Raw genomic sequence first — 115,343 nt, 5'->3', positions numbered from 1 at the left:
GACGGACGCGAGTGCCAACTTCTCCATGCGGGTCACCACGACGAGGCCTACAAGAAAGCCAAGCTCCTGCAGAGCGGCGCACCCCAATCGGAACAGGCGCCAGAGGAACCAGCTGATCAAGCCGAGACAGATGTCCCGCCGTCGACCGAGCGCCACGCCAAGCCGAACCCGTACGTCCAGGAGATCCAGGAGTCCCGCCCGACGCAGGACGAACCGCAACGACCGCTGCTGTGGATGTGGACTGCCGCTGATGTGCTCGACGTGTTCAAGGTGCGGGACGGATTCGGCGGCCTTACTGCTGATCAGGCGGCGGCGCTGGTCCGCGCCACCGATGCCGACGGCGACGAGGTGCTGTTGCGCCATTGGCCAGGCGATGACAACGCCGAGCTGCGGCGTTCGCTGCTCGAACTCTTGTTTGAACTGCACGAGATCCATCCCGACAGATGGCGCAGCGATCAACTGACCGCCGCCGAGCAAGCAGCCGTTGAGCAGTTCGCGCTGGACATCACCGAACGCGGCGCGGCCTCGGCGTTGTCGATCACGCTGAACGCCGACGAGGTGAAACGTCTCGCCGAAGCTCCTGTCGAAGACTGGATGATCTTCCTGCACCCGGCGCAGCAGGAGATCGTGGAACGCCATTTCAACGGGCCGGCTCGCGTGAGCGGCTCAGCCGGTACTGGCAAGACCAGCGTCGCGCTGCACCGGGCAGCCTGGCTCGCCAAGCATCCGCCCGATGCGGAGATATTCGACGACGGCCCGCTTCCGATCCTGTTCACGACCTTCATTCGAAGTCTGCCGCCCGTGCTTGAGAGCCTGTATTCGAGGCTGCCCACGGCCGTGGAGGGAACGGTCGAGTTCACGAACATCGACGAGCTTGCGAAGGGCTTATGCCAGGAGATCGACGAACATCGCGGTGGCCCTCAGGCGAACGTCAACATCGCGCAGTCGAAGAGCACGTTCGCGCGGGCGAAGCGCGACGTGGTTCGCCCCGGTTCGCCGCTGCACGCGCTGGGACTCTCCGACGATTACCTCATCGACGAGGTGACCAAAGTCATCATCGGGCGTGACATCGGAGACTTGGAGACCTATCGCAAGATCAGGCGCCACGGCCGCGAAGTTGCGTTCCAACACCCCGTGCGTGAACAGATGTGGGATCTCCATATCGCATGGCGCGAAATGATGGAGGACAGGGGTCTCGAACACTTCGACGACCGCATCCGCCGAGCACGTGACTACGTGCGGTCGCTGCCGCAGCCGCAGTACCGCGCCGTGCTTGTCGACGAATCCCAGGACCTCACCCAAATCGGCCTTGAGCTGCTGAGCGCGTTGGTGGCCGAGCGCGTCCCGTCCGAGACCGGCGATGGGCACGGCTTGGTGCTCGGACAGAACTCACTGCTGATCGTCGGTGATGCGGCGCAGCGTGTCTATCCGGGAGGATTTGCGCTGAGCGATGCGGGCGTCGAAGTTCGAGGCCGCAGCGAAACGCTGGACTTCAACTACAGAAACACGCGCCAGATCATCGAAGCAGCCATGGCCTGCACCGGCGCACAAGAAATTGCCGATCTCAGCGAGGAGACCGACGATGAGTCGGCGATGTCACCGCGGACGCGAAGACGCGCCGATGCACACAGGGAAACTCACCGCAACGACGGTGTGCCGCCGCGCCTCGTGATCGTCGCGGATCAAGGGGAGGAGCGCCGATACGTGGTGAACGAAATCACTCAGCTCACCTCAACGAACCCAGCGCTGGGTTTGGGCGACTTTGGCGTCTTTGCGGCCACGAACAAGCAAGCCGACGCCGCGATCTCGGCGCTGGAGCAAGCAGACCTGAGATGCATCAACCTGAGGGACTTCGTCGGCAAGGCAACCGATGAAGTCAGGGTGGGGACGTTCGATCGAGCGAAGGGGCTGGAGTTCAAGGTCGTCTTTCTGCTCGGCGTGTCGCACGGTGCATGGCCGTTCACCGCGCCCAACAGGCTTCCTCCCGCCGAACGCGTCGATGCAGAGGCGCTTGCCACCACCAAGCTCTTCGTCGCAATGACTCGCGCCCGGGACGCGCTCTATGTCGTGTGCAGCGAGAAGCCTCATTCACTGATCAATGCGGGACGAGAGCACTTCGAGACCATCCGCTACCCGGCCGCTTGAGGCTCAGCGGCCAATCGTTCGGCGGGCTGAGTTGCTTGATCACCCACGTGGCCAGACCTTCATTGACTTCGTTATGAGACTCTTCGCGTTGTTGGGTTCGGCGGCGCGGCGACACGCCCTCACATCATCGGGCCGCCGGAGACGTTGACCTGCTCCGATCTGTGAAATTTAGGGAACTGATGACGCGGAATATCGGGAATGGATAGTGCGAAATAGCGGGAATCGAGATCTGCGACCTAGACTGGTGCCATGAGCCAGTACGTGCTCAGGACAGCGGACGCCCTCATCGCCGACTATCTGGCCGATCTGCCTGCGGTGCTGGTCATCGGACCACGCGCTTGTGGCAAGACGACGACGGCGCGTCGCTACGCCCGCACCGTCGTGCGCTTGGACTCTGACGAGGCCGCCGCATTCCGTGCGAATCCAGACGCTGCGCTGCGGGAGCGAGACGAGCCGGTGCTGGTCGATGAGTGGCAGATGGTGCCCGACGTGCTCGGTGCTGTGAAGCGTGCCGTGGACACCGATCGCCGCCCTGGACGGTTCCTCATCACCGGCTCGTTTCGCGACGATCGTTTCTGGCCGGGAACCGGCCGTGTGGTCGTGTTGCGTATGTACCCGCTGAGCGTGGCCGAGCAGCGGCAACGAACACAGAGCACCTTCATCGACCGGGTGGTGACGGGCGAGCCACTGTCAGCAGGTGACCGAGCGCCGATGGACCTGCGGGACTATGTGGAGCTCGCGGTGTGTGGTGGCTTTCCCGAGCCGGCTCTCGAGCTTGGCCCCCGCACCGGGCGTGCGTGGCTCGAGAGCTACGCCGACCAGATTGCCTTGCGTGACGCTCGCATCTACAGCGAAGCGCCTGACGCAGTCCGCCTGCAGCGGTACCTGCAGGCGTATGCGGAGAATTCGGCAGGAACACCGAGCCACAAAACGCTGTACGACGCAGCGGGCATCAGCCGCAAAACCGCTGTTGCTTACGATGGGCTGCTGGCCGACCTGATGGTGACCGACGATCTGCCGGCGTGGTCGACGAATCGCTTGAAGCGCATGAGCCGGGCGCCGAAGCGCTATGTAATCGACTCGGGGCTCCTTGCCGGCATCCTGCGCGTGGGCATCGACGATGTGCTCGCGTCGGGCGACCTGATCGGTCGCTTTATCGACACTTTCGTTGTCGCTCAGCTGCGCGCAGAAGCCGCTGCCTCGACCACGCGCTACCGCCTGATGCACCTACGCAGCGGCGACGGACGCCGCGAAGTCGACGTGGTGGCAGAACTCGGAGGCGGCCGAGTCATCGGCATCGAGATCAAGTCGGCCGCGGCAGTGAGCCGTTCCGACGCCCGGCACCTCCAATGGCTGCGCGACTCGATGGACGAGCGCTTCGTCGCCGGCATCGTGTTCCACACCGGACGCGACACGTTCGACCTCGCCAACCGCATCACAGCAGTGCCGATCTCAGCCCTGTGGGCCTGAGACTCCAAGCTGCCGACGCTGACGACCCTTCGGGAATCTGCGCAGGGCGACGTCCCACGACGGCTGGCATGGCAGTGATGGAGCATCCGGTGACCTGAGCGCTCCGCGGGCGGCGCATCTACGCTCGCCGCTATGAACAGCATGAACACAGATGACAGCGCATTCGACGAATTCGGCCGGTACGGGGACGTCTCGGTCACCCTGAGCGATGACCACGTGGCGGTGGTGGAGATCCAGCGACCGCCGCACAACTTCTTCGACCTCGAACTGATCGACGGCCTCGTCGCAGCATTCGGCGACCTTGACGAAGAGGACGGATGCCGCGCAAGCGTCCTGTGCTCGGAGGGCAAGAACTTCTGCGCTGGCGCCCAGTTCGGTTCCGACGGCCGCCGGGGCGGCGAAATCACGGCCACGAACCCCGACGGCAGCCCGCGTCACCTCTACGACGCCGCCTTCGACTTGTTCTCGAAGCGCAAGCCAGTGGTGGGCGCCATCCAGGGCGCCGCAGTGGGCGGCGGACTTGGTGTGGCCTGCTTCCCGGATTTCCGCATCGCAGCGCCTGAGGCCCGTTTCACAGCCAATTTTGCCCGGCTGGGCTTCCACCACGGCTTCGGATTGACGATCACACTGCCGCTGCTGATCGGCAACCAGCAAGCGCTTGAACTGCTCTACACCGGCAGGCGTGTCAAGGGTGACGAAGCCGTCGAGATCGGGCTCGCCGACAAGCTGGTGCCGCTCGACGAGCTGCGCCAGGCCGCCTACGACTTTGCCTGTGAGATTGCCGGCTCCGCACCGTTGGCGGTCGAGTCAATCCGGAACACGATGCGCGGTCACCTGCCCGATGCCATCAAGGCGGCGACGGACAACGAGAAGGCCGAGCAAGACCGCCTGCGCACCACCAATGACTGGCGAGAGGGCGTGAACGCCATGAACGAACGCCGCACCCCGGACTTCACGCGCAGCTGATGGGCGACGCCGTGCTCAGGACGCCCGAGGTGCGCGAGGCCCTCGACGCGCTCCTCGAACGCAGGACTGACGAGACCCGCCTGACCTCGATGGGCGCCGGCAGCGACGACCTCGACGACGGCAGGGCGTACTTGGCGGCGACCGTTGACGGAGGCTGGCACGTGCCGACGTGGCCAGCCGAACACGGCGGGCGCAACGCATCGCCTGCTGAGAACCATCTCATCGGCTCAGTACTGCGTGAGTACGTGGTGCCGGACCTCTACCCGTTCGCGATCGGGCTGGGGATGGTCGGCCCCGCCCTGCTGTCACACGGAACAGCACAACAGCAGGATCGCTGGTTGCGGCCGATCGCATCGGGCGCCGAGATCTGGTGTCAGATGTTCTCCGAGCCTGAAGCGGGGTCTGATCTCGCCAACGTGGCGCTGAGCGCCCAACCCGACGGCGAGGAGTGGCGTTTGGGTGGCCAGAAGACCTGGACCAGCCGTGCGATGTGGGCGCAGTGGGCCATCTGCCTGACCCGCACCGACCCTTCACAGCCCAAGCACAAGGGCCTCACGATGTTCGTCGTGGCCATGGACGCTCCTGGCATCGAGGTGCGGTCACTGCGCCAGATGAACAACGACGCACACTTCAGCGAAGTGTTCGTCGACGGAGCCGTGGTGCCCGACGAGTGGCGCATTGGCGACATCGGTGAGGGCTGGCGAGTTGCGATGACCGTGCTGGCCCACGAGCGGGCGGGCGCGGGCAGCCGGGGTGGCGGTGATGGCTCCCGGCGCGGAGCGCGGCTTCCGATCTGGCTCGCAGACCTCGAAAGACTGGATGCGTTGAGTGCGCCAGCCCTGCGCAACGAGGCGATGCAGATTCATGCCACCGACATGGCGTCACGCTGGACGAGCCAGCGCGCAGCCGACGAGGCTCGTGCAGGCGGCAGTCCCGGCCCAGCGGGCAGCGGGGCGAAGCTGCGCACAGTGGAGTCCTACAAGGGCCGGGCGTACACCGCCAACCGAGCCGCAGGTGCTCACGGCATGCTCGAAGACGGTCACGGCTACATCGAGACGGTGACGGCACCATCAATGTCGATCCGTGGCGGCACCGACGAGATCCAGCGCAACATCCTGGGCGAGCGGGTGCTCGGCCTGCCGGGCGAACCCCGGCTCGACCGTGATGCGCCCTGGCGCGATTCCCGAAAGGGAATGCTGTAGGCACAGCGCGAGCCCCTCACCGTGTCGCGCTAGACACATGATTGCGCCGACGAGGAACTGCCATGAGCAAGACGCCCACGACCTACGACGAGGTGATGTTCCTCGAGGAACACGGCCCGGACACCTACGTCGGGGTGAGCCCCGAGTACTCGTGGGGACGCATCTACGGCGGCCAGGTCATTGCTCAAGGCTTGTGGGCGGCATTCCAGACGGTGGATGAGGCGTTCGTGCCGCACTCGGTCCACGCCTACTTCATCCGTGGAGGCACGCTCGACGAGCCGGTCCGTTACGAGGTCGACCGGCTGCGGAACGGGCGGTCGTTCTGCACCCGTGCCGTCGTAGCTCGCCAGAGTGGCGGCGCGATTCTCAACCTGTCGTGCTCATTCCATGTGGCCGAGCAGGACGCCGCGGTGCAAACGGCGCGCATCCCGCTGGCACCCGACCCCGAGGATTGCCGCAACATCGACGAGGAACGTTGGCCCTGGATCATGGAGCGGCGACCGCTCCAGAGCTACCCCGGCGCAGGCCAGTCAATGGGCTGGGTTCGAATCGTCGACCCGATCAACGACGATCCCCGCATGCACGTCTGCGGTGTGGCCTTCACCTCTGACGCGATCCAATTCAACGCGGCGCGCTCGCTCCATCCTCTGCAGGCGTCCCGCGAGCGGTACCAGGAGACGTTCATGAGCGCGTCGCTGGATCACGCGATGTGGTTTCACCGCCCAATGCGTGCCGACGAATGGCACCTGTACAAATTCGACTGCCACGGCCTGACGGGCGCCCGCGGCATGACCGTCGGCAACCTCTTCGCCCCCGACGGCCGCCACATCGCAACGATCGCCCAAGAGGTGCTCTTGCGGGAGCGCCGCCCGCAGCCGTAGCGAGCGCTGGGGGCTCAGTGCTCAGCTGGCGACGGTCAGCTGGCGACGGCGCAGCAGGCAGTGCCGGATGCAGGCGCCACGTCGGCGGCAACCGGCGTGGCAACCACCACGTTGTCGCGGACCTCGTTGTCGCCGGACTTGACGTACCACTCCCATTCGACACCGGCCGGATCGGTGACCCAGGTCTCGACCTTGTCGGCGTAGCAGCACATGGTCTCGTCGACGCCGGTCGTCTCCAAGCCGGCCGCGGCGAGGCGCCGTTGCGCTGCAAACACCTCATCGTCGGACGTGGTCTCGACGCCGAGATGGTTGATCGTGCCGCCGTCGCCCGGATTCTCGAATAGCACCAGCTTCAGCGGCGGTTCGTCAATCGCAAAGTTGGCGTAGCCGTCGCGTCGCTTGGCAGGTTCGACGCCGAAGAGCCGCGAGTAGAAGTCGACGGCCTGGTCGATGTCGTCCACATTGAGCGCCAGCTGCAACCTCATGGGTTCACACTACGTGGAGCGCCCCGCACCGCAAGTGACGATTCCGGACATCTCTCGGTCGGTGCCGAGGGTGGGTGCCGAGACTGGGCAGCGGAATCGGTTCGTCCACCCGCGTTCGCTGTACTCACGAGCCGCTCGGCCTCTAAGGTGCGCCGCTGTGACCCCGCCAAGGCAGCTCAACCCCGGACAGCTCGCTGCAGCCGACGCGCTCTCGAGCTTCTACGCGAACGGCGGTGACGTGCCGACTGGGGCGTTTGCCGATCTGGGCTTCGAGGACGGGCTCGCCGTCCAGTGCGAGATGCAGCGCCGAGCGATCGCCGGCGGTGCGGTGCAGTCGGGCTGGAAGGTCGGACTCACGTCGGATCGGGCACGCACTGCCGTTGGTATCGATGACCGCCCATTCGGGCACGTCAATCGCGTGCTCGAATCGCCAGCTTCGATCCCGTCGGCAGAGATCAACAAGGTGAGCATCGAGCCCGAGATGTGCTTTGTGATCGGCGAGCGCATCGCAGGCGACGATGTCGATCCGGCCTCGGTGCCCGCCCGCATCTCACAGGCGTGCGCCGGCTACGAGGTGAACGAAGCGCGGGTAGCAGTCGGCGGGAACCTGGCCATGCTCGTGGCCGACAACCTGACGAACTGGGCCATCGTGCGCGGTTCCGGCGTGACCGCCCCTGCCGCCGAGGAATTGGACAGCTGCGTGGTGACGGTGTCCTGCGACGGCGAAGAACGCTTTAGCTGCACCGCAGCCGACGAGGTCGACAACCCCTACCTGTCCATCGCCCGGCTCGCCGCCACGCTGCACCGGTACGGCCTGGCGCTCGAGCCCGGCCAGAGCATCATCACCGGTGCCTATGCCCGCTTCCGGGTTGAGGCTGGTCAGCGGTGGACGACGCACTACAGCGGCATCGGAACCGTGGAGGCAGTGATCTCATGAGCCAGTCGACGCCTGGGCCGACCTTCGTGGCAGCGCCCGATGCACCTCTCAACGTTCTCATCACAAAGACTCTGACGCTGCCTGACGTGACTCCCGAAGAGGAGGCCATGATCCGGGTGGCGGCCGGTCCGGACGCGATCGTCAACATCGTGGACCGGCCGCGCGACGGCGTGCCGCTGGCCGCTGACGCCGACGTGATTCTCGGGATCGTTCCGCAGTGGCTGTTCGACGCCGCACCAAGACTTCGGTGGATCCATGCAACGGCGTCGGGTGTCGACATGTTCATGTACCCGGCGTTTCTCGACAGCGACGTCGTGCTGACGGGAGAAAAGGGTCTCGTCGGCAGTCACCTGGCCGACCACGCATTCGGGCTGTTGCTGGCACTCGTTCGCCGCATCGCGACGGCGGTCAAGCTCGGTCCGCAGGGGTGGGACAACGACCACCGAGAGCGGATGCGCTACAGCGAGCTGGAGCTCGAGGGCCTGACCATGGGCGTTCTGGGATTCGGCGGCACTGGCAGGCACCTCGCCCGCCGGGCCGTGGCGTTCGGCATGAACGTGCAGGCGATGGACCTGTACCCGGTGTCGCCCAGCGACGGCGTGGACAGCGTCGGCGGCCCCGAAGCGCTCGCCGACATCGTCGCCACCAGTGACGTGCTGGCCGTGGGGCTGCCGCTCACCGACGCGACCCGGGCAATGTTCGACGACGAGATGTTCGCCCTGATGCCCGATGGGGCAATCCTGCTGAACGTGACCCGTGGCGAGATCATCGACGGACCGTCGCTGGAGCGTGCACTGGCCGAGAACCGGATCGGCGGCGCCGCGCTCGACGTTGCCCCGGTCGAGCCGCTGCCGGCCGACAGCCCGCTGTGGGGATTCGACAACTGCGTCATGACACCGCATACCGCTGGGGCCAGCCAGCACCGCGCACGGCGCAATCTGGAGCGCTTCTGCCGCAATCTTGTGGCGCTGCGTGAGGGCCGCTCGCTCGAAGGTGTCGTCGACAAGCAGACCGGCTTCTGACCAACGGCGACAAGGCGTCGCGACACCGGATCGACCGCTCCGAAACTCCGACACCAATCTGTCACCGTAAATCCGACCTAATTGGTCGGCTTTCGCCGCTACAGTGCTCGCCACTCGGCAATACCGCTGAGTAAGGCACAGCCCGCCTCATGGGGCGACAGAAATGGAGATCGCCATGAGCGATTCACAAACGGACTCAAGCGCGCAATGGGGCTTCGAAACACGAATGATCCACGCGGGCCAGTCGCCTGACAGCGCCACCAACGCCCGCGCCGTCCCCATCTACCAGACCACCTCGTACACGTTCGAGAGCTCCGAGCACGCCCAGAAGCTGTTCGGGCTGGCCGAGATCGGGAACATTTACACGCGGATCATGAATCCAACCCAGCACGTGCTCGAGGAGCGCATCAGCGCGCTCGAGGGCGGAGTACGCACTGCGGTCGGTCTGCCCGGAGCGTTGGCGGTGTCGTCAGGGCAAGCCGCTGAAACGCTGGCAATTCTGAACCTGGCTGAGTCGGGCGACCACCTCGTGGCGAGCCCGTCGCTGTACGGAGGCACCTACAACCTGTTCCACTACACGCTGCCGAAGATGGGCATCGAGGTCACCTTCGTGAACGACCCCGACGACCTCGACGAGTGGCGCGCATTGACGCGGGACAACACACGGGCCTACTACGGCGAGACCATCGGCAACCCCAAGAACGACATCTTGGATTTCGAAGGCGTTTCGGCGGTCGCCCATGAGGTCGGCGTCCCGCTGATCGTGGACAACACGGTTCCCTCGCCGTACCTGTGCCAGCCCCTGGCACACGGCGCGGACATCGTGGTGCATTCGGCCACCAAGTTCATCGGCGGTCACGGCACTTCCATCGGCGGCCTGATCGTCGACGGCGGCGCGTTCGACTTCGGTGCCTCTGGGCGTCATGCGATGTACACGGAGCCCGATCCGAGCTACCACGGACTGGCCTACTGGCCGGCTCTGGGCGCTGGCGCGTACATCCTGAAGGCGCGAGTGCAGCTGCTGCGCGACATCGGCGCTGCGGTATCTCCGATGAATGCCTTCCTGTTCCTGCAGGGCATCGAGACGCTGTCGCTTCGCATGGAGCGTCACGTGTCGAACGCGGTGCAGGTTGCGAAGTACCTCGAAGCCCATCCGCGGGTCGAGTGGGTGCTGTACGCAGGACTGGATTCGAGCCCCTACAACGAGCGGGCGCGCAAGTACCTGCCCAAGGGGGCCGGCTCAGTGCTGGCATTCGGGATCGAAGGCGGCACCAAGGCTGGCCAGAAGTTCGTGGAGAGCCTGCAACTGCACAGCCACGTCGCGAACATCGGCGACGTGCGCAGCCTGGCGATCCATCCGGCCAGCACGACGCACAGCCAGCTGACACCCGAAGAGCAGTCCAACACCGGCGTCGAGCCGAACCTCGTTCGACTCTCGGTCGGCATCGAGACCATCGACGACATCATCGCCGACCTCGACACCGGCTTCGAAGCTGCCGCCGGCATCTGAGGGCGGGAACATACCGCGGTCGGCGCTCACTGCCGACCGACGGGACTAACGGACGGCGCCAGCCTCTCGCAGGGCTGCGATCTCGTCGGATTGCAGGCCGAACTGGGCCAGGATCTCGTCCGTGTGCTCGCCCTTGGTCGGGCTGTGTCGGCGAATATCGCCAGGCACGCCGTCAATCTGGGTGGCATTGCGCAGGATGCGAATGTCGCCAGCAGTTGGGTGATGCACCGGCGCGGCCATGCCGAGGTGCTGAACCTGCGGGTCGGCGAACGCCTCGGCAACGGTGTTGACGCGCCCGCACGGGATGCCCACGGCGTTCAGCCGCTCGACCCACTCGTCACAGGTGGCCCCAGCGAGCCGCTCGCTGATGATGGCGTTCAGCTCAGTGCGGTTGGCCGAGCGCGACTTCGTCGACAAGAAGCGTTCGTCGTCGGGCAGATCCGGGCGACGGATCTCTGCGCAGAACGCCTGCCACAGGCGGCCTCCGGGAGCGGCGATGTTGATGTACCCGTCGGCTGCGGAGTAGGTCCCCATCGGGATCATTGTGGGATGGTCGTTGCCAGCCTGTGGCGGGTCCTCCCCTGCCACGGTCCAGCGAGCGGCTTGAAAGTCGAGCATGCCAATCATCGACTCAAGCAACGATGTGTGCACCCAGCGGCCGAGGCCGGTCCGGGATCGTTCGATCAGCGCCACCAGCACGCCGATGGCCAGCTGCAAACCGGCGGTCACGTCGCTGATTGCCACACCGGCTCTCACTGGGCCGTGCCCCGGCAGGCCAGTGACCGCCATCATCCCGCCAAGGCCCTGAGCAATCTGGTCGACGCCGCCGCGCGTTGCGTAGGGGCCCTCCTGGCCGAAACCGGAGATGGAGCCCATGACGAGTGCCGGGTTCAGTGAGTGCAGGGTCTCCCAATCGAAGCCCAGCCGGTACTTGACCGTCGGTCGCAGGTTCTCGATCAGCACATCAGCCGATTGCACGAATCGGTGCAGCAGGTCGCGGCCTGAGGGGTGCTTGAGGTCGATCACCAGAGACCGTTTGTTGCGATGAATATTGAGATGGTCGGGCGATTGCTCGCGGCTCTCCTCGAAGCTGCCGCCAGGTGCGTCGACCCGGATCACGTCGGCGCCCCAGTCCGCGAGCTGGCGCACGGCGGTGGGACCTGCTCGGGCAATGGTCAGGTCGAGCACGACGAAGCCAGCGAGCGGAAGCGCCTGCTCGCCGGCTGCAGGGCCAGGTGCCGATGCCTGGCTCACAGCTTCAACTGTTCGCAGGGTCTGCTTGGGCGCCACGCACGAGCCGGCCCGGACGGGCACCAGTGAACTCGCCGTCGGTCGACACCTCGGCTCCTGCCACAAACGTGTGCCGGTAACCCGTCGACCGCTGGATCAGGCGCTTGCCGCCGCTCGGCAGGTCGTACACCAGATGGGGCCGTTCCAAACCGAGTGCGTCGAAGTCGACGATATTGAGATCGGCGCGGTAGCCCGACGCCAGCAAGCCGCGGTCGGCCAGCCCATAAGCCAGCGCGTTGGCCCGGGTCTGCTTGTGCACCAGGTGCTCCAAGGGCAGCCCTTCGCCACGGGTGCGATCGCGAGCCCAGTGGGTCAACAGGTACGTGGGATACGACGCGTCGCAGATCGTGCCGACATGTGCTCCCGCATCGCCGATCCCGCAGATCGTGTAAGGGTCCGCCAGCATCTCGCGGATCACCTCGAGGTTTCCGTCGGTGTAGTTCTCGAAGGGATACAGCAAGAGGGCGTCGCCGTCGCCGTCGGACAACAGGTCCAGCGCCAGCTCCCATGGGCTGATGCCAAGATCCGCTGCGCGGGCGGCTACCGAAGCGCGTGGGTCGGGTTCATAGTCGGGCACCTCGCCGAGCTCGAAGGCGCGTGTGAGGGCGTAGTCCATCCACTTGCTGAATCCGTCGACCGGCCGCTCGGAGACGAGCGCGCGCCGCAGGGCCTCGTCGTTGCGCATGCGGGCTGCTCGCTCGGGCGTCGGCAGGTCGGCAATCTGGCGGTAGGCCGGGTGGTTTCCGAAGGGATTCACCGACACATCCAGGCCGAGCAGCACGCTGATCGGCCGGCAGCCCACCTGTCCGTTGGCGGCGATGCCGTCGGCGTTGGCGGCATGAATGTCCGCCAACGTCTCGCGCCACAACTCGGGCGAATTGTCCACCTGCAGCAACAGGACCGACAGCGGGCGTCCTGAGAGTTCCGCCGCAGCCCGCAGCGTCGCGAACTCGCCGGGTCCGAAGTCGGAGTTCACCTGCAGCACCCCAGCATCCGCGTGCCGCATCGCACGGGCGACGGCCGCCAGTTCGGGATCGCCCGCCGACAGGGACGGCGTCAGGCGACCGTCCGCGGCCTTGTGCTTGGTGGTGCGGCTGGTGGTGAAACCGAGCGCTCCTGCCTCCAAGGCCTCGGTGACGAGTGCGGTAATCCGGTCCAGCTCATCAACGGTCGGAATTTCGGCATGGTCGGTACCGCGTTCGCCCATCACGAAGAACCGCAGCGCCCCATGCGGCAGCTGGCTGCCGATGTCCATGACCCGGGGGGTCTCGCAAAGCGCATCGAGGTACTCCGGATAGCTGGTCCAGCAGAAGTCAATGCCGTCGGCGAGGACCGTTCCAGGGATGTCCTCGACACCTTCCATCAGGTTGATGAGGTAGTCCTCGGTGCCCGGGTGGACCGGGGCGAACCCGACGCCGCAATTGCCAAAGATCGCCGTGGTCACTCCATGCCACGACGACGGCGTCATCTCAGGATCCCAAGTGGCCTGGCCGTCGTAGTGCGTATGAATGTCCACCCAGCCCGGGAGCACCAGTTGCCCGTCGGCATCGATCTCGCGTTGACCCCGGGCGGCCACCTCGCCCACCTCGACGATCGTGCCCCCATCGATGGCTACGTCCGCGGTTCGCGGTGGACCCCCGCTCCCGTCCACCACGGTCCCATTGCGGATCACGACCTCAGCCATGGGGGTGAGCGTAGTGAGTGTCGCCAATCGGGAACCGAGACTGCCTGAGTTCGTACCGGGATTCGTACCGGGGTCAGATCCCCCGTGCAGCTTGGGGGCCAGTCACTTCCTCAGATGAGGACCGATGCCCGCTGCGGCGCCCCAGGAGAAACCCCGCTCCCCACGACAGATGCATGACGGCGAACGCTGCGGCCGCTCGAAGGCGATCTGTGAGCGCGGGAAGGCTGGGGCGCAGGCGTGCCGCGGCCAGCGTGCAGGCGCCGAGGTATGCAACGGGCACGATCCCCCCGCGCAGACGGCCCCGGGCCAGGTCGAGCGCAGACAGCACCAGGCCGAACGCGAGAGCGGGCGCTGCAAGCTGCCGCGGCTGCGTCGAGCGCGGGTGGCGACTGATCACCACACGCTTCCAGGCGCCGTAGTCGAAGTACTGGCGTGCCAGTCCCGCCCAGCTGGTTCGAGGCTGGTAGTCCACGACCAGGCTCGGGTCGAGCCACACCACATGGCCCTGTTCGCGCAGACGCCAGTTCAGCTCGTAGTCCTGGTTTCGTTCCAGCGACTCATCGAAACCGTCCACGGACCCAAGCACGGCACGGTCGAACACGCCCAGGTACACCGTGTCGGCGGGCCCCTCGTGACTGCCGTGCCGGAATGCGGCGGGACCCCCTCCGAACCGCGAGGACACGGCTGCCGCGATGACCTGACCCAAGCCACGCTGTCCGACCGGCCGCTGCACACCGCCGACGTTCGCTGCGCCGGTGCGCGCCAAGGTCGCAACCGCCCGCTCCACGTAGTCAGGGGGCAGCCTGGCCTGGGCATCAACCCGCACGATGACGTCGCCGGCAGCGGCGCCGATCGCAAGGTTGAGACCCGACGACGTCGTGCCAGCAGAGTTCTCGACGATCTGCAGCGGCCACCTACAACTGGCCTCTGAAGCGACACGATCGGTCTCGTCACCGCTCGGCGCCACGGCCACGATGACTTCCAGGGGCCCCCCAAAGGTCTGCGCGCTCACTGCATCGAGACATTCGGGCAGCTCGGAGGCACAGTTGCGCGCCGGAATCACCACAGAGACGTGCGGCCCGCTGTCCGTCTCTGCGTCGCTCACCGGGCGTTGCGGCGAGCCATGACGACGAGGCTCTTTGCCATGATTTCCCAGTCGAGCACCGGCGACCAGTTGACGACGTACTGCAGGTCGTGGCCGAGCTTGTAGCCCGGATCGGTTTGATAGTGGCCCTGCGTCTGTGCGAGCCCCGTGATGCCGGGCGGCACATCGTGACGTCGGCCGTAACCGGCGATCTCGCGTTCCAGCCGGGCAACGAATTGGGGCCGCTCGGGTCGGGGCCCCACCAGCGACATCGTGCCGACCAGCACGTTCCCCAGCTGCGGCAGCTCGTCGAGCCGAGTGCGGCGCAGCCAACCCATGCCCTTCATGACCCGTGGGTCGTTCGAGGCAGCGAGCACAGGCCCGTTGCTCTCAGCGTCACGGGTCATGGTGCGGAACTTGAGCAGTACGAACGGCGCTCCTCCACGGCCCACTCGCTCCTGCCGGTACAGCACACCCCGACCGCCGACGATTCTCACGTACAAGGCGACTGCTGTGGTGAGCGGCAGAGCGAATGGAGCGAGGAGCAGCAGGTACGCGAGGTCGAGCAGCCGCTTGAAGCGCAAGCGGCACATTGGCAATGCATGCTCCCGCAGCGCCACAAACGGCATGCCCCCGATCTGGCGGCTGCGCTGTAATCCCAGCAGCGTGTCAGCCGGTGTGATGCGGCGGAAGACACCGATGTTGCGCAGTTCGAGTTCACCGAGCGGCTCGGGATAGATGGCGTCGAGGGGCTGTCCGGACAGCAGCAGCAGCTCGGTGGCACCCAGGCGGTCTGCTTCGGGGAGGATTAGGGCGAGGTCGGTCAGGCTGCCGACGACCACGGCATCGGCCTCAGCGTCGGCGAGATGCTCTCGGGCCGACTCGATGTCGGCCGGGTTGCCAACCAGCAGCATCCGTGGCTCGTCGGTGCGCAGCTGGCGCACGCGCCGCGCCGCCCAGCGATTGAACGAGATCAGCACGGCACCGGCCACGGCCAACACCACCAGATTCCCCCGAGGCATCAGGTAGCGATCCGACAGCAAGGTGACGGTGGCGTCGCCGCCCACCGCCATAAACGTGAGCAGCATGGCTCGCGGAAGCCAGGGGCGATGCCCCAGCCGTTGCTCGAACTCGTACAGACCGCCGAAGTAGTAGACGGTCATGTGCAAGACCGTGGCGACGGCGAAACCGATCAGGTAGTGGGTCCACGGATAGGTCGGCCAGTCCAGGCCGAAACGCACGACGGTGATGGCCACCATCAAGCCGAACAGCGTCACCGCATCGACCACGTAGAGGAACCGGAATCCCCGAGGGCTTGACGGATGCCACTCCGGAGGCGCAGCTGGCGTCACGGCGTGTGCATGGTTGGAGGGAACACGAAGCAGAGCGCTGTCCGATGTGGCATCCGGCAGTCGGCGCTGCTCTTGGACCACCATCGGGCCGATACTACGCTGCGCCCCTTCGTACGGTGGGTGCGGCGATTGGAAACGACGGATCATTCATGCTCACTCGAGGATCCCTGGCTCGCCTGCGTTCGGGCTGGACCGTCGTGGTCCTCATCTGTGTCGGCGTGCTGGCGCTGTGGTCGCCCGACCTCGACCTGCCGCTGGGCAACAGCGACGACGGTCGGATTTTCGGCCGTGCCGGCATCCAGGCGCGCAACTTCTGGGAATTGGGGCCACTCGACTCCCGCCTTGGCGCCAGCACCGATCCGTTCATCCGCGCCGAATTCGATGTGCCCCCACGAACTGAACCGCCGCCGGAGGCGGTGACCTACGCACATCACCCGCCACTGAAGCAATTCCTCACCATCGTTGCGGTCGGCGCGCTCGGCGACAGCCCTCCCGCCGTCCGCATCACTGACTTCCTGCTCGGAGCCGCCACCGTGGCGTTCATGGCGGCCCTTCTGCGCGCCGTCGGCTTCACCTGGGGGCCGACGCTGATCGCGCTTGGGGTCATGGTGAGCACGGGCTTCTTCTACGTGTACGCCCGCATGGGCATCAGTTTCTCGATGCTGTTGGCGCTCATGGCGGCCATCGCCTGGCTACGCCAGGTGGATCGACCCTCCCGATGGGCCCTTGCCGGCGCCGGCGCGCTCGCTGCCCTCACGGCGATGCACTCGTGGATTGCCGTCGCGTCGCTGGGCCTGCTGCTGCCGTGGCTGTTCATCGGCACCCTGCGACGGCGGCGGTCAACAGCCGTCGCGGATGTCGGCAAGCTGCCAGTGACTGGCCTGGCCGATTGGGTGCGCCTCGGATGGTCGCCCGCCCTGACCGCCATTGCTGCGGGAGCGTTGGTGGGTGGGCTGGCGACCGCCGGCTGGCTGCTGAACGCAACCGACATCTCCGAGCTCAGCGAGCGCGTCGCCTTCCGCACGGGCAACGACGTATCGACCGCGGCTGAGCAGGCCCAGTTCAGCTTCGGCGAATTCCTGCAGCGCCAGTGGACCTTCGCCAGCCACGAACTGCTGACAGCGTGGTGGCTGCGGCTGCTGTTCTTCCCGGCGCTTGTTGCAGGCCTCGTCGACCGTCGTACCCGCGGACCGGTGGTAGTGACGCTCGCCGTGGCCATGTCGCTCACGTTTGCGTTGCAGCAGGGCGCGTGGATTCATCGCCTGTGGAACTTCCCGTGGGTGGCACCCACGTCCATCGGCTTCGCGGCCCTTGCCGACGCGATTCGCCGGGTGCTGCGGGGCCGAGCCGCCAAGCTCCGAGCACCGCTGGGAGCGGCTGCAGCAGCAGTGACTCTGGTGACGCTCGCCTTCGTGGCGACGGGCTCGACGCGAGATTTCTATCTCGGGCGCCCGGCCGACGCAGGAGCGGTTCTGGAACAGGCGCAAGACGAGCCAAGGGTCGCCGAGGCCGAATTGGTGTGGTTCACCTCGGGCATCTGGACGCCGCGCTGGATCTCGTACTACCTCGACCGGCCGGTCTGGATGCTCGACGAGACCAATCTCAGCGAGGTCGCCGCCGCTGACGTGATCCTCGTGCGCAACGACCGGGTCCCTGACTTCGTACCGGCAATTGCGATGGCCGCGCCGCTGGCCGCCGGCGAGGAGTACACCCTCATCTCCGCCGCTGCATTGCTCGAGTGACGTTGCTCAACTAGCGCAACGAAGGCTCCGCCTCACACGGCCCCGTCAGCACAGCCGCTCACGAAACGCCATTGATCGGCCAGCATCTCGGGCAGGCTGCGCCTCGCATGCCAACCGAGCTCGGCACCTGCCCGTGTGCAGTCCGCCCACGACTCGATGATGTCGCCCGGCCTGCGGCCCTCGATCTCGTAGGGAATCGGGCGTCCAGTTGCTTCTGCAGCAGCGGCGACCAACTCAAGGACCGTCGTGCCAGCACCGGTGCCGAGATTGAAGACACGGCAGCCCCCTTCGCCGAGATCGGCTGTGAGTGCCGTGAGATGCCCCTCAGCCAGGTCCATCACATGGACAAAGTCGCGCACGGCAGTGCCATCACGGGTGCCGTAGTCGTCGCCGAAGACAGCCAGCCGTCCCAGCTCGCCCAGTGCCACCCGCATGACGACGGGTACGAGATTCTGACCGGCCTCGATTGGCTGTTCTCCGATGCGTCCTGAAGGGTGCGCTCCGACAGGGTTGAAGTAGCGCAGGATGGCGGTTTGCATGCCGGTGGCCGCTGCGGCGTCGGTCAGGATCTGTTCGCACATCAACTTCGTCGCCCCATAGGGACTCTGCGGCTCCGCAGCCATGTCCTCGGTGACCGGCAGAGCCGGGGGCGTGCCGTACACGACCGCTGACGAGCTGAACACGAATCGCTTCACGCCTCGGTCCGCCGCCGTTTCAGCGAGCGTCAACACCGAATCGAGGTTGTTCCGGTAGTAGCGCAGCGGCACGTCGACCGACTCCGGGACACTCTTATGCGCAGCGAAGTGGATCACCGCGTCGATGGCGTGATTGTCAAAGATCTGCTCGACCGTGAGGCGGTCCGCCGCATCGCCGTCGACGACGGCGAGATCCGGCGACGTCAGCGATCGCAGAACATCGACAACGCCTCGATGAGCGTTGGAGAAGTTGTCGAGCACCACGGCGTCGTGGCCTGCTGCATACAACGCCGTCACCGTATGGCTTCCGATATATCCGGCGCCGCCGGTGACCAGTGTCGTCATCGGGTCATCATCGAGTGAATGCGGGTTTCGACCCCCGGGCAGAGACAATCCGCATCACCCAGGCCTCCCTCTGCCGAATCGCCGCCGCACGCGCGAGAGTCGCTCGCAAGCCGAATTCGCTCATCTTAGAGAGCCAGTTCTCGGCTCCAGGCGGTGCCGACAACGCTCCGCCCTCACGCCGCAGGCAGCCGATATGGTGAACAGTCGGTCGGCCAGCCGCGGTGATATTGCTGCACAACTCAAGGAGCAGATCTTTGGAGCGTGTCCGTGATTCGCTTGTCGGTCGTTGCAAGAGCGCGGCCACAACGCGCCACATGCGGGGGGTTCGGCCTTTCTGGCTCTTGCCGCTGTTGATCGCTGCGGCTTGCTCGTCCATCCAGGTGCCCGACACCACGGTCGGCGAGACCGTGGCGACCACGTCAACGGCGCAGGCCGCACCACAGACCACCGTCACCGTGCCTGCCAGCACCGCACCGGCGACCAGCAACACTCCGACAACGTCGGCCGCCGCCACCGAGCCCACCACGACGACAACCACTGCCCCCCAGCACACCGCCCCCTTCACTGGCCTGCCAACACCCACCGAAGTTCTGCGACCAGCCGCCGTCGTGAAGATCGACAACCACCCCCGTGCCCTGCCGCAGTGGGGCATCAACCGGGCCGATGTTGTCTATGAGGAACTCGTTGAAGCCCGCCTCACGCGATTCGCGGCGATCTTCCACTCCAGCAATGCCGATGTGGTCGGCCCCGTTCGATCGGCTCGCACCGGCGATTTCGCCCTGCTGTCGAATCTCAACCGGCCCATTTTCGTGAATTCGGGCGCCAACGCGTACACGGCACGAGCCCTCCGCAGGGTCGACGCGGTCACCATCATCGACGGAAGCACGATCGCCAAGGGTGTGTTCATGCGCTCGTCGGCCAAGAAGGCACCGCACAATCTCATCACCGACACCGCTCGCATTTTCGCCGCAGGCGCCGCCGAGGGCCGGACGCCCCCGGAGTACTTCCGGTTCCGGGGCGAAGGCGACACGCTGCAGCGAGCCACTGCCATCAGCGGCGTCGATATCGACTTCGGGCAGATCGAAGCGTCATACCGGTGGGACGCTGCCCTTGGCGGGTGGGCTCGCTCTCAGAACGGCAGGGAGCACACAGACTTCGATGGCGTACGGATCGCGCCCGAGAACGTCATCGTGCAATTCGTGCGGTATCGCCAGAGCCCGGCGAATGCGGCGACACCCGAGCCCAGGCTGACCGGCACCGGCGAGGCGTGGATATTCAGCGATGGCCAGGTGGTGCAGGGCACTTGGGAGCGGCTGTCCGAGCTGGACGTCACGGTGTTCCGTTCCGACAACGCCCTCATCGTGGCCCTCACACCCGGGCGCACCTGGATCGCGCTTGCCCGAGCGGGCTCCGCCGAACTGGTTCCCTGATCGACGTTCCCTAATCGGCCTGATACGCAGCTAAGACGCAGCGCTAGCGGCTCAGGCGAACTCGTGGCGAGGCACGTCCGACCAGAGGCGCTCAAGGTCGTAGTACGCCCGGGTCGGTTCGTGAAAGACGTGAGCCACGAACTCGCCAAAATCGAGAAGGACCCACTGGGCCTCGTGCAGCCCCTCAGTACGGATCGGACCTTCGCCACCAGCGGCCTTGACGTGTTGTTCCATCAATTCGGCTATGCGTCGCACTCGGCGCGCATTGGGCGCGCTCGCAATGACGAACCAATCGGTGATGGCCAGCATGTCACCCACATCGAGCACCACGATGCGCTCGGCCGACATCTCCGAGGCTCCATCCACTGCAGCTTGCACAAGCGGCGGGACGGTCGCGGCGGCGCTGCTTGGGACCGGCCCGACGGCGTGGACCCCGGTAGAAGCCGGGGACGCCTGCGGAACCGATGCCACGTTCACGGACAATAGAGGCTGTGCCGGGTGATGTAGCTCATTACGGCGGGCGGCACGTGCCGGGCGACCTCGGGCGTTGCCTCCGATGGGGTGCGATGGATGAGCAGATCGCGCACCAATGTGGCCGACGCCTCGACGGGATCCATGAACACCGTCTCGGTGCGCCAGCCCGCAAGATGAGCGCGTGGCTCGTTCCGCGGCTGCACCACGGCGAGCCTCACGCGCTCAGATAGCTCCGAGACTCGATGCCAGGTCGGCAAGCCGCTCGCAGCGGTGGGACCCACGATGAGCATGGTCTCAGTACCGGGACGCTCGAGCGCGATCACGGTGTCGATCGTGTAGGTCGGGCCGCCGCGCTCAATCTCGAGCTCACTCACCTCGATACCGGAGAGACCGCCGAAGGCCAGTTGCGCCATGGCCAACCGGTGGTTCGCCGGCGTCACCGAGCGCTCAGCGGATTTCTGCCACGGATCGTTGGCTACCACCACATGCACGATGTCGGTGCCCAACTGGTCGCGCGCACAGACTGCGGCGGCGACGTGTCCGACATGGGGCGGGTCGAAGGTGCCTCCGAAGATCCCTTGTCGCGGCGGCACCGCCGCAGTGTAGAGTCACGCTCCACTTCACATAGGTTGCGCGCACCGAGGCACTGTTGCGTCATTCAGCAGGCCTCGCGTGTCGCTTGTTGCGCGCGCTGTGCGCCATGTGTTACGTTTGATTGTTCGCCCATAGCAGAGTTCTGCACGGCCCGGGTTCTCGGGCCTCGCATGGCATGCGGGCGTACAACCAAGAACGGCGCCGCCACCGCGGCGGCGTCATGCCTGAGTCCGGCCTGGGTTGGCCTGCCGAGGGCAGAACATACCCGGTGCCCCCCACCGGGTCGCATGTGCTAGGTGGCATGCAATTCGAAGACGAAGAAACCGGCTGCCCCCTGCCGGTTGGAGCGTGTGTCATGGATTCAGTTGGCCAGTACCTGAACGAGATCGGTGCGGTTGCACTTCTCACTGCAGGGGACGAGCGCATGCTCTCCCAGCAGATCGAAGCGGGACGAGATGCGCGGACGCGCCTTGACAGCGAAGAGGACCTGTCCGTGGCCGAGCGGCGCGACCTGCGCAAGGCTGTGCAGACCGCTGCCGCTGCGCGTGACCGATTCATCCGGGCGAACCTTCGCTTGGTCGTGTCCATCGCGCGTCGCTATCCGCTGCCTCCGACGCTGGAACTGCTCGACCTGATCCAGGAGGGCAACCTCGGACTTGAGCACGCAGTCGAGAAGTTCGACTGGCGGCGTGGCTTCAAGTTCTCCACCTACGCAACGTTCTGGATCCGCCAGTCGATTGGACGGGCGCTCGACCAGAAGGGCAGCCTCATCCGGCTGCCGTCCGATCGCTCCGCCACACTGCGAGCTGCGCTGCGCCACAACGGAGGCGACAGCGACTCACTCGACGACGAGAACGCGTGGCTGCAGCGGATCAGCACCCCGACGTCGCTCGACAAGACGGTCGGCGACGACGGCGACAGCGCGCTCATCGACCTCATCGGCGACGATGCGCCAGGACCCGAGCACTTCGCCATCGAATCGGATCGCCGTGGCATGGTGATGTCCATGCTCGGCCGGCTGGACAAGCGCGCCCGCTATGCGGTGGCCCGCCGCAACGGGATCATCGACGGTGAGCAGCGCAGCTACCGCGAGATCGGCGAGGAGCTCGGCGTAACTGCCGAAGCGGCACGCCGTCTCGTCAAGCGCGCCGTTGATGAGCTGCAGAGCCTCGCCGCCGACGGCGAGTTTGTAGACATCGATGCCGACGCAGACGCTGTCTGACGACGCAGTCTCACCTTCGGGCGCGCCTAGCCCCGACGGATCGCCTCAGCACGCACCGGGGTGGCATTCCGGCTCGTGGGCCGGGCGGCCGGCAGGCCAGCAGCCCGAGTGGCCTGATGCTGCAGCGCTCTCCGAATCACTGGCCGAGCTGAGGCGCCGGCCTCCGCTGGTATTTGCCGGCGAGGCAAGGCGTCTCACCGAGCATCTTGCACGGGTGGGCACGGGCGACGCCTTTGTGCTGCAGGCCGGCGATTGTGCGGAGTCCTTCGAACTCTCGACCGCTGACCAGATTCGCGACCGTCTCAAGGTCATCTTGCAGATGGCCGTCGTGATGCAGTACTCCGCCGGCCTGCCGATCGTGAAGGTGGGTCGGATCGCTGGTCAGTTTGCCAAGCCGCGCAGCAAGCCCACCGAGACCCGCGACGGCGTGACGCTGCCGATCTTCCGGGGCCACATCGTCAACGACATCCCGTTCGACTCCCAGTCCCGGACGCCAAACCCTTCGCGCTTGCTGCAGGCATACAACACGTCTGCGGCAACCCTCAACTTGCTGCGTGCATTCACCCGGGGCGGCTACGCCGACCTGCGACAGGTACACACGTGGAACCAGGAATTCGTGGCATCGAGTCCAGCGGGCCAACGCTACGAAACTCTGGCCAACGGCATCGATGCCGCGTTGCGATTCATGAGCGCGTGCGGTCTGGACACCGATGACAGCGCCATGCGGCAAGTGGAGTTGTACACAAGCCACGAGGCGCTGCTGCTCGGGTACGAAGAGGCACTGACCCGCACCGACAGCATCACCGGCGACTGGTACGACTGCTCGGCGCACATGCTGTGGATCGGCGAGCGCACCCGAGAACCCGACGGCGCCCATGTCGAGTTCCTGCGGGGTGTGCACAATCCGATCGGGACGAAGCTGGGACCGACCGCGACACCCGACGAAGCGCTCGCGCTGTGCGAGGCGCTGAACCCGAAACAGATACCAGGGCGGCTCACACTGATCAGCCGCATGGGCGCCGGCAACGTCTCGGCGTCCTTCGGGCCGATCCTGCGGGCGGTCACACAGGCTGGGCATCCGGTGGTGTGGCAGTGCGATCCGATGCACGGCAACACCTACACGACCGATGAGGGGGTCAAGACCCGCCACTTCGACGCAATCTTGGCCGAGATTCAGGAGTACTTCGCAGTCCATGCCGCGGCAGGGACGTGGCCGGGCGGTGTGCATCTGGAGATCACCGGCGACGCGGTCACCGAGTGCATCGGCGGCGGCGACGACCTCGCCAAACACCAGCTGGGCGACCGCTACGAGACGATGTGCGACCCCCGACTGAACGCTCGCCAATCACTCGACCTGGCCTTCATCACAGCCGAGTTGCTCGCCGAATTGATCTAGCACACCGCCCTCGCTCACAACGGAGGCTGGCTAGGCCGAGTTTTCCTAGGCCAAGTTGTCTTAGGCCAGGTTGTCGACGAAGCCTTCAAGCTGGCGCAGGTTGCGGCACTCGAAGACGCCGTCGGTGTAGGTCGAGTACTCGGTGATGACCGAGTCCCCCGTGTCCCAATACGAGCGCGGCTCGGGATTCAGCCAGAACACCGAACGTGCTCGTTTCTGGCACTCCTTGAGCACCCACGCGTTCGTCGAGTGGTAGTTGTTGCGGGCGTCGCCCAGGAACATCATCGTGGACTTCGCGTTGACGTCCTTACCGAAGTTCTCCCAGAACACGCCGAAGGCATGGCCGTAGTCGGAATGGCCGTCGACCCATACGACATCGGCCTCGGTGTTCACCCGGTGCACCGCGTTGGTGATGTCTTCCTCGTTCTGGAACATGTGGGTGACCTCGTCGATGCCGTCGATGAACACGAATGAGCGCACCTTGGAGAACTGGTTCTGCAACGCATACACGAGATGAAGCGTGAAGCGGGCGAACGCCGCGACGGAGCCCGAAATGTCGGCAACCACGATGAGTTCAGGCTTGTTCGGACGTGGATGACGGAAGCGGGGCTCCGCAGGCACGCCGCCGTAGCTGAGTGAACGTCGCACAGTGGCCCGAAAGTCGAGCGGACCACGGCGCTTGTGCTTGCGCTTGCGTGCCAGGCGCGCTGCCAGCTTGCGCGTGAGCGGCTGGATGGCTTTGCGGATTGTCGCCATCTCCTCACGGCTTGCGTGCATGAAGTCGACATCTTCGGGCAGTGGCTTGCGCAGGGTCTTGGCCATCGCTTCGACGCCCCTGTCGGCAACGAGGCGGCGCCGGATCTCGGCTTCGATCTCCCGCTTCAGCTGCTCAATACGGTTCTCGAATTCCTCGCGTTCGAGCCGTTGCGCCAGCTGGGTCAACTCGCCTTCATATCGCTGGGAGGATTCCTCGATCAGCCGGTCGAGCATCCCGTCGAGGTCGAGGTTGCGCAGCGTGCGGTACAGGTAGTAGGTGCCGCCGACGGGCCGGCCCGGCTCCATACCCGCGAACTGCGTCACTGCCGCTCGGGCCATTGCCGCCATCATCGCTTCGTCGGCGTTCAGCAGCGCCCGGAAGAGCATCTCGGCGATCTCCTCGGGGGACATGTCCTGCCCACCCCCGCGTCCACCCATGCCCTGCATCTGCTGGGACATCCACTCTTCGAGATTGTCCGGATCGAATTCGCCGTTGCCGTCTTCATCGCCGACGCTGTATTCGGGGCCCCGCAACGAGAAATAGACCTCGAACACTGTCTCGAATGCCCGCCAGTGCTGCTCGTTCTTCACCAAGGTGGCGGCGAGCGCGTACTTGAACGCGTCGCGATCCTCGATGGGAATGTGCTTGACGGCCTCCATGGCATCGAGGTTCTCGGTCAGCGACACCGGCAGCCCAGCGCTGCGCAACTCCCCGACGAAGCCACTGAGTAGGTCCAGCATTTCCGACTCCCGTCCTTGGCAAGCCCCGGTGGGCTAGGCCTCGACCGTCAGCTCTTTGGCTGCCTTCTCGATGTCGGACTGATACTTGAGCAGGATGTGAAGCGTCTGCTTGGCCTGCTCGATGTCAATGTTCTCGATGCCTAGCAGCACGAGCGTGCGAGCCCAGTCCAGCGTCTCGGAAACCGACGGCGCCTTCTTGAGCTCGAGCTGGCGGATCGACCGGACCACTCGCGCGATCTGTTCGGCCAGGTTCTCGGTGATGCCAGCGACCTTGGTGACGACAATCTGCTTCTCACGCTCAAGGTCGGGATAGTCGATGTGTAGGAACAGGCAGCGACGCTTCAGGGCCTCGGAGAGTTCACGGGTGTTGTTGGAAGTCAGGAAGACGAGCGGTATCTGGGTGGCGACGATGGTGCCGAGCTCTGGGATGGAGACTTGGTAGTCCGAGAGGATCTCCAGCAGCAGCGCTTCGGTCTCGATCTCGACCCGGTCGACCTCGTCGATCAGCAGGACGACTTTGTCCTCGGCGCTGATGGCTTCGAGCAAGGGACGCGTCAGCAAGAATTCCTCCTGGAAGATGTCGTCCTGCAGGTCCACCCATTCCTCGTGCTCGGCGTCGGTGCCGCGGTCTGCCTGGATGCGCAGGAGCTGCTTCTTGTAATTCCACTCGTACAGCGCTTTGGCCTCGTCGAGTCCCTCGTAGCACTGCAGGCGGATCAGACGAGCACCGGTCATGGCAGCGACCGACTTTGCAAGCTCGGTCTTGCCCGTGCCGGCCGGTCCCTCCACCAGGACCGGCTTGCCGAGCCGCTCGGCCAGGTACACGACGCTGGCGATGCCGTCGTCGGCGAGGTAGTCGACTTTCGCCAGTCCTTCGCGGACACCCGACAGGTCTCCGAACACTGTTTCGCTCATGTTGGGTGTCTCCGGAGTCAAATTGGGCAGTGGGCAGGTCTGACAGTGTGGCAGCCGCGGCGGCCTGTCGGCACGGTCAGCCCCGAGTATGGCCCCGACCGGTCACTACGAACTTCGTGGTTGTGAGCTGTTCAAGGCCCATTGGGCCACGCGCGTGCAACTTCTGGGTGCTGATGCCGATCTCAGCCCCGAAGCCGAATTCCTCTCCGTCCACGAAGCGCGTCGAAGCGTTCACCAGCACCGCAGCGGCGTCGACGCGGCGTGTGAATTCCTGCGCAGCCGAAAGGTCACCGGTCACGATGGCTTCGCTGTGCCCCGAGCCGTAACGGTTGATGTGGTCGATCGCAGCATCGAGGTCGTCGACGACCGCGACGCTCATCTTGAGCGCCAGGAACTCCGTCGCGAAGTCTTCGGGGCTGGCTGGCCCGATCTGCGATGAGATGGCCCGCGAGGCAGGGTCTCCCACCAGTTCGACGCCGTCCAGGTCGTCGACGATGCGTGGCAAGAAGGTCTCGGCCACGTCTCGATGGACAACGAGCGACTCCGCCGCGTTGCACACCGAGGGCCGGCTGAGCTTGGCGTTGGAGACGATGTCTGCTGCCATTTCGAGGTCGGCCCGGGCATCGACATACACGTGACAGTTGCCGTCGCCGTCGATGACGTAGGGCACAGTGGCGTTGGCGAGCACCGACGAGATGAGCGCTGGACCACCCCGCGGGATCAAGCAGTCGATGCAGCCGCGCAGCTGCATGAATTCGGTGGCTGCGCTATGTCTCGTGTCTGTGACGAGCACCAGCGCATCGGCGGGCAGGCCAGCGGGGACGACTCCCTCGCACAGCGCCTCGGCGATCGCAATGTTGGAGTTCAACGCTGCCGACGAGCCGCGCAGGAACGCCGTATTGGCGGACTTCAGGCACAGTCCGAACGCGTCGGAGGTGACATTGGGTCGGCTCTCGTAGATGATGGCCACGACGCCAAGCGGCACCCGGACCCGTTCGATGGCGAGCCCGTTGGGCCGTACCCAGCCATCGACCACCTGACCGACTGGGTCGGCGAGAGCAGCCACGTTGCGAAGGCCCGCAGCCATCGCCCCGATACGGCCCGGATCGAGTCGCAGCCGGTCGACGAGCGACGCGGAAGTGCCAGCAGCCCCGGCGTTGGCCACGTCTTCACCGTTGGCAGCCAGAACGTTGTCGGTTGCCTCCTCGAGAAAGTCAGCTGCCGACAGCAAGGCCTCGTCTCGCACGGCACCGGGCGCCTGCGCCAACACGGTCGCAGCGGCCTTGGCTCGCAGGCCCAAAGCGGCCATACTGCTGGCGTCTCCGGTCATCTCCGGTGCAGCTCGCGCGGTGGCGTCAGGCACCTGAGCAGACTAGTGGGCGACCCCCAAATTGATGCGGTGAACTCCTGTGCGGCGTGCTGCTCGCCCGTTCCGTTCGCCTCGCCCACTCACCTGCAGAACGCTCGCTGCGACATCAGCCGAGGACGACGAGGTCGTCGCGGTGAACGACGAGTGGATGCAGGCCCTCGGGCAACTGATCGCTGCGAAGTCCGGCTGCGGCACGCAACCCGTCGGCATCCACAGCCGCAAGGCCCTTGGCGAAGATCTGGCCATCGGAGTCGACGATTTCGACGGCTTCGCCAGCGGCGAATCCACCGTCGAGGCCGACCACGCCAGCCGCAAGCAGTGACTTGCCGCCGGCCATTACGGCTCGGCGGGCGCCGTCGTCGACCGTCACTGAGCCCCGGGCCGCTACCGCGAATCCGATCCACAACTTGCGTGCGGAGACGCGAGCATCGCGGGCCGGCACCGTGGTGCCGACACCTGGGCGGCCGGCGGCGGCGTCGGCGACGACATCGGGACGGCGGGCCGCAGCGATGACGGTCCGCACACCGCTCCAGGAGGCCATGCGGGCTGCTGCAAGCTTCGAGGCCATGCCGCCGCTGCCGACGGCGTTGGCCGATCCAGCCGCCGCCGCCAGCGAGGGGCTCACCTCGAGGATCTCAGCAATGAGCGAGGCGTCTGGATCGATGCTTGGGTCCGCAGTCAGCACACCGGGCGTGTCGGTCAGCAGGATCAACGCGTCGGCGCGTACCAGGTTCGCTACCAGCGCCGCAATCCGGTCGTTGTCGCCGTAGCGGATGGCGTCATCGGCGATCGCGTCGTTCTCGTTGACAACCGGCACGACTCCGAGGTCCAGCAGATGGCCCAAAGTGGCCCGTGCGTGCAAGTACTGGTCGCGATCACGGAAGTCGTGCGGCGCGATCAGTACTTGGCCCACGACCATGCCACGCTCGGCAAAGAGCTCCCGGTATGAGGCCATAAGGTCGATCTGGCCGACGGCGGACAGCGCTTGCAGTCGCTCGGGTTCCGACGGGCGTTCGACGCCGAGCCTCTGCACACCTGCCGTTATGGCCCCTGAGGTGACCACGATGACCTCGTGGCCGGCCTTACGCACCGAGGCCACTTCATCGGCCAGCTTGGATACCGCATCGAGATCGACGCGGCCGTCCGATGTCGTGATCGACGAGGTCCCGATCTTGGTGACGAGTCGCAATGTCGGTGACATCGACATCAATCCTGCCTCGCCGCAGCCTCGATCACCCAGAACTCATTCACGGCCAGCGGGCTCACGTGTCGGGCTCATAGGTGAACTCGAAGTCGCCGATGCGTACGAGGTCGCCGGACCGTGCGCCGCTGCGGCCCAAGGCCCGGGACACACCCAGCTTCTCCAATCGCCGCTGAGCCCAAGCGAGCGCCGCCGGATCCGTCATGTCCGACAGGGCCACTGCCCGACGAGCCTGACGGCCTTCGATTTCGAAGATCCCGTCTGCAAGGTGCAGCACAGTGATGCCAGCGGATTCGGGGCGGTACACCACGTACTGCGTGGGTGCTTCGTCGGCCTCCCTGGCTTGAGAGACCAGATCACGCAACTGGCCGAGCACCGAGGCCACGCCTTCACCTGTCACGGCGCTGACGCGCGGGCCGTCCCAATCGAGGTGGGCGGCATCTGCTTTCGTTCCCACGATCAACCGTCGGCGGGCTGCGAGAGCGGCGTCATAGCGCTCAAGCTCCGCGATGAGTACTTCGATCTGCTCGCGGGGATCGCGGTCGGTCACCTCGGCTAGGTCAGCCATCATCAGCAGCACTCGGGCTCGCTCGACGTGCCGCAGGAATTGGTGACCGAGGCCCTTGCCCTCGGCAGCGCCCTCGATCAGCCCAGGCACATCTGCGATCACCATCTCGAAGCTGTCGGGATCCAGACCACCCCTGCCGTCGGCGAGTCGGACGACACCGAGGCTGGGCGTCAGCGTCGTGAAGGGGTAGGAGGCGACCTTCGGCCGCGCTGCAGACACCGCACTGATGAAGGTGCTCTTGCCTGCATTCGGGAATCCCACAAGCGCCACGTCGGCCATCAGCTTCAGCTCCAGGCCGAGCCAACGCTCCTCGCCTGGTTCTGCCTGTTCCGCAAATTGAGGCGCTCGCATCCGGTTCGAGGCAAAGCGGGTGTTGCCCCGGCCACCGCCGCCACCCTGAGCAGCCAGCCAGCGGTCACCGGCATTCACGAGGTCGGCCAGCACCGTTCCGTCACGATCCCGCACGATCGTGCCCTCTGGCACACGCACGATCTCGTCGACTCCCTTGCGGCCGTGCCGCTTGCGGCCCTGACCGTGGGCACCATTGGTTGCCCGCCGGAACGGGAAATCCCGGAACGCCAGCAGCGACGCCACGTTGCGGTCTGCTACCACCCACACATCGCCGCCGTGGCCGCCGTCGCCGCCATCGGGACCGCCATGGGGCACGTGCGACTCGCGCCGGAACGAGACGCAACCCGCGCCGCCGTCGCCGCCTTTCGCGTGCAGCTGACACTCATCGACAAAGTCGCTCATCAGCGTTCGCCTGTCTCAGGCAATTCCGGCTGGACCCTCTCAGCGCCCACGCGGACGCCTCGAAGTTCGGGTGATGACGTACGAGGGCTACGACGTGACGACGTCGACCAGCCGGCGGCCCCGGCGATAGCCGAAGCGCACGACGCCGGGAGCCTTCGCGAACAACGTGTCGTCCTTGCCGCGACCCACATTCTGCCCAGGATGGAACTTCGTGCCCCGCTGGCGCACGATGATGCCACCAGCGTCGATGGTCTGTCCCGAGTACACCTTCACCCCGAGACGCTTCGCGACCGAGTCGCGCCCGTTGCGAGTGGAGCCTCCGCCCTTGGTCTTCGACATGGTTCAGTCCCTCGCGATCGCGGTGATCTCGACTGTGCTGTAGCGCTGCCGGTGGCCCCACCTGCGCCGGTTGGTGGTGGCGTTCTTGTAGGTGAAGCCGTCGATCTTCGGGCCCTTGGCCTCGCCGACCACGCGGCCCTTCACCGAGGCACCGACGAGCTCGGCGGGCGTCGCCAGCACCATGCCGTCATCGACAACGAGGACTGGCGTGAACGTGACCTCTTCGCCGGCCGGCACCGCGAGCAGCTCAACATCAAGCCGTTGGCCGGCCTCAACGCGGCGCTGCTTGCCGCCGGTGGCGATGACTGCATACATCGACTGGGAAGGATACCGATGGGGCTACCCGATCAGCGCATGAATTTCGCTTTACGAATCAGGAGAAGAGCGATTCGCGCAACTGGATGCCCCTCCCCTCGCACACGTCGCAGGGATCTGACATCGATTCGAGCAGTCCCTCGCCGGTGCGCATCCGAGTCATCTGCACGATGCCCATGTCGGAGATTGGCTCAGTCGCGGTCCGGGTCTTGTCGCGAGCCAGTGCCTCATTCAGCGTGGACATCAGTTGTTCGCGCTGGCGCTTATCGTCCATGTCAACGAAGTCCACGACGATGATCCCGCCGATGTCGCGCAGCCGTAGTTGCTTGGCGATCTCGGTAGCGGCTTCGAGATTGTTCTGGAACAACGTTTCGTTGAGGCTTGACCTGCCGACATTGCGGCCCGTATTGACGTCGATCACGGTCAACGCCTCGGTGTGCTCAATGATCAGCGACCCTCCCGAGGGCAGCCATACCTTGCGGTCGGTGGCCTTGCGCACCTGTTCGGCTACATGAACTCGCTCGAAGAGCGGCAACCGTTCAGCGACGGGGTCGTAATAGCGGATGCGATCCATCAAGGGCGCGGCGACCGCCTCCATGTAGCCCTTGACCTGTTCGAACAGCACCGGATCGTCGATCACCACCTCACGGAAATCGGCAGTGAACTGTTCCCGGATGATGCGAACCGCCAATTCCGGCTCTCGGAACAGCAGCGCCGGGGCCTCGGACCGCTCCGCCAATTCGGAGATCTGGGTCCATTGGCGTGTGAGACGCTCGATGTCCCGCCGGATTTCGGCCGCAGTGACATTCTCAGCCGCAGTGCGCAGGATCACGCCATATCCCTCGGGCATTTCCTTGGCCAGCAGACCGCGCAGCCTCCGCCGCTCGCGGCTTGGCAGGCGACGAGAGATGCCTGTGACGCTGCTGCCAGGAATGAGCACCACAAAGCGACCGGGCAGCGACACCTCGGTGGTGAGACGGGCGCCCTTGTGGCCGATCGGGTTCTTGATGACCTGGCACATGATCTTCTGCCCGTTGCGGATCAACTGGCTGATCGCAGGACCGTCGACCGTGCGGCCTCGGCGCCCGCCGGTGCGCTTGCGCTCGGGGCTGGCATCGTCATCGCTGTCGTCGTAGGCGACGGTGAGGTCGCCACGGTAGAGAACGGCTTGCTTGGGCGTTCCGATGTCGACGAATGCAGCTTCCATGCCCGGAAGTACCCGGCGCACCCGGCCCAGGTAGAGGTTGCCGTAGATCTCGGAAATGTCGTCGGAAGGGCGGCTCACGTAGTACTCGATGAGCGACCGGCCCTCGAGCACCGAAATGTGAGTGGCGCCTTCGGCCACATGTACACACATCCGGTAGCGGCCGAGCGGCTTGCCGTTGCGGTACTGGCCCCGACGCTCGGAGAGCTGCTCGTCGTCGAGCTCGACGGGGCTCTGATCGGCCAGGATCGCCTCGACGGGAGCGTGGGAGCCGTTGCGGTTGTCGGTGGTTGGCGTGCGGGCCTGGTCGGATCGACCACGCCCGCCGCGTCCACGGCCACCCCGCCGGCGTCGGCGCCGCCCTGTGGTGCCGTCGCTCTCGCCAGCCTGAAGTGGGGGTCGGGTGTCGCCGATCTGGGGTTTGCGAGCTGGCGGCGGAACCCCTGGCGGGAGTGGCTTCGCAAGCTCGGATTCCGCTTCTTTCGATACTGCCTCGGCCTCGGCCTTGGGCTCAGACTTCGCCTTGGCCCTGGGCTCAGACTTCGCCTTGGCCCTGGGCTCAGACTTCGCCTTGGGCTCGGCCTTGGCGTTGGGTTCAGCCTTGGGTTTGTCGGGAGCCGGACTCGCCCGCCTGCGCCTGGTCTGCGGCCGCGATGCTGCTTCAGGCGGTGCTGGAGCAGCTGCGGTCGGTTCGGGTGTGTCAGGCTTGTCGCCGCTTGTGGGCGCGACGAGGCGACGCTTGCGAACAGCGGGTGCGGTATCTGTCGATTCGCTCGACGTCTCGCTCTGCGGGTTGTTCGTTGTGTTGTTGGTGGTGTCGTTCAGCGTTGATTCGTCCACTGATGAAATTCCTTGTGTCTCTGGGCGCACTGGGCAGGCACGGCCGGTTCGGCTCGTCCTGCGGCGCCACACGTCCATTGATGTGTTCTACGGGCAATGCCCATCTCGTGTGCCGGCGCGAGCGCTGACACCAATTCGCTGGGGCGCACGACCCTGGGTGTCGCCGACAGCTCGGCAGACAGCACCGCCCCCCGCTCCGAGGACTCCTCGACGCGAAGTGCGGCAACGCCTGGTCGTATGTCTGAGCTCAGGGTCTTGCCCTTGTGTACTCGTTCGGTCACCACGGTCTCGGAAGCCAGGAACTCCTCGACCGCTTTGGTTGCCATAAAGGCTTCGAGCCCGGCGATCTCGAATTGCCAGCCGCACGAACGGACCGCCGCCTGCAGCGAGGGTCCGCTGCCGTCGGTCAGCACGATGGCCGACACGCTCATGCCGACCGGGAGCGCTTCGGTCAGCGCTCTCGCCAAGGTGCAGTAGCTCGCCGTCGCGACCTCAGACTCGTGCTCGCACGGGTCATGGGGACCTGAGCGGCAAACGATCACCGGACCATTGGGGCCGTCGCGCACCGCGTCAGCGGCAAGCGGCAGTTCCAAGAACTCGGCGTCGGACTCGTAGCCGGTCGGCAAGGCCAAACCGAAGCTCAACTTCATGCGAGGCGAGAAGCCCTGGCTATAGGTGACCGGTAATCCGACCTTGCGCACGGCGCGCTCAGTCACGCGGGCCACATCCCGGTGTCCAATGAACCGGATCTTGCCGACTTTGCGGAAGCGAACGCGCAGCTTCAATGTCGTCTCCCACCCACGAGGGTGGGAGCGGCACTGCGGCTCGGCATCGGAGCAATGGGGCCGCGCATCACGCGCCGCCTCCCGCCGATGCAGCTGCGCCCGCCAGCAGGCGGGGACGCAGCTCGACCGGCACCATATGGCCGGTCGCGAGATCCTGTCCCGTCCCCTGACTGCCGCCATTGGGGGCGACAGGGGACGCAACCATGTGCTCGATCCCATATTCAGTACAGGCCCCGCAGTCGTAGCACGGGGTCCAGCGGCAGTCAGGCAGGCCATGGCCCGCGAGGGCGTCCTGCCAGTCTTGCCAGAGAAAGTCGCTGTGCAAGCCGGCACCGATGTGGTCCCAGGGCAGCACTTCGTCTTCGCCTCGATGCCGGTACACGTACCAGTCGAGACTGAGGCCGCTCGCTGCCATCGCCTCTTCCCAAAGGTCAAGGTCGAAGTGCTCGCTCCACTCCTGAAATGTGCCGCCCTTGCGCCAGACGTATTCGATCGCCGCGCCCACGCGCCGGTCGCCTCGACTGGCGATCCCCTCGGCTGCCGAGGCCGCCGGGTCGTGCCACTTGAGCTGGACACGCCGGTTGCGTCCCAACGCCGAGCGCACCAGCCGTACCTTGCGTGCCAGCTCGTCAGGCGGGTTCTGCCCGAACCACTGGAACGGTGTGTGGGGCTTCGGCACGAAGCCTCCCAGTGACACCGTCACCGAGGCACGCTTGTTGTACTCCTGCCCGATGCGCGCGCACGCATCGGCGAGGTGGGCGATCGCCTCGGTGTCAGGGTCCATCTCCGAAGGCAGACCCGTGAGGAAGTACAGCTTCATGCGGTGCCAGCCCTGGCTGTAGGCAGAGCGCACGGCGCTGTACAGGTCTTCTTCAGTGATGAGCTTGTTGATGATCTGGCGCAACCGCCACGAACCCGCTTCGGGGGCAAAGGTGAGCCCCGTGCGGCGTGCTCGCGACACCTGGGCCGCCACGTCGACGGTGAAGGCATCGACTCGCAAGCTCGGCAACGAGACGCTGATGCGGCTTGGGTCTAAACCGCTGCCGTCGGCTGTGCCCGTCGCGCCGACTGCGCCGGCTGTGCCCGTCGCGCCGACTACGCCGGCTGTGCCCGTCGCGCCGACTACGCCGGCCGAGACCGTGTCCCGGACCAGCTCGGCGATGCCGCTGTAGTCCGCCGTGGACAACGACATCAGGCTGACCTCGTCGTATCCACTGCGCTCGAGGCCTGCTGTCACCATCTCTCGGACCTGCGCGGCGGGGCGTTCTCGCACTGGTCGGGTGATCATGCCCGCCTGGCAGAAACGGCACCCCCGGGTGCAGCCCCTGAACACTTCCACCGACAGCCGATCATGGACGACTTCGGTGACCGGCACCAGCTGACGGCGGGGATACGGCCACTCGCCAAGGTCCGCAACGGTGCGCTTGGCAACGAGCGGCGGCACGTCGGGGTACTTGGGCGTGACCTCGACGAGCGCTGGGCCGTCATAGGTGACGTCGTACATTGCCGGCACATACACACCCTCAATGCCTGCGAGGTCCCGCAGGATCGTGGTGCGAGTGCCGGGACGCTTGCCGGTTCGCTTCCAGGCACCGACCGCCTCGGTGATCTCGCCGACTACTTCCTCGCCTTCGCCGATGACGAAGAAGTCCACAAAATCCGACATCGGCTCGGGGTTGAATGCGCAATGACCACCAGCGCCGATCAGCGGGTCGGCGTCGCCGCGCCGAGCCGACCTCACCTCCAGCCCCGCCAGATCTATGCAGTTGAGCACGTTGGTGTACACGAGCTCGGCAGAGAGGTTGAAGGCGATGATGTCGAAGGAGGCTGCGGCTCGATGCGTATCGACCGAGAACAGCGGGAGCCGGGCGGCTCGCATCTCGGCCTCAAGGTCGATCCACGGTGCATATGTGCGCTCGGCGCTGGAGTCCGGACGCTCGTTCAGCAGCTCGTAGAGGATCTGAAGGCCTTGGTTCGGCAGGCCGATCTCGTAGGTATCGGGATAGGCCAGAAGCCAAGAGGTGAGATGGGGGCCGACCGTCGGTCGTTGCATCCCGTCCTCGCAGCCGATATACCGAGCCGGCTTAGAGACACGTGGCAGCAGGGGCTCGAGCCGGGGCCACAGCGTTGTCATTGCGGCTCCAACGCTACCGGCCCCTGTGGATGATGAAGCGTATGAGGGTGCCGTAACTGCTGGTACGCCCTTAGAGGGCGTAGCGCCTTGATCCGACGCTGATGACGATGCCCACGGCGGCGAAGGCCGTGATGGTGCCCGAACCGCCATGGCTCATGAGCGGCAAGGGGATGCCCGTAATCGGCATGATGCCGATCGTCATGCCGATGTTCTGGAAGACCTGGAACAGCAACATGGAGAGGACGCCGACGACTAGTAGTCGTCCGAAGGGGTCGGTGGCGACGCGGGCTATCTGCCAGATACGCACCGACATGTACGCATACAGCGCGAGCAGAAGCGAGCCGCCGACGAGGCCGAACTCCTCCCCCAGCGCCGTGAAGATGAAGTCGTTGTGCTGCTCGGGTACCAGGGAGAGGTTCGTCTGCGTGCCCTGCTTCCAGCCCTGACCCCAGATACCGCCCGCACCGATGGCGATCTGGCTCTGCCGCAGGTTGTACGAGGCCTCCAAGGGCTCGAAGTCTTGATCCAGGAAGGCCGTCAGGCGGTTTCGCTGCGTCTCATTCAGCAGCCGAGGCCCCTGGAGCGCGTCGATGCTGAATACCAGCACGAGAGCTAGGACGCCGGCCAGCGAGACGACGACGATGTGCCGCAGCTGCGCGCCCGCAACGAGCAGCATGCCCATCGCGATAGCCACGAAGACCAGCATCGTGCCGAGGTCGGGCTGCAGGTAGATCAGGCCCATCGGCACCACCAGCAGCAGCCCGGCGTTGAACAGCGTGTCAAAACGCAGGTAGCCCTCGTGGCTGGCAACGAATGCGGCCAGTGACACGATCACGATGAGCTTGGCGAACTCCGATGGCTGCACCTGGAATCCGAACACCGGCAATTCGAACCAGGAGCGCGCATTGCGAATCTGCGGCCCCCAGCGCAGGAGTGCCCCCAGCGCGACCAAGATCGCGAGGTACGCAGGCGTCGCGTAGAAGCGCAGCGCCCGGTAGTCGACGACGGCGGCGACGACCATGACCACGATGCCGATCCCCACGAAGATCGCCTGACGGCGCGCCACGGTCCATGGATCGCCGCCTTCGAAGGCGAGGCTTCGCCACGTCGAGGCGTAGTTCATGGCGATTCCCAGGCACGCGATTGCGACCGCAGTCAGCGCCAACGTGTAGTCGGCGAACCAGGCCGGAGATCGCAATTCACGCCGGGTCTGTGTGCGATTCAGCAGACGCGCGATCATGACGCCACCTCCACCCTGCGGCGGGGAAGATCGCCCAGGAGTGCTCCGTCGATCTGGTCCACATCGGGGATGCCGTCGCCGTCCGCGTCAGAGGGCGTGTTGGCCCGTGGCAGCTGGACGCCCCACGGGCAGCCTTCAGGCACATAGCCCAGGAACGCCGGATCGCTTCGCAGCGCCTCTGGCACTTCAGGGCACTCGGGCTGGGGCGGCACGAACGCAATCTGCGGCTCGGGCCAGCGCTGCTCGTAGGCCCGCACGGCCTCAATGATGCGCCGAGCGACTGGCGCTGCCGCCTCGCCGCCGTATCCGGCCTCCTCCATGACGACGACGACGGCATAGCGAGGGTCATGCGTGGGTGCCCACGCCACGAACACCGCAGTGTCCTCCTTCTTGCGCCGCAGCACTGCGTTCAGACCCTGCGCCTGCGCCGTGCCGGTTTTGCCCGACACCGGGTACCCCTTGTGGTCGTAGCCCTCGAACGCCCTGGCGGCAGTGCCCCGCAACCGGGAGTTGGTGACGTTGCTCAACCCTTCCCGTACCACCGAGCTGCCCTCGGGGAAGTCCACGACGTCGAGCACCCTCGGCTCGAAGGTGAGCACAGCCTCGCCGAATGTCTCGGCCTCCCGCGACACGACCGCCTCGACGATGTTCGGCGAGAAGCGGGTTCCGCCATTGGCGAGAGTGGCGTAGGCGTTGGCGAGCTGCATCGGCGTCACCGCCACCAGCCCCTGGCCGATCCCGGTGTTGATGTTGTCACCCGGGAACCAGCGCGGCGGCTCGTTGTAGGGGTTATAGGCCTCGGGGCTCAGCTCGAACAGGGTTTTCTTCACGTCGCCGTCAGGCACGCGGCCCGTCTTCTCGAACGGCAGCTGCACGCCGGTCGGAGCGCCCAACCCGAGCGATCGGGCCATGTTCTGGATGGCCCACTGCTCGGGACCGTCGATCCAGTAGAGGTCATCGGACACCTTGTAGAAGTAGGCGTCGCTCGACCGAGTCAGCGCTCCGGACAGGTCCAGGGTCCCCAGTGCGGCCCGGTCCGAGTTGAAGAAGGTGCAGCGGCCGGTGCAGCCCCGCTCGTCGGGAATCCTGTAGTACCCGATGTCGTGGTACGAGGCTCGAGGCGAGATGAGACCCGCCTCGAGCCCGGCAAGCGCCGTCACCGGCTTGAACACCGAACCAGGCGAGTAGGTGCCCTGAACTGCAAGGTTGTTGAGCGCTCCCGGCGAATAGGGGTTCTCGAAGACCGAGCGGTACTCCGCCACGGTCAACCCCTCCACCATCCAGCTGGGGTCGTAGGTCGGGTGCGACACCATCGCGAGCACGTCGCCGTTGCGCACGTCCATGACCACGGCTGCTCCCGTGAGTGCCGGGTAGAAGAAGCCCGAGTCCTCGCTCACCGTCTTGCGGGCCGCAATCAGTCCCTGTCGCAAGTACGACTCAACTGCAGCCTGCAACTCGACGTCGATGGACAGCACGATGTCGTGACCCGGCTCCGGCGGGACATCGGCCAAAATCCGCTGCACGCGGTCGCGCCGATCCACCTCGAGCTTGGTGCGGCCCGGCTCGCCATGAAGCTCTGCCTCGAAGAGACCCTCGATGCCCGCCCGGCCGACTCGCTCGTAGGGCAGGTAGCCGTCGTCGATCAGCTCCCTGTGCTGGCGTTCCGACATCGCTCCGACGTAGCCCACGATGTGCGCAGCGACCTCGTTCTGCGGGTACACGCGCACCCAGTCCCATTTGGCCTCGACTCCGGGAATGGATCGCTCGGCCACTCGCAGCAGGCCGGCCTCGTCGAGGCCCGTCGCCACCACCTTGGGCGCGAGCGGGTGCGTGCGCTGGTCGGCAAGGCCCTGGCTGAGCTGGGCGACCGACACATCGAGCAGGTCGGCCAGCTCGGTCAGCACCGCCTCGGTCTGAGGTGCCGTGTAACTCGACTGGTCGATCGTGACGACGCCGGTGCGGATGTTGTCGGCCAGGACCACACCGTGACGGTCGAGGATGCGTCCGCGGGTCGGCGGGGTGATGATGATGCGGACTTGGTTGGACTCCGCAGCTACAGCGAATTGTTCCGACTCGAGCACCTGCAGGTACCACAGGCGAGTGAACAGCGCTCCGAACAGGCCCACCATCACGATGCCCAGGAAGGCCATTCGCCGACGGACGCGCTCATCCACTGCGAGACCTCGGTTCCCGTTCGGCGGTAATGCGCGGGCGGATGACGAGCGCCCAGCGAACCACACGTTCGAGCAGCGGATTGGTCAGCAGGGACGCGACACCGGTGACGATGGCGATGCGAACAAGGGGAGCCTCCGTCACATAGACGAGATCCATCAGCCAGCCTGCGCCGGCAAACAGGACGATCCCGCCCGACGCCAGCACCGACGCCACCGCTGCACGTGAGAACCAGCGCGCCGAGGGGATCTGCTCGGTCACGGTGCCTGACAAGTAGCCAACCAGGGTCAAGACCAGCAGGGACATGCCAAAGGGCGTGTGAACGATGAGATCGGAGGCCAGTCCACAACCTCCGCCGAAGGACGCCCCGGTGCTGCGACCCCCGACCATCCCCCCTGCGACGGCGAGCAGCACCAGCGGATCGACAATGACGCCAGCCGGGGTGATGTGGGCCAGCAAGCCGACGTGCGCCATGACAGCAGCAACCAGCACCAGTGCCGACCGGGCCAGCGGCCCGGCACCTGCCATCACCGCCGGTCTCCTCTCACGATGCCCCGTCCGTATTGACGGGGGTGACTGGCGTGTCCGGAGGCTCGCGATCGACAATCACCGGCTCGGGGACGTCGGGCTCGTAGAGGAGCACCTGCACCCATCGCAGCCGGGTCAAGTCTGCGGCAGGGTGCACAGCGACCCGCTGCGCTCCCCGGACTGCGTCGGGCTCGACATCGGTGACCGTGCCCACAAGCAGCCCGGCGGGAAACGTGCTCCCCGCAAAGCCGCTGGTCACCACGGTCTCTCCCGGGATGACGACCGTCTCAAGCTCGATGTAGCTCACCTCCAGGTCGCGACCCGGTCCTCGTCCCGAGGCCAATCCGTCGTCTCCGGACCTGACGATGCGCACGCCGGCGTCGAAGTTGGGATCGGTCAGCAGCTCTACCCGCGAACGAGTGGTGCTGGCCTGTACGACGCGCCCGATCAAGCCGTCGCCGCTCTCCACCGGCATTCCCTCGCGTATGCCGTCCCGGCGTCCTTTCGCCAGCTCGATCGTGCGTTCGAAGTTCGACACCGGTGCATCAATGACCCTCGCCGTGACCCGAGGGATTGCCCGGGCGGTGTCACGGGCGCCCACCAGCGCGAGCAGTTCCTGCCGGTCCCGTTCCAGCTCGCCGACGCGCAGCACCGATGCCTGCGCTTGTGCCAGCTCGCCGCGCAGCTGTGCGTTCTCGGCCTCTAAGTCGTCAAAGCTGACTACCCCGCGCCAAGCGTTGCGAAACGGCCCGACCGCCCAGTCTCCGAAGGTTCGCACCGGTCCCAGCAGGTCCAGCGCTGCGCCGCGCGCAGTGTCCAGCACGCCGCCAGACCCACGTGCGTCGAGTGTCAACAGTGCAATGGCCGTCACAACGAGCAGGGCCAAGCGGAGCCATGTGCGTCTCCGAATGCCGGCGCGGCGGGCCACGGCCGGGGGCGTCAGCGCCCCTCGGTGGACGAGTACAGCACTCCGTGGAGGACGTCGAATTCTTCGAGCGTCTGTCCGGAGCCACGCACGACGGCGAACAGCGGGTCCTCCGCGATGTGAACTGCAACGCCTGTTTCCGAGCGCAGTCGATCCGGCAGACCGCGCAGCATCGCTCCGCCGCCGGCAAGAGTGATGCCGTAGTCCATGACGTCAGCTGCCAGCTCCGGCGCGGTGTCGTCGAGCGTCGCCTTCACCGAGTCGACGATTGCGCTGACGGGACCCGCAATTGCCTCGCGGATCTCCACGCTGTCGACGCTGACGGATTCGGGAAGCCCGCTCACCATGTCGCGGCCGCGGACCTCCGCGTAGATCTCCTGCTGCAGCGGCCACGCAGAGCCCAGCGCGAGCTTGATTTCCTCTGCGGTGCGCTCGCCAACGATGAGGCCATGCTCCTTCTTGACGTGAGCAACGATGGACGCGTCGATCATGTTGCCGCCGACGCGGGCAGAACGAGACGTCACAATCCCGCCAAGCGAGATCACGGCGACCTCAGTGGTGCCGCCGCCGATGTCGACGATCATGCTCCCCTGCGCCGTCTGCACCGGCAGCCCAGCGCCGATCGCTGCTGCCATCGGCTCCTCGATGATGTACGCCCGGCGTGCACCTGCGTACTCGGCGGCTTCCTGTACTGCACGCTGCTCCACTCCGGTGATTCCCGACGGCACACAGATCACCATGCGTGGCTTGGGCCAGCGCGTCTGGGTGACCTCGTTGATGAAATGCCGGAGCATCTTTTCGCAAATGTCGAAGTCGGCGATCACGCCGTCTTTGAGGGGACTGATCGCTGTGATGTTCCCCGGCGTTCGACCGATCATCCGCTTGGCCTCTTGGCCGACGGCCAGCGAATTGCCCGTAATCGAATCGACGGCCACCACCGAGGGCTCGTTGAGCACGATTCCCCGGCCGCGAACGAACACGATCGTGTTCGCAGTACCGAGATCGACCGCGATGTCCCTGCCGCCGAACATGCGTCCGCTTCGGCGGCGTCGGGACGGCCCGTTCGTCGCCATCAGCTGCCGACTTTATTGTTCGACGAGACGACGGACGGAAAGAACAGGGCGATCTCTCGCTGGGCGGAGGCTTCGCTGTCGGAACCATGCACGAGGTTCTCGGTGGGAGACAGGCCGTAGTCGCCCCGGATGGTGCCGGGTGCGGCAGTCGCGGGATTGGTGGCACCCATCAGGGTGCGCACGACGGCGAAGACGTCGCCGCCTGCGTCGGCAGGGCCTTCCAGCACAATGACAACCGATGACGAGCGCGTGATGAAGTCCAGCAGTGGCTCATAAAACGGCTTGCCAGCGTGTTCGGAGTAGTGCCGTTCGGCGGTATCGCGGTCGATGGTCCGGTGTTCCAAGGCCGCGACGGTGAGCCCCTTGCGTTCGAACCTGCCCAGAATCTCGCCGACGAGGCCGCGTTCGACAGCGTCGGGCTTGCAGATCACCAGCGTTTGCCGCATCGCAGTCTCCCTCAGCCTGCTGCCACGCACTGACGCGTTGCGTCAAGGGCTGCGCGCCAGAGACTAATGCGGGTGACTCCCCAGCAGTCGCCGGGCTTCGGCAGCGATGTACAGCGAGCCGCTCACCACCACGATCCCATTGGGACCGGCCCGGTCGCGGGCGTGCGCCAGCGCATCGGTGACGCTCGCTGCCGCGATGATGTCGAGCGGCCGGTCACGGCCAGGCGCTGCGTTCTCTACCGCGGCGGAAACCTCGCTCGGCGGGATCGCACGCGGCCATGACGCCGCAGTTGCAACAACCGCATCGAATGGCTCGAGATCGAGCGCTTCGCAGAACTCGCCGGGATCGTGTGGTCTGTTGGCACCGATCACAAGCACATTGGCGCCGGCCGTACCTGCCGCCGAAGCGACGTGCGGCTCTCCCGCCGACGTCGAGCCCATGGACAACGTTTCCGCCAGCGTGTCTCGCAGAGCAGCGGCACCAGCGGGATTGTGGGCCCCGTCGATGACCACTGTCGGCTGACGATTCACGATCTCAAAGCGCGCCGGCAGCGTGATGTTCCCGAGCGCGGCAGTGATCACGTCGTCGTCGAGGCTCCGGCCGAAGAATGCCTCAACCGAGCAGATGGCCGTGGCGAGGTTGATCGCCTGGTGAGCACCGTGGAGCGGCACGAAGTGATCGGCGTGCTCCCCAAACGGTGTGCGGGTGGTCACGAGCTGACCGCCGACGGCGGGTTGGCGGTCGGTGACATCCCAGTCGACGCCGCGGCGCCACAGCTCAGCACCGACCTCTGCGGCCGTGACGGCCACAATCTCGACGAGCTCAGGGGCCGTCTCGCCGCAGACGGCGATCGCCCCTGCGGAGATGATCCCGGCCTTCTCCGAGGCAACGTCGGCCAATGTGGGTCCGATGATCTCAAGGTGGTCGGCGCCGACGTTGGTGATGACTGCCACTGCAGCGTCCACCACGTTGGTGGCATCCCAGCGGCCGCCCATGCCGACTTCGATCACGTTGACGTGCGCAGTGGAGGCGAACCAGTTGTACGCGGCGGCAGCCATCACCTCGAAATAGTTCGGCCGCTCGCCGCAGAGCTCGGTCACCGTCGACTCGAAGACGGCGACCTCGCTGATCGCCGTTGCGAACGATGCGTCGTCGAGTGGCTCGTTGGCCACCGTGATCCTGTCGTTGACGCGCTCGATGTGGGGCGACGTGTAGCTGCCTGCCGCAAGCCCGCACGCCCCGAGCAGCGCAACTGACATCCGCGCCGTGCTGCCTTTGCCGTTCGTGCCGGTGATGTGGATGGCCGGCACGCTGTCCTGCGGGTCGCCCAAGACACCCATGAGTGTCCACATGCGATCCAGCGTGGGTGCTGTCGCCTCGGGGCTGCCGAGCAGCCGTTCGAGGTCGATATGGGAATCCAGCCAGTCGAGTGCGGCCTCGTAGTCGCGCAGCGGCCCGGCTGCCGCTCCGGTTGGCGCAGGGCTCAAGATGCGCGGCGTGTGACGGTCGAACGAGGCACCAGCGTGGGATTCACCTTGTCGAACACCACGCTCCGGTTGACGATGCAGCGAGCCACGTCATCGCGACTCGGCAAGTCGTACATCAGCCCCAGCAGAACTTCCTCGAGGATCGCCCGGAGCCCCCGCGCGCCCGTGTTGCGGAGCATCGCCTGATCCACGATGGCTTCGAGAGCATCCTCAGTGAACTCGAGTTCGACATCGTCAAGTTCGAACATCCGGCGGTACTGGCGCACCAGCGAATTCTTCGGCTCGGTGAGGATCCGGCGCAGTGCGTCGGGACCCAGCGAGTCGACGACGCCGACGACGGGGAGCCTGCCGATGAATTCGGGAATCAGGCCGAAGTGGCGCAGATCTTCGGGCAGCACATCGGGCAGCACGTCCAGCGCTGAGCTGCCCGAAGCATTGCGCAGCGTCGCTCCGAATCCGATGCCCCGCTCCCCCACACGGTCAGCAATGATGCGCTCAAGGCCGTCGAACGCGCCCCCGCAGATGAATAGCACGTTGCTGGTGTCGATCTGCAAGAACTCCTGGTGGGGATGCTTGCGGCCGCCCTGTGGGGGCACCGAGGCCACGGTGCCCTCGAGAATCTTCAGCAGGGCCTGCTGGACACCCTCGCCGGACACGTCGCGGGTGATCGAGGCGTTCTCGGCTTTGCGGGCGATCTTGTCGATCTCGTCGATGTAGACGATGCCGGTCTCGGCGCGCTTCACGTCGAAGTCGGCCGATTGGAGCAGCTTGAGCAGGATGTTCTCGACGTCTTCTCCCACGTAGCCGGCCTCGGTCAGCGCTGTGGCATCAGCAATGGCGAACGGCACATTGAGCATGCGTGCCAAGGTCTCCGCCATCATCGTCTTGCCGCAGCCCGTGGGGCCAATCAGCAGGATGTTCGACTTGGCAATCTCGACATCCTCACTAGCACCAGGTCCGGAGGGCTCAAGACGCATCCGCTTGTAGTGGTTGTAGACGGCCACCGACAGGATCGTCTTGGTCTTGTCCTGGTCGATGATGTAGTCGTCGAGGAAGGCAAAGATCTCGCGTGGCTTGGGGACTGACTCGAATGGCGTCTCGGTCGATGTCTCGACTTCGTCGTCGATGATCTCGTTGCACAGGTCGATGCACTCGTCGCAGATGTAGACACCTGGGCCCGCAATGAGCTTGCGCACCTGCTTCTGGGATTTGCCGCAGAACGAGCACTTGAGCAGCTCGCCGCCCTCGCCGAACTTCGCCACGCTGCACCTCCCTCCTGCTGAGACTTGGTCGTCGATAGCCGTACAAGGCTCGCACACGGTCCTTCCGCACGCGACCCCGATGTTGACGGCTCAGGGTTGCTCGCCAAGGATGGCACAGCCCGCACCGAACAGCGTGATCTGTTTCATCCCGGCCGTTCGGTATCCACGGGGAGCGGTCGAGACGCACCGGTAGGCTCCGCGCTTCGTGAAGACGACGCTGACGCCGCTGGATTCAGCGGATTTCATCGGGCCCGCGCTGATTTCTGAACCGGACCCTCCGGTTGAGGACGAGACACCGGCTGACCCTGACACCGACGACTCCGGCAACGGTGAGACTGCGACAGAACGAATTGTCGGTCCCCGCGTCAAGCTGACCGTCGAGGTCGACGCCGAGACGTTCGACGCCGACATCGAGGCTGCTTTCCGCAAGCTGGCCCGTGAGGTGCGCATTCCCGGGTTCCGACCCGGCCGCGCACCGCGAAGGGTGCTGGAATCGCACTTCGGATCCGAGGTCGGGCGCGCGCAGGCGCTCGAAGAAGCGGTGCCCCGCTACTACGCCCAGGCAGTGCGTGACAACCACGTCGACGTGGTGAACCAGCCCGAACTGGAGTTCACTCTCGATGGCAGCGAAGGGCCGGTGGCGTTCGAGGCGACGGTCGAGATCCGACCGGTGGTGTCGATCTCGGGCTACAAGAGTCTGCAGGTCGAGATTCCCAGTCCCGAGCCGCCCGAGTCCGAGATTGACGCCCGCATCGACGAGACGCGCCGCCAGTTTGCCGATATCGCCGAAGTGGAGCGCGCCGCGGAAGTTGGCGACCGTGTCACGATCGACATCGAAGGGTCCGTGGACGGCGAGGCGCTGCCCGGACTCTCGGCCCAGGACTACCTCTACGAGGTCGGCAGCGGTGGCATCGTGCCCGAGGTCGACGAGCAGCTCATCGGCTGCGATGCCGGAGCCGAGTTGTCGTTCAGCGCGCCACATCCGGTGCAGCCCGAGATGGAGATCGACTTCGAGATCAATGTCAACACGGTGTCGGAGTTGGTTCTGCCTGAACTCACCGACGACTGGGTCGACGAGAACACCGAGCACGACAGCATCGCGGACCTTCGCGAGGTCACGGCACGGCAACTGGGCTTCGGCCGCATCATGCGAGCCAACATGGCTCTGCGCGACGAGGTGCAGAAGCAACTCGCCGGCCTTGTCGATGGACCGGTTCCCGATGCCATGGTGAGCGGGGCAATCGCCGATCGCATGTCAGAGCTGGGCAGCGGGCTGCAGCAGCGAAACATGACGATTGAGGACTGGTTGGAGTCAACGGGCCAGGAGCCTGCGTCGTTCATCGGGGAATTGCGAGATGATGCTGAGCGTGGCGTGCGTCTGGATCTGGCTCTACGTGCCCTGGCCACCGCTGAAGGCCTGCAAGCCGACGACGATGACATCGACGCAGAGTTGGAACGGATGGCAGCCAACGATGGCCGCAGCCCGGCCCAATTGCGCGACGTCCTGGCAGAAGCCGATGGACTCGCTCACCTCACATCAGCGATTTGCAAGGGCAAGGCGCTTCAATGGGTCACCGAAGCCGCCACACTCGTCGGACCCGACGGCGACACCATCGACCGCTCAGCGCTCGAATTCCCGTCGCCCGATGACTCCGAAAGCGTTGACGACACCGAAGCCGGCAGCGACGAAGACGGCGAAGACGACAAGGACACACCGTGACGACCGAGTTCTCCGCAAAAGCGGATCAATCTGACATCAGCGCCGGACGGCACAGTGCCCGCAATTACCTCGTGCCCACCGTCGTGGAACAGACCAATCGGGGTGAGCGGGCGTACGACCTGTACTCGCGGCTGTTGAAGGAGAACATCATCTTCTTGGGCACGCCCATCGACGATGTCATCGCCAACCTGGTGTGCGCGCAGCTGATCCATCTGGAGTCGGAAAATCCCGACAAGGACATCAACATCTACATCAATTCCCCTGGTGGAGACATCAGCTCGCTGTTCGCCATTTACGACACGAGCCAATACATCCGCAACGACATCACCACGATCTGCCTGGGCCAGGCGGCCTCTGCCGCTGCGGTGCTGCTGGCCGCGGGCACGCCGGGCAAGCGCATGGCGCTGCCCAATGCGCGGGTGCTCCTGCACCAACCCTACGGGCAGGCGATGGGTCAAGCCACCGACATCGAGTTGGCGGCGCGCGAGATCGAGCGGATGCGCCAACGGCTTGAGCGGATCATTGCGCACCACACCGGCCAGGACCTCGAGCGCATTCACACCGATACCGACCGGGACTTCATCATGGATGCCGAATCCGCCAAGGAGTACGGGATCATCGACGAGGTGATCGCGAACCGCCAGGTGCTCGAGGACGGCCCGATTCGCGCTGCCTAAGGGGCCGCGCCGGAGAGGTGTGCCCGCTGCGGAGGCGACAGGGCCTACCCGCTCATGCTTTGCGGCGAGCGGACTACGCCGGGTGAGCGGACGACGGGAATCGAACCCGCATCATCAGCTTGGAAGGCTGAGGTTCTGGCCGTTGAACTACGTCCGCGGAGGCGGTCAGGGTAGCGGCGCGACGCTGGCGGCCTTATTCGGTCGGGCGGCAGCCTTGGAGCCAAGCGGCAGATTGAAGGGCAGTCGCGTCGTCATGGCTGGGCGGTCGATGCCGTCGAGATTGACCTGCAGCGCCGTGTCCGGCTCGAACCAGGGCGGGTCGAGCAGTGCAAGGCCGATGTTGGCGTCGAACTTCGGCGAGCGAGCAAGCGCTCGCAGCGTGCCGACTGGGTGACCGTCGGGGCTCTGCACGGTGCGTGGCGATCGCATCGGCGACTGCGGGTAGCCGTCGACGACGAGACCGACGAGGCGTCGCTGGGTGCCTGATGCCCGCCGAGCCTGGAGCGCCGCTTTGCCGATGAAGTCATGGCCCGTGTGGTCGCCGTTCTCTTCTTTCAGGCTCACGAACCGGCCGATGCCCGCCTCGTCTGGATCGGTCTCGGGATCGGTGTCGCCGCCGAAGGAGAGCAGGAAGCTCTCGATGCGCTCGGTGTTGTTCGGCGCGCCCACTGCAAGCCCGAAGGGTCGACCCGATTCCCACAGCAGGTCCCAGAGCTCTTCTCCCCGGGCGCCGTCCATCAAGAAGAGCTCGAAGCCGTCTTGGCCGGACCATCCGGAGCGGCACACGATCATGGGGATGCCGTTGTGAATGTGGTCCGCGAATCGGAAGAAGCGGCCATCGCGCACCCAGTTCCCCAGCGCCGCAGCCACGACATCAGCGGCGCGGGGGCCTTGGATCGCAAGCGGCCAGACGTCCGGCTCGGTCACGTCGACGTCGAATCCTCCTTCGCCCGCCACCGCTCGTGCCCACAGCAGCACATCGCTGTCGGCAGTCGAGAGCCAGAACGTCGTCTCATCGATGCGCAGCGCCATCGGGTCGTTGACGAGGCGACCCTCGTGGTCGCACATCGGCGCATAGCGGGCCGCACCGACCTCGAGGTCCCGCAGATCCCGCGCGCAGAGATATGTGACCAACCGGTGCGCATCCGGTCCGGCGATCTGCACTTGGCGTTCGCAGCCGACGTCCCAGATCGCGGCGGCTTCGGTCAGTGCCCGATAGTCCGCAGCAGGATCATCGGTGCTGATAGGCAGCACCGTGTGGTTGTAGACCATCGCCTTGGTCATGCCTGCTGCCACGGCGCGGTCGGTGAACGGCGTGGTCTTCGTCCGGGGGCCGATGATCAGCTCCATCCCGAGCTCCGGCCCGGCGATGTGAACTCGCGACCAGTGCGCAGCTAGCGGGCCAACGCGTGCAGGTGCCCCGCGTCGCGGAGTGCTTCGAAGAACTCCGGTTCGTAGGCGGACTCGGGGTCAGCACGGACGTTCTCGTCAATGACATGCGCGTCGTCACCGACGAGAATGCGCCACTGGCCGGCCAGCACTCCCGACAGGATGATCTGGGCGGCCTGAGCGGCCGTCGTCGGGGCGTCGTCACGAAATCGCGTATTGCGTTCGACGACCAACGCCTCAATCTCACCATCGCTGAACTGATCGAGCGGGATCCCCCGAGCCGCCATCGTCTTGCGCAGCAGCGGGACATCGAGGCCATGCGTCTCGGTGCTGTTCAGCGCGATCGAGGTGCCGATGTGACCGGGCATGACGACGTGGGCGCTGACGTGCGGAGCATGCACGGCGAGATCCACCATGAGCGCTTCGGTGAAGCCCTTCACCGCGAACTTCGCGGCGCTATAGGACGTGTGAGGCAGGCCCGGCCCGACGGTAGCCCAGAAACCGTTGATGCTGCTGGTGTTGACCATCGCTCCGGCATCTGAGCGGACGAGCATGTCCATGAACGCCCGGGCGCAATTCAGCACACCGTCCCAGCAGACGTCGAAGGTCTTGTCCCACGCTTCGCGCTGGTCGTCGATCACAAAGCTGCCGCCGCCGCCGACGCCGGCGTTGTTGAACAGCAGGTTGATGTGGTCGGTGTCGTGCTGTGCCGCGACCTCAGCGGCGAATGCTGCCACGGCATCCGCGTCAGTGACATCGCACTGGTGCGTCGTGATTCGCAAACCACTCGCCGCCTGCGACGCCGCCGTCTCGGCGGCTTGCTGCAGCGTCTCGGTATTGAGATCACAGGCCGCAACGTGCGCGCCTGCTGCTGCGAGCTGGCACACCAGCTCGCGTCCCATCCCGGTGCCGCCGCCGGTGACGACGGCAATACGTCCTGCGAGTTCAGTGACCGCCATGGGTCGCTCCCCCTGTGCTGATTCGCGGGCGGCATGTGCCGCCCGTCTCCCCGTGCGAGGCCGCAGTCTGGCAGCGCGACGGCGGTCGCGCGCCGAACCGGCACGTCGGATGCCCGATCAGCCTTCCGCCGGACCGCCCGCGAACATCTCGGCAGGTGTTATGAGCACCTCGGCACCGGTGCGCGGCTAGCGGCCGAACGTCTGCAGGTGGCCCGCGTTGCGCAGCCTCTCGAAGAACTCCGGTTCGTAAGCCGACTCAGGATCGGCGCGCACTGCATTGTCGATGGCCTTCGCGTCATCGCCGACCAGGATGCGCCAATTGCCCGCAAGGACTCCCGCCAAGATGATCTGGGCGGCCTCGGTTGCTGTCGTCGGGGCGTCGTCTCGGAAGCGCGTGTAGAGGTCGAGGACCAATGCCTCAACCTCGGTGTCGCTGGACTGATCGAGCGCCACCCCCCGGGCCGCCACGGTCTTGCGTAGCACCGGCGCATCGAGACCGTGAGCGGAGACGCTGTTCAGATCGATCAACGTGCCGATGTGGCCGGGCATCACTACGTGGGCGCTGACGTGGGACGCGTGCTGCGCGAGATCGACCATGAGCGCCTCGGTGAACCCCTTCACGGCGAACTTTGCCGCGCAGTACGCCGTGTCCGTCACGCCTGGACCGAGCGACGCCCAGACGGCCATGGCGCTGCTGGTGTTCACGATCGCTGCCGCATCTGAGCGGACGAGCAGGTTCATGAAGGCGCGAGCGCAGTTCAGTACCCCGTTCCAGCACACCTCGAAGGTCTTGTCCCACGCAGCTCGCTGATCATCGATCACGAAGCTGCCGCCGTGGCCGATGCCGGCGTTGTTGAACAGCAGGTTGACGTAGTCGGTGTCGTGTTGTGCTGCGACCTCGGCCGCGAATGTTGCCACGGCATCTGCGTCAGTGACATCGCACAGGTGCGTGGTGATTCGCACACCGCTTGCTGCCTGCGACGTGGCCAGCTCGGCGGCCTGCTCCAGCGTCTCAGCATTGAGATCGCACGCCGCGACGTGTGCGCCTGCCGCTGCGAGCTGGCACACCAACTCGCGTCCCATCCCGTCGCCGCCGCCGGTGACCACGGCAATACGTCCCGCGAGTTCAGTGACCGCCATGGATCAGCCTTCTGGTGGACTGCCTGCGAACATCTCGGCGGCCGCGGCTTCCATTTCCTCGGGAGTCGCGTCTCGCACATGGGTGGCGATCGACCAGTTGTGACCGAACGGATCGCGGATGCCGCCGAAGCGGTCTCCCCAGAACATGTCCGCCGGCGGCATGGTCAACTCAGCACCTTGCGCCACGGCCGCCTCGATGGTTGCGTCACAGTCGTCGACGTAGCGGTGCAAGGTGACCGACGAGCCGCCAAGTGCGGCTGGGGCTGATTCCGAGCCGGAGAACTCTGGAAAGTCGTCGGCCAGGAAGATCAGACCGTCGCCCAGGACCATCTCGGCGTGAATCAGCTTGCTGCCGTCGGGTGTGGCCTGCCGGTGCGCCTCGCGGGCGCCGAACGCGGCCGTGTACCACTCGATGGCATCGGCAGCACCGCCGGGCGAACCGTCAGTACGGGCACCGATCGTCATGTAGGGCACGACGAACGGCCGGTCGGCGGGAATCGGTTGCACATCGCTCATGGCGCGGACTCTAGCCACGGCCCGCAGAACGCAACGCTGCTCCCTACAGCACGCCCGATCAACCCGCAACGCTGCTTAAAGCGCCGCTCTCAAGAGCATTTTCGATCACCTCGCAACGCTGCTCCCGGCGCCGCCCCCAAAGTGCGTTCCCGTGCACCCCGCAAGGCTGCGAAAATACGTCATTCGGCGCGCTCGTCAAGCACTGGGCGCTGCCGGCAAGGAGGACTCTCATGAGGCAAGTCGACCATTGGATCGGCGGTCAGCGAACGCAAGGTTCGCCCAAGACGATGTTCGAAGTGACCGACCCGGTCACCGGCAGTGTGATCGCCACGGTTCCCATGGCGTCCGCGGGCGACGTGGACTTGGCCGTGGGCACGGCACGCACGGCGTGGGACGGTTGGCGGGAGGCCTCCATCTCGTCTCGAGCCGGGGTCATGTTCGCCTTCCGGGAGCTGCTCGAGGAGCATCGCTTGGAGCTGGCCGAGATGGTCTCGGCCGAGCACGGCAAGGTGCGAGCCGATGCCCTCGGCGAGGTGCGGCGAGGGATCGAGGTAGTGGAGTTCGCCTGCGGCATCGGCCAGTTGCTCAAGGGTGAGCGCACCGACGACATCAGCACCGAGCACGACGCCTACACAGTCCGCCAGCCGGTCGGCGTGGTGGCGGGTATCACGCCGTTCAACTTCCCGGCGATGGTGCCGATGTGGATGTACCCGGTAGCCATCGCCTCCGGCAACTGCTTCGTGCTCAAGCCGTCTGAGAAGGATCCGTCGGTGGCGGTGCGCATCGGCGAGCTGTTCGCCGAGGCCGGGCTGCCCGACGGCGTGTTCAGCGTGCTCCACGGCGATGCGGACGCGGTGAATGGCCTGTGCGAGCACCCCGGGATCGATGCGGTGAGCTTCGTGGGCTCGACGCCGATTGCTCGTCATGTGCACCGCACTGCGTCGATGGCCGGCAAGCGGGTGCAGGCGCTCGGCGGTGCCAAGAACCACATGATCGTGTTGCCCGATGCGGTCATCGGCCAGGCCGCTGACGCCGCCGTCTCGGCCGGTTACGGCTCTGCGGGAGAGCGCTGCATGGCCATCTCGGTGGTCGTGGCGGTGGGAGCGATTGCCGACGATCTGTCTGAGGCGATTTGCGAGCGGATCGACGCGCTGCGCATCGGCCCCGGGCTTGGTGCCGAGGCTGTGGACATGGGCCCGCTTGTCACTGCAGAGCACCGTGATCGGGTGCTCAGCTACATCGACCTGGGCGAATCCGAGGGCGCAGTTCTGGTACGTGACGGCCGTGGTCTTGTGGTGGACGGCCACCCGAACGGTTACTGGGTCGGGCCCACCTTGCTCGACGAGGTCACCACCGAGATGAAGGTGTACGAGGACGAGATCTTCGGACCGGTGCTGTGCCTGGTGCGGGTGGAGTCGTTCGAAGAAGCGATGGAGCTGATCGAGAACAACCAATACGGCAACGGCGTGGCGCTGTTCACCCGTGACGGTGGTGCGGCACGGCGGTTCCGGCGGGAAGCCCCGGTTGGGATGATCGGTGTGAATGTGGCCATTCCGGTGCCGATGGCGTACCACTCGTTCGGCGGCTGGAAGGACTCGCTGTTCGGCGACCACCACATGCACGGACCCGAAGGCATCCGCTTCTACACAAGGCTCAAGGCGGTCACCGAACACTGGCCCGACCCGGCCGACCGCGGCGTCGACCTGGGATTCCCGACCGCTCGCTGAGGGAGCAGTGCCCGCTATCGCCCATAGCCAGATCGCGGCCATATTGCTCAATTTTTCCGAGTGTTTTTACTCAAAATCTCCGAGTATGCACGCGGCATGGACCGGAGTCCGTTTCCGCATCACGGACCGTTGCGACCCGAGCAGGTGACAGGCCGCGAGAGCCTCGCTGTCGATCTCGCCCAGCGAATCGCGGATCGGCGGTTGACCGCGTTGGTGGGGCCGCGACGTTTCGGCAAGACAAGCCTGCTCAAGCGCGTGGCGGCCGACTTGGCTGCCGTCGGCCCACAACCTGTGTGGATCGACCTCTACCAGCTCACGTCGATGGCCGACTTCGCCGCGGCGGTCGACCGCGGTCTCGCGTCCGTCGTCGGTCCCGTACGCCGAGCGCTCGACTCCATCGCTGCCACGATGGCGCTGCGCATCGGGGTGCTAGGCGTCGAGCTCACTCGCAGCCCCAAGTATCGTCCGGACCCGGTGTTGTCGTTGCGCAACCTGCTCGGAGTGCTTACCTCAGCAGCGCAGCGTCACGACCTGTTCGTCGTATTCGACGAGTTCTCAGGCGTCGCCAACATCCAAGGAGGCGCGGGGGTGCTGCGGACCGAGCTGCAGCATCACTTCCAGTCGCTCGGCATCGTCTTCGCTGGCTCGGAACCCTCAACGATGCGAGCGCTGTTCAGCGAGCAGACCCAGCCCTTCTTCGCTCAAGCCGACCTCGTGGAAATCGGACCGCTCAGCGACGCCGCCGTCGGCCACATCGTCGAAGACGGCTTCGAGACCACGCAGCGGCACACCGGAGGAATCACCAGCCGGATCGTTGCAGTCGCCGCCGGGCACCCCCAACGTGCCATGCAACTCGCAGATGCCCTCTGGAGACGTGTCGAGCCGGGCGAGACGGCCGATATGCCGGCATGGGAGGCGGCACTCGCCGAGGTGCGCACCAACGTCGACGCAGCCTCCGAACGTATCTTCAGCCTGTTGCCAACCGGCCAGCAAGAGACGCTGCGAGCCATCGCTGCGGGCGGCAGTATCTACGGCGCCGCTGCGTCGGCACTTGAGCTTCCCCCCGGCAGCGCCCAAGACGCGGCCGAGAAACTGATCGGCAACGGCATCGTGCGCCGCGCCCAAGAGCGACTCGAAGTCATCGACCCGCTCCTCGCCGACTGGCTCCGCCGCCGCTTTCCTATCTGACGCCCGGCGCCGTTTCGCGGGTCTGCGCATCCAAGCTGGGACGATCCGTGCAGTGGTATCTCGTGTCAAGTCTGTTGCCCGGTTTCGAGCTGGGCGGCACTGAGGTTGGCTATTTCGAGGTGGAATTCGAGGGGGCGGTGCCGTGCTGCGGCGGGATGGCCCGTCACTCGGCCGGATTGCACGAACATCGTGGCTTCGGTGCCATCGACTAGGAAATCAGGTCGTGACCGATATCGGGGAATTGAGCGGATCGAGTCGTTCAGACGAGCTGGACGAAGTGCTCGACGAACACATGATCGGGGAACTCGCCGGTCTGCGCTCCTTTCAGCGAGGGGTCGGATACCTGAATGACCGTCGGGTGGAATCGGCGGCAGCGAGCGACAAAGGGGTGCGCGCGACGGTGCGCGGAACAATGCCGTACGACGTTGAGTTGTGGCTCGACGCCGACACGCTGAACTGGTCGTGCTCGTGCCCTGCGGCCGAAGACGGCTCGTTCTGCAAGCATTGCGTCGCCGTGGCGTTGTCGCTGCTGCGCACCGGCGAGCGTCCCGAAGGCGCGAGCGAGCCAACGCGGCCGTCGCAGCGCAGCCGAAGCGCCGACCCTGATGTCCCCCTGCTCGAGGGGTTCGTGCACCGGCTCGACGTCGAACGGCTGGCAGAGATCGTTCTGCAGCAGGCTGCCGACGATTGGCGCTTACGCGAACGCCTGCTGCTCGAAGCAAGGTCCGAGCAAGGCATAGGACCGGACTTGGATGGATGGCGTCAGCGGATCAGGGGCGTTTTCGACGCCGGGCGTCATGTGAGCTATCACGAAGTTCACGAGTGGGCAGAAATTGTCGACGAAATGATCGACGCGATGGTGGATCTCTGCGATGCAGGTCATGGCCCCGCAGTAGCGCAGCTCGCTGAATATGCGCACAGGCGGGCGGACACGGCGATGGGCCTTGTGGACGACTCTGACGGGTGGCTGACGGTTATATCCGACCGACTGGCGGATCTGCATCTTCAGGCGTGCGAGCAGAGCACATCAGACCCGGTCAAGCTGGCGAAGCGCCTCGCGAAGCTCGAGACGACGTCAGAATTGGACGGATTCTACCGGTCGGCAGTGACATATGCGGACGTGCTCGGCCCCTCAGGGCTGACCGCGTTCCGCCGTGCAATCGAGCCCCAATGGCGGCAGATCGACCCCAAAGACGACGGCTGGTCGTCGGACGTTTCCCGCCTGCGTGAAGCGATGATCGGTTGGGCGCTTGCCATGGACGACCCCGACGCACTCGTCGAGGCGCACCGGCGCGAACGAATTCGCCCCTCCGACATGGTCGAGATCGCCGCTGCCTTCGAACGGGCCGGCCGTGACGACGAAGCTGTCGAGTGGGCCCGTCGGGGTCTGTCAGGCACGGGGCACGGCTCATGGCATGCCGGTAATACCCGCGATTTTCTGGCTCGCAAGCTGCGCGAGCGGGGCGAGACCGAAGCCGCCGTCGATCTGTACTGGAAGACGTTTGAGGCGAGTCCGTCGCTGAGCAACTACCGCCGCCTGAAGCAGGAGGACACCGGTGTCGACTGGCTGAGCCGAGGCCGCAAGCATCTGCTCGGACGGCTCGATCCGAGCGGTGACAACACGTTGCTGGCTTACGGGGCGCCGGCTGATGGTTCGGTGCCCGAAGACGTCATGTCTGACGACGCTTCCGCCGCGCCCGCAGCAGCAGCAGCAGCCATCTTGACGGAGATCCTGCTCTTCGAAGGTCACGCTCAGCAAGCATGGGACACGGCTGTGCAACTGGGCACGAGCAGCCAGATGTGGATGACGCTCGCGAGGGAACGAGAGCAACGCTCACCTCGTGACTCGATCACGGTCTACGCCTCGGCGGCGCTGGCGATCATCGACCGCAAGAAGGCCAACCAATACAAGTCCGCCGTCGATCTGATGTCTCGAATTCAGCGTCTGGCAGCCGATGCGGGCGAGCCGGAATTGTTCGATTCGCTGCTGCAACGCGTCCGGACTGAGCACCGGGCGAAGCGCCGGCTCAAGGAGCTGCTTGACCGCGCCGGTTGGTGATCCCGTCGGGCGATCTGCGACACCCGGACGCTTCGATGGCCGTCACTGCTCGACGAATGGGTTGATGACCCGCAAGCCGTCGTAGTCCTGCTGTGCGCTCATGTCCTCGGAGTACACGGCATCGCAGCCCAATGCCTGGGCAGCAGCAAGAATCGCGCCATCCCAGTAGGACAGCCCGAAGCGCTGGCTGAGCGACACACCAGCACGAAAGACCTCGGCCGTGATCGGCTGGACCGGGAAGTCGTCGAAGACGCTGAGAAAGCGCATCGCCAGTTCGGCACTGAGGGCATGGGGGCGGTTGCGTCGAGTGGCCTGAACGAAGAACTCGGCCAGCACCTGCACCGAGAGCGCCAGGTCGGGCTGCTTGAGCAGCGCCACGGCGAGTCCGTGCTTGGCGGCATCGTCGGGCGCGGGACTTGCCGCATAGAGCAGGACGTCCGTGTCAACGAGACGCACTGCGCTCGTACAGTTCTTCGCGCGACAGATTGTCAGCCGTCCGGAAGCCACCAGCAGATGCAGCTATGACGCTCAGCACGTCGTCAAGATGCCTGCTCCGCCGCTGCTGTGCCGTCTCAGGCGAGTCCTCGTCGTCATCCAGCACGCCACCATCGCCACTTGCGAGACGCCTGAGGTAGCCGCGAACCAGCGCAGACACCGAGGTGTCCAACTCAGCAGCGCGAATGCGCGCCAACCGGTGCGTGTCGTCGTCAATTGTCACCGTGATGTTTCGCATGCCCATCAGTCTCCTGCTGTGCCACAGTAATTGTGACACACGTTATCTGTGTGCCACAGCCATCGGCTTGGATCGCCGTCCCTCCACCCACTCACGAGCGGGTCCGAGGGTGCTGTGCACACGCGGGGCGGCACGGCGGTTCCGGCGGGAAGCGCCCGTGGGGATGATCGGTGTCAACGTGGCCATCCCGGGCCCGACTGCTGACCCCAACATCATGGCTGTAACACCCCTCTCGTACGTTTGTTCTCATGGAGAGCGGCGGAGAATCCGGTTCGCAGGGCAGGGCTGCGGTCGCTGGGGTGCGTGTGGACTCGGTGGATGTGTCGGGGCTGTGCGATGCGGGTTTGCGTGCCCGGTTGCGAGAGCTCGGGCGGGCCGATTCGGCGCTGGCGGCAATGAAAGCGGCCGCGTTGGGCGAGATCGCCCGCCGCAAGGGAGCGTCTGTCGCCGAGCACACCGCCAAAGACACGCTGTTGATTTCAGGGCGCGCTGCGCGTGGGGATGTCAAGGCAGCGATGGCGCTGAGCGAACTGGACGCGACGCGTAAGGGTCTGGCCAGCGGCTTGGTTCCTGCCGGCCATGCACAGCTGATCGCGCGTGCAGCAACTGAGGGCCCCATCGACGAAGGGTTCCTGGCCCAGCGGGCACAGCACGAGGGCTGCGACGAGTTCCGTCGCACCGTGGCACGCCATGTGGCCGACCACAGCAGCGACGACGGTGCCTCGGTGCTCGAGCAGCAGCGTCAGGCGCGCACCGGGCGAGTGTTCACGAGCCGTGACAACGGCATGGTCGTGCTCAACGCACAATTCGACAGCGTCACCGGCGCTCGGCTGGCGACGGTGATCGCAGCAATGGAGCGCCACCTGTACCACCACGAAGACCCCGCAGCGCGGCCCAGCCATCCCCAGCGCACTGCCGACGCGATAGCGAAGCTGATCCTCGAACCTGACGCGCAGCGGCCTGCAGGCACCTCGCTGCTGGTCGTGGCGGACTACGACATGGTGAACCACCAGCTCACCAAGGCCCGTCTGTCTGACGGCACGCCGATCCCACCACATCATCGAATGGCAGGACGACGGCCCCACCGACTACGGCAACCTCGTGTCGGTCTGCAACCGATGCCACGACAAGATCCACCAAGAAGGCTTCGCCGTCAAACACAACCCCAACACCGGCCGCTTCCGGCTCCAACCCCCGACCCGGCCACCCCCGTAACTGTCACCGCCCGCCCAGCGGGCACTGACACCGACCACCGTGCAACAGTCGTGCAACCAGTGAATGCGCGTGGCCGTCAGTGTGCCGCCATGCGTGTGGAACATCCTGCACCGCGCTCGTTCCAGGGGCCTTGTCGAGCCATGCGCGGCGCTCGCGGTCCCAAATGGGCGACAGGTGAATCAGCAGCCAACTCGCTGCGCCAAAGCCTGCACTTACGACTCTGATCCTCAGTGCGCCCTTTCCGGGCGTGCGGCCGAAATCGAATGCCGCACAAACGCAGCCCTAGTACTCGATACAGAGGCCTAGGTCCGTGCACAGTTCGCCGACGAGTTCCAGTCCGGCCCCAGTCCCGAGGTCGTCGTATTCGATCGAGACGTCAAAATGGCGGTCGCCCTCGCCAGCAGTGTCGTAGATGACAGCGGTATGAGCGGCCTGTTCGACACTGCTCAGCAGGACTTGCATCGGAATTCTCGCGTGGGCGGCAGCAACCTCCATTTGGCGGGAATGCCAGATCAACCCGGTGATCGGCTCTCCTTCGATCTCGGATCGGGCGTGGTGATCCGCCCATCGGCGGGTGCACGCGTAATGCTCTGAAGGGCTGGATACGAGCTCTTCCCGTTCGAGCTGGCATCTGACGAGCTGATGGTTTCGCAGGTCGACGACCCTCAGGTCGGTCATGCACGTGAGGCGACGCAGGCAGCGCCCGCTCAGGTCCACACGCTGCACGGCTGAGGTGGTTCCCCAAACATCGTGCAGTGCAGTCTCCAATAGTGCGCCGATGGGGTTTTGCGCCAGATAGACGTAGGGGACCGCCTGAGCGTCGAGCGTGAACAGCGGCGCGAATCGACTGTCGCCATCCCCGCTTGGGTTGAACACTCCCTCACGGCGCGACACGTTGAACCACGTTGTCTCTGCGGGGATGGCCAGGGGTCGCAAGGCAACCGGGGCATCGGGATGCAGGACCCGGCAGCTTGCCGGATCGGGACAGGTCACTCTGCTAGTTGAGCTGCTCGGCGCTGAGCTGCCGCGTCGACGCGGTCAGGATTGGTCTCGATCACATCAGCAGCAATCTCGCCTGACAATCCGGCGTTGGGCTCAGCGATCCAACGCCAGATTCCCCAACCGGTCATGCCGGCGCTTCTCAGCGTTGACACCACAGGTTCCCATTTCTCACGCACTTCAAGTGCCTCGTCAAGGAGGACCGCAGGCACATGTTTCTCGCCGTTGACCGCAACCGTGAAGAGAGCGCCGCGCTCGCAGGCGCGCTGAATTTGCTTGTGAACGGTATTTGTGGGGCGATCTCGCGTCGAGGCGATTTCTTTGACGGTGAAGGTTCCCTGGTCAACCAGGGCTTGTCTTCCTGCGTGAATGCGGTACGCGTTGAGCAGCAGGGTCTCCGGGTCGGGCCGCTGATAGCGATCCCCGATCGCGCTCAGCGCCCCAGCGGCGCTGAACTCGTGCTCATCGCGATGCCGCTGCGAACTGAGGCCGGACGGAGTGGCAGTCGAGCCCGCAAGGCCCCACACATTCAGCCACTCGACGTACGCGCTAACTCGCGAAGTGAAGAGCCCGAGCGGCCTTGCCGGTCCGATAGCGAGAGAGGCCGAATCCTCGCCCTCAACTTCTCGGAGCATGCCGATCACCTCTTGTCCAAAACATACATGATTTGGCAATCGGTGACAATATAGACATCATAGAACTGCAACGGCCAACTGGTCGGGAAGGCGGGATTTGAACCCACGACCCCCTGCTCCCAAAGCAGGTGCGCTACCAAGCTGCGCCACTTCCCGAGTCTGAAGAGTTGACGGAGCGCTGGCGGGCCAGCTCTCGCGTTCGAGCGTACCGGTGGCGGTCCGATCGGCCTGTGTCGTTTCTGGGGCGAGCGGTGCCGTGTCGGGTTGTGGTGCTACCCGGTCGCGCGGCGCCGTCCGGCGCTTTGTTTTGCGGTCGGGCCCTGATCTGCGTTGGGGCTCAGTCGTCCGTCGAGATGACTTGGGTGGGGCAGCTCGCTGCCGCGGTGCGCACTGCGCTGTGCTGCTCGGCGCTGGGGCTGTCGTCCAGCAGCTGCACGAGACCGTCGTTGCCCACCTCGAAGATGCCTGGGGCGATCATCTCGCACGAACCGCTGCCGATGCACTTGTCGACGTCGATGGTGATCTTCACTGTGCCTCCAGGTCGTCCGGCCCCCAGGTCGTCGAGCCCGCACGTTGCTAGGTGCCCACGCAACGTGCCCCTGGAGATCCGGCAACACGCTACGCCACGCCGCTGTAACGCCCGACGTCACTCCGCGCTGCTGAAACGACGTACGCACCACGGCCGGTGCGCAACCGGGCACGTCCGACTCGTGGCCGTTACTCTCAGCGACGGCCACAACCGGCCACGTTCGCCAATCACGAGGAGGACCACCGTGAAAATCGGCGTGATGATGTTTCCCACCGACAAGGCCATCGGGCCAGTCGAGCTGGCCAAGGCCACCGAGGAACGGGGCTTCGAGTCGCTGTGGTTCCCCGAGCACAGCCACATCCCCACTAGCCGCGAGACACCATGGGGCGGCCGCGAGGGAGCACCTCCGCTGCCCGAGGAGTACTGGCGCACGCACGACCAGTTCGTATCGCTGGGTGCCGCCGCGGCGGTGACCGAGAACATCATGCTCGGCACGGGGATCACGCTCGTTGCCCAGCGCGATCCAATCTGGCTGGCCAAGGAAGCCGCCACCGTCGACCGGATCTCGAATGGCCGGTTCATCTTGGGCATCGGCTATGGCTGGAACAAGGAAGAACTCGCCCACCACGGCGTGAAGTACACCGACCGGCGCGCAGTCACCCGCGAGACGATGCTGGCCGTGCGCGAGCTGTGGACAAAGGACGAGGCCGAGTTCCACGGCGACTGGGTGAACATCGACTCGTCATGGCAATGGCCCAAGCCTGTGCAGGAAGGCGGCCCGAAGGTGATCCTGGGCGGCGCCGCAGGTCCGCGCACCATCGCCGACATCGTGGAGTTCTGCGACGGCTGGATGCCGATTTCAGGCCGTTACGACCTGGACGTGCCCATCAAGCAGATCCGGGAGTCCGCGATCGAAGCGGGCCGCGATCCCGATGAGATCGAGATTGGACAGTTCGGTACGCCCCCCAAGCCCGAGATCCTCGACAGCCTGGCCGAATTGGGTGTCACCCGCGTCGTGCTCGCACTGCCGCCGGCGCCCGCCGACACCGTGCTGCCGATCTTGGACAAGTACACCGAGCTGCTGTAGCCGCTGGCATCGTCGCCGCTGGAGTCGCCAGCAGGGACAATGGCTCGATGACTGACAGCGCTCCAGGCGTAGAACTCCTGGACTTCACCGACCAGCTCGGGCGGCGCCTTGGCACCGCGCCGCGGGCAGAGGTCCACGAGCGCGGCGACTGGCACCGCGTCTTCCACTGCCTCATCGTGACGGTGCGCGACGGCGTGCCGACAGCCGTGCTGCAGGGACGATCACGCTCCAAGGCGGCCTATCCGGGGCTGCTCGACATCAGCGCGGCAGGGCACTTGGCCGCCGGGGAGACACCGCTTGATGGAGTGAGAGAACTGACCGAGGAACTTGGCGTTGCTCCAGACACCAGCGATCTCGTGCCCCTCGGAGTCCGCAGAGTGGCGGACAACAGCGGTGAGGGCACGCTGAATTGTGAGTTGATCAGCGTGTACCTGCTGCGTGACGACCGCTCGCTCGCGGACTATGCGGTCGCTCGTGACGAAGTCGATGCTGTGTTCGACGTGCCGGTTGCGCCGTTCCTCACGCTGCTTGAAGGCGGGCCGCCAATCACCGTCGAAGGCGTCGCAGCGGCTGGCCATCCCGACGCTCACGACATCACTGCCGAAGTGACGCTGGACGCTCTTGTGCCCGGCACTGAGTACTGGGTGGTGCTGATGGTGATGGCCCAGCGATTCTTGGCTGGCCAGGGCCCGCTCGCGGTCTAATTCGGTTCCCGCTGGGCGGTCGACAGCCTGTGATTCGTGCCGTTGGCCTTTATCAGGCGTGTTCGGCGATGATGGCCAACGCCTCCGCGCCGTAGGCCTCGAGTTTGGCCGGACCGATGCCCGGCACGGCCAGGAGTTCGGCGTCATTGCGGGGCCGCTGGGCCGCGAGGGCAATGAGAACCGCATCCCCGAATACGACAAACGCCGGGACAGCATCTGCTCGACTTCGCTGAAGGCGCCAGGCGCGCAATGCCTCGAACAGCAACGCATCACGCGGATCAGTCGGTGGCTGGGGTTTGGGCTTGCGAGGCGAGCTTGAGGTTCCGATGCCCGACAAGGTCGCCGCAGTCCCGGCTGTGCCATCAGCATCGGCGCCCGAATTGCGTCCCACACCATGAGACGCTCCGGCCGCCGGTTCGGAGGGCGCCGGCGGCGCGAACTTGCTGAGCTCGCCAACGAACGAAGAAGACGGATCGTCGCAGACCAGCGTCACTGATTGCGAGCAACGGGTCAGCGCGACGTGAAACACGCGTCGTTCTTCCTCGACATCTTGCGCGAGGCGGTGCGGCATGAGCCCCGCCGACGCCTCATAGACGATGACATGCGGCCATTCGAGGCCCTTCACCTTGTGGACCGTTGCCAGCCGGATACCGGGACGCCGAGTCGACGATCTGCCGTCGGCGCGACCGCGTGCAGGTTGGGAGTCCACACCGAATCCGGCAGCTTCGCGGTCCCCGGATTCGGACAGCCGATCGGACAGCCAACCGCTGAAACCTGCCGGCGCGGGGTGCAGGTGGGCGACTGAGATGAGGGCGCGCAGATCGTCACCATGAGCAGAGCGATCGACTGACCGCCGGGACGCGTCCAAGCGAGTGTCCAGGCTGTTGCCGAGTCCGAGTTCATCGCGCACGAATTCCAGGATCTGCCGCGTCGTGAGCCTCTCACCGCCCGCGAGTTCCAAGAGCAACTCGACATCGTCGGCGAATTCGCGAATCTTGCCCGCGGTGCGCTCGTCGCTGAGGCGCCCGGCCAGGGCGCGCAGCTCCCGCACGCTGCGTTGCTCGCCGATCCACTCGATGACACGCGGTGAGATACCGCGAGGCGGTCGGCGTGCGGCATCCGACAGCGACTGAGGCGGCAGCGCACGCTGCGGTGCGATCGCGAGGGCCAGCCAGGCAAGTGCTGCCGAGACGCCAGTTCGTTCCAAGAACCCCCGCCCGAGCGGCGCGTCAGCAGCTACACCCATCTCGGCAAAGAGGATCTGTGGCACAAGCAGGGTGCTGTTGACCCGCGCCAGCACTGCGATCTCGGAAGGCTGCGCCCCGCGATCGATCAGAGCCATGACCGCGTCGCGCAGCGCGCTCGCTGGGTCAACGCCGGTGACGATCAGCAGATCGTCGGCGTCAGCGGCGTCAGCGGCAGCGCCGTCAGCGGCGTCAGCGTCGGCGGCATCGGCATCGGCATCGGTATCGGTTATCCCGGCAGCGCTGATCTGCTTGTCGATGCGCTGGCGGTTGTGCGACAGCAGATTGACTGCGGCGCTGACAACCGGCCTCGGACAGCGGTAGTTGACATGCAGCGGATGCCGCTTCGCACCGGGAAAATACGTCTCATAGTCGATCAGCCACTGCGGCGACGCCCCCGAGTAGCCGTAAATGGTCTGATCGTCGTCGCCGACGCCGAACACGTCGGCTCGCGGACCGGCGAGCAACCGGATCAGAAGCAAGTGCGCCGGTGTCAGGTCTTGGAACTCGTCGACGAGCAGCACGCCGCAGACACGCCGCGCCGTTGCGCGCGCCGCAGGATCCCTCAGCAAGATGTCGATCGCCCGAACGATTTGCTGATCGAAGTCGACGAGTCCATCGGCGGCGAGGTCGTCGACGTAACGCGGCGCCAATGTCACAAAATCGGACACGTCGGGCTGGAAGGCCTGCTCAACCTCGGCCGGGTCGCGCAAACCCAGCCGGGATGCGCTGAGCGCTTCCAGCCACGGGGCCAACTGGTCGGTCATGGCCCGCCGCCGACGCTTGACGATGCCATCGAGACGCTGCCGCACTCCCATCTCGTCGATCACCTCGACGCGCCCGTGCCGTGCCGGTCGGGCGAACGGGCCCGAGCCGTTGCAGATTGCCAGCGCAAGGCTGTTGAGCGTGCGCACCTCGAGTCCCGCAAGATCGGTCGTGCGCTCCTGCATCTCGGCCCGTGCGCGCACGTTGAACGCCACTAGGCACACAGCGCTGGGGGTGACGCCCAGATCTCGCACGAGATAGCGCGCCCGCTCGGTGAGCACACGGGTCTTGCCAGACCCTGCTGGCGCGACGATGCAGGCGGCACCGCCCAGATGACCGACGGCGGCGCGCTGATCGCCGGCCAGATCAGCCTCCGGTGCACAGGGCCGAACGACTGCCAGGCTCCCCGCGGCGAGATTTGCGGCGGGGATGACGCCATGGGTGAGATCGAACGCGTCCAACGGTCCCCCGTCGCACCACGCCGGCCCGCTGTCGGTAACGACGTCGCCCTCGCCCGAACCTGCGCAGATCTGCGCTCCGAGCGATACGGCTGCGTCGACGGGGGCGAACCGGGCGCGGCGCGCATCCCGAGCATCCACGACGTTGGAGGACAGCAGGTGCGAGAGGACTTCGGCTCGCATCGTCATGCCGACGCTGAGCTCCCACCAGCGGGCCTCCCACACCGGCGTTCCGCCGGGCACATCGCCCTCAAGCTCCACCACCAGCGGGACCCGCCTCGACCACGCGTCACGCAGGCGTCGCCCGACCTCCATGGTGAAGGCGTCCGGCCGTACCACGAGACGCTCGCAGGCGCTCCACGGCGAGGGTGCCGCTTGCCCTGGGCTCACCAGCACGCTGCGCCCGAGCTGTGGCGGGCCCGCCAGCGCCGCCGCGGTTACGTTCACGCTTTCTCCAAGTCGAACAGCGCTCGGGGGCCGCTGCTGGTCCCGGTCTGCACCGACCGATGCGCTAGCGGCCGATGCCGATGAGGTGCATCGCCTCCGCACGGGTTGCGGTGTTGCGGAATTGGCCGCGCACGGCTGAGGTGATGGTGAGCGACCCGGGCTTCTGCACTCCCCGCATCGACATGCACTGGTGCTCGGCCTCGACCACCACGAGGGTGCCGCGCGGCTCAAGCACCTCCATCAGCTTGTCGGCGACCTGAGTCGTGAGCCGTTCTTGCACCTGAGGCCGGCGGGCGTAGGCCTCCACGAGACGTGCCAGCTTCGACAGCCCCGTGATCATGCCCCGCTCGCCGGGGATATAGGCCACATGGGCCCGGCCGACGAACGGCATGAGGTGGTGTTCGCACATCGAATAGAAGGGGATGTCACGCACCATGACCATCTCGTCGTGGCCGGTCTCGAACTGCACCTTGAGATGATGCGCGGGGTCTTCCTGCAGTCCAGCGAACACCTCCGCATACATGCGGGCCACTCGCTTCGGCGTCTTCTGCAGGCCTTCGCGGTCGGGGTCCTCGCCGATTGCGAGCAGGATTTCCCTGACCGCTCGCTCGATGCGGTCGGTGTCCACCGATTGTTCGGTGACGGCACCGTTCGTGGCTGCGATCGACGGAGTCTCGACAGAGATGCTGGGCGTCGATGCAGCGCTTGTGCCAGAAACTGAGCCGTGCGGCATCCGGTGAACCTACCTCCCTTCGACGGTGACACCATCGCCCATTTGGATATTGCACAGTGGGTCAGGTGACGCGCCCCCGGCAGGACTCGAACCTGCAACCGGCGGGATAGAAGCCCGCTGCGCTATCCAGTTGCGCCACGGGGGCCAGCGCCATCCTGCCACCGAACTCGCGCGGCTCCAAGGTTCACCCGGCTGCCCCAGCAACCGCGTCGGTGGTGCCCGATGAGGGCTAGCGCGAGGGCCAGCGCAGGATGCCGGTCTCGGTGCGGCCGTCGGCAGCCTCGTAGTCGGGGTCGTCGGGGAAGGCGATCCGGTGCGGACCTTCGTTGTCGTAGCGAATCCGCACCTGCTCGTCGTCGGCAGGGGTGCCTCTTCCGGCTGCCGCCACCGCTTCAGCGACGGTGCCGAAGCGCGTGAAACGGTGCAGCATGCCGATGGTGGGCGTCATCATCACCATGTCGCCGGTTTCGTTGCGCCTGATCGCGTCAGCCGGTCGCACCCACTGGTGCTCAACGGCTTCGTCGTGGTCGGGCAGGGGCGTCTGACCGTCCGGCATCGCGGTCAAGAAGAACCGTGTGTCGTAACGGCGCGGCGAGCCCATCGGTGTCACCCAGCGCCCGATGAAATGGACGTTGTTGCCATCGAGCAGCAGGTCTTCGTTGCGCACGGTCTCGATGAAGTCGCGCTCGCCGGCATTGACCTCGTCGCGGTACTGCGAGAACCGCCCCGCGACATCGGGAGGTGAGAGGTCGATGATGCCCGAGGGCAGGTCCCTGGGGTCTTCGACGCCCGCCGGGTGGTCGTGATGGGCGAGCAGGATGCCAGCCTCCTCGAAGGTCTCCCGAAGTGCTGCAACCCAGAAGGCAATGCCGCCGCGTTCAATGCCGATGCTGTATGAGGCGTCGGTGTCAGTGAGGCCTGCCACCGTCTCATCGGCGCGCTGGGTGGCATCGTCGGGATCGACCGCGCCCCCGGGATACACCCACATGTCGCCCACGAAGATCGACCGGGCGTTGCGCTTCAGCATGAGCACATGTGGATCGTCGTCGCCGGACAGGATCATCACGGTTGCCGCATCGCGAACGGGAATGGATTCAGGGTCGTAGTCGCCGCCGGATCCGGGCGACTTGGCGCCCACGGAGGCGCGGCGCTCGGGCTGTTCGCTCACAGGCGGGTCAGTAGTCGATGCCCGCGCAGACGAGGCAATCTTCGCCGTCGTGGCTGGCGCGGGCGGCTTCTGCGTCCTGCTCGGTCTGATACTGCGGCGTCGGATGACGCTGGACCCGATCGTCGTCGTAGGTCCCAGATGCGGACTCACCGCCCGTCGGCACAGCGGACTCGGGCACATCAGCAGCCTCGGCGGAGGGCGCGAACACCTTGTCCTTCCAGCGGTCTGACTCCGACCAGCGGTAGCGCAGATGCGCCATCGACCCCGGCACACGCAGGTTCTCAACAGCAGCGAACGCGTCCCGAAGGATCGCCAGGTTGAGCTCCGGCTCGTTGGGCCGGCCAGACGTGTGACCGAGCGGGTAGTCCAGGTAGGCGGCGCGAGGCGGCCAGGCCGCCCTGGTGATGTCACGTGCGCTCGTCACTGACAGCGTCGGGATCCCCTCGGCCTCGATGGCCCGTGCGATCAGACCCACGGTCTGATGGCAGACCGGTCAGACCGGAACAAGCAGCACCGCGTCCAGTTCGTCGGCCACGCAGCGCTTCGTCAGTTCAGGGATGAGCTCGGTGCGGACCTTGCGGGTGCTGTAGATGCCGCCCATGAGGGTGTAGGCGTTGGGACCCAGCTCGCCGATCTCGCCGCTGTCTCGCAAGGCACGCAAGCCATCGATCGGGAACACGCAATTGATGTCCGAGCGGGCATCGGTCAAGTCGTAGGCGAAGTGCGTGGCGCGCAGCTGAGCGGGGTCGATGTCAGTGGGAATTGCCCGGTACGTCGTGTCGTCGCGAAAGTGGAACGCCGTCTGGCCGACGGAATAGACGCCACCCGTCGCGATGAGGCCCACGCGGCATTCCGAGATCGGCTTGGTCAGCGGTGCCCACGGCGGCGGTGTCTCGCTATGAAGCCAGCGGTACTCGCCGTATCCCAGTCCGATGTACTGGGCCGTGATCCGAGGGATGTACTCGACTGGCGGCTTCCGAGCCACGACGGTCTGTGCGCTCACGCTCCTACGGTACGCCGTCGGGCTCGCGCCTGTAAGAGCTCACCGCAGAGTCGCCACGAAATCCGGTAGCGAGGCAGTGCCGCCCGTGGCATCCTTGACCACCTCGTGCGGGTCGTAGCTCAGTTGGTTAGAGCGCCAGTTTGTGGCACTGGAGGCCGGGGGTTCGATTCCCCTCGATCCGCCGCACCCTCGCTCGGAGGGTGTCGTTAGCCTTGCGGGGCATCTCGCGCCTCTAGCTCAATTTGGCAGAGCAACGGACTCTTAATCCGCAGGTTCTGGGTTCAAGTCCCAGGGGGCGTACTACTGGTCTGCCGAATCACTTCGGCTGCTGAGTTGGTCAGCACAGCGCTGCACGTTTGATATTCCACGCGTCGATAGCAATGACGAGGACATCGGATGAATCAGCGAGAAGCAGACGACGAGCCGAGGGTGTCGGACTTCCACTCGACGGCCGACGACTTGGTCGAACGCAATCGGCGCGTCGCCGACATCGTCAAGACGCCTGGGATGGCACGCGAACCCAGCCGGCACGTGGCGATCGTCACCTGCATGGATGCTCGCATCGATCCCTTGGCTGCGCTGGGCCTGAGCGTCGGCGAAGCGCACATCGTGCGAAACGCGGGAGGCGTCGTCACCGACGACGTGATCCGCTCGCTGTGCATCTCTCAGCAGTTGCTCTGCACCCGCGAGATCCTGGTCATCCATCACTCCGAGTGCGGCATGTGCGGTCTCGACGAGACGTCCTTCGAGGAAATGCTCGGTGAGCGAACCGGGGTCCGACCACATTGGCCGATCGGTGCATTCGCCGACCCCGTCGAAGACGTGCACATCGCCATCGCAGCGCTGCGAGCCTCGCCCTTCATCGAGAACGACACGGTGATCCGCGGCTTCATCTACGACGTCGAAACCGGCCTGCTCAACGAGGTACAAGCGGGAGCCTGACGCGTTCCCTCTGTGTTCCGGCGGCGGGGATCTCGGTGCTCGATGGTGCAGCACACAGGACCGTCGACACTGGACCAATGTGAGGCGTCAGCTCGACAACGAGGTCCAAGTTTTGCCGGGCGATTCGCGAATGAAATTCGAACACCACAGTGGGGAACGACCGAGGCGTTTGCGTCCTGCAGTTGTGCGAGGGGTCGATCGGTGGCTCGCACGGCGGGATGCCGAAGCTGGTGGTATCGGTGCCGCTACCGCCCGGCACTGACTGGTCGCGTGGGCCCGTTGGCGATGTGGACATCTCACTAGATCCGATGCTGAGCCAGCGGTACGATCGATCGCATGCTGACGGTCAAAGGGGTGTCGAAGCGCTACGGGTCGATCAAGGCGCTCTCGGATGTCTCGCTCACGGCAAGCGCAGGTGAGATCGTCGCAGTCGTCGGCGAGAACGGAGCTGGTAAATCGACTCTCGTTCGCTGTATAGCCCGGGCGGTTGCCGCTGACGCTGGAATGATCGCCGTCGACGGCGTCGAACTCGGTGGGAGCCCTCGCGATGCGATAGCGAGTGGTATTTCGGTCGTCTGGCAGGATCTCGCGCTCTGCGAGAACCTGGATGTAACTGCGAACCTCTTTCTAGGTCGCGAGTTGGGGGGCCACGGCGGTCTCCGGCAGGCGGCGATGCATTCCCGGGCGGAAGCCACCTTTCGTGACTTGAAGGTTGTTGTCCCGAAGCTAGACAGGTCGATCGATCTTCTTTCGGGTGGCCAACGGCAACTGGTCGCGATTGCTCGCTCGACCCTCGACAAGCCTCGGGTCCTCATTCTCGACGAGCCGACCGCGGCCCTGGGCATTGCCGAGAGGCGCACGGTTCTCGATGTCGTTCGCACGCTTCAGGCCAGTGGCGTCGCAATCGTGCTGATTTCGCATCAGCTCGATGAGGTCTTTGATGTCGCCGACCGGATCGCTGTTCTTCGCCATGGGCGGATCACAGCCGATATCTATCGTGCCGAGACGCACCCCGACGATGTCGTGGCCTTGATAACGGGCGCCGACGCTGATTCAACGGCGGGCAAACAGCTGCGGAGACTGCACAGCTTGGCCGAACAGCTCTCCAAGGCAGACGAGGCGTCGGTGATTCCACTCACGGTGTCGTCTTTGTCGGGGGCTCTGGCGGTGGACCGCCTGGTCATCAGCCTGGTCGAGGACCTCCCAACGGGCTCGCTGCTGCGTCGGTCCGCGTCACTCAATCTCCCTGAGCATCTAACAGATCAGCTCGAGTCGGTGGCGCTCGGCGACCCGTCGGTCTTCGTGGCGGAGGCGGCCAGGACTCCGTCACTCGTGATTGTCCCCGACCTGCGCTCTCGGCATGGCGATCCCCTGGCGGAGGCCGCGACCGAGGCGGGCTTCATTGGCGCGTGGGCTGCTCCGATCGTGGGGGCCGACGGGGCGCTAGCAGTAGTCGCGGGCTTCACGGACACGATCGCCTACCTGCAGCCGGATCAGATCCGGTTGCTCGAGCTTTTCTCGTCAATGGCGGGCGCTGTGATCGAGCGAGGTCGTCTGGTTGGGTCGCTCGAGGAGCAGAATCGAGCCCTTGAAGGGCTCAGCGGTGTTCTCGCGAAATTGGCGGGTCCGGAGCTTCTCCACCAAGGGATGGGAGCTGCGCTCGACGCAGTCTGCGACGCGACTGCATGCCAACAGTCGGCGCTTCTTGTGCGTGTCGACGGCGAAGACTGGAGCGTTCATTCCACATCCACTGGCATCGACCCAGGCCAGATGATGGAGCTCTCTTTGAAGAGCATGGAGGAGGCTGGTGAGGCGTCGCGTCAGAGTTACTGCTCGCGATTCGAGTGGTCACGAGGAAGCGGCGCGCTGGTGTGTCAATGGCATCAGCCACCACCAGTTGAACCAAGCACTGTGATTGACAGCGCCGCCGAGTCCTTTGCGCTTGCGCTCGAACGCGACGCGAAGATTGAGGCGGAGCAAGAATCCGCAGCGCTGCGGCGAAGCCGAACACGCGAACGTGAGCTCGTCTCCCGCCTCGGCCACGAGCTTCGAACGCCCCTCACCGCCATCAGGGGGTTCGCGTCGGCGATCCTGCAACCCGACGTCGACTGGCCCGACCGCGAGAAACAGCGATTCGTCACCCTCATCGAACGAGAGGCCCGTCGAATGGCACGGCTGGTCAACCAGCTGTTCGACGAGTCCGCAATGGAGTCAGGAATCCTTCGCCTGGACTGCAACTACTGTGATCTGGTCGCTGTCCTCGAGAACGCGGCCGCACTGGCGGCGCCGCGCGACGACGTGCGGCTTCAAGTCCCCGATGCCTTCACCATCTGGGGCGACCGCGACCGGCTGCAGCAAGTGTTCGTCAACCTGATCGCGAACGCGTTTCGTCACAATGACGAAGGCACTGAGGTATCCGTGAACCTCACGCCACCATCAGAGCCCAAGAGTGAAAATGTCACGGTACTTGTATCCGACAACGGGAGGGGACTGCCGAGCGACGCTCTCGACTATCTGAACGGTCGCGTGATCGAGCGGTCGCGACATCGGGGGCTTGGACTGCGTGTCGTCCGCGGTCTTGTCGAAATCCACGGTGGTCGAATCGACGCTTCGGTCTCGGATGGTTCACGAATCGCGGTCACACTTCCGGTTGAGCGAGGTGAAGAGCCATGAAGCCGACCAGGGTCCTGGTGGTGGAGGATGATCCCAATATCGTTGACCTGATTCGGTCCAACTTGTTGGTCAGGGGATACGACGTCGACGTTGCCACCAGCGCCGTCACCGCTTTGGCTCAGTTTGTGTGCCACGATCCGGCCGTCGTGTTGCTGGACCTCATGCTCCCCGGCGGCGATGGGTTCGAGATATGCCGCAGAATCCGGCAGATGAGTCCGGTCGGCATCATCGTGGTGTCGGCTCGCACGCGCGAGCATGAAAAGGTTCGTGCTCTCAACTTGGGGGCCGATGACTACCTCACCAAGCCCTTCGGCGTCGATGAACTGCTTGCCAGGCTGGTTGCCACGCTGCGCCGATGCCGGCCCGCAGATCCGCCTGCCGACGTGGTTGAGATCAAGCTCGGTCACGTTCACATCGATCTGGACGCGCAGGCCGTCTACCGGGACGGAGAGCGTGTCCGGCTGACGCCGACGGAGTACTCGCTGCTGCAAGTTCTCGCTCTCAACGAGGGCAAGCTCATGTCGTATGGATTGCTTCTGCGGGAGGTCTGGGGTCCGGGGTACGAGGAATCGCGTGAATACGTACGGGTCTACGTGGGCCGACTTCGGGCCAAGCTCGAACGCGCGGGTTACCCGCCGTTGATCTTCACCGAGCCCCGAGCCGGGTACCGACTCGTTGCTCCAGACGGCTCCGAGCCCAGCGTTTAGAAGTTATTCCGCGATCAGGCCGAAGAATTGTGGCCTTGTTTTCGCCCATGCGCCTACTTTCGGCAACCTAGCGCCGCGGACCATGTCGTCCCCGGCCGATTCATGGGGGGGACTTATGAGACGTGCGATGCGCCTGATAGCCATTTTGCTTGCCTTCGTCCTCGTCGCCGCTGCGTGCGGTGACGACGACTCAACCACTCAGTCGGAAGACGATCGAACAACTGCCGAGGGTGACGGCTCAACCTCTCAGTCGGACGACGATCAGCCATCTGCTGAAGGCGAGGGGAAGATTGCGGTGTTGTTGCCGGACTCGGCGACGTCGGCTCGTTGGGAGAACGACGATCGTCGGTTCTTCGAGGAGGCGTTCGCTGAGGCTGGTCTGTCATCGGATCAGTATCTGATCCTCAATGCCGAGGGCGACGCGTCGACGATGCAAACCCAGGCTGAGCAGGCCATCACTGATGGCGCGACGGTGCTGTTGATGGTCAATCTGGACTCTGGTTCGGGCGCGGCGATCATCGACAATGCCCGCTCCCAGGGTGTCAACGTGATCGACTACGACCGGCTTACGATCGAGGGTCCAGGCGCTGACTACTACGTCAGCTTCGACAACGTCGCTGTAGGCGCAACCATGGGTGCGGCGATGGAAGCCGCCTTGGCCGGCTTCGCTGGTGTCCCCAACCTCATGATTCTCGACGGTGGCCCAACCGACAACAACGCCACATTGTTCGCCGAGGGCTACATGAGCATCGCGCAGCCCCACTTCGATAACGGGTCGTGGAATCTGGTTGCCCGTCAGGCAGTGCCCGACTGGGACAACGTTCAGGCCCAAACCATCGCCGAGCAGATCCTCACCGCTGCCGGCAACGACATCGATGCCGCCATCGTGGCCAACGACGGCATGGCCGGTGGCGTAATCGCGGCGCTTCAAGCCCAGGGCATCAACGGCATCCCGGTGACTGGACAGGACGCAACTGTTGGTGGCATCCAGAACATCCTGGTCGGTGACCAGTTGATGAGCGTGTACAAGGCGGTCAAGGCCGAAGCCTTCGCAGCAGCTGATCTCGCGATCACCCTGTGGCAAGGCAACGAGCCCGCCGACGTCACCACCACAGTCAACAACGGCACCAACGACATTCCCTCAGTGCTGTTGACCCCGGTCGCGACCGACATCACCAACATCAACGAAACCGTCATCGCCGACGGCTTCCGCAGCGTCGACGAAATCTGCGTCGGCGACCTCGCGGGGGTGTGTGCCGCCGCCGGAATCAGCAGCGCTTCAGCCCTTTCGGGCAGTGCTTCGACCGGCGAGGGGAAGATTGCGGTGTTGTTGCCGGACTCGGCGACGTCGGCTCGTTGGGAGAACGACGATCGTCGGTTCTTCGAGGAGGCGTTCGCTGAGGCTGGTCTGTCATCGGATCAGTATCTGATCCTCAATGCCGAGGGCGACGCGTCGACGATGCAAACCCAGGCTGAGCAGGCCATCACTGATGGCGCGACGGTGCTGTTGATGGTCAATCTGGACTCTGGTTCGGGCGCGGCGATCATCGACAATGCCCGCTCCCAGGGTGTCAACGTGATCGACTACGACCGGCTTACGATCGAGGGTCCAGGCGCTGACTACTACGTCAGCTTCGACAACGTCGCTGTAGGCGCAACCATGGGTGCGGCGATGGAAGCCGCCTTGGCCGGCTTCGCTGGTGTCCCCAACCTCATGATTCTCGACGGTGGCCCAACCGACAACAACGCCACATTGTTCGCCGAGGGCTACATGAGCATCGCGCAGCCCCACTTCGATAACGGGTCGTGGAATCTGGTTGCCCGTCAGGCAGTGCCCGACTGGGACAACGTTCAGGCCCAAACCATCGCCGAGCAGATCCTCACCGCTGCCGGCAACGACATCGATGCCGCCATCGTGGCCAACGACGGCATGGCCGGTGGCGTAATCGCGGCGCTTCAAGCCCAGGGCATCAACGGCATCCCGGTGACTGGACAGGACGCAACTGTTGGTGGCATCCAGAACATCCTGGTCGGTGACCAGTTGATGAGCGTGTACAAGGCGGTCAAGGCCGAAGCCTTCGCAGCAGCTGATCTCGCGATCACCCTGTGGCAAGGCAACGAGCCCGCCGACGTCACCACCACAGTCAACAACGGCACCAACGACATTCCCTCAGTGCTGTTGACCCCGGTCGCGACCGACATCACCAACATCAACGAAACCGTCATCGCCGACGGCTTCCGCAGCGTCGACGAAATCTGCGTCGGCAATATCGACGAAACCGCTTTCTGCTCCGAAGCGAACTAAGCACGAGCGTGATCCGGGCACGGAGTACCCTTCCAAAGCCGTGTCTGGATCCCACTCGCTCTGAGAGGGAAACTCAAGGTGCAGAACGCCACGCCGCTGCTCGAAGCGATTGGAATCACGAAGCGATTCGGATCGGTGCTGGCTCTGTTAGAGGTCGACCTGACGCTGTACACCGGCGAGGTCTTGGCCCTTGTGGGTGACAATGGAGCTGGGAAGTCCACGCTGATCAAGTCGATCGCCGGGAACCATCGCATCGATGCGGGCGAGTTCCGCTTTGAGGGCAAGCCGGTCACGATCCACGGACCCAAGGACACATCAGCGCTCGGTGTTGAGGTCGTCTACCAGGACCTCGCGTTGTGCGACAACCTCACCGTGACGAACAACATGTTTCTTGGACGCGAAGAGCGCAACAAGGCCAAGTTGATGGCCGAGGCCTCCATGCAACGACAGGCTGCGGAAACGTTGCGGAGCTTGGCCGTCACATCGCTCCAGTCGGTGAACCAGTCAGTTGCCCGGCTATCGGGCGGCCAGCGCCAGTCGGTCGCGGTCGCAAAAGCGGTGATGTGGAACTCCAGAGCGGTCATCCTTGATGAACCGACGGCAGCATTGGGTGTTGCCCAGACTCGCCAGGTGCTCGATCTCGTTAAGCGACTCGCTGATCGAGGACTCGGTGTGATCGTCATCTCCCACAATCTCCATGATCTCTTCGAGATCGCCGACCGCTTCTTGGTCTTGCGGCTCGGCCAGAGTGTCGGCGTCTATGAGCGCCACGAGACCACCCAACAGGAGATTGTCGAAGCGATCACGGCCGGACAGATCAGCAGGGTGCCTGGCCGAGAAGCCGCTGATCCCAAGGCGAAGGTGGCCCCATCATGAGCGCCGCAACAGAGGCGTCCCCGTCCGAGCCGGCGAACGGCGCCCCCGTCGGGCACCGGCTGAGCCTGTCAGACGGTTGGCAACAATGGCTCAACAACGTCCGGGTTGGGGAAATCGGATCTCTTCCAGTTGTCCTTGGCCTCGCTGTGGTCGCCGTCATCTTCCAAGTGCAAAACGACAAGTTCCTGTCGTCACAGAACCTGACCAACCTGATCGTGCAGATGGCGCCCATCGCAATGATCTCGCTCGGAATCGTCTTTGTCCTGCTGATCGGTGAGATCGATCTCTCAGTTGGGGTCATGTCGGGCGTCGGCGGCATCATCATCGCTCGACTGCTCATTCCCGATGGCAACGAGGTCAACTGGCTCGTCGCGTGCGCGGTCGCCGCCGCTGTAGCGCTGCTTGTGGGGGCGACTCATGGCTGGTTCGTCGCGAAGCTGGGTGTCCCATCGCTGATCGTGACCCTCGCGACGCTGTTCATTGGCACGGGCGCGATCCTCGCAATGGCCGGTTCGCAGGGATTGATCCGGATCCAGGACCAAAACGTCATCGACATTGCGAACACCTTCCTCAGCGATGGGGTCGGATGGGTTCTCGCAATAGTGGCTGTCGCCGGCTACGCGACATCGAAGTACCTGTCTGATCGGGCGATCCTGACCCAGGGGCTGGCGGCACAATCGATTGCGTCCTTCATCGGCAAGGTAGGCGTCGTTGCCGTTACCGCGTGTGGTGCGGTAGTTGTGACCAACAACAACCGTGGATTCCCCCTCATCGGCGTGATCCTGGGCGTCTCGGCCGTCACGCTGCTCGGAATCACCGAACGGACCCGCTTCGGACGCCACATCTACGCGGTGGGTGGGAACGCCGAAGCTGCGCGTCGCGCCGGCATCAACGTCAACCGAATCAAGATCTCATGCTTCATGATCTCGTCGTTCATGGCCGCGTTCGGTGGCTTGGTGCTTGCGTCGCGGCTGCGGTCAGCCGACAACGCGGTTGGACCGAACCTGCTGCTGAACGCCATTGCGGCCGCGGTGATCGGCGGCACCAGCCTGTTCGGTGGTCGCGGCAGGGTCACCAGTGCCATTCAGGGCGCGCTGGTGATCGCTGCGGTCGAGAGCGGGATGGGCCTCCTCGGTTGGCCCTCGGATCGCAAGTTCATCGTCACGGGCTGCATCCTGCTCCTCGCAGTCACTATCGATACGGTGACCAGACGAGCTCGACAATCCTCGGGCCGGGCCTGACTTAGCGAGCACTCCGTGGAACGCGGACGACTCCCGCTCGGAGGCAACGTCCTGCTGGCGCTGATTTCGACGGCGCTCCTTGTGCAATCCATACATGTGAGCGAGCACATCGCCCAGATGGCCATGTGGATTCGCTACCCGGGCCGGCCACCGTGGATGTCGAATTGGGCGACGGATATCTCGCGTTGGCTTGGCGGCGTTCGCCTCGACCGCAACGCCGAGTCAAGTTTGGCGATGGCCCACGGCATGGAATACCTGCACTTGATCGGCAACCTTGTCTTTCTCATTGGCGTGATCCTGCTGTGGCAACACACGAAGCCGAGCACCCAGGGGCGGGCACGACGCTGGGCGCGGGCGGCCGTGGCCGTTCAGAGTTTGCATGTCATCGAACACATCGCTCTGACGATCACGATTCTCACAACCGGTCACGCCGTCGGCCTCTCAACGACCTTCGGCGCGCTGGACGGAACCCGTCTGAGCACCTACCGCGTTTGGTGGCACGGATCTATCAACCTCGCGGCCACGGCACTCTGCGTCGTCGCCTTGGTATCGCTGCGGATGAGGAGCCGTGCCGGCGCATCCTGGGCACGCCCCAAAACGATATTGCCTGGAGCGCTGGCTGCTTGTTTCACTGTGCCCTTGATCATGGCCGTCGCCGTCGGCACATCAAACGCTGCCGCGACGGCAAGTCGAAATGCGCAACACGACGCGCCGGCTGATGTGATCCGCGGCGCGTTGCTCGTCGATGTCGCCTCGGACGTCGGGCTCTCCGTGACCCACTCGGCGTTTCGATGGGACGTCACCATGGACCCTGTTGCCATGATGGGAGGCGGTCTCTGCTGGCTCGATGTCGACGGCGACGGATGGCTAGACCTGTTCGTCACCGACACCTGGTCCGATGGTGAGTGGGGCCTGTGGAGCGCGGCAGGCGGACTTCCCACTACACGAATCTTCGCCAATCTCGGCGGCCGTTTCGAGGAACGTACCGAGGAGTGGGACGCTGGTCACGAAGCTCGAGCTAACGGATGCGTCGCCGCGGACTTCGACCGAGATGGCTGGACCGACCTCTACGTGACAACAGCACGCAGCAATCTCCTGCTTTGGAACCAGGCTGGGACCGGCTTCGTCGAAGGCGCATCGCTGGCGGGAGTCGATGCCTACGGGTGGCATACCGGAGTCGCCGCGGGTGACATCGACGGCAACGGCTTCGTCGACTTGGTCGTGGCCGGCTACGCCGATCTCAACCGGGCCCGGCCGAACGCTTCGACCGGGTTTCCCAACACTGTCGAACCGGTCGCGGGGCTCGTTCTCATGAACAGAGGTCCATCGGAGCTAGGTCGAGTCATTTTCGAGGCCGTCGATGCCGGGTTCGAGGCCTCCGGCCCGGATTATGGCCTGGGCGTTTCGCTCATCGACATCGACGGCGACGGCGACCTCGATCTACTCGCCGCCAACGACACGCAACCGAACCGTCTTTACCTCAACGAATCTCCCGACGGGCGACAGGATCGGCTGTTTCGCGACATCAGCGCAGCCAGTGGAGCGAACGATCGCGGGAGCGGCATGGGAATCGCAGCTCGGGACGTGACCGCAGACGAACGACCTGACATCGTCGTCACCAACCTCAAAGGACAAGGGCACGCCGCACTCACGAGCGCGGGCCTGCGTGCGTTCCGAGAGCGCGGCCTTCCGACTGTTAGCGATGTCGGCCTCGAATTGACCGGCTGGGGCGTCTCGTTCGGCGACATCGATCTCGACGGCGATCGCGACCTCCTGCTGGCCAGCGGCGATATCCCGATCCAGGATCTCGCCGCGGCCGGAGAAGCTCTGACCTACCTCGAGAATATTGGCAATACCTCCGAGCCCCGCTTCATCGACGCAACCGCCCGCGTCGGTCTGGACGCCGTCCGGTCCATGAACGGTCGGGCTGTCGCACTCGCGGACTACGACAACGACGGAGACCTCGACGCGGCGATCAGCGCCATCGGTCAGCCGCTGGTGCTGCTGTCCAACCTCAGGGACAGCGGCAACTGGCTCATCGTCGATGCCGGCACTCCTGTGCCGGGGATGCGTGTTCGTGCAGAATTGGCCAACGGTCTCGTATTGGAGCGAAGTGCTGTTGCGGGCAGTAGCTGGCTCTCAAGCGAGGACCCACGAGTCCATCTCGGCCTTGGCGATGCCGAGGTCATCGGACGACTGTCCATCCTCATGCCAGGGTGCGGCGAATACGTCATCGAAGACGTCGCCGCCGGACAGATACTTCACGTTGATGTTTGCGGAGCTGGGCCGCCAGATCAACCCAGATTCACTCCTGGCCCGCAATGAGCGCACCAGCGAACACCTCGCCGCTCGCCACGATTGCCGTCGAATAGTCCGCAGGTTCTGTGTTCAAGTCCCAGAGGGGGCGTACCACTCTTCCGCCGGAGCACTCCGGCGCCTGCACTGACGGGTTCGCCGGATAGGCCGATAGGGCGCAATCAGTGAGTCAGCGGCTCGCCCTCACGTCGCGCCCACCCGTTCAGCTCGCTCTGCGGATGCTGACCGTGTGTATGCGTCCCGTATCCGCGGTGACGGACACGGTGTACCCGCGAACAGTGACGGAGTCGCCGTTTTCCAGCAGCGGGAACTCGTCGACGGTGCCATTGCCGCTGTCCCCCGCGACCTTGATCGGCAAGTCGCCTGCTCCCAATGAGGCGTCGACGGTGTAGACGAGCACGCCTTCGGCGGGAAGGCCCGCTGGGGTGATGCGCGTGCCGGCAGGGTCCGTGTAGGGCTGGACGGCGTCGAACCCGAGCCGGCGACGGCTCTCCACCACCAGCACCTGATTGGACGTCAAGGGAACGACGGCCATGACCGTGCCGCCGCGGGGAGCAGCGACGGGGTCAAGCTCGACTGTGGCGGACGGCTCAGTGACGCAGAGCACCTCCTCGTCGTCGAGCCAGCCCAGCTGCCATCGGCTCCACGCCAACATCTCTTCAAAGATCAGCGGCGATCCATACAACCGAGATGTCGTGCCGTCGGCATTTCGATGTGCTTCTTCGAGCCGGGGATCAGTTGCCGAGGCTTCGAAGTACGAAACGAGGTTCATGCGGCCGAAGACGGTGCGCACCCAGACCCTGTCGCTCGCAATGTCCGAGCGTTGATGCTCGTTGTCGTAGGGGTAGAGATCGGTCAGGCCGAGCGTGTGACCGATCTCATGAGTCCCGGTCGATCCCCAAGGGCGCGGCCCCGACTCGAGGCCCGTTCGAAAGACGTTGGCCACTGCCAGCTGCATCTCGGTGCCGTCGGCCGTATGGCTGCTGCCCGCCAGACCGCCGCCGAAGTGGCTGCTCGGGAACACGATGAGGACGACGTCGGATCCGGCGAAGTCAAATCCCGGATCTGCCGCGGCGACGATCTCGCCGAAGAGGTCTCGCGTCTCGACGTCACGCGCTTCGCCGTGCTCATTCGGGGGCACTTCGGTGATGTAGTCGCCACGTGGATGGGCCAATCGCAGCCAGCCATGTCGCACCGTTGTCGTGATGTCAAGCTGGCCGTAGCTGACCACTTCGAGATAGCGCGTCATGAACGGCAAACCCCCTTCGGCCTCCTCCTCGGTGCTGTGGTTCGCCTGGAAATCGGGGAAGTCGGCGAAGAGAACGGCAATGCGCAACGATCCGACTGCCGGTGGCGCCCACGCAGGCAGCGGGAAACCTGCAGTCGTGAGCGACGTCGGGCCCGGAGGCATGCATGTCTGAGAGACGCCGACCGGCGCGCCGCTCACACCGGTGACGCGGATCTCCATGTCAACGAGTCGATTTCCCTCGTGGTTGAACGTTCCATACGCAATGCGCTCGCCGTCTGGTGACCAGGCCGGCTCCACTTCGGGTCCTGGCACGTTCGTCAGCTGGAATGAGCGAATCCCGTCGACCTCAATGATGCGAATGTCGGACTCACGGTTATCGCCGCTCACATACGCAATCTGGGTGCCATCCGGCGACCATGCCAAGCCTGCGTTGTGCGCACCGCCCGTCAGGATGCGGGCGTTGGTTCCGTCGATGTCCACGACGCCGAGTTGGTCGGACTTCACGTAGGCGATGCGCGTTCCCTCAGGCGACCACCGGGGCGAGTAGAAGCGGCCGCTCGCGAGGGCTGTCTGGTTCCGGCCCGTGCCCGCATCCATGGTCACGATCGACCGTGATCCGCTGAGAATCCCGCCTGACTCCAAGACCTCACGTCCGGTCTCTCGACTGAAGACGATCCGGCTCCCGTCAGGCGACCACGACGGCGATTCGTCGAACACCTCGCCATTGGTCAACTGGGTATTGCCGCTCCCATTGACATTCACCACGAAGATGTACGAGGTCCATGGTTCGGTGAAGAAGTTCGGGCGCGAGTACGCAATCTTTTTCCCGTCGGGAGACCATGCCGGTTCATCGATGAAGGCGCCTCCGCCTGGCGCTGCGAGCACTCGGCGCTTCCCACTGCCGTCAGGGCGCGCCGCCCACAGCGCGCCCTGTTCTTGGAACGCGATGTATGTGCAGTCCGGTGACCAACTCGGCGCACCGGTGCTCGATGTGGGCCCGGCGATCCGCACGTCTTGGCCGCTGCTGGAGCCACCGCACGTGCCGGCTGGCAACACGGTCGGCTCTCGGTTTGGTTCGTCGGTCGTCTCGGTCTCGTCGGTCTCTCCGGTCGTCTCGCCAGCGAGGTACGACTCGATCGCCGCTTGGGAGACGGCTGCATCACCGCCGAATACCGTCAGGCGCAGTTCGGTGACACCGTCAGCTTGACGAGCCGTGTCCAGAAACGTTGCTGTCTCGGACGGAATGGCTCCTGGATCGCTCAGCACCAGCGGCGCGCAACGTCGGGCCAGCAGCGGCGCCGCACTGAACGAGTCGAACGGCACCCGCGCGCGGGCTACGCCAACCTCAGCACCGCTGAAGCAGGTGCTGGCGGAGTGGTCACGCATGAAACTCGCCGTCATGGTGGCTGTGTCGTATCGAGTGGCTCCTGCCATGCGGCTGACGGCGATACCCAGTCCACTGATGGAGTTCTCCACGGCCGGTGACAGCGCAGCAGTCCCGCCCATCAGCACGACATGGCGGATGCCCGACTCTTCCAAGTACGCCTCAACGCCTTCATCGAGACGTGCATGCGGGCTCAACAGCACCGGGTGCTTGCCGTGAGCAGCCAGCGGCCCCGCTACGAGCGCATCGGCGAAGACTTCTCCGCTCGCCACGATCGCTGTCGTTCCGAAGTCGCCGAGCGTGCCGGGGCTACCAGTGCGACGCGCCACAGCGACCCCCGTTTCGTACTGGTCTGCACCGCCGACCCACTCGACTTCGAGTCCAGCCGATTCGAGCGCCGATGCGACGGACGGTGAGATTGAGCGCGACTGGGCGTCCTCCCCGGCACTCACGAGAAGCACATCCGAGGCCCCGATGCGCTGCAGGAACTCCAGCGCATCAGCTCGAACTTCGGTGGGCGGCGTCATGAGCACGGGCGCGCCGAGATGACCGGCGACCGACGCTGCAACGACTGCCTCGTGCCAGCTCAGCCCTGACACCAGCACAACCGCGTCGAGACTGCCGCCCGCATCGGTGGCAACGGCCTCGGCGACCAGCAGCGATGTGGCGTACCGGTCGGTTCCCCCGTAGCGGGTGAGGCTGACTTCTGCGAGATCGGCGTCGACGGCGGCCGCTGCGACTGGCGCGAGAGCTGCGGCGCCGACGCTCAGTGCAAGCAGCGCGGCAGCAACAGCCGAGAGACGTCTCATGGCTCGCATGGGGGCTTGCTTATCGCACTCCCGCCTTAGGAGGGCGTCGGGGCGGTGGGCCAGTCGGGGACGCCTTCGTCGCGCTGCACGCCGGTGCTGTTGAGCAACCCGCTCACCATCCGGTAGCAGCCAGCTGCGGCGACGAGGTGCACCATTTCGGCTTCGCTGAAGTGCGAGGCCGCCTCGGCCCAGGTGGCGTCAGAGACACAGTCGTCGGAGTACAGGTCATCCACCACTTGCAGGACAGCCGCTTCGGCTGGCGTCCAGTTGCCCTCAGCAATCGGCCGGGTGACGAGATAGATCTCCTCCTCGGTCATGACTTCGGCTCGGGCGATCAACGTGTGCTGGCCGAACTCGTAGACGGACTGGCAGTTCCAGCCCATCCGCAGCACGGCAATCTCCACATCACGCCGGGACAGGTCGCCCTTGAACAGGATGGTTTGGGCGAATTCGCCGAACGCCTTGGAGATCGGGCGGCTGTGCGCAATGGTCGCAATGACATTGACGGCGTTTGCGAACGAGGTCTCCATGACCTCACGGGCGCGTGCAGCCACCTTCGGGATCGGTTCGAGGCGTGCGGCGGTCGGTCGTGGCAAGTGCATCGGTTGGCAGTTCTCTCGTCGGCTCCCCGAATGTAGGAGATGCCGCCGACGCAAGCTGCTGTGCGGCCTGCCGCAGCGCAATCCGATACAGCTTCGGTGTACCGCAGCCCTCCGTGTTTAGGCTGCGAGCATGACCGAGCCAGCCATCTCGACATTCCCCGTGCCCGACATCGCCGACATTCCCGACGACCTGCGCGAGCGCATTGAGCTGATCCAGTCCAAGACCGGCTTCGTGCCCAACGTATTCCTTGCCTTGGCACACCGTCCCGAAGAGATGCGGGCGTTCATGGCGTACCACGATGCGCTGATGGAGGGTCCCAGCGGGCTCAGCAAGGCAGAGCGGGAGATGATCGTGGTGGCCACGAGCGGCGCCAACGACTGCATGTACTGCGTGGTGGCGCACGGCGCGATCCTGCGAATCCGTGCCAAGGACCCGTTCCTGGCCGATCAGCTCGCCGTGGACCCGGCCAAGGCCGATCTCACCGACAGGCAGCGGGCGATGATCGACTTCGCGCTGAAGATGTGCCGTGAGCCGGCGTCGGCGTCGACCGCCGATCACGAAGAGCTGCGGGCACATGGCTTCAGCGACGACGACATTTGGGACATCGGCGCCATCACGGGGCTGTTCGCACTGTCGAACCGCATGGCACACCTGACCTCGATGCGGCCCAACGACGAGTTCTTCACCATGGGCCGCTAGCTGGTGGCGAGCACCGTGTCGGTCCTCTAGCGCGCCGGGTAGACGAGCTCCCCCGTGGCGGCGCCAGTCGGCGCTACGACGACGATCTGACCGTCCTGCACTTGGACGGTGCCCATCGGTTTTGCGACGTTGACGCCACGGTCGTCGAAGCGGATCGGCCCGTAGAACGTTTCGACGTCCAGTTCCCGAAGGGCCTCGCGTACGTCATCGGTATCGAGGCTGCCCGCTGTCTCGATGGCGAGATGCAACGCAAGTGCGGCCGCAGTCGAGCTGGCCGCCTGGTAGACGGGCCGCTCCCCCCAGAGGCTCTCGTAGTAGTCCGCATAGTCCGCAGCGCTGCCGAAGTACGAGCCGTTGTAGGCCATGGCGGGTTCCCACTGGGTCGGTCCGAGCACGCCATTGACGCTGGCGCCGAGGTCGTCGACCAGTTGTGGGTTGGAGGGCCCGACGGTGATGAGCATTGCGTCGGGGCGGACTCCGAGTTCCTGCACTGATTGCAGGAACAGCACTGCGTCGCTGTAGTGACCGCCCCCGATGAAGACGTCAGGGTTGAGTTCACCGAGCCTTTCCACGAGATCCGACACGTCGACGACGCCCTCGGGATATGCCTCCACGGCGAGCACCTCGATGCCGTTGGCTTCGGCCACAGCGCTCGCTGGGCCGGTCAGGCCGCTGGAGTACGGGCCGAGCAGGAAGTCGATCTCATCGTCGTCGATGAGCTGCTGCACGAGTTCGGCAGCGGAGTCGTCGTCGCTGCCAGTGCAGGCGACCGCCAGCAGGAGCGCCGAGATGAGCAGCGCCAGCGAACTCGCAGTTCGGCACGGACGCATGAACTTTCGAGACTGCCCCATGGCGTTGCTCCGTCCTCACACGGGCTTGCCGCCCAAACTCCGGCCGAAACGCTAGATGCTCCGCTCACAGGTGCCTTGAAGTCTCACGGCAACCCCTGCACGCGGCACAAGTGAACTTTGCTTTCAGGTTCACGTGCTGTTGAGTTGACAATTATTATTAAGCATGCTTAACTACCCGCCCATGCTCAATCCTCGGACCAAATCTCGAACCAAGCGGCGTGACAGACGCTCCCGCAGAGGCGCAGGGTTCGCAGTCGTCGTCGCTGCAGCAGCACTGCTGGCAGCCTCGTGCGGCAGCAGCGGCCCCTCGGACGAGACGATGGAAGATGCCGTCGAGATTTACGCTGCTGGCGTCCACGCTGCCTACTCGGCGAGCCTGACTTCTGCTCGAGCTATGGATGCAGCCATCGACACGTTCCTGGCCAACCCGACTGCGTCGACGCTCGAGGCGGCGAAGCGTGCTTGGCTCATCGCTCGGGACGACTACGGCCCCACTGAGGCCTTCCGCTTCTATGGCGGCCCCATCGATGACGAAGAGACCGGCACCGAAGGCCTTATCAATGCGTGGCCTCTCGACGAGGCCTACATCGACTACGTCGAGGGCGCTCCGACTGCGGGCATCGTGAACGATCCAGCCACCTACCCGACTATCGACGCCGATCTGCTGGTGGAAGTCAACGAGATGGGCGGCGAGGCCAACGTCTCGACAGGCTGGCACGCGATCGAGTTTCTGCTGTGGGGCCAGGACCTCACCGGGGACGGCCCGGGCGCACGCCCGCTCAGCGACTACACGACTGCTGAGAATGCCGACCGCAGAGCCACCTATCTCGCCGTGTCCAGCAAGTTGCTGGTGCGCCATCTCGGGGAGTTGGTCAGCGCTTGGGCGCCCGGCGCCAACAACTATCGATCGGAGTTCGAGGCACTCGATGTCTCCGAGGCACTACGGCTCGCCATCACCGGGGTCGGCGAGCTGTCACGGGGCGAGCTGGCCGGCGAGCGGATGAATGTCGCCTACGAGGCACGCTCGCAGGAAGACGAGCACTCGTGCTTCTCCGACAACACGACCGCCGACATCGTGGGCAACGCCAAGGGCATCGCCATGGTGCTCAACGCCGACTACCCCCTTGGCGTGAGCGGCACCAGCATTCTCGACGTGATTGCCGAGGCTGATGCCGACCTGGCGGACCAGCTCCGCGGCGAGATTGCAGCGAGCCTGGTGGCCACCGCCGCGATCCCCGCGCCGTTCGATCAGCACCTCACCGAGGACGTGTCCGACGATGACCCGGGCAGGAGCTCGGTGCTCGCGGCCATCGAGTTGCTCGAAGACCAGACCGACACGATCGTGGCCGGAGCCGAAGCCATTGGTGTCGCGATCAACGTCAGCTAGAGCCGTTCGTGTCAGCAGGAAGCTGCGGACTCTCCCGGTCCGCTGGCAAGCAGCTGCGGCGGCTGCACTGCTGGTGGCGGCGTGCGGCAGTGGCCCCTCCTTGGATTCGCACCTTGGAGGGGCCACGACGCGCCTTGATGCGTCCCAGAACTCCTTCGGCCTGCCAGCTCCACAGCTGACCAACGCCGAACGTCGGGCATTCGAAGTCGGCGACAGCTTCTTCACCCAGAACTGGGTGATTGCCCCGGCGTCCACCGATGCTCGCGACGGGCTCGGGCCGACGTTCAATGCTCAGGCCTGCTCGTCGTGCCATATCCGTGACGGGCGGGGCAAGCCGCCGTTGGAGACCGTCGACGGCGTGCTGCCCGAGGTGTCCCGGCTGGGACTACTGGCGAGGCTGGCGCTGCCCGAGCGCGATCCGGTGACCGGTGCACAGCTCGCGGACCCGACCTACGGCAGCCAACTGCAGGACCGGGCAATTCTCGGCGTGGAACCCGAGGGTGCGCTCAGCGTCACGTACCGCCTCATCGAAGGCACTTACGGCGACGGCACCCCGTACGAATTGCGTGCGCCGGAGTACTCGATCGAGAAATTGGCGTTCGGCGCGCTGCACCAGCACGTCACGATCGGGCCCCGCCTCGCGCCCCAGATCATCGGCATGGGTCTGCTCGAAGCAATCCCCGAGGTATCGCTGCTGGCTAACGCTGATCCCGACGACGCCAACGGCGACGGCATTTCAGGACGACCGAATTGGGTATGGGACGCAGCCTCCGAACAGCGCGTGATCGGGCGATTCGGCTGGAAGGCCAACGTCGCGAGCATCGGTGCGCAGGTCACTGGCGCATTCATCGGCGACATCGGCATCACGTCCGATGCGCAACCGAACGAGAACTGTCCGGGCGCGCAGACTGCCTGCGCGGCGGCGCAGAACGGCGGCTCGCCCGAGATTCCCGCCAACCGGCTGTCGCCGGTGGTTCTGTACACCCGGACACTGTCGGTGCCAGCCATGCGAGACATTGAGGATCCCGACGTGCGAGCCGGCAGCGAGGCCTTCGATGATCTCGGTTGTGCCTCGTGCCACACGCGGCGACACCGCACCGGCCCTTCGAACATCGCCACGCTGGCCGATCAGGACATCCACCCCTACACCGACCTGCTGCTGCACGAGATGGGCGAAGGGCTTGCCGACGGCCAAGGCAATTTCGAGGCGAGCGGGTCCGAGTGGCGGACCCCGCCGCTGTGGGGCATAGGGCTCATCGAGGCCGTGAACGGCGAGCGCTTCCTGTTGCACGATGGACGGGCTCGCACGCTGGAGGAAGCCATTCTCTGGCACGGCGGCGAGGCCGAAGCAGAGCGCGAGGCGTTCCGTCTCTCACCGGCAGCAGTGCGTCAGAGACTTGTCGCGTTCTTGGAGGCGCAGTGATGATGAAGCACACCAATCCGAGGCGCGAATTCGCAAGCCCTTTCGTCGCGCCTCCTGTTGCTTCCCGCTCTTATGCCCAGTCCTCATTCGACACGGGCTCACTGGCCGTTCGGGACACGGCTTCGCCTGCCGGCTCAACCTCTCAGCGGCGACGACCGGCGTTTCGCATCTTGGCGGCGTGCGCGCTGGTCGTTGCCGGCTGCTCCAGCGGCGCAACCCCGCGAGAGGCAGCCGTCAACGCGGCCGCCGCCGAGGCCTTTGCCAACCAACTCCGGCTCAACGCCCAGGCCGAGATTCTGGTGGACAGCATCGATGAACTCTGCGCAACACCCAAGCACCTGGACGGGAATGTCGCCGGCGCCGCGACAGACGCAATCGTGGCGATGCGGCATACGTGGTCGTACACGGCGGCGATGCAGATCGACTCGGTGACCGAGCGCCGTTCCTGGGCGGTCATCGACTGGCCGATCTCGACCGACGACATCACGTCGCTGCTGCTGGACGAGTCGAAGGACCTGACCCCTGAGCGCATTGGAAAGCGCTCTGGTGCTGACCAGCGCGGCCTTGGCGCGGCGGAGCACCTGCTCGCGCTGCATCTTGCCGATGAGCAGCCCCCACCCCCGTCCGCTGGAACTGCACAGCGTCGATGCGAGTACCTCAGCAGCGTCGGGGAGGTGATGCTGGAGGAATCTGAGCTGATCTTGGGCGACGCGTGGCTCATCGTCGACGGCGACGAACCGCTGTTCAAGCTCATCGCTCCCGACGCAGAGATGGGTGTTGACCGACTCGTCAATGAAGCCATTTTCCTGCTGGAGGCCATGACCGACATGGAACTTGGGCGTGCGCTCGGGGAGACCTCGGCTGAGACCAGGCTCGATGCTGTCGTCGAGGGGCCGTTGGGTCTCGGCGCGGCCGACATGGGCGCCCACCTCGACGGCTTGCGTGCGGTCCTGCTGGGCACCGATCACGCGATCTCGATCGCCACCGAGGCCGGGATGATCTTCGATTTCGACGAGTCCAGCGGCTTTCGCTTGCTTCTCGACGACGATCTCGTCTCGCGTCTGACCGACCAATTCCACGACGCGCAGACGACGCTTGAGCAAGTCGAGGGGCCCTTGCGGGATGCCGTCGTGAACGATTCGGCCACGGTGTCGAGGGCGCGTGCGGCGCTCAAGGCGCTGCAGATCACCATCTCGACCGAGGTTGTCGCGCAGCTCGGCGTGACGATCGGCTTCAGCGATGCCGACGGCGACAGCTCTGCCTGACGACACGCATCTCGCATGCAGGTCGCCGGGGTCTCGCCGCGTCCAGGCCATCACGGCGGCAGCACGCCGCGCAGTCTGCGCCGACTCCGTAGCCGTCTTCCGGATCGCCTTCGGTGCCATCGCTGCACTCGCAGCATTGCGCTTCCTGGCGAATGGCTGGGTCGAACAGCTCTACGTGACACCCCGCGCCCACCTGACCTACCCGGGTTTCGGCTGGGTACAGCCGCTGTCAGCGCCGTGGCTTCACGTGGTCGTGGGACTCGTGGGCGCAGCCGGGGTGGCGATGGCGCTGGGATGGCGCTACCGCATCGCGTGTTGGGTGTTCCTGGTGAGTTTCACCTATCTCGAGCTGATCGAAGCGACGCTCTACTTGAATCACTACTGGTTCGTCACGCTGTGCGCGCTCGTGCTGGCAATGCTGCCGGCCCATCACCACTGGTCGCTCGATGCCCGCACTGGTCGAGTCCAGTCCTGTGCGCTGCTGCCCGCCGTCGTGGTGTGGGCGCTGCGAGCACAAGTAGGCGTCGTGTATGTGTTCGCAGGCCTCGCCAAGCTCAATGCGGACTGGCTCGGCCATGGCCTGCCGCTGCGGCTGTGGCTCGCCGACCGCGCCGATACCTGGCTCGTCGGACCGCTGCTGGGCCAGGAATGGGTCGCGGTCGCCGCGAGCTGGGGAGCTGCGGCATTCGACTGCACCATCGTGGGCTGGTTGCTGTGGCGGCGCAGCCGCCCGTGGGCATACGCGGTCGCCGTGGTCTTCCATTTCGCGACCGGGGCGCTGTTCGCCATCGGCGTGTTCCCCCTGGTCATGGCCGCGGCAGCTCTGATCTTCTTCGAGCCCGACTGGCCTCTGTGGCTTGCCTCACGGACGCATCTTCTGCGAGGCCGAGTCCATGGAGCCGCCGAGCGCGAGAACGCCATGCGCACGGCGCGACCGGCGTTGTCCTGGCCACAGACGAAGCTCTTGCGGAATCCACTATTGCCGGAAGCGCCAGGTCCCCGTCCTGCCAGCCACCAAGCCGATCAGTGCCCACGGCTCAACCGCGTGGCGCTCGCTGCGTTGGCGGCCCTAGCCGCCGTTCAGCTCGCGATGCCGCTGCGCCACTTGGCCTACCCCGGCGACGTGCGCTGGACCGAGGAGGGTTACTGGGGAGCGTGGCGAGTGATGCTCACCGACAAAGCCGCCCACCTGGAGTTCGAGGTGACCGATCCGGTGACGGGCCATCGCTGGATGGTCGGCCCGGACCTCGTGCTCGAGGACTGGCAAACCGAGCGCGCCGGCGGTCATCCTGACCTGATCGTGGCGACCGCTCACCTCATCGCCGAGCAGTACCGGCGCAGCGGCTTCGGTGCCGTTGAGGTCCGGGCAGATGCGTGGGTGTCGATGAACGGACGGCCCGCCCAGCGCATTATCGACCCGGCGGTGGATTTGGCTGCGCAGCCCCGCACACTCGCCCCCGCGCCGTGGATCATGCAACCCGGCGACGGGTAGCTCCGCGGGCCAGACTGTTCCACAGTCACGGTGTCCCGGAGCGGTGAACCTCAGTGCGGGCGACTGGTAGAACCGGCCGGATGGAACCGAAGGCGCTGCCGGGACCTGCATCGGAGCGGATGTCGAAGCAGCGGTCCCACGACACGGGACCGGAGCGGCTGCTCCGCTCGGCGCTGCACCGGCGAGGCTTGCGCTATTTCGTGCACCGGCGGCCCTTGCCTGAGGTGCGCCGGGAGGCCGACGTCGTGTTCCCCCGCCTGCGCGTAGCAGTCTTCGTGGACGGCTGCTTCTGGCACGGCTGCCCCGACCACGGCACCAAGCCCCGCCGCAACGCCGAGTACTGGGAAACCAAGATCGCCCGCAACCGAGTCCGCGACGCCGACACCGACGCCCGCCTACAAGCGGCTGGCTGGACCCCAGTGCGCATCTGGGAACACGAAGAACCCGACGAAGCCGCCGACCAGATCGAACAGCTCATCCGAGACCGCGCCCGCCGCCTCGCCGAGTCGTAGGCGACCGCACCTGCCGCGCGCGGTACGCCGAATGACGACCGGCTCGCCGATGTCGGCCGCTGCCGAACCGGCCCAAAACGCCGACACGCCTACAATCGGTCCCCGAGAGCAAGACTGAGGTCAAGCCGATGCGGAATTTCACTGCTGTCGTCGAGCGCTGTCCCGACACCGGGTTCTTTGTCGGCTACGTCCCGGGATTCCCGGGTGCGCACTCCCAAGGCGAGACTCTCGAAGAGCTCAACGACAACCTCAAGGAAGTCATTGCGATGATCCTCGAGGACGGTGCCCCGGCAATGGCGGGCGAGTTCGTCGGCACCCAGGTCGTCGAGGTGGCTTGAAGCTCTGTGCCAGCAGTGCCGATCCTCAAGCCGCGAGAGGCCGTCGCGGTACTCACAGCACTCGGATTCGAAGAAGTCCGCCAGCGCGGCTCGCACAAGCGATTTCGCCATCCGGACGGGCGGTCGACGACCGTGCCGATGCATCGAGGACGAGACCTATCCCCAATTCTGCTCCGATCAATCGCGCGAGATGCCGGGATGACGCTGCAAGAGTTCGTGGCGTATCGCCGGTAGGCGCAATCATTGCCATCGAGATCAAGGCCACGAATGCCCCCGACACCAGTGATGCCCGCCATCTCATGTGGCTCCGAGACGAACTTGGATCCCAGTTCGCAGCAGGCGCCGTCCTCCACGTCGGCCGCCGCAAGTACCACCTGTCAGAGCAGATCGAAGCGATCCCCATCTGCGCCCTGTGGGCCTGATGCCGCGGCGATCCGGCACTCTCACCGCCGGGATGCAAGAGTCGGTAACGAAAACCCCGGAACCGTCAATGCTTGTGACAGCCCCCTGTGAAATCGCTTGGCCCGTCTACCAGCGGTGAGTACGTTGAGTTCATGCCCCAGATTCGGGTTGATGTCCCTGATGACCTTTACGTCTCAGTCAAGGAGCACGGCCTGTCGCCCGCCGACCTGCTGCAGACGGCCATCCAGGACGAGCTTCGTCGGCAGGAGTTGAGCGCAGAGACCGAGAAATATCTCGCTGAACTCATCGACGAGGTCGGAGAGCCTTCCAAGGCTGCCATGGCGAAAGCCGAAGCACTCGTGGGTCGTATCCGTGCAAGCGGCACCGGCGAGGCCGCAGGTTGACCGTTCTTGTCCTGGACTCGGGCGGATTGAGCCGCCTGAGCGAACAGAAGCAGGAGAATGTGGCACTCATCGCAGTGAGTCTTGGTAGATGTGCTCGTGGTGCCAATGGAGGTATGCGCTCCGCGGCGGCTCCACACCTGAAGGCACCATCAAGGCTTCCCGCAGGGACTCGCCGAAGTTGTGCTCGACCCCGGTTTCGGCCTCGATGCTTGCTCGCAGCCGCCTGGACCGATGTACGCGCAGTCCTCCGTTCACGGTGATCAATCCCTTGTCAAACGCAGCATCGTGCGTTGGGCACGCCGCTACTCCGTTGCGCGGGTCGCGTCGCTCCCGGTTGCTCGAATCAGCCCACGGCTTGATGTGTGACGCAACGATAAGACGGTTGCCCTGAAACGATCTCGGGGCCATGCCGCAGAAGCCGCAGGTGTGGTCGAAGCGTCGCAGCACCTCAGTCGCAAATGCCTTGTGGCCGACCCGGGCACGGTGCTGGACAATCCGGGTCGTCTCAGCGGACGACAGCTCTTGGTTGTACCGCAGCTTGGCGGCGCGGAGCTGCGCCGCCTCCTGCTCGATCATTTCGTCAAATCGTGAATCTGCCAAGTCCTCAAGGCCGAGTATCGAGTATTCCGTCGCTTGCTCCAGCCGCAAGAAATCGGGCAGTCGTCGGACACCGATGCCCATGCGGCGCGCCGCCCGCAACGCTGTGCCGTACAGATCCAGGAAACGGACGACATCGGCGCCCATATTCATGAAGAACTCAACTTCGTACTTCGCTCCGTTGACCCGGGAACCGTTCAGATTCATCATCTTGCTGGTGATCGAACTCGGCCGGCGCCTGAAGAGAGCAGCGAGATCGTGGACGAGCCGAGGCGCAGAGTTGATCGTCTGCCCGCCGAAACGGTGTGGATCCACTACTGGATCGTCGGATAAGAAGAGCCCGTAGCACAGCACGGTCTCTACGGGCGTGAAGTTGACTTGCCGCTTGCCTGGCGGCGGCATGCGACGCTGCACGATGCTCTGCCACTGCGCAGCCGCCTCGGTTTCACTGAGGTCCAAGTAGTCGCTCAGCGACGCCACTCGGACACTCTTTCACGTTCGCAATTCCAGCGGACGGCACTCGCAGGGCTCGGCGCAGCCTCGCAGCAGCCGGCCGTCATGGGCGTCACAGGTGACGGCCGAGCAAGCCCGTCGTCGAAGCTGCCTCAAAGGCCGAGGGCGGTGAGGGGGTCGGTGTAGGGGATGTTGAGGGCGGCGGCCACGTTGGGCTCGGTGACGTGGCCTTTGTAGACGTTGAGGCCGGCACGGAGGTGGGGGTCGGTGCGCAGGGCGTCGAGGCCGTTCTCGGCGATGGCGAGCACCCGGGGCAGGGTGGCGTCGCTGAGTGCTCGGGTTGCGGTCACCGGCACGGCGCCGGGCATGTTGGCCACGCAGTAGTGCACGACACCGTCGCAGACGTAGGTCGGCTCGGCGTGCGTCGTGGGTTTCGACGTCTCGAAGCAGCCGCCCTGATCGATGGCAACATCCACGACCACTGAACCCGGTCGCATCTGGCGGATCATGTCGGCAGTGACGAGCTTGGGCGCCCGAGCGCCGGTCACCAGCACAGCGCCGATCACCAAGTCAGCGTTGAGCACCTCGGTCTCGACCGTTGCGCGGGTGGACGTGACCGTCACGACCGCAGCGCCAAACCGCTGTTCGAGGTGGTCGAGCACCTCCGGATTCAGGTCGAGCACCCGCACGTCGGCGCCCATGCCGATGGCAATCTCGGCTGCGTTCTCGCCGACCACTCCCCCGCCGATTATCACCACACGAGCCGGCGGCACTCCAGGAACGCCACCGATCAGCAGGCCGATGCCACCGTGCGCTGTTTCCAGTGCCCACGCGCCAGCCTGCACGGCGAGCCGGCCGGCAACCCGAGACATCGGAGCCAGCAACGGCAATCCCCCACGCGAGTCCGTGACCGTTTCGTACGCCACGCATGCCGCGCCGGAGGCCACGAGATCGGCCGTCTGCTCAGGATCGGGCGCAAGGTGCAGATAGGCGAAGAGGATCTGACCATCGCCAAGCCGCCTGCGTTCCGACGCCTGAGGCTCCTTGACCTTGACAACGAGCTCCGACTTTTCCCACACCTCGTCACAGGTACCGATGCGAGCGCCCGCGGCTTCGTACTCGGCATCGGGAACTCGAATGCCCGCACCGGCGCCGGATTCCACCAGCACCTGATGCTCGTGAAACACCAGCTCGCGCACAGCGTGGGGCGTCAACCCAACGCGCTGTTCACCCGCCTTGAGTTCGCCGGGCAATCCAATCAGCATGCGATCACCTCCCAAACAGGTGCCCAACTTCTGTACGCGCCCAGCAAGCGGGCACCCCCCATTCGGGCCGAATCGCCCGGGCGAAGTCTACGATTCCGCCGATGGGCACCGGTGACCAAGGCACGAGTCGTGACGGCTGGACGCTGCCAGGGCTCGTTCAGGAAGCGGCGAGGTCGCATGGCGCTCGCGAGTTTCTCTCATTCGAAGACGGCCGCACGGTCAGCTTCGCCGAGTTCGACGAGCTGACCGACCGGCTCGCCACCGCCCTCGCCGACCTGGGACTCCAACCTGAAGATCGGCTGCTGGCATTGCTCACCAACAGCGCCGAGTTCATGTTGCTGATGATCGCCACCCACAAGCGGCGGGCGATCTTCGTCCCGGTCAACACCGACCTGCGTGGTGCATTCCTGGAGCATCAGGTACGAAATTCCGGACCTCGGATCGTGGCGGTTGATCACGGCCTGCTGGACCGGTTCGACGATGTGGACACCGGGGCGATCTCCTCACTAGGTGCCGACATCGAGACCACGCTGCTGGTCGACGACGGCAGCCACTGCAGCGCCCCGGGCGGAGCGCTGATGGGCACAGCGGTGCTGGCGGTCAGCGACCTGCTCGACACGACGACACGGCCCGATGCAGTGCTGGAAGCCAAGCCCAGCGATGTCTGCACGATCATGTACACCTCAGGCACCACGGGCCCCGCCAAGGGTGTGCTCATGCCTCAGGCGCACTGTTACCTGTTCGGTCTCACGACAGCACAAGCGTTGGAGATCACACCTGAAGACCGCTTCTATTGCTGTATGCCGATGTTCCACGCGAACGGGCTGTTCATGCAGGTGTACGCCTCGCTGCACGGCGGCGCTTCGGTGTACGTCACCAAGCGGTTCAGCGTGGCCCAGTGGCTCGACATCGTCATCGACAACGGCATCACGCTCACGAACGCCCTCGGCGTCATGCCGGAGTTCATCTGGCGCAGCCCCCGAACCGATCGCGACCGGGACCATCAGCTGCGCGCCGTCATCGCCCTCCCCGTCGCCGAGGAATGGGCCACCGGGTTCGAGGAACGCTTCGGCGTGCGGATCGTGCAGGGCTACGGGATGACCGAGGTCAACATGGTTGCCCTCACCCGCCCCGCAGATCCAGTGATGTCGGGATGTGCTGGTCCGCCGCTGGATGACTACTTCGAAGTGATCGTCGCCGACCCTGCGACCGATCTTCCGTTGCCGCGCAACGAGACCGGCGAGATCCTCGTGCGGCCCCGCGTGCCGTACTGCTTCAACGTCGGCTACCACCAGATGCCCGACAAGACCGTCGCAGCGTGGCGCAATCTGTGGTTCCACACCGGCGATGCCGGCAAGTTCGACAACGCCGGACGGCTGCACTTCGTCGACCGGCTGAACGACCGCATCCGCCGGCGTGGCGAGAACATCTCCAGCTACGAGGTGGAGACCGTCATCAACGGCTACGCGGGTGTCATCGAGAGCGCCGTCGTCGGACTCCGGGTGGAAGGTGCCGGCGGCGAGGATGAGGTGCTGGCCGTGGTGGCCGTCGACGGCCCGGCTCCCGACCCGGTCGTGTTCCTCGACTGGTGCGTGCCCCGGATGCCCCGCCACAGCGTGCCGCGCTACCTGCAGTTCGTCGCCGAGCTGGACAAGACAGCTTCCGGCAAGATCCGCAAGCAAGTGATCCGGGACGCAGGCGTCACCGCCGAACTTTGGGACCGCGAATCGGTCGGCTACACCGTGGCCCGCGGCTGAGCAGGCACAAACAACACAACGGCCCGCGGCTGAGCGGGCACAAACGACACAGCGGCCCGCGGCTAGGCGAGCCAGCCGTAGCCGCCTACAGGTCGGGGCGGACCAGGACCCTGCCGGTGGTCTTGCGCTCGTGCAGCGCCTGCAGCCCGTCGAGCAGCCCTTCGAGCGGCAATACCTGGCTGACCAGCGGGTCCAGCCTGCCATCGGCAACCTGGGGCCAGAGCTCGTCGTAACACTCTTCGAGCACCTCGTCCATGCGGCCCCGATAGCCGCCCATGTGAACGCCGACCACGGAATAGTTCTTGACCAGCAAGTGGTTGGCGGGCGCCTGGGGGATGGTGCCGCTGGCGAAACCCACCACCAGCAGCCGACCTTCCCATGCCACGAGGCGCCTTGCGATGTCGAAGTACTTGCCGCCGACAGGGTCATAAATGATGTCGCAGCCCCGGCCGCCGGTGGCGTCCATCACCGACTTGTACAGGTCGTCGCCGTCGTAGTCGATGACGACATCAGCGCCGAGCTGGCGGCACGCCTCCACCTTGACGGGACCCCCTGCGGCGGCGATCACCGTGCATCCCGCAGCCTTGGCCATCTGCACGGCAGCCGATCCGACGCCTCCAGCGGCCGCCAGCACCAGCACCGTCTCACCGGCTCGCATCTGCCCCCGCCGGTACAGCGAGAACCATGCCGTCCCATAGATGACATTGGCAGCACATGCCGCCGGGATCGACACGTTGTCGGGCACGTGCCGTGCCGTTGCGCCCTTGATCAGCGCCTCGCTGGCATAACCGCCCCAGCTACCCGTGCCCGAGCCGATCACCCGGTCGCCGACGGCGAGATCGCAATCGGGACCGACCTCGACCACCGTGCCCGAAGCACCCATGCCGGGCGTGAACGGCGGACTCGAACGCACCTGGTAGGTGCCCTGGCAATGCAGGATGTCAGCGAAGTTCAGGTCGGTGGCCTCCACGGTGATGCGTGCCTGGCCGGGCCCTGGCTCGGGCGAGGGGTACTCGCCCAGCTCCAGCACGTCCCACGGGTAGCCCAACTCGTTCAGTCGCCATGCTCTCATGGGGCCGAACCGTACCAACGCGCTGTGACGACCCGCTGGCCAGCCCCGCCGGTCATGCCCCAAGCCCCGGTTCGCCGTGGCGCGTACGCTCGTAGCGGCAGTCGGCGCCAGCAATCGAGGGGACGAGATGGCACTCATCGTCGAGCAATCGCCAGTGACAGACGTGATCCCCGTCCTGGACCTGTCGCCACTGAACCAGACGGCGCCAGACCCGGCGGCCGTCGCAGCGCTCGCCAGCGACTTGCGACGTGCGCTGACCGAGATGGGCTTCTTCTTCATCGTCAACCACGGCGTGCCATGGGAAATGGTTGATGGGATCTTCGACTCGGCCCGGAAGCTGCACGCACTTCCGCAGCCGGCCAAGGACTCGATCCCGATGGGGAAGCTGGTCGGCGGCTATCTCGGCATGGGCGGTGGCACGTCATACGCCTCCGACATCGCGGGACCGGTACGCAAGCCCAACCAGAACGAGGCCTTCTTCTGCCACCGGCACGGCTACCACGAGAGCAACCAGTTCCCGCCGCTTGAAGGATTCGCGGCGAGGGTCGAGGCCTATATCGACCAGGTCATCAACCTTGGCGGTCGGCTGCTGGGGGTGCTGGCGCAGTCGCTGGACTTGCCGCACGACTGGTTCGTGCCGGATTTCGACAAGCCGAGCGTGACGCTGCGCATGTCGCACTACCCGCCGATGGACTACTCGGACAACGAGTGGGGCCTCGCCCCCCACACCGACAGCTCGGTCTTCACGTTCCTGCCCGCCAACGAAGTGCCGGGGCTGGAGATCCGACCCGCCGGCCATGACTGGATCAGGCCGCCGCAGCTCGCTGAGTCGTATCTGGTCAACAGCGGCGACATGCTGAAGCGCTGGACGAATGGCGTGTACCTGTCCACAGCGCATCGGGCCCGCAACCCCACTGACGGCGAGCGCTACGCGGCGCCGTTCTTCTACGGCGCCCGGGATGACGCCGTGGTCGCGCCAGTTCCCACGACGGTCAGCGACGAGGTGCCGGCTCGCTGGGAGCCGATCACTTACGGCGACTACCAGCGCTGGTTCCTGAACCGGAACTACGAGAACGTCACCGGCGAGGCCGTCGGCGAAGCGCCGAGCTAGACAGCGCGGCCCTCCTGGCCTCTCCCAAGAGCGTGCTCTACGCCGAAACGGCCTACTCGAGCACGCCGGCGACGGCCAGCTCGGTAATCCGGTCCGGGTCGTAGCCGAGCAGCTGTTCGAGCACCTCGAAGGTGTGCTCGCCGTAGGTCGGGCCGCCATGGCCGATGCCGTCGGAGCTGCGTGACATCGCGAAGCGGGTGCCTTCCACCCACATCGTGCCGTTCGTACCGTGGGCGACGTTGCGGAAGTGGTTCCGGTGCGCAAGCTGCGGATCGTCGGTCATGATCTCGGAGTTCGCAATCGCGTGCGCCGGGACGCCAGCCGCCTGCAGCTCGTTGTGCGCCTCGACGCCGTCTCGCTCAGACGTCCACGCCGTGATCAGCCCACCGATCTCATCAGCCCGCTCGCGACGTTCGTCAACGCCGAGTCCGCCAAGCCCGTCAGCACCGATGACTGCGCACAGCGCTCGCCACCTTCGGGATCGGCGCAGCCAGCTCCATCCCGCTGCACCGTCGGCACCGATGATGCCGCACAGCGCTCGCCACTGGTCGTCGCTCTCGCAGGCCACCGCAATCCAGCAGTCCTCGCCGGCCGAGGCAAACACGCCGTGCGGCGACATGGCGGGATGGTCGTTGCCCAGCTTGTCGGGCAGGTGCGCATTCACGTTGTAGTCGAGCACCGCCGGGGCGAGGAACGACATCGACGCTTCTGCCTGGGACAGATCGATGTACTGACCTTCGCCAGTGCGGTCGCGGTGGTCCAGCGCGGCCAGCAAAGCAGCGCTCAGGAACTTCGGCGACACGTAATCGGTGTAGGCGCCGAACACGCCCGCCGGGTCTCGGTCGGGCCAGCCGGTCATCTCGTAGAAGCCGGACATCGACGCCCCCATCGTGCCGAAACCGGCCAACGACGACAGCGGGCCGCTCTGGCCGAACAGGCAGCTCGACGCCATGATGATGTCGGGCTTGACGGCCCGCAGGTCGTCATAGGACAGACCAAGATTCTGCAGGGCATGGGGTGAGAACGACTCGCACACCACGTCGGCCCAGCGCACGAGATCCAGGATCAGGTCGCGGCTCTCGGGCTTGGAAATGTCGATGGTGATGCCGAGCTTGCCGGCGTTCATGTTCTGGTAGAGGCCGCCGTTGTCGGCGCCGGCCTCGTTGTTCAGGAACGGCTGGATGGTTCGGGCCGCTTCGACCTTGTGGGACGACTCGACACGCACCACGGTTGCGCCCCAGTCGGCCAGAACCCGTGTCGATCCCGGACCGGCCATGACCCACATGAAGTCCAGGATCTTGACGTCCGCAAGCGGGAGGGATGGGTCGCGATGGCTCGTGCCGGCCGCAGCCACCAGCGCATCGGACACGGACACCGCTGCGGCAGCACCCGCCTCTGCGAGCACTTCGTCGGTGTGCTCGCCCACCGATGGCGGGGGCGTCGAGACGTCCAGCGGGGTGGCGCTGAACTGTGCCAACGGACCCGGATAGCGCACCGAGTCCAAGCCTGCGGTGGGAATGTCCCGCCAGAAGTCCCGCTCGGTGTACTGGGGCGACTCGACCACGTCTGCGACCGTGGTGACGGGCACGATGAGCAGCCGCTGGTCCAGCGCCACCTCCAACAGCTCGGCCTTGGTGCGAGTGGCGGTGAAGTCCGCCGCAACCTGCTGGATGCGCTCGTACTCCGTGGGCGGAATGCGGCCGGTGATCACGCCCTCCACGAAGTGGATCCAGTCGATCTCGAGGTCGCTGTCGGCGCAGCCGCCCTGGGTGTGCATCCATTCGAACAGCCGTGCTCCGAAGGGGCCGATGGACTCGCCGAACAGGATGGTTGCCGAGACGTAGCCGTCAGCGGCGGGCGAGCGCAGTCGCACCCGGAACGGCCCAAGCCGTGCTCCGCCGCTCATGCGCAACATCTCCGGCGAGTTGTAGAGGTGACACAGCGTGGCGGACTGCGTGGCCTGGGTCACTGCCTGCTGGGCGCTGACATCGATGTGCTGGCCCTGACCAGAACGTTTGCGATCCCGGAGCGCGATCAGCGCGGCCACAGCAGCCTCCGCGGATGCGTGCAGGAAACACTGATCGAGCGGGATGCGCAACGGGGGCCGATCCTCGTCGCCCATGACGTTGGACAACATGCCGGCGGCCGAGATGATCAAGTCCGTGGCTGCCCAGCCCGCCTTGGGTCCGGTTTGGCCGAACGGCGTGATGGACGTGTACACGAGTCCCGGATTGACCGCTGCGAGATCGTCGGGTCCGAGGCCCCTCGCCGACATGGCGCCGGGCTCATCGGACTCGATCAACACGTCAGCGCTCGCTGCCAGGTCGCGCAGCCGCTGCTGATCCTGCGAGTCGTCGAGATCCAGCACCGCGCTGCGCTTGCCGCGGTTGTAGGACCAGAACCACAGCGAGGCTTCGGGGTCGCCTTCTCGTCCAGCGACGAACGGCCCGACGGTGCGCGAGGCGGACCCGCCCGGTGGCTCCACCAGGATCACATCCGCGCCGAGGTCGGCCAGCAGCGCTCCGGCCATCTGACCTCGATGGTCCGACAGGTCCAGTACTCGACAGTCCAGCACGGTGATTCCTTTCGCCGAGGTGGTTGCGCGCAGAACCTAGTTCGCCTGTGTGAGGGCACCGATCAGCGACCCAGCACCGGCTGGGCCTCGACGACTCGCAGCATGACCGGGGTGGGGATCACGACGGGTCCGACGGTGCCAGCGAGCCCGGTATTGGATGTCCATCGAACCGTCCAGACCGACTGAACCGCTGCCCGGAAGCGACCGGGTCGCCGTGCTGTGGACGCCCGCTGGAAGGTATGGCTGCAGAGCGAGCGGGTGCCTGGCACGAGCCACGGCAGACCCGGCCCTGGGCAGGAAACGAGCGGCGAGCCGTCCCCAGGCACCAATTGCAAGGCCACGGGCGTTGCAACAAGGGTGACCACCACGCTCCCGGCCGCAACGATGCGCACGATGGGTCGCCAGCTTGCCGCCGGCACCCAGAACCAGGTGTCGACTCCGGCGAGCGTGCGAACGCGCCGCGCGGGCGGCGCGAACAGCGGCACAGGTCGTGGGAACGACAGTGACGACAGTGCTCGGTTGGCAGCAACGCCCACCCGGGGGGCTCGATGGGCCGGGTCGCGGCTGGACACCACGATGTGCACGCCCTCCAATGCCGGGTCCCGTGCTGGCGGCCGGTCGGGCAGTCCAGAACTGCCGCCACCGAGCGTGAGCGCCGGACCGGCCGCGTCCGCCGGCAGCGCAGCGAGGCTGACGGAACACAGACATGCCGCCAGCGCGATGAATTTCATGAGTTTTCGCACCAGCACACTGTCGTGACAATCGTCCCGTCGAGCAAGCGGATTTCGCACGGTCGACGCAGGCGGGCGGCGGGAAGAGGCGGCGAACTAAGTTGCCAGCACTGTTCGTTACGAACTCGTCGGACCGGAAGGACCAGCACATGGCCGCAGACGATTTCGCGTACGCCACCACGATGGAGACTGCGGCCGCCATCGCTGCTGGCGACGTCTCCTCCCGAGAGCTGCTCGAAGCCGCGCTCGCGAGAGTCGACCGTCTCGACGGTCCCATCAATGCGGTCGTCGCCCTCGATGCCGAGCGGGCACTGGGCGCCGCCGACGCCGCAGACGCGGCAGTGGCGCGGGGCGACGAACTGGGGCCGCTGCATGGTGTGCCCATCACCATCAAGGACTCGTTCCAGACCGAGGGGCTCGTCACCACGTCGGGTGCCCCGGCGCTGGCCGAATTCGTGCCCGAGCGCGACGCCGACCCTGTGGCCCGCTACAAGGCGGCTGGGGCGATCGTGTTCGCCAAGACCAACCTGCCGCTGTTCGCCGGCGACGCCCAGTCCTACAACGAGGTCTACGGCACCACCGCCAACCCGTACAACATCGAGCACACTCCCGGCGGATCCTCGGGCGGGTCGGGCGCAGCGCTGGCCGCCGGCTACACGCCGCTGGAACTCGGTTCCGATATCGGCGGCTCGATCCGTATCCCGTCGCATTGGTCCGGTGTCGTCGGGCACAAACCCAGCTACGGCGTCGTCTCGGCGCTCGGTCAGATCCCCGGCATGCCCGGGACGCTGAGCCAAGCCGACATCGCCGTGGCGGGCCCGATGGCCCGTGACGTCGACGATCTGGAGATGGCTCTCGACGTACTCGCCGGACCCGATGCCTGGAACTCGAAGGCCTACTCGCTGGACCTGCCACCTGCCCGCCACTCCGACATCTCCGACTTCCGGGTGGCGGTATGGCTCGATGAGGAGTCCTGCCCGATCGACACCCAGTACCGGGAACTGCTGTTGGGGGCCGCAGACGCCTTGGAGCAGGCGGGCGCCCGGGTTGACACCAATGCTCGCCCGGCGTTCACCTACGACAAGGCAGTCGACACCTTCTTGCACCTGCTCTCGGCAGCCGAAGCCGGTACGTGGACGCTTGCGCAGCTGGAAGACATCGCTTCCTCGAGAGACGAGCCTCAGGGAGATCTGGGCATCTGGTACGCCGCGATGCGCCATCGGGAGTGGCTGAGCTGGCATGAACGCCGGCTCCAGCAGCGTCGGCGCTGGGAGGATTTCTTCACCAATTGGGACGTGGTGCTGCTGCCGGTGACCCCGACCGCTGCGGTCCGCCACGATCACAGCCGCCCGGCCACCAATCGCCGGATCACCGTGAACGGCGAGACCCGGCCCTACTTCGACATCATCAAGTGGATGGGCCTCACCGGTGTGTCCTGGCTGCCAGCAACCGTGGTGCCCGTCGGCATGGTTGGGGACCTGCCGGTCGGCGTGCAGATCGCCGGGCCGTTCCTGGAGGACCGCACGACACTGGCGGTCGGCCGCTTCTTGCAAGAGGCGCTGGACGGCTTTCAACGGCCCGCCGGCTTCTGAGCAACGCAGCGCCCATCACATCGCCGCGAGCCGATACCCCTTACGGATACGTCGCGGCGCGCCATGAGTTCACCAAGAGCGGGCACACAGCATCTCCACGCCGTCACAAGATTCATCCGCCACCACGCCGGAACGCCCGGCACTCGCTAGAGGAGACACCGATGGGTACAGGACCGCTCGACGGCATCACCGTGGTGGACGTGTCAAGCGCCGTCGCGGGCGCATGGGTGTCGACGCAGCTCGCCGAAATGGGTGCCGAGGTGGTGTTGATCGAGAAGGTGGGCGCTTCCGACGTCATGCGCCTGACCGGTGCAATCGTCGGCGACCAATCGGGCTGCTGGGTCCAGATGCACCGCAACAAGCGCGGCATGGATCTCGACATCCGCGACACGCGTGGGCGCGAGATACTGCTGCAGCTCGTCGAGGGTGCCGACGTGTTCATCCAGAACTTTCGACCCGGAGTGGCCGAACGCCTGCGCGTCGGTTACGAGGATCTCAGCGCAATCAACCCCGATCTCGTGTACTTGTCGGTGTCGGGTTTCGGTCCCGACGGGCCGTATGCGCACCAACCGGTGTACGACCCGATCATCCAATCGTTGTCAGGCATGACCGAGGCGCAGGGCGGCGATTTCGTCAAGTCTGCTACTGCAGACAAGACCACGGCGATGACGGGGGCCAACGCTGTCCTCGGGGCCTTGCTGGCCCGGTCGAACGGCGCTGGCGGCCAGCACGTCGAGGTCAACCTGCTCGATTCGACGCTGTCGTGGATGTGGCTCGACTATTTCTGGAATGAGTCGGTGCCCGAGGCCCCGCGAACGCCCACCTACAGCGAGTGGTACAGCCCATGGCAGACGATCGACGGCTGGGTGGGTGCCATCTGGCCCTCCGACGAGCAGTACGCCCGCGTGTGCCTGAAGCTGGGGGTGTCGCATTTGGCCGACGATCCTCGCTTCGCCACCCGCGAGGCCCGGATACGCAACTCGAATGAACACCAGCGAGAATTCGCCAAACTGCTCGGCGAGTTCACCACAGCCGACGCACTCAAGGCCTTATCCGAAGCCGACGTTCCCTGTGCGCCCGTGCTGAGTATCACCGAAGTGTTCGACGACCCCCAGGTGAAGCACAACGAAACGGTGCTCACCCACCATCATCCCGTCGTGGGCCAGGTCCGCACGGCTCGCTTTCCGGCTCGGTTCAGCAAGACGCCGACACAACTGGAGCGCATGGCACCGGACAAAGGCGAGCACACCGATGAGGTGCTGACCGAGCTGGGGCGCTCCCCCACCGACATCGCAGAGCTGCGCAGCAACGGCATCGTCGCCTGAGCACAGACCGCAATCCGGCCTTCCGAGAGCCTTTTGGCAATCTTGTGCATCGGGCGTGGTCTGGGACGTAGGCGACGCCCAGACAGGCGGGCGGCCCCGGCCGAGGCTCGGTGCACGACCCGGCTGCATGCGTTCGGTTACAGGATGATCGAGACCTTGCCGTCCCTGGCCTTCTGTCGCCATTCCTCCGCTGCCCGTTCAGCCTCGGCGAGCGTGGCGTGCTGCGACTCCGGATTGTGGGCACCTGGAGCTCGCACATCCCAGCCGCCGCCGCGGTTCTTGACCACAAGCCGTTTATCCCCCATGCCCTGTTCCTATCTTTTCAATGCGATTTATGTATTTTCAATATAGACTGTACATATGCGAGTCGGCGCGTACGTAGATGGACTCAATGTCTATTACGGCGGACGCGCTCTCTGTGGCCGAAACGAGGACGGCTGGCGTTGGCTCAATCTCGCCGCGTTGACTCAGCGCCTTGTGCACCGTAATCGAGCCTGGAGCGCCGCCGGTGCTGCCGTGTCGCGCATTGTCTAATGCACGGCCATCGTGAGCGGTCAGAGCGATCCCGGGGCGCGGATACGTCAGCAGACCTACCTGAACGCGCTGAGGGCCAGCGGAGGAGTCGACATCGAGTTGGGTGCCTTCATGACGCGCAAGGTGCGCGGCATAGAGACAGCCGACGGGCGGCACGCGGAAATCGAGACCCTGGAAGAGAAGGGCTCCGACGTCAACGTCGCTGCACATCTGTTGATCGACTTGCACACCCAGCAGATTGACGCTGCTGTACTCATCACCAACGACAGCGACCTCCGGCTTCCGGCTCGACATGCTCGCCGACACATTCCCGTGGGCACCGTGAACCCGCGCGGCACCCCGACGGCAGGTGGTTTACGCGGTGATCGAGACGGGGGTCCTGGCGGCCACTGGTGGTACCGGCTCACCGCCGACGATCTCCGTGCCTGCCAACTACCCGCCATCGTCGATGGTCACCGACGCCCCAAGGGCTGGTAGTTCGCCGCGAACGGGTCATGCGCTGTGGGGTTGCACGGGACCGCTACAGGCCGTATGGTTGGACTCACCCACCCGGTGCCAACCGTTTCGACGGCGGTGCCGGGTCTTTTCTTTGCGGGGCTACTGGCCCCGCATCGGGACCCGAACGAATCGCAGCAGACTCCCGCGTGATCTCGCGGCGACATCGCCTACATGCACGCCGAGCTGAGCAGCGGTATTGAGCCGAGAGCCCTGCTGCCACCGTGTGCTCTGTGCCGTCCTTAGAGGCGGGCGAGGGCCTCTTGGACGGCGGTGGCTACTAGGCGGCCGTCTTGCCAGAAGCGGGCCTCGGCGGTGCCTCGGTTGCCGCCTGCCATCAGCGGACGCTGCTCGCAGTAGATCCACTCGTCGGCACGGGCGGGTGCGTGGAACCACATGGCGTGATCCAGGCTGACCACCTGTACGCCATCGTCCAGCCACGTGACGCCGTAGGGCACGATCACGTTGTCGGCAAGGCAGTCGTCGCTCATGTAGGCGATCACCGCTTCGTGAATGGCCGGGTCGTCGGGCAGCCGGCGAGGGGCCCGGAACCAGTAGTCGATACCGCCGCGTGGCGACGGCCCCGTCGGTGCCCACGGGGCGTAGGCAAGGCGGTATTCCACCGGCCGGGTCATGTACGACCACTGCTCGCCGAAGATCGGGCCCACCTCGGCAATGCACTCCTGAAAGGTGGGCAGCGACTCGGGTGGCGCCACATCGGATGGCATCGGACACTCGATGTCGACCGGGCCCGCCTCAGGAACATGGAAGGTCGCCATCAGCTCGAAGATCAGCCGGTCGGACTGATGCGCTTGGGCCCGGCGCGTGCAGAACGCCCGTCCGTCGCGCACGCGGTCGACGGTGTAGTCCACGTCCGCCATGCCGTCGCCGCCCCGCAGGAACACGGCATGCACCGAGTTCATCAACCGGCCCTCTTCCACTGTGCGCTGTGCCGCCACGACCGCCTGCCCGAGCACATGCCCGCCATACAGGCCGAAATCGTCGAAGCCCGAGCCCTTGCCCCGGAAGGCATCTGCTTCGGCATCGACGCGCTGCAGATCCAGCAGGTCGAGCAGCTCATCCAATGCCTCTGTGACGTCAGTAACGGGGGTGTCTTTCACGGCCTAGTTCCTTAGCAGATGGCGGTGCCCGTGCACCGTTCCGCTCACCGCCGCCGGACTACTCGTAGCCGGGTGGAGAGACGAAGCCGCCGAGCGTGCGCTCGAACAGGGCCCCACAGCGGATCGAGCGACGGTCCCCCAGGACTTCGCGCCAAGATGACGCAGTGTGAGATAGCCTCAGAGATTCATGCATATATCTCACGTACTGTGGTCGCTTGGCCGTAATGGGTTGCGCGCCATGACCCCCCCCCCCCCCTCGACTCTGGGGTTCGGCCGGCCGGAGGTAGGTCGTGACCGCCTCCCGGCGTCGTGCGACGCTCCCGCTGCTGCTCGTCGGGCTGGGCGCCATTGCCGCGCTGGCGAGCGTGTTGTGGTTCGCTGACGGCCCGAATCCCGCCCACGCCCAGACTCTGACGAACCAGGACGCCACCGGCGCGCCGGTGGTGCTGGCTTCCGCGGAGGATCCCGGCGTGTTTGCTGTGGACACTTCGGGCATCGGCGACCCCGACGGGATCCCCAATGTGGGCCGCCAGCTTGCGACGGGCATCCTTCACGACTTCTCCTACCGGTGGATCCGGGTCGACGGCGACACCGAGATTGTGGTGGGCGCCGACTCGACCGAGTACCGGCAGGTCGCCGGCCAAATAGAACTTGTCGCCGGCGTAACGGCCACAGATGCGGAGCTGATGATCGAGTCGGGCCGCTACCGGCGTGTCGAGGCTGATATCGGCAAGCTGCTCAAGGTGGAGGTGTCGTTCACCGACAGCTTGGGCAACTCAGAGACGGTCACCAGCCTGCCGTTCGGCCCGGTTCCCGCACCGGCGCCGCCGCTGCCCGCGTCGACGCTGGTCGCCAACACCGCCCAGTCGGACTCGGCTACGGCGGTGATCACCGCGCAGTACGCCATGGGGTTCCAGTTGGGAGATCACGGCCTGGGCTATGAGATCTCGGGCGTGTCGATCGAGCTGGCCGCGGTGCCGTCGTCGGGCCTGACCGTGTCGCTGTGGATGGGCCGCGCTCCTGGGTCGGGCACCGCTGGTGCGCGCACCAGGCTGTTCGACTTTGAGAACCCGTCCTCGTTCGCCGCCGGCCTGAACGAGTTCACGGCCCCGCCGGGCGCGTTCGCGTACCAAAACGTCGACTACTTCATCGTTCTGTCGGACTTCGGGACGTCGCTGTCGATCAAAGAGACCACAACCGACGACCAGGACGACGAGGACGATGCCGTATTCCGAGAGCCGGGAGCGACGCTGGCCGACAGCGCGGGCGGGGACACCAACGTGCTGCGCCTGGCCATCAAGGGCTCGAGGCGCAACAGCGGCATCCTGGCCTCGAACTACGCGCAAGACGCGGACAAGCAGGAAATCGTCTCGGTCGGCGACGAGGGCGGTATCGAGATCACTGTCGGGGCCGCGGATCGCTACCTCATCCGCGGCGTGACTTTCAGCATGGACAACACCGCAGACGGGGGGGGATTTACCAACCCGTGGTACCTGCGCGACGGCTCCACCAAACTGTTCAAGCTGAGCAACACACGTCAAATCGACGGCATCATGGAATGGACGGCTTCCCAAGGCGCAACCGTGGCAGGAAGCGACTCATACGAGTTCTACCTGGACGTCGACTCGGTGGACCGAATGGGGGGCACCACCTTGAGCCGCTTTTTTGGCTCTTCGTCCAATGAGGAGGACTCGCCGTCGGCGACCGGCGTGACCATCGACGGCGTGAATGCGGATTTGGATCTTGCCATCAACGCACCGCTGATGGCCATCTTCGGCGAGCCGCTGTTTGCGATGGTGCAGAACCTGGGTCAGACCGACAACGGCTACGTCTCGGTCGGCGGTGCCAACAAGGTGCTGTCGCAGGGCTTCACGACCGGTCCCGACCCGGACGGCTACTCATTGCAGGGCTTCGGTGTCAACATCGAGGGGTCCGACAGCAAGTCTCCCGACAGCCCGGTGTCGGTGTCGGCGGCTGTGCACGCCGATTCGGGCGGCAAGCCGGGCGGCAAGCTGTTCGACCTCCTCAGCCCCCGCGAATACGCGGCCGGCCACAGTTTCTTCGAGGCGCCGCCGGGAACGACGCTGGAGGCGAGCACGTCCTGTGTGCTGGTGTGGACCCACAACAGCGGCACCGCGCACCGGTTGCAGAAGACCTCGAGCGGCAGCGAGGACACGGGCGCTCGAACAGGCTTCGCCATCGCGAACGCGTTCTATTCGGGCCCCGACCTCGACAACATGACGATGGACTCTGCCGGCGACGTGCTGGAGCTCGCGGTGTACAGCAGACACCGGCCCAATGCCACCGGCGCGCCGATCGTGCTGGCTTCCGCGGAGGACCCCGGCGTGTTGGCGGTGGACACTTCGGGTATTGGCGACCCCGAGGGGATCCCCAATGTGGGCCGGCCGGGTGCGACGGGCACCCTGCGTGACTTCTCCTACCGGTGGATCCGGGTCGACGGCGGCACCGAGACCGTGGTGAGCGCCGACTCGACCGACTACCGGCAGATCGTCAATAATTTGCACGCTTTGGGCATACGCATCGAGTCGGGCCGCTACCGGCGTGTCGAGGCCGATATCGGCAAGCTGCTCAAGGTGGAGGTGTCGTTCACCGACAACTTCGGCCACGTCGAGACTGTGACCAGCCTGCCGTTCGGCCCGGTTCCCAGGCCGGCGCGCCCCCCGTCGGCGTCGACGCTGGTCGCCAACACCGCCCAGACGCACTCGGCCACGGCGATGATCACCATGCGGTACGTCATGGGCTTCGAGCTGGGCAGTCACGGGCAGGGCTACGACATCTCGGACGTTTCGATCGAGTTGGCCGCGGCGCCGTCCAGCCTGACCGTGTCGTTGTGGATGGGCCGCGCTCCTGGGTCGGGCGCCACTGATGCGCACACCAAGCTGTTCGATTTTGAGAACCCGTCCTCGTTGGAGGCCGGCCTAAACCAGTTCACGGCCCCGCCGGGCGCGTTCGCGTACCAAGGCGTCGATTACTTCATCGTGCTGTCGGATTTCGGCTCGTCGCTGTCGATCAACGTGACGAATTCCGACAATGAGGACACGGGCGGCGAGACGGGAGCGACGCTGGCGGACACCGCCGCGGGCGGGTTCACCAACGTGCTGCGCCTGGCCATCAAGGGCTCGCAGCGCAACAGCGGCATCCTGGTCTCCACCTACGCACAAGACGCGGACGCGCAGGAAATCGTCTCGGTCGGCGACGTGATCGGTTTCGGGATCACTGTCGGGGCAGCGAATCGCTACCTCATCCGCGGTGCGTCCTTCAGCGGGGACAACAGCGAACGAGGGGGGCAATCTACCGCCCCGTGGGATCTGCGCGACGGAACTGACGAGCTGTTCCGCATGGTCAGCACACGTCAGATAAGCGGCATCAACGAATTCACCGCTCCCCAAGGCGCGACCGTGGCAGGAGGGTGCACCACCGACGCAATGACGATGATCGAGACCTGTGAGGAATACAACTTCTACCAGCTAGTGACGGACCCGGACACGGGGTACCGGACGGGAGGCGTCATCCTGTCCCGCTTTTTTGGCACCTCGTCCACTGCGGAGGACTCGCCGAAGGCGGCCGGGGTGACCATCGACGGCCCTACTGATGAATTCAGCCTCGCCACACCGCTGATGGCCATCTTCGGCGAGGCGCTCGACGCGATGGTGCAGAACCTGGGCCAGACCAACAACAGCTATGTCTCTGTTGGCGGCGCCAACGCTCAGGTGCTCTCGCAGGGCTTCACGACCGGTTCGGTTTCGTTCGGGTATCGGCTGCAGGGCATCGGGGTCAACATCGAGGGCTCCAACAGCCAGTTCCCTGACGGCCCCTTGTCGGTTTCGGCGTCGGTACACGCCGACTCGGGCGGCAAGCCGGGCGGCAAGCTGTTCGACCTCGTCAGCCCCGGCGATATTGGGGCGGGCGACAGATTCTTCGAGGCGCCGCCGGGAACGCAACTGAAGCCGGACACTTCTTATGTGCTGGTGTGGCGCTGGAACGGCGGCACCTGGCAACGCTTGCAGCGGACCACCAGCGACAGCGAGGATTCGGGCGCGCTCACAGGCTTCAGCATCGCGGACGCGTACTATCTCGGTGCCGACCTGACCAGCCTGTCTAAGAACACCGGCGGCAATTCGCTGGAGATCGCGGTGTACGGCGTAGCCAACACCGAGACCCCTCGCCCGCCGTTCGTTGAGGGCGGTCATCCGGTGACCACGAGCTGGCTCCACATCCCCGACGACGCCGAGGAGGGGTACCAGTTCAGGGTGCTCTTCGTCACAAATCGCGGGACCCTTCCCACCTCAGGCCACATCGCCGATTACAACGACTTCGTCCAGCAGGAAGCGGCGGGGACCCTGGTGCGGGGCAAACACGTCCGGGATATACCAGCAGCCGAGCCCTACACCGATCCCGTCATTCAGGCGGTCGCCGACGACTTCAAGGCGGTGGTGTGCACCGCTTCGCTCGACGCCCGAACGAACACCGAGATGCCCATCACCGCGATCGGAGTGGCGATCCACTGGCTCGACGGCGGCTGGCAGGACCGCCCCACCCTGATCGCTGATTCCTACGACGGGTTCTACAGCGGCGAGTGGGAAAGCACCGAATACGGCGCCTACGTCACCGGGAACTCCGCGTATTTCCATGAGAACGCCATGGTGTGGACCGGATGCGTTTCCTCGGGGGCCGCGGACCCGCTGTACCCCATGGGTGCGAACAACTTGGTCGCCGTGGGCTCACCGAACGACCCGTCGGCCAACCACGCTCCCATCGGGGCGGTCGATGCCAGTTTGGGGCGCGTCACCGCCAGCATCGACGGATACAGGCCGCTGTATGCGATCTCGCCGGTCTTCACGGTCGTCGGCGAGTAGAGGTCGGTAAGAGATGATGTCGAACAAACGCATCAGTCCCAGCGGCCACGCCCTTGCAGGGGAGGCGCTCGGTGGCCTGCCTGGTCGGGTCTTGAACCCACGCGGCATCAGGGTCGCCCTGGCGGCCTTGGCGGTGATGGTGATGGTGCTGGCGGGCATGGCGTTCTGGTCGACGCCGGCGGACGCGGACGAGCCCCCAGAGCCGCTGTGGTCGGCGGACATGACGGTGACTGAGTACAGCAGCGTCTCGGTCGGCGCAGCCACCGCGGATCTGTTCTCCAATGTGGGCGGGAGCGGAGACTTGCAGGTCAGGTGGCTGTGGTCTTACATCACGGGCCGCGATCTTCGCCTGGCATTCGAGGCCGACGTTGCCGACGCCGCGGACTACACCCTCCAAGTCGGCGATCTCTTCTTGGAGTTTCCTGAGGACAGTTCGGGTGCCAGCAGCTTCAAGTGGAACGACGTGGACGTCGACTGGGAAGACGGCCAAGTCATTCCCGTGCGCATTGTTCCCACAGCGGACATCGACGCTTTTCAGGCCGACACGCCGGTCCCAGATGTCCACACCATCAACGAGGCGCTGAGCAGAATCGCGACGGCGGACTTGGACGACAACGAACCCGAGCCGCAGGTCCTGGTCGCCAACCTGGGCGTCGGGGTGAGCGGCAGCGGCGGGATACAGCGCACCCTTGGCGCCGCTCGGTCAGGGTTTGCCCAGGCGTTCACGACGGGCACGAACACCGGCGGTTACGCACTCGGTGCGGTCGGCATCCAGATTTCGAGCTTTCCTGATGCGTCGAGCGCAGGAGACCAGCTCCAGGTGACGCTCAACAGCACCACAACCGACGGCGAGCCGGGCGACGCGCACTGCACCTTGACCGATCCGTCGACCTTCACCGCGCCGGGCGTGATCGCCTTCGACGCGCCCACAGGCGAAAACGCCTGCCCGCAACTGGCGGCCGAGACGGCCTATTTCGTTGTCATCGAGTGGGTCAGCCCGAGCGGAACCGACGCTTTTGCGCTCATCCCGCAGACCTATTCCACCGAGGAGTCCGCTGCCGGCGACGAGGACCCCGGCGGTGCGCAAGGCTGGTCGATAGCCGACGACGCCTACTACCTCACCGTCAGCTCTGAGGTTCGGACATGGACCGCCTACCACGAGACAGCCAGCTTCAAAATCACAGTGACCGGAACAATCTCACAACAGACCACCGAGACCGAGTCTGAAACCGAAACTGAGGCTGAGGCTGAGACCGAGGCTGAGACCGAGTCGGAACCGGTCCCGTTCACCGTCAGCGTGACCGCCTCTGCCCCGACCACCCACAACGGCACGTCGGAGTTCACCTTCGACCTCGACTTCAGCGAAAACCTCCGCCTGAGCTACAAGACCCTCAAGCTCCACGCCTTCAACGTCACGGGCGGATCCATAAAGAAGGCGCAACGCACCGACAAGCCCAGCAACATCTCCTGGCGCATCACCGTCAAGCCCGACTCCACCGGCGACGTCACCGTCGTACTGCCGATCCCCAACGACTGTGACGACACAGGCACCATCTGCACCGACGACGACCGGAAACTGTCCAACCGCTTGGAGTTCACGGTCAGCGGCCCACACCAATAGACCACGCACCGAACAACCTGCTCGACGCGTGAATTACCCTCAACGATTCATGCGTATACCTCACGCACTGTGGTTGCTTGGCCGTAGTGGGTTGCGCGCCATGACCCCCCCCCCCCCGGACCTTGGCGCTCGGCCAGCCGGAGGTAGGTCGTGACCGCCTCCCGGCGTCGTGCGACGCTCCCGCTGCAGCTCATTGCACTGGCGGTCATTGCCACTGTGGCGATCGTGTTGTGGTTTGCCAACGCCCAGACTCCTGCCCACGCCCAGACTCCGCCTAACCAGTCCCCCACGGGCGTGCCGCGGGTTTTGGTTTCTGCGGAGGATGCGGGGGTGTTGGCTGCGGACGTTTCGCGTGTCGGGGATCCTGACGGGATCCCCAATGTGGGCAGTCAGGAGTCGACGGGCATCCTGCACGAGTTCTCCTATCGGTGGGTCCGGGTGGACAGCGGCACCGGCGTCGAGACCGTGGTGGGCGCCGACTCGGCCCGCTACCGCCGTGTGGCGGCTGATGTCGGCGAGCTGGTCAAGGTGGAGGTGTCGTTCACCGACAGCTTGGGCACCGTCGAGACTGTCACGAGCCTGCCGTTCGGCCCGCTTGCGGGAGTGCCGAGGCTGCCCTCGTCGACGCTGGTCGCCAACACGGCCCAGACGCACTCGGCCGACGCGACGATCACCGAGCAGTACGCGATGGGGTTCCGGCTGGGCGATCACGGTCAGGGCTATGAGATCTCGGGCGTGTCGATCGAGCTGGCCGCGGCGCCGTCGAGCCTGACCGTGTCGCTGTGGGCGGGCCCCCCGCCTGGGCATGGCCACGGCGCAACCGCGCGCACCAAGCTGTTCGATTTCGAGGACCCGCCGTCGTTCGCGGTCGGCCTGAACGACTTCGCGGCCCCGCCGGGCGCGTTCGCGTACCAGAACCTCGATTATTTCGTCGTGCTGTCGGGTTTCGGGTCGTCGCTGTCGATCAAGGAGACGACCTCCGATGCTGAGGACACCGGCGGCGAGACCGGAGCGACGCTGAGGGACAAGGGCACCCGCACCGGCGTGCTGCGCCTGGCCGTGAAGGGCTCGCAGCGCAAAAGCGGCATCCTGGTCTCGACCTACGCCCAAATCGGGGGCAACCAGGAAATCGTGTCGGTCGGCGACCAGAACGGTGTCGAGTTCACCGTCGGGACAGCGGACCGCTACCTCATCCGCGGCGTGACGTTCAGCCTCGACGACACGACATCCCGCAACGGGGGCTTCACCAACCCGTGGGAACTGCGCGACGGAGGCACCGAGCTGTTCCGGATGGTCAGCACACGCCAGATATTCGGCATCAACGAATTCACCGCCCCCCAGGGCGCGACCGTGACAGGAACCGACTCATACGAGCTCCTCCAAGACGTCGACTCCGTCGACCGGATGGGCGGCGTCACCCTGGGCCGCCACGCCTGCACCCCGTCCACTTCGGTGGACTCGCCGTCGGCGTCCGGGGTGACCCTCGACGGCAACAGCGGCAACGGCTTCACATGCGACCCGCCGCTGATGGCCGTCTTCGGCGAACCGCTCGCCGCAATGGTCCAGAACCTCGGCCAGACCCACAACAGCTACGCCTCCGCCGGGGGCAGCAGCTCTCAGGTGTTGTCGCAGGGCTTCACCACCGGTCCCGACTCCGACGGGTACGAGCTGCTGGGGATCGGCGTCGACATCGACGGCTCCGGCAGCCAGTTCCCCGACGGGCCGACGTCGGTGTCGGTGGCAGTGCACGCCGACTCGGGCGGCAAACCCGGCGCCAAGCTGTTCGACCTCCTCAGCCCCAGCGAGCTCGCGGCCGGCCACAGCTTCTTCGAGGCGCCGCCGGGAACGGCGCTGGATCCGGGCACTTCCTATGTGCTGGTGTGGAGCTACAACGGAGGCACCTGGCACCGCTTGCAGCGAACCTCGGGCGACAGCGCGGATTCGGGCGCGCTGACAGGCTTCAGCATCGCGAACGCGTTCTATCGGGGTGCCGGCCTCGACAGCCTGTCGGTGGACTCAAACGGCTTTGCGCTGGAGATCGCGGTGTACGGCAGACATACCCAAAACGCCATCGGCGTGCCGCGGGTTTTGGTTTCTGCGGAGGATGCGGGGGTGTTGGCTGCGGACGTTTCGCGTGTCGGGGATCCTGACGGGATCCCCAATGTGGGCAGTCAGGAGTCGACGGGCATCCTGCACGAGTTCTCCTATCGGTGGGTCCGGGTGGACAGCGGCACCGGCGTCGAGACCGTGGTGGGCGCCGACTC

General features: G+C 65.5%; 96 protein-coding genes, 5 tRNA genes and 1 pseudogene (2 of these 102 only partly in view). 49 read left to right on the top strand and 53 right to left on the bottom strand.

Annotation, left to right across the window (positions count from 1 at the left end; genetic code table 11):
- The 5 genes from ACOOHB_RS02790 to ACOOHB_RS02770 form a co-directional block, all read left to right on the top strand.
- Window positions 1–2,145: the 3' portion of a 3'-5' exonuclease gene (locus ACOOHB_RS02790; protein WP_420443296.1), read on the top strand. It extends 234 nt beyond the left edge of the window; 2,145 of the gene's 2,379 nt are visible here — the last part of the coding sequence; its start codon lies off the left edge, out of view; it ends in the stop codon at window positions 2,143–2,145.
- A gap of 249 nt (window positions 2,146–2,394) precedes the next feature.
- Window positions 2,395–3,615, top strand: a complete 1,221-nt coding sequence (locus ACOOHB_RS02785) for an ATP-binding protein (RefSeq protein ID WP_420443295.1) — start codon at window positions 2,395–2,397, stop codon at window positions 3,613–3,615.
- 132 nt (window positions 3,616–3,747) lie between these two features.
- The gene (locus ACOOHB_RS02780) at window positions 3,748–4,581 is read left to right on the top strand and encodes an enoyl-CoA hydratase-related protein (RefSeq protein WP_420443294.1); all 834 of its coding nucleotides are present in this window, start codon (window positions 3,748–3,750) and stop codon (window positions 4,579–4,581) included.
- Window positions 4,581–5,783 carry an acyl-CoA dehydrogenase family protein gene (locus ACOOHB_RS02775; protein WP_420443293.1) on the top strand — a complete coding sequence of 401 codons (1,203 nt, stop codon included), beginning with the start codon at window positions 4,581–4,583 and terminating at the stop codon, window positions 5,781–5,783. The genes ACOOHB_RS02780 and ACOOHB_RS02775 overlap by 1 nt, the downstream gene beginning before the upstream one ends.
- Window positions 5,784–5,845: 62 nt before the next feature.
- Window positions 5,846–6,664, top strand: coding sequence for an acyl-CoA thioesterase (locus ACOOHB_RS02770; protein ID WP_420443292.1), 819 nt, complete (start codon window positions 5,846–5,848; stop codon window positions 6,662–6,664).
- A 35-nt stretch (window positions 6,665–6,699) separates the two neighbouring features.
- Here ACOOHB_RS02770 and ACOOHB_RS02765 read toward each other — a convergent pair whose 3' ends face one another.
- A complete protein-coding gene (locus ACOOHB_RS02765; protein ID WP_420443291.1) occupies window positions 6,700–7,149 on the bottom strand; it encodes an ArsI/CadI family heavy metal resistance metalloenzyme in 450 nt (149 codons plus the stop codon).
- Window positions 7,150–7,306: 157 nt separating this feature from the next.
- On the opposite strand from ACOOHB_RS02765, the gene ACOOHB_RS02760 reads away from it, so the two are divergent.
- The 3 genes from ACOOHB_RS02760 to ACOOHB_RS02750 all read left to right on the top strand — a co-directional run bounded on the left by ACOOHB_RS02760 (window position 7,307) and on the right by ACOOHB_RS02750 (window position 10,618).
- Window positions 7,307–8,086, top strand: coding sequence for a 2-keto-4-pentenoate hydratase (locus ACOOHB_RS02760; RefSeq protein WP_420443290.1), 780 nt, complete (start codon window positions 7,307–7,309; stop codon window positions 8,084–8,086).
- On the top strand, window positions 8,083–9,108 hold the full coding sequence (locus ACOOHB_RS02755) for a D-2-hydroxyacid dehydrogenase (RefSeq protein ID WP_420443289.1): 1,026 nt from the start codon (window positions 8,083–8,085) through the stop codon (window positions 9,106–9,108). Before ACOOHB_RS02760 ends, ACOOHB_RS02755 begins: the two co-directional genes overlap by 4 nt.
- 175 nt (window positions 9,109–9,283) lie before the next feature.
- Complete coding sequence (locus tag ACOOHB_RS02750; RefSeq protein WP_420443288.1) at window positions 9,284–10,618, top strand: bifunctional o-acetylhomoserine/o-acetylserine sulfhydrylase; 1,335 nt, start codon at window positions 9,284–9,286, stop codon at window positions 10,616–10,618.
- A 45-nt stretch (window positions 10,619–10,663) separates the two neighbouring features.
- On the opposite strand, the gene ACOOHB_RS02745 is transcribed toward ACOOHB_RS02750, so the two are convergent.
- The 4 genes from ACOOHB_RS02745 to ACOOHB_RS02730 form a co-directional block, all read right to left on the bottom strand.
- Window positions 10,664–11,872: a CaiB/BaiF CoA transferase family protein gene (locus ACOOHB_RS02745; RefSeq protein WP_420443287.1), complete on the bottom strand. Its 1,209-nt coding sequence runs from the start codon at window positions 11,870–11,872 to the stop codon at window positions 10,664–10,666.
- Between the two features lie 4 nt (window positions 11,873–11,876).
- Window positions 11,877–13,592, bottom strand: coding sequence for an N-acyl-D-amino-acid deacylase family protein (locus ACOOHB_RS02740; protein WP_420443286.1), 1,716 nt, complete (start codon window positions 13,590–13,592; stop codon window positions 11,877–11,879).
- A 73-nt stretch (window positions 13,593–13,665) separates the two neighbouring features.
- Complete coding sequence (locus tag ACOOHB_RS02735) at window positions 13,666–14,697, bottom strand: glycosyltransferase family 2 protein (protein WP_420443285.1); 1,032 nt, start codon at window positions 14,695–14,697, stop codon at window positions 13,666–13,668.
- Window positions 14,694–16,112: a sugar transferase gene (locus tag ACOOHB_RS02730; protein ID WP_420443284.1), complete on the bottom strand. Its 1,419-nt coding sequence runs from the start codon at window positions 16,110–16,112 to the stop codon at window positions 14,694–14,696. Before ACOOHB_RS02730 ends, ACOOHB_RS02735 begins: the two co-directional genes overlap by 4 nt.
- 65 nt (window positions 16,113–16,177) lie before the next feature.
- Between ACOOHB_RS02730 and ACOOHB_RS02725 the strand changes: the two genes are divergently transcribed.
- A complete protein-coding gene (locus ACOOHB_RS02725) occupies window positions 16,178–17,770 on the top strand; it encodes a hypothetical protein (protein ID WP_420443283.1) in 1,593 nt (530 codons plus the stop codon).
- A 32-nt stretch (window positions 17,771–17,802) separates the two neighbouring features.
- Here ACOOHB_RS02725 and galE read toward each other — a convergent pair whose 3' ends face one another.
- Window positions 17,803–18,810 (bottom strand): UDP-glucose 4-epimerase GalE, encoded by a 1,008-nt coding sequence (galE, locus tag ACOOHB_RS02720; RefSeq protein WP_420443282.1) that lies wholly within the window; start codon window positions 18,808–18,810, stop codon window positions 17,803–17,805.
- 314 nt (window positions 18,811–19,124) lie between these two features.
- Here galE and ACOOHB_RS02715 point away from each other — a divergent pair, with 314 nt between their 5' ends.
- Window positions 19,125–20,240, top strand: coding sequence for a DUF3048 domain-containing protein (locus ACOOHB_RS02715; protein ID WP_420443281.1), 1,116 nt, complete (start codon window positions 19,125–19,127; stop codon window positions 20,238–20,240).
- A 51-nt stretch (window positions 20,241–20,291) separates the two neighbouring features.
- Here the strand turns inward: ACOOHB_RS02715 and rsfS are convergent, their stop codons facing one another.
- The gene (gene rsfS, locus ACOOHB_RS02710; RefSeq protein ID WP_420443280.1) at window positions 20,292–20,711 is read right to left on the bottom strand and encodes a ribosome silencing factor; all 420 of its coding nucleotides are present in this window, start codon (window positions 20,709–20,711) and stop codon (window positions 20,292–20,294) included.
- A gap of 2 nt (window positions 20,712–20,713) precedes the next feature.
- Window positions 20,714–21,307 carry a nicotinate-nicotinamide nucleotide adenylyltransferase gene (locus tag ACOOHB_RS02705; RefSeq protein ID WP_420443279.1) on the bottom strand — a complete coding sequence of 198 codons (594 nt, stop codon included), beginning with the start codon at window positions 21,305–21,307 and terminating at the stop codon, window positions 20,714–20,716.
- Window positions 21,308–21,663: 356 nt separating this feature from the next.
- Here ACOOHB_RS02705 and ACOOHB_RS02700 point away from each other — a divergent pair, with 356 nt between their 5' ends.
- Window positions 21,664–22,530 (top strand): sigma-70 family RNA polymerase sigma factor, encoded by an 867-nt coding sequence (locus ACOOHB_RS02700; RefSeq protein ID WP_420443278.1) that lies wholly within the window; start codon window positions 21,664–21,666, stop codon window positions 22,528–22,530.
- The gene (locus tag ACOOHB_RS02695; RefSeq protein WP_420443277.1) at window positions 22,508–23,926 is read left to right on the top strand and encodes a class II 3-deoxy-7-phosphoheptulonate synthase; all 1,419 of its coding nucleotides are present in this window, start codon (window positions 22,508–22,510) and stop codon (window positions 23,924–23,926) included. The genes ACOOHB_RS02700 and ACOOHB_RS02695 overlap by 23 nt, the downstream gene beginning before the upstream one ends.
- A gap of 60 nt (window positions 23,927–23,986) precedes the next feature.
- Here ACOOHB_RS02695 and ACOOHB_RS02690 read toward each other — a convergent pair whose 3' ends face one another.
- The 18 genes from ACOOHB_RS02690 to clpX all read right to left on the bottom strand — a co-directional run bounded on the left by ACOOHB_RS02690 (window position 23,987) and on the right by clpX (window position 44,980).
- The gene (locus ACOOHB_RS02690; protein WP_420443276.1) at window positions 23,987–25,423 is read right to left on the bottom strand and encodes a vWA domain-containing protein; all 1,437 of its coding nucleotides are present in this window, start codon (window positions 25,421–25,423) and stop codon (window positions 23,987–23,989) included.
- A gap of 33 nt (window positions 25,424–25,456) precedes the next feature.
- Complete coding sequence (locus ACOOHB_RS02685; protein WP_420443275.1) at window positions 25,457–26,338, bottom strand: AAA family ATPase; 882 nt, start codon at window positions 26,336–26,338, stop codon at window positions 25,457–25,459.
- A 76-nt stretch (window positions 26,339–26,414) separates the two neighbouring features.
- Window positions 26,415–27,668, bottom strand: a complete 1,254-nt coding sequence (locus ACOOHB_RS02680) for a glutamate-5-semialdehyde dehydrogenase (protein ID WP_420444643.1) — start codon at window positions 27,666–27,668, stop codon at window positions 26,415–26,417.
- Between the two features lie 145 nt (window positions 27,669–27,813).
- Window positions 27,814–28,908, bottom strand: a complete 1,095-nt coding sequence (proB, locus tag ACOOHB_RS02675) for a glutamate 5-kinase (RefSeq protein ID WP_420443274.1) — start codon at window positions 28,906–28,908, stop codon at window positions 27,814–27,816.
- 61 nt (window positions 28,909–28,969) lie between these two features.
- Window positions 28,970–30,229, bottom strand: coding sequence for a GTPase ObgE (obgE, locus tag ACOOHB_RS02670; RefSeq protein ID WP_420443273.1), 1,260 nt, complete (start codon window positions 30,227–30,229; stop codon window positions 28,970–28,972).
- A gap of 87 nt (window positions 30,230–30,316) precedes the next feature.
- A complete protein-coding gene (gene rpmA / locus ACOOHB_RS02665) occupies window positions 30,317–30,568 on the bottom strand; it encodes a 50S ribosomal protein L27 (protein WP_420443272.1) in 252 nt (83 codons plus the stop codon).
- A 3-nt stretch (window positions 30,569–30,571) separates the two neighbouring features.
- Window positions 30,572–30,883, bottom strand: coding sequence for a 50S ribosomal protein L21 (gene rplU / locus ACOOHB_RS02660; protein ID WP_420443271.1), 312 nt, complete (start codon window positions 30,881–30,883; stop codon window positions 30,572–30,574).
- A gap of 58 nt (window positions 30,884–30,941) precedes the next feature.
- Window positions 30,942–32,927 (bottom strand): Rne/Rng family ribonuclease, encoded by a 1,986-nt coding sequence (locus tag ACOOHB_RS02655; RefSeq protein ID WP_420443270.1) that lies wholly within the window; start codon window positions 32,925–32,927, stop codon window positions 30,942–30,944.
- Entirely contained in the window at window positions 32,909–33,712 is an 804-nt protein-coding gene (locus ACOOHB_RS02650; RefSeq protein ID WP_420443269.1) for a TIGR03936 family radical SAM-associated protein, read from the bottom strand. Before ACOOHB_RS02650 ends, ACOOHB_RS02655 begins: the two co-directional genes overlap by 19 nt.
- Window positions 33,713–33,779: 67 nt before the next feature.
- On the bottom strand, window positions 33,780–35,846 hold the full coding sequence (locus tag ACOOHB_RS02645) for a radical SAM protein (RefSeq protein WP_420443268.1): 2,067 nt from the start codon (window positions 35,844–35,846) through the stop codon (window positions 33,780–33,782).
- Window positions 35,847–35,916: 70 nt separating this feature from the next.
- The gene (gene rodA / locus ACOOHB_RS02640; protein ID WP_420443267.1) at window positions 35,917–37,086 is read right to left on the bottom strand and encodes a rod shape-determining protein RodA; all 1,170 of its coding nucleotides are present in this window, start codon (window positions 37,084–37,086) and stop codon (window positions 35,917–35,919) included.
- A complete protein-coding gene (gene mrdA / locus ACOOHB_RS02635; protein ID WP_420443266.1) occupies window positions 37,083–39,260 on the bottom strand; it encodes a penicillin-binding protein 2 in 2,178 nt (725 codons plus the stop codon). Before mrdA ends, rodA begins: the two co-directional genes overlap by 4 nt.
- Complete coding sequence (locus ACOOHB_RS02630) at window positions 39,253–39,786, bottom strand: hypothetical protein (RefSeq protein WP_420443265.1); 534 nt, start codon at window positions 39,784–39,786, stop codon at window positions 39,253–39,255. Before ACOOHB_RS02630 ends, mrdA begins: the two co-directional genes overlap by 8 nt.
- Window positions 39,787–39,802: 16 nt before the next feature.
- On the bottom strand, window positions 39,803–40,672 hold the full coding sequence (gene mreC / locus ACOOHB_RS02625; protein ID WP_420443264.1) for a rod shape-determining protein MreC: 870 nt from the start codon (window positions 40,670–40,672) through the stop codon (window positions 39,803–39,805).
- 53 nt (window positions 40,673–40,725) lie between these two features.
- Window positions 40,726–41,784, bottom strand: coding sequence for a rod shape-determining protein (locus ACOOHB_RS02620; RefSeq protein ID WP_420443263.1), 1,059 nt, complete (start codon window positions 41,782–41,784; stop codon window positions 40,726–40,728).
- A complete protein-coding gene (gene ndk, locus ACOOHB_RS02615; RefSeq protein ID WP_420443262.1) occupies window positions 41,784–42,230 on the bottom strand; it encodes a nucleoside-diphosphate kinase in 447 nt (148 codons plus the stop codon). Before ndk ends, ACOOHB_RS02620 begins: the two co-directional genes overlap by 1 nt.
- Window positions 42,231–42,293: 63 nt before the next feature.
- Entirely contained in the window at window positions 42,294–43,718 is a 1,425-nt protein-coding gene (locus ACOOHB_RS02610) for a bifunctional folylpolyglutamate synthase/dihydrofolate synthase (RefSeq protein ID WP_420443261.1), read from the bottom strand.
- Complete coding sequence (gene clpX, locus ACOOHB_RS02605; RefSeq protein ID WP_420443260.1) at window positions 43,715–44,980, bottom strand: ATP-dependent Clp protease ATP-binding subunit ClpX; 1,266 nt, start codon at window positions 44,978–44,980, stop codon at window positions 43,715–43,717. Before clpX ends, ACOOHB_RS02610 begins: the two co-directional genes overlap by 4 nt.
- A 205-nt stretch (window positions 44,981–45,185) precedes the next feature.
- Here clpX and tig point away from each other — a divergent pair, with 205 nt between their 5' ends.
- Together tig and ACOOHB_RS02595 are read left to right on the top strand one after the other, a co-directional pair.
- A complete protein-coding gene (gene tig / locus ACOOHB_RS02600) occupies window positions 45,186–46,700 on the top strand; it encodes a trigger factor (RefSeq protein WP_420443259.1) in 1,515 nt (504 codons plus the stop codon).
- A 35-nt stretch (window positions 46,701–46,735) separates the two neighbouring features.
- Window positions 46,736–47,377 (top strand): ATP-dependent Clp protease proteolytic subunit, encoded by a 642-nt coding sequence (locus ACOOHB_RS02595; protein WP_420444642.1) that lies wholly within the window; start codon window positions 46,736–46,738, stop codon window positions 47,375–47,377.
- Between the two features lie 85 nt (window positions 47,378–47,462).
- Here ACOOHB_RS02595 and ACOOHB_RS02590 read toward each other — a convergent pair.
- From ACOOHB_RS02590 to ACOOHB_RS02570, 5 genes are all read right to left on the bottom strand, one after another.
- Window positions 47,463–47,534 (bottom strand) — tRNA-Gly (locus ACOOHB_RS02590).
- A gap of 8 nt (window positions 47,535–47,542) precedes the next feature.
- Complete coding sequence (locus ACOOHB_RS02585) at window positions 47,543–48,727, bottom strand: glycine cleavage T C-terminal barrel domain-containing protein (RefSeq protein ID WP_420443258.1); 1,185 nt, start codon at window positions 48,725–48,727, stop codon at window positions 47,543–47,545.
- Window positions 48,728–48,771: 44 nt separating this feature from the next.
- Entirely contained in the window at window positions 48,772–49,725 is a 954-nt protein-coding gene (locus ACOOHB_RS02580; protein WP_420443257.1) for an SDR family NAD(P)-dependent oxidoreductase, read from the bottom strand.
- 186 nt (window positions 49,726–49,911) lie between these two features.
- Window positions 49,912–50,865, bottom strand: a complete 954-nt coding sequence (locus tag ACOOHB_RS02575) for an SDR family NAD(P)-dependent oxidoreductase (protein WP_420443256.1) — start codon at window positions 50,863–50,865, stop codon at window positions 49,912–49,914.
- Window positions 50,866–50,868: 3 nt separating this feature from the next.
- Entirely contained in the window at window positions 50,869–51,381 is a 513-nt protein-coding gene (locus ACOOHB_RS02570; RefSeq protein WP_420443255.1) for a VOC family protein, read from the bottom strand.
- Window positions 51,382–51,611: 230 nt separating this feature from the next.
- Here ACOOHB_RS02570 and ACOOHB_RS02565 point away from each other — a divergent pair, with 230 nt between their 5' ends.
- From ACOOHB_RS02565 to ACOOHB_RS02550, 4 genes are all read left to right on the top strand, one after another.
- A complete protein-coding gene (locus tag ACOOHB_RS02565; RefSeq protein WP_420443254.1) occupies window positions 51,612–53,108 on the top strand; it encodes a CoA-acylating methylmalonate-semialdehyde dehydrogenase in 1,497 nt (498 codons plus the stop codon).
- A 96-nt stretch (window positions 53,109–53,204) separates the two neighbouring features.
- Window positions 53,205–54,296, top strand: coding sequence for an AAA family ATPase (locus ACOOHB_RS02560; protein WP_420443253.1), 1,092 nt, complete (start codon window positions 53,205–53,207; stop codon window positions 54,294–54,296).
- A gap of 47 nt (window positions 54,297–54,343) precedes the next feature.
- The gene (locus ACOOHB_RS02555) at window positions 54,344–54,508 is read left to right on the top strand and encodes a hypothetical protein (protein WP_420443252.1); all 165 of its coding nucleotides are present in this window, start codon (window positions 54,344–54,346) and stop codon (window positions 54,506–54,508) included.
- 11 nt (window positions 54,509–54,519) lie between these two features.
- Window positions 54,520–56,355, top strand: a complete 1,836-nt coding sequence (locus ACOOHB_RS02550) for an SWIM zinc finger family protein (protein WP_420443251.1) — start codon at window positions 54,520–54,522, stop codon at window positions 56,353–56,355.
- Window positions 56,356–56,397: 42 nt separating this feature from the next.
- Here ACOOHB_RS02550 and ACOOHB_RS02545 read toward each other — a convergent pair whose 3' ends face one another.
- Together ACOOHB_RS02545 and ACOOHB_RS02540 are read right to left on the bottom strand one after the other, a co-directional pair.
- Window positions 56,398–56,811 carry a PIN domain-containing protein gene (locus ACOOHB_RS02545; RefSeq protein ID WP_420443250.1) on the bottom strand — a complete coding sequence of 138 codons (414 nt, stop codon included), beginning with the start codon at window positions 56,809–56,811 and terminating at the stop codon, window positions 56,398–56,400.
- Window positions 56,798–57,088, bottom strand: a complete 291-nt coding sequence (locus ACOOHB_RS02540) for a hypothetical protein (RefSeq protein ID WP_420443249.1) — start codon at window positions 57,086–57,088, stop codon at window positions 56,798–56,800. The genes ACOOHB_RS02545 and ACOOHB_RS02540 overlap by 14 nt, the downstream gene beginning before the upstream one ends.
- 1,032 nt (window positions 57,089–58,120) lie before the next feature.
- On the opposite strand from ACOOHB_RS02540, the gene ACOOHB_RS02535 reads away from it, so the two are divergent.
- Complete coding sequence (locus tag ACOOHB_RS02535) at window positions 58,121–58,303, top strand: HNH endonuclease signature motif containing protein (RefSeq protein ID WP_420444641.1); 183 nt, start codon at window positions 58,121–58,123, stop codon at window positions 58,301–58,303.
- A 282-nt stretch (window positions 58,304–58,585) separates the two neighbouring features.
- Here ACOOHB_RS02535 and ACOOHB_RS02530 read toward each other — a convergent pair whose 3' ends face one another.
- From ACOOHB_RS02530 to ACOOHB_RS02515, 4 genes are all read right to left on the bottom strand, one after another.
- Window positions 58,586–59,296 (bottom strand): RES family NAD+ phosphorylase, encoded by a 711-nt coding sequence (locus tag ACOOHB_RS02530; RefSeq protein ID WP_420443248.1) that lies wholly within the window; start codon window positions 59,294–59,296, stop codon window positions 58,586–58,588.
- Window positions 59,293–59,937, bottom strand: a complete 645-nt coding sequence (locus ACOOHB_RS02525; RefSeq protein WP_420443247.1) for a hypothetical protein — start codon at window positions 59,935–59,937, stop codon at window positions 59,293–59,295. Before ACOOHB_RS02525 ends, ACOOHB_RS02530 begins: the two co-directional genes overlap by 4 nt.
- 79 nt (window positions 59,938–60,016) lie before the next feature.
- A tRNA-Pro gene (locus tag ACOOHB_RS02520) sits at window positions 60,017–60,093 on the bottom strand.
- A 181-nt stretch (window positions 60,094–60,274) separates the two neighbouring features.
- On the bottom strand, window positions 60,275–60,466 hold the full coding sequence (locus tag ACOOHB_RS02515; protein WP_420443246.1) for a ferredoxin: 192 nt from the start codon (window positions 60,464–60,466) through the stop codon (window positions 60,275–60,277).
- A gap of 244 nt (window positions 60,467–60,710) precedes the next feature.
- Between ACOOHB_RS02515 and ACOOHB_RS02510 the strand changes: the two genes are divergently transcribed.
- Both ACOOHB_RS02510 and ACOOHB_RS02505 read left to right on the top strand, forming a co-directional pair.
- Window positions 60,711–61,553: an LLM class F420-dependent oxidoreductase gene (locus ACOOHB_RS02510; protein WP_420443245.1), complete on the top strand. Its 843-nt coding sequence runs from the start codon at window positions 60,711–60,713 to the stop codon at window positions 61,551–61,553.
- Between the two features lie 47 nt (window positions 61,554–61,600).
- Window positions 61,601–62,257 carry an NUDIX hydrolase gene (locus tag ACOOHB_RS02505; RefSeq protein ID WP_420443244.1) on the top strand — a complete coding sequence of 219 codons (657 nt, stop codon included), beginning with the start codon at window positions 61,601–61,603 and terminating at the stop codon, window positions 62,255–62,257.
- A 52-nt stretch (window positions 62,258–62,309) separates the two neighbouring features.
- Here the strand turns inward: ACOOHB_RS02505 and ACOOHB_RS02500 are convergent, their stop codons facing one another.
- From ACOOHB_RS02500 to ACOOHB_RS02475, 6 genes are all read right to left on the bottom strand, one after another.
- Window positions 62,310–65,171 carry an ATP-dependent DNA helicase UvrD2 gene (locus ACOOHB_RS02500; RefSeq protein WP_420443243.1) on the bottom strand — a complete coding sequence of 954 codons (2,862 nt, stop codon included), beginning with the start codon at window positions 65,169–65,171 and terminating at the stop codon, window positions 62,310–62,312.
- 64 nt (window positions 65,172–65,235) lie between these two features.
- Complete coding sequence (folE, locus tag ACOOHB_RS02495; protein WP_420443242.1) at window positions 65,236–65,904, bottom strand: GTP cyclohydrolase I FolE; 669 nt, start codon at window positions 65,902–65,904, stop codon at window positions 65,236–65,238.
- 71 nt (window positions 65,905–65,975) lie between these two features.
- A tRNA-Arg gene (locus ACOOHB_RS02490) sits at window positions 65,976–66,049 on the bottom strand.
- 84 nt (window positions 66,050–66,133) lie between these two features.
- Window positions 66,134–67,072, bottom strand: a complete 939-nt coding sequence (locus ACOOHB_RS02485) for an NUDIX hydrolase (RefSeq protein WP_420443241.1) — start codon at window positions 67,070–67,072, stop codon at window positions 66,134–66,136.
- Between the two features lie 7 nt (window positions 67,073–67,079).
- Window positions 67,080–67,547: a hypothetical protein gene (locus ACOOHB_RS02480; RefSeq protein ID WP_420443240.1), complete on the bottom strand. Its 468-nt coding sequence runs from the start codon at window positions 67,545–67,547 to the stop codon at window positions 67,080–67,082.
- Between the two features lie 18 nt (window positions 67,548–67,565).
- Entirely contained in the window at window positions 67,566–68,075 is a 510-nt protein-coding gene (locus ACOOHB_RS02475; RefSeq protein ID WP_420443239.1) for a glycine/sarcosine/betaine reductase selenoprotein B family protein, read from the bottom strand.
- Window positions 68,076–68,182: 107 nt separating this feature from the next.
- On the opposite strand from ACOOHB_RS02475, the gene ACOOHB_RS02470 reads away from it, so the two are divergent.
- From ACOOHB_RS02470 to ACOOHB_RS02425, 10 genes and pseudogenes are all read left to right on the top strand, one after another.
- Window positions 68,183–68,258, top strand: a tRNA-His gene (locus ACOOHB_RS02470).
- 43 nt (window positions 68,259–68,301) lie between these two features.
- Window positions 68,302–68,375, top strand: a tRNA-Lys gene (locus tag ACOOHB_RS02465).
- Between the two features lie 96 nt (window positions 68,376–68,471).
- Window positions 68,472–69,017, top strand: a complete 546-nt coding sequence (locus ACOOHB_RS02460) for a beta-class carbonic anhydrase (protein ID WP_420443238.1) — start codon at window positions 68,472–68,474, stop codon at window positions 69,015–69,017.
- Window positions 69,018–69,353: 336 nt separating this feature from the next.
- Window positions 69,354–71,690, top strand: coding sequence for an ATP-binding cassette domain-containing protein (locus ACOOHB_RS02455; protein ID WP_420443237.1), 2,337 nt, complete (start codon window positions 69,354–69,356; stop codon window positions 71,688–71,690).
- Window positions 71,687–72,397, top strand: coding sequence for a response regulator transcription factor (locus ACOOHB_RS02450; protein ID WP_420443236.1), 711 nt, complete (start codon window positions 71,687–71,689; stop codon window positions 72,395–72,397). The genes ACOOHB_RS02455 and ACOOHB_RS02450 overlap by 4 nt, the downstream gene beginning before the upstream one ends.
- Before the next feature lie 115 nt (window positions 72,398–72,512).
- Window positions 72,513–73,670, top strand: a pseudogene (locus ACOOHB_RS02445) (substrate-binding domain-containing protein); the annotation flags it as partial.
- Complete coding sequence (locus ACOOHB_RS02440; RefSeq protein WP_420444640.1) at window positions 73,647–74,702, top strand: sugar ABC transporter substrate-binding protein; 1,056 nt, start codon at window positions 73,647–73,649, stop codon at window positions 74,700–74,702. The pseudogene ACOOHB_RS02445 and the gene ACOOHB_RS02440, both read left to right, overlap by 24 nt.
- Window positions 74,703–74,780: 78 nt before the next feature.
- The gene (locus tag ACOOHB_RS02435) at window positions 74,781–75,578 is read left to right on the top strand and encodes an ATP-binding cassette domain-containing protein (protein WP_420443235.1); all 798 of its coding nucleotides are present in this window, start codon (window positions 74,781–74,783) and stop codon (window positions 75,576–75,578) included.
- Window positions 75,575–76,819, top strand: a complete 1,245-nt coding sequence (locus ACOOHB_RS02430) for a sugar ABC transporter permease (protein WP_420443234.1) — start codon at window positions 75,575–75,577, stop codon at window positions 76,817–76,819. The genes ACOOHB_RS02435 and ACOOHB_RS02430 overlap by 4 nt, the downstream gene beginning before the upstream one ends.
- A gap of 15 nt (window positions 76,820–76,834) precedes the next feature.
- Entirely contained in the window at window positions 76,835–79,144 is a 2,310-nt protein-coding gene (locus tag ACOOHB_RS02425) for a CRTAC1 family protein (RefSeq protein WP_420443233.1), read from the top strand.
- A gap of 193 nt (window positions 79,145–79,337) precedes the next feature.
- Here ACOOHB_RS02425 and ACOOHB_RS02420 read toward each other — a convergent pair whose 3' ends face one another.
- Complete coding sequence (locus ACOOHB_RS02420; RefSeq protein ID WP_420443232.1) at window positions 79,338–82,577, bottom strand: cell wall-binding repeat-containing protein; 3,240 nt, start codon at window positions 82,575–82,577, stop codon at window positions 79,338–79,340.
- A 35-nt stretch (window positions 82,578–82,612) separates the two neighbouring features.
- Entirely contained in the window at window positions 82,613–83,179 is a 567-nt protein-coding gene (locus ACOOHB_RS02415) for a carboxymuconolactone decarboxylase family protein (RefSeq protein ID WP_420443231.1), read from the bottom strand.
- 130 nt (window positions 83,180–83,309) lie between these two features.
- Here ACOOHB_RS02415 and ACOOHB_RS02410 point away from each other — a divergent pair, with 130 nt between their 5' ends.
- The gene (locus ACOOHB_RS02410; protein WP_419922740.1) at window positions 83,310–83,879 is read left to right on the top strand and encodes a peroxidase-related enzyme; all 570 of its coding nucleotides are present in this window, start codon (window positions 83,310–83,312) and stop codon (window positions 83,877–83,879) included.
- A gap of 26 nt (window positions 83,880–83,905) precedes the next feature.
- On the opposite strand, the gene ACOOHB_RS02405 is transcribed toward ACOOHB_RS02410, so the two are convergent.
- Window positions 83,906–84,730, bottom strand: a complete 825-nt coding sequence (locus tag ACOOHB_RS02405) for an ABC transporter substrate-binding protein (protein WP_420443230.1) — start codon at window positions 84,728–84,730, stop codon at window positions 83,906–83,908.
- Between the two features lie 181 nt (window positions 84,731–84,911).
- Between ACOOHB_RS02405 and ACOOHB_RS02400 the strand changes: the two genes are divergently transcribed.
- The 9 genes from ACOOHB_RS02400 to ACOOHB_RS02360 all read left to right on the top strand — a co-directional run bounded on the left by ACOOHB_RS02400 (window position 84,912) and on the right by ACOOHB_RS02360 (window position 91,953).
- The gene (locus ACOOHB_RS02400; protein ID WP_420443229.1) at window positions 84,912–86,117 is read left to right on the top strand and encodes an imelysin family protein; all 1,206 of its coding nucleotides are present in this window, start codon (window positions 84,912–84,914) and stop codon (window positions 86,115–86,117) included.
- Between the two features lie 22 nt (window positions 86,118–86,139).
- The gene (locus tag ACOOHB_RS02395; protein WP_420444639.1) at window positions 86,140–87,540 is read left to right on the top strand and encodes a di-heme oxidoredictase family protein; all 1,401 of its coding nucleotides are present in this window, start codon (window positions 86,140–86,142) and stop codon (window positions 87,538–87,540) included.
- On the top strand, window positions 87,540–88,805 hold the full coding sequence (locus ACOOHB_RS02390; protein WP_420444638.1) for an imelysin family protein: 1,266 nt from the start codon (window positions 87,540–87,542) through the stop codon (window positions 88,803–88,805). The genes ACOOHB_RS02395 and ACOOHB_RS02390 overlap by 1 nt, the downstream gene beginning before the upstream one ends.
- Window positions 88,780–90,297: an HTTM domain-containing protein gene (locus ACOOHB_RS02385; RefSeq protein ID WP_420443228.1), complete on the top strand. Its 1,518-nt coding sequence runs from the start codon at window positions 88,780–88,782 to the stop codon at window positions 90,295–90,297. Before ACOOHB_RS02390 ends, ACOOHB_RS02385 begins: the two co-directional genes overlap by 26 nt.
- A gap of 80 nt (window positions 90,298–90,377) precedes the next feature.
- Window positions 90,378–90,809, top strand: coding sequence for a very short patch repair endonuclease (locus tag ACOOHB_RS02380; protein ID WP_420443227.1), 432 nt, complete (start codon window positions 90,378–90,380; stop codon window positions 90,807–90,809).
- A gap of 128 nt (window positions 90,810–90,937) precedes the next feature.
- Window positions 90,938–91,147 (top strand): type II toxin-antitoxin system HicB family antitoxin, encoded by a 210-nt coding sequence (locus tag ACOOHB_RS02375; RefSeq protein WP_420443226.1) that lies wholly within the window; start codon window positions 90,938–90,940, stop codon window positions 91,145–91,147.
- Between the two features lie 6 nt (window positions 91,148–91,153).
- Window positions 91,154–91,381, top strand: coding sequence for a type II toxin-antitoxin system HicA family toxin (locus tag ACOOHB_RS02370; RefSeq protein WP_420443225.1), 228 nt, complete (start codon window positions 91,154–91,156; stop codon window positions 91,379–91,381).
- A 65-nt stretch (window positions 91,382–91,446) separates the two neighbouring features.
- Entirely contained in the window at window positions 91,447–91,569 is a 123-nt protein-coding gene (locus ACOOHB_RS02365; protein ID WP_420443224.1) for a hypothetical protein, read from the top strand.
- Between the two features lie 132 nt (window positions 91,570–91,701).
- Window positions 91,702–91,953, top strand: coding sequence for a hypothetical protein (locus ACOOHB_RS02360; RefSeq protein WP_420443223.1), 252 nt, complete (start codon window positions 91,702–91,704; stop codon window positions 91,951–91,953).
- 66 nt (window positions 91,954–92,019) lie between these two features.
- Here the strand turns inward: ACOOHB_RS02360 and ACOOHB_RS02355 are convergent, their stop codons facing one another.
- Window positions 92,020–93,030, bottom strand: coding sequence for an HNH endonuclease (locus tag ACOOHB_RS02355; protein WP_420443222.1), 1,011 nt, complete (start codon window positions 93,028–93,030; stop codon window positions 92,020–92,022).
- Between the two features lie 125 nt (window positions 93,031–93,155).
- Window positions 93,156–94,268 carry an alanine dehydrogenase gene (gene ald / locus ACOOHB_RS02350; RefSeq protein ID WP_420443221.1) on the bottom strand — a complete coding sequence of 371 codons (1,113 nt, stop codon included), beginning with the start codon at window positions 94,266–94,268 and terminating at the stop codon, window positions 93,156–93,158.
- A gap of 101 nt (window positions 94,269–94,369) precedes the next feature.
- On the opposite strand from ald, the gene ACOOHB_RS02345 reads away from it, so the two are divergent.
- Window positions 94,370–96,025, top strand: a complete 1,656-nt coding sequence (locus ACOOHB_RS02345; protein ID WP_420443220.1) for an AMP-binding protein — start codon at window positions 94,370–94,372, stop codon at window positions 96,023–96,025.
- A gap of 85 nt (window positions 96,026–96,110) precedes the next feature.
- Here ACOOHB_RS02345 and ACOOHB_RS02340 read toward each other — a convergent pair whose 3' ends face one another.
- A complete protein-coding gene (locus ACOOHB_RS02340) occupies window positions 96,111–97,097 on the bottom strand; it encodes an NADPH:quinone oxidoreductase family protein (RefSeq protein ID WP_420443219.1) in 987 nt (328 codons plus the stop codon).
- Between the two features lie 127 nt (window positions 97,098–97,224).
- On the opposite strand from ACOOHB_RS02340, the gene ACOOHB_RS02335 reads away from it, so the two are divergent.
- On the top strand, window positions 97,225–98,208 hold the full coding sequence (locus ACOOHB_RS02335) for an isopenicillin N synthase family dioxygenase (RefSeq protein ID WP_420443218.1): 984 nt from the start codon (window positions 97,225–97,227) through the stop codon (window positions 98,206–98,208).
- Window positions 98,209–98,260: 52 nt separating this feature from the next.
- Here the strand turns inward: ACOOHB_RS02335 and ACOOHB_RS02330 are convergent, their stop codons facing one another.
- Window positions 98,261–100,783, bottom strand: coding sequence for a CaiB/BaiF CoA transferase family protein (locus tag ACOOHB_RS02330; protein WP_420443217.1), 2,523 nt, complete (start codon window positions 100,781–100,783; stop codon window positions 98,261–98,263).
- A gap of 62 nt (window positions 100,784–100,845) precedes the next feature.
- The gene (locus ACOOHB_RS02325) at window positions 100,846–101,514 is read right to left on the bottom strand and encodes a hypothetical protein (protein ID WP_420443216.1); all 669 of its coding nucleotides are present in this window, start codon (window positions 101,512–101,514) and stop codon (window positions 100,846–100,848) included.
- Between the two features lie 149 nt (window positions 101,515–101,663).
- Here ACOOHB_RS02325 and ACOOHB_RS02320 point away from each other — a divergent pair, with 149 nt between their 5' ends.
- Together ACOOHB_RS02320 and ACOOHB_RS02315 are read left to right on the top strand one after the other, a co-directional pair.
- Window positions 101,664–103,106, top strand: a complete 1,443-nt coding sequence (locus tag ACOOHB_RS02320; RefSeq protein WP_420443215.1) for an amidase — start codon at window positions 101,664–101,666, stop codon at window positions 103,104–103,106.
- Between the two features lie 161 nt (window positions 103,107–103,267).
- Entirely contained in the window at window positions 103,268–104,431 is a 1,164-nt protein-coding gene (locus ACOOHB_RS02315) for a CaiB/BaiF CoA transferase family protein (protein WP_420443214.1), read from the top strand.
- A gap of 137 nt (window positions 104,432–104,568) precedes the next feature.
- Here the strand turns inward: ACOOHB_RS02315 and ACOOHB_RS02310 are convergent, their stop codons facing one another.
- The gene (locus tag ACOOHB_RS02310; RefSeq protein ID WP_420443213.1) at window positions 104,569–104,736 is read right to left on the bottom strand and encodes a DUF2188 domain-containing protein; all 168 of its coding nucleotides are present in this window, start codon (window positions 104,734–104,736) and stop codon (window positions 104,569–104,571) included.
- 241 nt (window positions 104,737–104,977) lie between these two features.
- Between ACOOHB_RS02310 and ACOOHB_RS02305 the strand changes: the two genes are divergently transcribed.
- Window positions 104,978–105,442 carry an NYN domain-containing protein gene (locus ACOOHB_RS02305; RefSeq protein ID WP_420443212.1) on the top strand — a complete coding sequence of 155 codons (465 nt, stop codon included), beginning with the start codon at window positions 104,978–104,980 and terminating at the stop codon, window positions 105,440–105,442.
- A gap of 260 nt (window positions 105,443–105,702) precedes the next feature.
- Here ACOOHB_RS02305 and ACOOHB_RS02300 read toward each other — a convergent pair whose 3' ends face one another.
- Window positions 105,703–106,581, bottom strand: coding sequence for an acyl-CoA thioesterase (locus ACOOHB_RS02300; RefSeq protein ID WP_420443211.1), 879 nt, complete (start codon window positions 106,579–106,581; stop codon window positions 105,703–105,705).
- Between the two features lie 290 nt (window positions 106,582–106,871).
- Between ACOOHB_RS02300 and ACOOHB_RS02295 the strand changes: the two genes are divergently transcribed.
- The 3 genes from ACOOHB_RS02295 to ACOOHB_RS02285 form a co-directional block, all read left to right on the top strand.
- Window positions 106,872–111,458, top strand: coding sequence for a choice-of-anchor R domain-containing protein (locus ACOOHB_RS02295; protein WP_420443210.1), 4,587 nt, complete (start codon window positions 106,872–106,874; stop codon window positions 111,456–111,458).
- Between the two features lie 13 nt (window positions 111,459–111,471).
- Window positions 111,472–113,079 carry a choice-of-anchor R domain-containing protein gene (locus ACOOHB_RS02290; RefSeq protein WP_420443209.1) on the top strand — a complete coding sequence of 536 codons (1,608 nt, stop codon included), beginning with the start codon at window positions 111,472–111,474 and terminating at the stop codon, window positions 113,077–113,079.
- A 150-nt stretch (window positions 113,080–113,229) separates the two neighbouring features.
- On the top strand, window positions 113,230–115,343 hold the start of the coding sequence (locus ACOOHB_RS02285) for a choice-of-anchor R domain-containing protein (RefSeq protein ID WP_420443208.1). 2,305 nt of this gene lie beyond the right edge of the window; the window shows 2,114 of its 4,419 coding nt (coding positions 1–2,114); the start codon lies at window positions 113,230–113,232; its stop codon lies off the right edge, out of view.

Source organism: Candidatus Poriferisodalis sp. (assembly GCF_965215815.1).
GTDB lineage: Bacteria > Actinomycetota > Acidimicrobiia > Acidimicrobiales > Poriferisodalaceae > Poriferisodalis.
The sequence above is the reverse complement of the archived record's forward strand: the minus strand, read 5'-3'. Positions and strand labels throughout refer to the sequence as shown.

What these genes read in the sequence shown, in the direction of transcription:
- ald (WP_420443221.1), bottom strand. Translation starts at nt 94,268, where the DNA reads ATGCTGATTGGATTGCCCGGCGAACTCAAGGCGGGTGAACAGCGCGTT.
- ACOOHB_RS02455 (WP_420443237.1), top strand. Translation starts at nt 69,354, where the DNA reads ATGCTGACGGTCAAAGGGGTGTCGAAGCGCTACGGGTCGATCAAGGCG.
- ACOOHB_RS02700 (WP_420443278.1), top strand. Translation starts at nt 21,664, where the DNA reads ATGGATTCAGTTGGCCAGTACCTGAACGAGATCGGTGCGGTTGCACTT.
- ACOOHB_RS02770 (WP_420443292.1), top strand. Translation starts at nt 5,846, where the DNA reads ATGAGCAAGACGCCCACGACCTACGACGAGGTGATGTTCCTCGAGGAA.
- ACOOHB_RS02360 (WP_420443223.1), top strand. Translation starts at nt 91,702, where the DNA reads ATGCCCCAGATTCGGGTTGATGTCCCTGATGACCTTTACGTCTCAGTC.
- ACOOHB_RS02780 (WP_420443294.1), top strand. Translation starts at nt 3,748, where the DNA reads ATGAACAGCATGAACACAGATGACAGCGCATTCGACGAATTCGGCCGG.
- ACOOHB_RS02685 (WP_420443275.1), bottom strand. Translation starts at nt 26,338, where the DNA reads ATGAGCGAAACAGTGTTCGGAGACCTGTCGGGTGTCCGCGAAGGACTG.
- ACOOHB_RS02420 (WP_420443232.1), bottom strand. Translation starts at nt 82,577, where the DNA reads ATGAGACGTCTCTCGGCTGTTGCTGCCGCGCTGCTTGCACTGAGCGTC.
- ndk (WP_420443262.1), bottom strand. Translation starts at nt 42,230, where the DNA reads ATGCGGCAAACGCTGGTGATCTGCAAGCCCGACGCTGTCGAACGCGGC.
- ACOOHB_RS02540 (WP_420443249.1), bottom strand. Translation starts at nt 57,088, where the DNA reads ATGCGAAACATCACGGTGACAATTGACGACGACACGCACCGGTTGGCG.
- ACOOHB_RS02570 (WP_420443255.1), bottom strand. Translation starts at nt 51,381, where the DNA reads ATGAGCGATGTGCAACCGATTCCCGCCGACCGGCCGTTCGTCGTGCCC.
- ACOOHB_RS02580 (WP_420443257.1), bottom strand. Translation starts at nt 49,725, where the DNA reads ATGGCGGTCACTGAACTCGCAGGACGTATTGCCGTCGTCACCGGCGGC.
- ACOOHB_RS02365 (WP_420443224.1), top strand. Translation starts at nt 91,447, where the DNA reads ATGTGGCTCCGAGACGAACTTGGATCCCAGTTCGCAGCAGGCGCCGTC.
- ACOOHB_RS02385 (WP_420443228.1), top strand. Translation starts at nt 88,780, where the DNA reads ATGCCGACGGCGACAGCTCTGCCTGACGACACGCATCTCGCATGCAGG.
- galE (WP_420443282.1), bottom strand. Translation starts at nt 18,810, where the DNA reads ATGACGACACTGGTCACCGGCGGCGCCGGATATATCGGAAGCCATACG.
- ACOOHB_RS02765 (WP_420443291.1), bottom strand. Translation starts at nt 7,149, where the DNA reads ATGAGGTTGCAGCTGGCGCTCAATGTGGACGACATCGACCAGGCCGTC.
- ACOOHB_RS02390 (WP_420444638.1), top strand. Translation starts at nt 87,540, where the DNA reads ATGATGAAGCACACCAATCCGAGGCGCGAATTCGCAAGCCCTTTCGTC.
- ACOOHB_RS02450 (WP_420443236.1), top strand. Translation starts at nt 71,687, where the DNA reads ATGAAGCCGACCAGGGTCCTGGTGGTGGAGGATGATCCCAATATCGTT.
- ACOOHB_RS02430 (WP_420443234.1), top strand. Translation starts at nt 75,575, where the DNA reads ATGAGCGCCGCAACAGAGGCGTCCCCGTCCGAGCCGGCGAACGGCGCC.
- ACOOHB_RS02575 (WP_420443256.1), bottom strand. Translation starts at nt 50,865, where the DNA reads ATGGCGGTCACTGAACTCGCGGGACGTATTGCCGTGGTCACCGGCGGC.
- rplU (WP_420443271.1), bottom strand. Translation starts at nt 30,883, where the DNA reads ATGTATGCAGTCATCGCCACCGGCGGCAAGCAGCGCCGCGTTGAGGCC.
- ACOOHB_RS02410 (WP_419922740.1), top strand. Translation starts at nt 83,310, where the DNA reads ATGACCGAGCCAGCCATCTCGACATTCCCCGTGCCCGACATCGCCGAC.
- ACOOHB_RS02690 (WP_420443276.1), bottom strand. Translation starts at nt 25,423, where the DNA reads ATGCTGGACCTACTCAGTGGCTTCGTCGGGGAGTTGCGCAGCGCTGGG.
- ACOOHB_RS02335 (WP_420443218.1), top strand. Translation starts at nt 97,225, where the DNA reads ATGGCACTCATCGTCGAGCAATCGCCAGTGACAGACGTGATCCCCGTC.
- ACOOHB_RS02375 (WP_420443226.1), top strand. Translation starts at nt 90,938, where the DNA reads ATGCGGAATTTCACTGCTGTCGTCGAGCGCTGTCCCGACACCGGGTTC.
- ACOOHB_RS02345 (WP_420443220.1), top strand. Translation starts at nt 94,370, where the DNA reads ATGGGCACCGGTGACCAAGGCACGAGTCGTGACGGCTGGACGCTGCCA.
- ACOOHB_RS02695 (WP_420443277.1), top strand. Translation starts at nt 22,508, where the DNA reads ATGCCGACGCAGACGCTGTCTGACGACGCAGTCTCACCTTCGGGCGCG.
- folE (WP_420443242.1), bottom strand. Translation starts at nt 65,904, where the DNA reads ATGCCGCACGGCTCAGTTTCTGGCACAAGCGCTGCATCGACGCCCAGC.
- ACOOHB_RS02315 (WP_420443214.1), top strand. Translation starts at nt 103,268, where the DNA reads ATGGGTACAGGACCGCTCGACGGCATCACCGTGGTGGACGTGTCAAGC.
- ACOOHB_RS02290 (WP_420443209.1), top strand. Translation starts at nt 111,472, where the DNA reads ATGATGTCGAACAAACGCATCAGTCCCAGCGGCCACGCCCTTGCAGGG.
- ACOOHB_RS02310 (WP_420443213.1), bottom strand. Translation starts at nt 104,736, where the DNA reads ATGGGGGATAAACGGCTTGTGGTCAAGAACCGCGGCGGCGGCTGGGAT.
- ACOOHB_RS02340 (WP_420443219.1), bottom strand. Translation starts at nt 97,097, where the DNA reads ATGAGAGCATGGCGACTGAACGAGTTGGGCTACCCGTGGGACGTGCTG.
- proB (WP_420443274.1), bottom strand. Translation starts at nt 28,908, where the DNA reads ATGTCACCGACATTGCGACTCGTCACCAAGATCGGGACCTCGTCGATC.
- ACOOHB_RS02730 (WP_420443284.1), bottom strand. Translation starts at nt 16,112, where the DNA reads ATGGTGGTCCAAGAGCAGCGCCGACTGCCGGATGCCACATCGGACAGC.
- ACOOHB_RS02725 (WP_420443283.1), top strand. Translation starts at nt 16,178, where the DNA reads ATGCTCACTCGAGGATCCCTGGCTCGCCTGCGTTCGGGCTGGACCGTC.
- ACOOHB_RS02405 (WP_420443230.1), bottom strand. Translation starts at nt 84,730, where the DNA reads ATGGGGCAGTCTCGAAAGTTCATGCGTCCGTGCCGAACTGCGAGTTCG.
- ACOOHB_RS02620 (WP_420443263.1), bottom strand. Translation starts at nt 41,784, where the DNA reads ATGGCGACGAACGGGCCGTCCCGACGCCGCCGAAGCGGACGCATGTTC.
- ACOOHB_RS02400 (WP_420443229.1), top strand. Translation starts at nt 84,912, where the DNA reads ATGCTCAATCCTCGGACCAAATCTCGAACCAAGCGGCGTGACAGACGC.
- ACOOHB_RS02775 (WP_420443293.1), top strand. Translation starts at nt 4,581, where the DNA reads ATGGGCGACGCCGTGCTCAGGACGCCCGAGGTGCGCGAGGCCCTCGAC.
- ACOOHB_RS02320 (WP_420443215.1), top strand. Translation starts at nt 101,664, where the DNA reads ATGGCCGCAGACGATTTCGCGTACGCCACCACGATGGAGACTGCGGCC.
- ACOOHB_RS02785 (WP_420443295.1), top strand. Translation starts at nt 2,395, where the DNA reads ATGAGCCAGTACGTGCTCAGGACAGCGGACGCCCTCATCGCCGACTAT.
- rpmA (WP_420443272.1), bottom strand. Translation starts at nt 30,568, where the DNA reads ATGTCGAAGACCAAGGGCGGAGGCTCCACTCGCAACGGGCGCGACTCG.
- ACOOHB_RS02630 (WP_420443265.1), bottom strand. Translation starts at nt 39,786, where the DNA reads ATGGCAGGTGCCGGGCCGCTGGCCCGGTCGGCACTGGTGCTGGTTGCT.
- ACOOHB_RS02415 (WP_420443231.1), bottom strand. Translation starts at nt 83,179, where the DNA reads ATGCACTTGCCACGACCGACCGCCGCACGCCTCGAACCGATCCCGAAG.
- ACOOHB_RS02525 (WP_420443247.1), bottom strand. Translation starts at nt 59,937, where the DNA reads ATGCTCCGAGAAGTTGAGGGCGAGGATTCGGCCTCTCTCGCTATCGGA.
- ACOOHB_RS02750 (WP_420443288.1), top strand. Translation starts at nt 9,284, where the DNA reads ATGAGCGATTCACAAACGGACTCAAGCGCGCAATGGGGCTTCGAAACA.
- rodA (WP_420443267.1), bottom strand. Translation starts at nt 37,086, where the DNA reads ATGATCGCGCGTCTGCTGAATCGCACACAGACCCGGCGTGAATTGCGA.
- ACOOHB_RS02565 (WP_420443254.1), top strand. Translation starts at nt 51,612, where the DNA reads ATGAGGCAAGTCGACCATTGGATCGGCGGTCAGCGAACGCAAGGTTCG.
- ACOOHB_RS02755 (WP_420443289.1), top strand. Translation starts at nt 8,083, where the DNA reads ATGAGCCAGTCGACGCCTGGGCCGACCTTCGTGGCAGCGCCCGATGCA.
- ACOOHB_RS02645 (WP_420443268.1), bottom strand. Translation starts at nt 35,846, where the DNA reads ATGACAACGCTGTGGCCCCGGCTCGAGCCCCTGCTGCCACGTGTCTCT.
- ACOOHB_RS02715 (WP_420443281.1), top strand. Translation starts at nt 19,125, where the DNA reads ATGCGGGGGGTTCGGCCTTTCTGGCTCTTGCCGCTGTTGATCGCTGCG.
- ACOOHB_RS02505 (WP_420443244.1), top strand. Translation starts at nt 61,601, where the DNA reads ATGACTGACAGCGCTCCAGGCGTAGAACTCCTGGACTTCACCGACCAG.
- ACOOHB_RS02460 (WP_420443238.1), top strand. Translation starts at nt 68,472, where the DNA reads ATGAATCAGCGAGAAGCAGACGACGAGCCGAGGGTGTCGGACTTCCAC.
- ACOOHB_RS02680 (WP_420444643.1), bottom strand. Translation starts at nt 27,668, where the DNA reads ATGACCGGAGACGCCAGCAGTATGGCCGCTTTGGGCCTGCGAGCCAAG.
- obgE (WP_420443273.1), bottom strand. Translation starts at nt 30,229, where the DNA reads ATGAGCGACTTTGTCGATGAGTGTCAGCTGCACGCGAAAGGCGGCGAC.
- ACOOHB_RS02560 (WP_420443253.1), top strand. Translation starts at nt 53,205, where the DNA reads ATGGACCGGAGTCCGTTTCCGCATCACGGACCGTTGCGACCCGAGCAG.
- ACOOHB_RS02585 (WP_420443258.1), bottom strand. Translation starts at nt 48,727, where the DNA reads ATGGAGCTGATCATCGGCCCCCGGACGAAGACCACGCCGTTCACCGAC.
- ACOOHB_RS02380 (WP_420443227.1), top strand. Translation starts at nt 90,378, where the DNA reads ATGGAACCGAAGGCGCTGCCGGGACCTGCATCGGAGCGGATGTCGAAG.
- ACOOHB_RS02740 (WP_420443286.1), bottom strand. Translation starts at nt 13,592, where the DNA reads ATGGCTGAGGTCGTGATCCGCAATGGGACCGTGGTGGACGGGAGCGGG.
- ACOOHB_RS02325 (WP_420443216.1), bottom strand. Translation starts at nt 101,514, where the DNA reads ATGAAATTCATCGCGCTGGCGGCATGTCTGTGTTCCGTCAGCCTCGCT.